This is a genomic window from Sphingomonas sp. CFBP 13603 (genome assembly GCF_014892665.1).
In the GTDB taxonomy this organism is placed as follows: domain Bacteria; phylum Pseudomonadota; class Alphaproteobacteria; order Sphingomonadales; family Sphingomonadaceae; genus Sphingomonas.
On the sequence record NZ_JADBIA010000016.1, the window covers coordinates 1 to 94296 of the forward strand.

The following is a 94296-nucleotide window of genomic DNA, read 5'->3' on the forward strand; positions in this document are numbered from 1 at the left end:
TACCGTTTGAGGTGATCTGTCTTGATCCTCCCCCGCAAGGGGGAGGTGGCACCGAAGGTGACGGAGGGGGGGGGCACGCGCCACCCCTGCTTCGTATCCTCCCCCTCCGACTGGCAAGAGCCAGCCACCTCCCCCTTGCGGGTGAGGATTGAGAGTTACCGCGCCGGTGGCAACCAGCGGAGGTCGAGTCCTTCGAACCGGTCTATGTAATTTGCCGCCTGCGCGAGCTGCACTTCGTTGAGCAGCGTAACCCGGCCAGTCTCGCGGCGGATCAACCCGTCTTCCTCCAACTGCCGCAGCATCCGGTTGACGTGGACCGCGGTGAGGCCGGTGGCGTCGCCGATCTCCTCCTGCGTCAGGCCCAACGTGAAGCTGTTGCCCATCGCGCGGTCGCGCATCCGCATCCGGTTGCGCATCTCGAGCAGCAACGCCGCGATCCGCGCCTTCGCCGAGGTGCGACCGAGCGCGGCGAGCCGGTCGGTCAGCGCGACCTTCTCCATCTGGTTCATCACCATGATCAGCGCAGACAGCCGCGGATGATCGGTGACGAGCCCGGTCATCGCCGAGCGATCGAACGAACACACCGTGCAATCGGTCAGCGCGACCACCGTCTCTGGCGAATCGCGATAGACCAGCGCCGAGACTGCCAGCATGTCGCCAGCGTATAGAAAGCGCAAAATCTGGCGGCTGCCGTCGTCGAGCAGCACATAGCTCATCGCCATGCCACGTTGCAGGATGAAGAGTTCGGCCTGCGGATCATTCTCGCGCACGAGGACGGCACCGCGACGCAAGTCCCGCGGGCGCTCCTCCAACCGCGCTAACGCAGCCTTTTCGTTCATCGACAGGTCGATGAGATCGCCGACGCGGTCGGCGAAGCAGCTGTCCGGCACTCTGTAATGGTCCCCAATGTTCAAGAACCACAGAGCAAAGCTAGGATTTCCGCGCATTAAAGTCGATCAAGCGGGGGGTGTTAGCGCTACGGGGGACGCGAACCGATCCCGGCGCGGGACTTGTCCCCGGGCAACGTCCGCCTGTCGCCCGATCGATGCGCGGCCCTTGCGCAGAACGCCAGCCGCGATAGACACCCGGGATGGACCGTATTCTTATTCGCGGCGGCAATCGCCTGTCCGGGCGCTTGCCCATCTCCGGCGCGAAGAACGCCGCGCTCACGCTGATGCCGTGTGCGCTGCTGACCGAAGAGCCGCTGACGCTGCGCAATCTGCCGCGACTGGCGGATGTCGACGGCTTCGGCCATCTGCTCAACCAGCTTGGCGCGTCTACCGCGATCCAGGGTACGCGGCCCGAGGATTTCGGCCGGGTGATGACGATCCGCGCGGGTAACCTGACCTCGACCGAGGCGCCTTACGATATCGTGCGGAAGATGCGCGCCTCGATCCTGGTGCTCGGGCCGCTGCTCGGGCGTGGCGGCGAGGCGACGGTGTCGCTGCCGGGCGGCTGCGCGATCGGCAATCGCCCGATCGATCTCCACCTGCGCGCTTTGGAGGCGATCGGTGCGGAGCTGGAGATGGCGGCGGGCTATGTGAAGGCGATCGCGCCGGGTGGGCGCCTGCCGGGCGGCCGCTTCCGCTTCCCGATCGTGTCCGTGGGCGCGACCGAGAACGTCGTGATGGCGGCGGTGCTCGCCAAGGGGACGAGCGTGATCGAGAACGCGGCGCGCGAGCCGGAGATCGTCGACCTCTGCAACTGCCTCGTCGCGATGGGCGCGTCGATCGACGGGATCGGCACAGAGACGCTGACGATCGAAGGCCGTGACCGGCTGCACGGCGCGACCTATGCGGTGATGCCCGACCGGATCGAGGCGGGCAGCTATGCGTGCGCGGCGGCGATCACCGGCGGCGACCTGGAACTGGTCGGCGTGTCGATCCCGGACATGGGTGCGACGATCGATGCGCTGGTCGAGGCGGGCGTGTCGGTGACGCCGACCAAGGATGGCGTGCGCGTGGCCTCGGACGGCAAGCTGCAACCCCTGACCCTCTCGACCGCGCCCTACCCCGGGTTCGCGACGGACATGCAGGCCCAATTTATGGCAATGCTTTGTATGGCCGACGGCGCCAGCATGCTGACCGAAACGATCTTCGAGAACCGCTACATGCACGTGCCCGAACTGGCACGCATGGGCGCGGACATTCAGGTCCACGGCCGCACCGCGATGGTTCGCGGCGTCGACAAGCTGGTCGGGGCGCAGGTTATGGCGACCGACCTGCGGGCTTCGATGAGCTTGATCTTGGCCGGGCTTGCGGCGGACGGCGAGACGTCTGTGGGCCGGGTTTATCACCTCGATCGTGGGTATGAGCGGCTTGAGGAGAAGCTGAGCGCGGTGGGTGCGGATATCGAGCGTGCTAGCGACGGGTGAGGGCTTGGTGTCCTAGTTTGAGTCGGGTAGCCCTCTCCCCTCTGGGGAGAGGGTTGGGTGAGGGGCAGCCAAGCAATGCTGCGCCTGGAACTGCCCCTCACCCCGACCCTCTCCCCGGAGGGGAGAGGGAGTAGGATGCTAGGCATTTTGCGGTGGCATTCTTGTACCTCGCAGACGCTGCGGGGTTCGGTCCAAGCAGTGCTACCTGTCCTAGTTCCCCCGCGAAGGCGGGGGCCCAGGATCAAGCAAGACCGTCCTCGGTAATCCGGTAGACATCTACTCAGCGCCGCCGGCAAAGCCGCCGTCGGACGGGTTCGGCCTAGCCGACCCGCCGGCCGTGCCGGGCGCTGCCCGCTCGCTTCGCTTGCTGGCATCGGCGCGGACGTTGCCGCGCTTGCGCCCGTCAGTACATGTGCTGCCCGCCATTGATGCTCAGCGTAGACCCGGTAACGAACCCGCCCTCCTCCGAGCACAGGAACGCCACGCCGCGCGCGATCTCGGTCGCTTGGCCAAGGCGCCCGACCGGGATTTTCGCGACAATCTTTTCCAGCACGTCGGCCGGCACTGCCGCCACCATGTCCGTATCGATATACCCGGGTGCGATCGCGTTGACCGTCACGCCCGCGCGCGCACCCTCTTGCGCCAAGGCTTTCGTGAAGCCGTGGATGCCTGACTTGGCCGCAGCATAGTTCACTTGGCCGTACTGCCCGGCCTGCCCGTTGATCGAGCCGATGTTGACGATCCGCCCCCATTTGCGCGTGCGCATGCCGGGGAAGACGGCCTTGGCCATGTTGAAACAACCGCCAAGATTGGTGTCCATCACCTCTTTCCAATCCTGGTAGGTCATCTTCAGGATGGTGCCGTCGCGGGTGATGCCGGCGTTGTTCACGACGATATCGACATCGCCCAGATCGGCGGCGACCTGCGCGCAACCCGCTTGGCACGCGTCGTAGTCGGCGACGTCCCATTTGTAGGCCGCGATGCCCGTGCGCTCGGTGAACTCCGTCGCGCGCGTGTCGTTGCCGGCATAGGTTGCCGCGACGGTCAGGCCCATGTCCTGCAATGCGAGACTGATCGCTTCGCCGATTCCGCGCGTACCACCGGTTACAATTGCGACGCGTGCCATCAGTCTCTCTCCTCAGTGTTTTGCCGAAGGCTAGCCAGCCCGCACCCATCCTTCAAGCTCGCGTGCCAAAATGCTGCGCAACATTTCCACGCCGACCGGGCTGTCGTTGAGGCATGGCAGATACGCGAAGTGCGTCCCGCCAGCCTCTTCGAAGCTCTCGCGCCCGCGGATCGACAGCTCCTCGAGCGTCTCCAGGCAATCGGCGGAGAAGCCCGGCGCGAAGATCGCCACCTTGGTCTTGCCCGCCTTGGCGAGCGCGACGAGCGTCTCGTCGGTTGCCGGCCCCAGCCACTTCTGCGGCCCGAATCGTGACTGGAACGCGATCGTCAGCTCGCGCCCCATCCGCTCGCCGAGTAACCGCGCGGTCTTCTGGCAGTGGCAGTGATACGGATCGCCCTGCTGCAACGTGCGCTTCGGCATTCCGTGGAAGCTGGCCACGATCGCGTCGGGGGTGAAATCGAGTGCGGACAGCCCCTCTTCGAGCGAGTCCTTCAGCGCGTCGATATAGAGCGTGTCGTCATAATAAGGCGGCAACGTGCGGATCGCCGGCTGCCAACGAAGCCCGGCGAGATGCTCGAACGCCTTGTCGTTCGCGGTCGCGGTCGTTGCTGCGCAATATTGCGGGTAGAGCGGCGCGAGCAGGATGCGTTCGCAGCCCGCCGCCTTCATCGCGGTCAGCCGGTCCGAGATCGACGGATTGCCGTAGCGCATCGCCCAGTCGACCAGCACTTCCGGCCCGAACGAATCCTTCAACGCGGCCGCCTGCAACCGCGTGATCGCAGCCAGCGGCGAGCCGTCCTCGCGCCAGACCTGCGAATAGGCATGCGCGGACTTCTTAGGGCGGGTGTTGAGGATGATGCCGCGCAGGATCGGCTGCCATGCGATCTGCGGGATCTCGACGACGCGCGAATCGGACAGGAACTCGCCGAGATAGCGCTTCACCGATTTCGCATCGGGGCCATCGGGGGTGCCGAGGTTCATCAGCAACACGCCGATCTTGGGTTTCGGAATCGGGGGATGATCGGGGGGCAGGGTCATGGCGCTGGTCTTAAAGGCAAATTGCGGATGCGGAAGCCCGTTGACGCATAGAGCGCGTTGGCGATCGCGGGCGCGACCGCGGGGACGCCGAGTTCGCCGACGCCGCCGGGCGCTTCGTCGCTGCGGATGACCTCGACGGTGATGTCGGGCGTGTCGGCGAGACGAGGCAGGCCGATCGTGTCGAACCCGCGCGCGTCGGCGAGGCCGCGGGTGAGGCCGGTCGAGGCGCCGAGCGCGGCGGCCATGCCGAAGATCAGCCCGCCCTCGATCTGCTGGCGAACGATGTCGGGATTGATCTGCGCACCGCAATCGACCGCGGCGACGAGGCGGTCGACCACCGGGCGCTGGTCCGCGCCTAAATGCGCCTCCGCCATGACGGCGATGTAGCTGCCGCGGAAGGCGTGGGCGGCGATGCCCTGGCCGCTGCCGTCGACGCCGCCGTCCCAGCCGCCGAGCGCTGCGGCGGTCGAGAGGCAGCGCGCGAGTCGCGGTTCGCCGCCGAGCATGGCGATGCGGAACGACATCGGTTCGGACTGCGCGGTGCGTGCTAGTTCGTCGAGAAAGCATTCGGTGAAAAACGCGGTGTAGCCATGCGCGCCGCCGCGGAGGTGGCCGGTCGGGATGCCGATCTCGGCGGGGTGATGCTCGATCGCGTAGGCTGGAATGCGATAGACGGGCGCCGCGCCCGCGATGGCGTAGCGATCGCCTTTGACGCCGATCAGCGCGGCTTCGGTCGCGAGCCCCGGCATCATCCGGCGTGCCATCTCGGCGCCGGTGGAGGGCGCTGCGATGTTAGCCGACCAGCCCATGATCGCGCCGTTGGGGGCGAGCCGCGCGGCCATCTTCGCGACGGCGGGTGGGCGGTAGTGATCGTGGAGCGAATCCTCGCCGCGCGACCAGGCGAGGCTGACCGGGCGTCTTAGCTTTACCGCCAGCACTGCCGCCTGTTCGGCGACGTCGTGTTCGAGCGCGGCGCCGAACGATCCGCCGATCAGCATCGGGTGGACGACGACGGCATCCTCGCTGAGATCCGCCGCGCGTGCCGCTGCCGATCGTGCGAGCCCCGGCGCTTGCGTTGCGAGCCAGAGTTCGAGGCGGCCGTTGGAGAAGGAGGCGGTCGCGCTGCGGGTCTCGATCGCTGCGTGCAGGCCGAGTCCGGCACGGTAAGTTGCGGTGACGAGCTTGGCGCCCTGGAAGGTCGCGGCGACGTCGCCTGCCGAGGCCATCTGCATGCCGGGACGGGCTAGCGCGGCGTCGAGTGCTGCGTCGATCGACCTGGTATCGGGAAGAGGGGCGTCGTTCTCGAATCGCGGGGCGAGCGCGTCGAGCGCCTTTTGCGCGGCCCACCCTGTCGTCGCGACGGCTGCGACCCAGCGCGGGTTCTCGACCACCGACAGCACGCCGCGGATGCGATCGGCGGCGGCGCGGTCGACCCTAGTCAGGCGACCGCCGACGGGGCCTTGGCGGATTGCGGCGTGGACCATGTCGGCGAGGCGGACGTCGCCCGCGAAATTGGCCGAGCCGTCGACTTTCGAGGGGGTGTCGAGGCGGGGGACCGATTTACCCACCAGCTTGCCGGCGCCCTGGATACCGAGCGGGAGGGGATCTGGGAGGGTGAACGTCGCGGCCTCCTCGGCGAGTTCAGCGAAGCGGATGCGCTTGGTTTGGTAGGTGCAGAAGCCTGCGTCGACGTTGACCTGGGTCCAGTCGGCGTCCCAGCGTTTGGCCGCCGCCATGCAGAGCAACGCGCGGGCGCCTGCGCCGGCCTCGCGACAGGCTTGCTCGAACAGCCGGATCGAGCTTGATCCGCCGGTGAGTATCGGTGGCTGCGTCGTGCCGGCTGGGAGGCGGTCGAACGCGCCTTCGAACAGGTCGTGCGTGCCGATTGGGTTGGCGTAGAGCGGATTGAGCGGGGCGGGCTCGACGCCGATCGTGCGCCAGTCCGCGCCGAGCTCGTCCGCGACGATCTGGGGGAGGGTCGTGTAGACGCCCTGGCCGTGCTCGACCTGCGGGACGGCGACGGTGACGTGGCCGTCGGTGCCGATCTTCAGCCACGCGCCGAACGGGGTTTCGCCGGGGTTGGCGACGAGATTGGGGGCGTAGCTGCGTGGCCACAGACCCCAGGCGATGACGAGGCCGATCCCCGCGCCGCCGCCGACGAGTATGCTGCGCCTGTTGATCATGGAGTGGCTCTAATCCTTCTCCCCCACGGGGAGAAGGTGGCGCGAAGCGGCGGATGAGGGGGAGTGGGTCTCCGGGGCCGTGCCGGGAGGCTCACCGCCCCTCTCCCTTCCGTCGCCAAGCGGCTCCTCCCTCCCTCTCCCCGTAGGGGCGAGGGAATTTAGACGAGCGCTCGGTACGTGGCTTTCAGGGACACCTTGTCGATCTTCTCCGTTCCCAGTCTTGGCAGCGGCTCTTCCGAAATCCAGATCCGCTGCGGTATCTTGAACGCGGCGATGTGTTGGTGGAGGAATGCGGTCAGGTCGTCCGGGGTCAGCGTTTCGCCGTCCTGCGGCACTACCACTGCGCCGGGGACCTCGCCGAAGCGCTCGTCCGCCAGCCCGAACACGGCGGCCTCCGCGACGGCTGGATGTTCGTACAACGCCGCTTCCACCTCCTGGCACGAGATGTTCTCGCCGCCGCGGATGATGATGTCCTTCTTGCGGTCGACGATGAACAGATAGCCGTCCTCGTCGAGGTAACCGATGTCGCCGGTGCGGAAATAGCCATCCGCGGTGAACGCCGCGGCGGTCGCATCCGGGCGGTTCCAATATTCCTTGAAGTTGCAGATCGAGCGGATGCAGACCTCGCCGCGCTGGCCCCGGTCGACCGGGTGGCCGGCATCGTCGAGGATCGCGAGGTCGACCAAAGGCGCGCCGGGCCGGCCGGCGGAGTTAGGCTTGGCGAGGTAATTGCCGCGCCAGTTGCCGGTGCCGACCGCGTTGGTCTCGGTCAGGCCGTAGCCGATCAGCGGTGCGCTGCCGCCCATTTCCTCGTCGATCCGGCGGACGTGGTCGACCGGGCGGGGGGCACCGCCGGCGGCGAAGTCGGTGACGGTCGACAGGTCGTAATTGGCACGGTCGGGGTGATTGAGGATCTCGAAGCTCATCAAGGGCACGCCGACGAAGTAGGTCACGCTCTCCGCCTCGATCAGCCGCATCGCCTCGCCCGCATCCCATTTCGGCATCAGCACGAGTTTGCGCCCCATCGCGAAGCTCTGGAGGAAGACGGGGACCTCGCCGGTGATGTGAAACAGCGGGATCGTCAGCAGCGCGACCGGCTGGCCGACCGGCGGCGAGCCTTGCGCTGTGGCGATCCCGACCATCATCATGACCTGGCCGAGATAGTTGAAGATGCCCTGCACGACCGCACGGTGTTCGGAGAGCGCACCCTTCGATTGGCCTGTCGAGCCCGATGTGAACAGGATCGTCGCATGATCCTCCGGCCCGAGCAGCGGGAGGTCGGCGGTGTGATCGTCTTTCGCGAACACGGCTCCAAGCGCGGCGTCGAGTTCGCGCCAATCGTCGATCTCGACCACAGGCGCGCTTAGGCCTGCGATCTGCGCGAGGCGCTTCACGCGGGGCGGATCGGCGAACACGAGCGCGCAGTCGACCTCGCCGATCGCGATCTCCAGTTCCTCCGACTGCCACCAGCCGTTGAGCAGGGTCGCGACGCCGCCGGCCATGACGATGCCCATGTAGAGGACGATCCAAGACGGCGAGTTGCGCATCGCGATGCCGATTCGGTCGCCCTTGGCGAGACCGTAGCCGCCGACAAGGGCGCGAGCGGTGCGCTCGGCGGCGGCGTAGACCTCGCCGAAGGTCAGCCGTTCGGCGCCGGAGACGAGGAAGACGGCGTCGCGGTGCTCGTTGGCGTAGTGTGCGAAATAATAGCTGAGCGCGGGCGGGGCGGCGGCGATCGTCGGCAGCATGACGCCGAACCGCTCGGCCGATCCGAGCGCAAGCATGCCGTCGGGCGCGGTCAGCGCGGCCATCGTCGAATCCATAGCTGCATCGAGCTCGGTCCGCATATCGCTCTCCTACTTGGTCTTATCGTTATCGGTCTTTATGCAGGGGCGAACGCGTGGGGAAAAGCCTTTGATCCTGTCTACCATCACCGCCGCTGCGGGTGCCGTAGCGCCTGCCGTCGGCAGTCACATCCGCTTCGAGGACCTAGGGCTTCACCCCGACGTCTTCTCGATCGGCTTCTTCACGCTGCGCTGGTACAGCCTTGCCTATATCGGCGGGATCCTGCTCGGCTGGTGGTATCTGCTGAAGCTGCTCGCCCAGCCCGGCGCACCGATGGCGCGGCGGCATGCCGACGACCTCGTATTCTACGCGACGCTCGGGATCATCCTCGGCGGGCGGCTCGGGTATGTGATCTTCTACGCGCCCGAGATGTTCCTGCATCCGCTGCGGATCTTCCGGCTCTGGGACGGCGGCATGTCGTTCCACGGCGGCGTCATCGGCACGTCGATCGGGCTGATCCTGTTCGCGCGGAAGCACCAGCTCAACTGGTTGCGCGTGCACGATTATATCGCGTGCTGTGTGCCCTTCGGGCTGTTCTTCGGGCGGCTGGCGAACTTCGTGAATGGCGAGCTTTGGGGCAAGCCGACCGATGTCGCGTGGGGGATCATCTTCGAGCGCACCGTGCCGTTCGGGATGGTTGAGCCGGCGCGGCATCCGAGCCAGCTGTACGAGGCGGGGCTGGAGGGCATCGTCCTGTTCGCGCTGCTGTGGTTCGCGTTCTGGAAGACCAAGGCGCGCTATGATCCGGGCAAGCTCGTCGGGTTGTTCGTGTTGGGGTACGGGATCGCGCGGTTTACCGTTGAGTTCTTCCGCGAGCCCGATTCGCAGCTGCGGGCGTTTGCCGAGCATACCGGGCTGCACATGGGGCAGTGGCTGTGCGTGCCGATGATCGTCGGTGGCGCGTATCTGGTGGCGACGTCCGCCAAGCGCCGCGTGCGCGTGGAGCCGATCGCGGGGACGGCGAGCGTCGCCTGACCCTTCCTTCGAATAGAAGCACCACCCCGGCGGAGGCCGGGGCCCAGTTGGGAAGGTTGAGGTGACGACGCGCAACGCACGTCACTAAGGACGTTCCAACTGGGCCCCGGCCTTCGCCGGGGTGGTAGAGATTTTTGAGATGGTCGACATGCCCGACAACCCCGTGACCGACACCGCCCTCCCCGAACGTCTCGCCCGCGCGATTGCGCTCGCGGGTCCGATTCCCGTTGCGCAGTATATGGCGGCGGCGAACGCGCACTATTATGCGACGCGCGACCCGTTGGGGGCGGGGGGGGACTTCACCACCGCGCCCGAGATCAGCCAGATGTTCGGCGAGCTTGTCGGGCTGTGGTGTGCGGATCTTTGGGATCGCGCTGGCCGCCCGGATGTGACGTGGGTCGAACTCGGGCCGGGTCGCGGGACGCTGGCTGCCGATGCCGCGCGGGCGATGGCGAAGGCGGGGCTGGAGCCGCCGGTACATTTCGTCGAGACCAGCCCCGCGCTTCGGGCCGCGCAGGCCGAGCGGGTGCCCGCTGCCACTTGGCACGACGCGATCGATACGTTGCCGACCGATCGCCCGCTGATCGTCATCGCCAACGAGTTCTTCGATGCGCTGCCGATCCGGCAGTTGGTGAAGCGCGAGCAGTGGCACGAACGCCTCGTCGCGGCACAGGACCTGCTGTTCCTGCCGATCGCCGGGAAGCCGCTCCCGGATGCCGTCATTCCCGAGCCTTTCCGCGACGCGCCCGCGGGCTCGATCCTCGAAACCTCGCCCGCCGCCGTGACGATCATTCGCGGTCTCGCCAAGCGGATCGCCGCGCAGGGCGGTGCGCTGATCGCGGTCGACTATGGCTATGAGGGGCCGGCGCTCGGCGACACGTTGCAGGCGGTGCGCGGGCATGCGTTCGCCAATCCGTTCGAGGCGCCCGGCGAGCATGACCTGACCGCGCATGTCGACTTCACCACGCTCGCTGCAGCCGCCCAAACGGAGGGCGCGGTCGCGTGGGGGCCGGTGACGCAGCGCGATTTGCTCGGCGCGCTCGGGATCGATTCGCGGACGTCGGTGCTCGCCAAGGCGTCGCCTGCGCGGGCGGAAGCATTGGCAGCGGATCGGAGGAGGTTGATGGACGATATGGGTACGCTCTTTAAAGCGCTGGCGATCACCGCGCCGAATTGGCCGACACCGGCGGCGTTCGCATGATTACCTATCGCGATGCCGTGCCGGCCGACGGTGCAGAACTCGCTGCGATGGCGAAGCGGTCGTTTACCGACACGTTCGGTACGCTGTACCGGCCTGAAGACCTTGCCGCCTTCTTGGAACAGACGTTCGGTGAGACGGGGTTGCCTGCGCAACTGTCCGACCCTGCCTTCACGGTGCGGGTCGCGGTGGACGAGGCGGGTGAGATCGTAGGGTTTGCGAAGATCGGCCCGGTGGCGTTTCCAGGCGATTGGCCTGCGACGGCGATCGAGCTTCACCAGCTTTATGTGCGGGGTGACCAGCATGGTGCGGGTGTCGGCCCGGCGTTGATGGACTGGGCGATCGATGTTGCGCGCGCCGATGGGCGGACGGAGATGATTCTGAGCGTGTATGTGGATAATCACCGGGCGCACCGGTTCTACCAGCGTTACGGCTTCGTCGAGATCGGGCGGTATGTGTTCATGGTCGGCGAGCAGCCTGATGATGATCGGATCATGCGGCTGAAGTTGTGAGGGTCGTTACTTTTGAGGAGCGCCACCCCGGCGGAGGCCGGGGCCCAGTTGGCAAGGTCTTGGTAACGGCGCGTTGCCCGTCGTCAGCACCGTCCCCTAACTGGGCCCCGGCCTGCGCCGGGGTGGGGGCAGTGTTTGATGTTGGGTGATCTGATATGACCATCGAAGCGATCCGCGCGAAGGCGCTTGGCGACATTCCGCATGGTTTTCTCGGACGGCGTGGCGGCGTCTCGACCGGGGCGTATGCGAGCCTCAATGTCGGCATCGGGTCCGACGACGACCCCGCCGCCATTGCTGAGAACCGCCTTCGCGCTACCGAGGCCGTCCTCCCCGGTGCGAGGCTTGTCGGTCTCTATCAGGTCCATTCCGCCGACGCGGTGACCGTGATCGAGCCATTCGACGACGCGATCCGGCCGCACGCCGACGCGCTGGTGACCAACCGCCCCGGCCTTGCGCTCGGCATCCTGACCGCCGACTGCGCGCCCGTCTTGTTCGCCGACGCGCACGCCGGCGTCGTTGCGGCAGCCCATGCCGGCTGGAAAGGCGCGCTCGGCGGCGTCACCGATGCGACGATCCTCGCGATGGAGGCGATCGGTGCGCACCGCGACCGGATCGTCGCCGCGGTCGGGCCGTGCATCGCGCGCGCCAGCTATGAGGTCGACGACGGCTTCATCCGCCGGTTCTGCGAGGCGGATCCGGAGAACGAGCGCTTCTTCGCGGACGGTCGCGCCGTCGAGAACAGGGGCGATCATTACCAGTTCGACCTGGAGGCCTATGTCGTCAGCCGTCTCGCGGTCGCCGGGATCGGCCGGATCGAGGCGCTCGGGCTCGACACGTACACCGATGACGATCGCTTCTTCAGCTATCGGCGCGCGACCCATCGCGGCGAGCCCTCCTATGGGCGCCAGATCAGCATAATCGGGCTGTAACGGAAGGCCGTAACGGTTCCCAAAGCCTGCGCCGGTCGTTTAGGCTCCGCACATCGGCTCGCATAAGACGGGCCACGCAGGAGCATATTGATGTCCGATACCCCCGAAAACGCCGGCGCAGTCCCCGCCGAAACCGAAGCGGACCTGACCGGCGTAGCGGCACGCGTCGCACCCAAGCCTGAAGTCGAGAAGATCGGCGGGCGCAAACTGAAGCCGTCGACCTTGATGATGGGCCACGGTTACGACCCCGCGCTGTCGGAAGGCTCGCTGAAGCCGCCGATCTTCCTCACCTCGACCTTCGTGTTTCCCAACGCGGCGGCGGGCAAGCGCCACTTCGAGGGCGTCACCGGCAAGCGTCCGGGCGGTGCCGAGGGGCTCGTCTATTCGCGCTTCAACGGGCCGAACCAGGAGATTCTCGAGGATCGCCTCGGCGTCTGGGAAGAGGCGGAGGACGCGCTTGCCTTCTCGTCGGGCATGTCGGCGATCGCGACGCTGTTTCTCGCGATGGTCAAGCCGGGCGACACGATCGTCCATTCGGGGCCGTTGTACGCGGCGACAGAGACGCTGATCGGCCGCGTGCTCGGCAAGTTCGGCGTGAAGTGGCTCGACTTCCCGGCGGGTGCGACTCGTGAAGAGATCGATGCGGTGATGACCGAGGCGGCGACGGGTAACGTCGCGCTGATCTATCTCGAAAGCCCGGCGAACCCGACCAACGCATTGGTCGACGTCGAGGCGGTCGCGGCCAGCCGTGACGCCATCTTCAAGGGTGAAAAGCCGCCGATTGCGATCGACAACACGTTCCTCGGGCCGCTGTGGTTCCAGCCGCTCAAGCATGGCGCGGATATTGTCGTCTACTCGCTGACCAAATATGTCGGCGGGCATTCGGATCTCGTCGCGGGCGGCGTGCTGGGGTCGAAGGAGCACATCAACACGATTCGGACGATGCGGAACACGATCGGGACGATCACCGATCCGAATACCGCATGGATGCTGTTGCGATCGCTGGAGACTCTCGAACTGCGGATGAGCCGCGCGGGCGAGAATGCGGCCAAGGTCTGTGGCTTCCTGCGGCATCATCCGAAGGTCGAGCGCGTCGCGTATCTCGGCTTCCTCGAGGACGAGCCGGGTATGGAGCGGCAGGCGGATATCTATCGTCGCCATTGCACCGGCGGGGGCTCGACCTTCTCGCTGTACCTCAAGGGCGGCGAGCGTGAGAGCTTCGCGTTCCTCGATGCGCTGAAGATCGCCAAGCTGGCGGTGTCGCTGGGTGGGACCGAGACGTTGGCTAGCCATCCGGCTGGGATGACGCATCTGTCGGTGCCCGATGCGCGCAAGCAGGCGCTGGGGATCACGGACAATCTCGTCCGGATCTCGATCGGGGTGGAGGATCCGGACGATCTGATCGCCGATTTCGAACAGGCGCTGGAGACGATCTGAGTAGTGTTCTCCCGCGAATGTGGGAGTCCGGGAACGCAACGCTGCACGCGCAACCCTGTGCTCCTGCTTTCGCAGGAGAACGTCTAGCTCTCACAACTGCAAGCCGGTACCATGTGAGAATGCCGACCTTCACCCCCATCCCGCAGCACGAGTTCGTCGCTGCCGTGCACATCCTCGCCGCCAAGCTGGTCGAGGATACCGAGTGGAAACCCGATTTCATCATCGGCATCGGTCGTGGTGGGCTGGTGCCGGCGGTATTTCTCAGCCACGCGATCGGCCTGCCGACGCTGTCGGTCGATTATTCGAGCCAGGTGAAGGACTTCGCGGACGAACCGTTGGTGAAGCTCGCCGCGCGGACGCGGGAGGGCGAGCGGCTGCTGTTCGTCGACGACATCAATGATTCGGGGCGGACCATCACGCATCTGCGGGGTGCGCTGGCGGCGGCGGGTGCTGTCGAGGGGGCGGTGCGGTTCGCGATGCTGATCGACAACGTCAGTTCAGCGGAGCGGATCGAGTATTGTGCGCGGACGATTGACCGGACGGTGACGAAGGACTGGTTCGTGTTTCCTTGGGAGGCGGTCGCGCCGGCGGCTGCGATTGCCGAGGATGCGGCCGAAGTGCCTGAGCGGATCGCTTAGTTTCTTGTTCTCCTGCGAACGCAGGAGCCCAGGATCAAAAAGATCGCCCTGCGTAACCCTGGATTCCTGCGTTCGCAGGAAAACAGTGGACGAACAAAGGGCCGGCTCCCGTACGGGAAGCCGGCCCTCGCCCTCGATACGCTACGCGAGGGAACTGGGAAACTGGTTGGGTGGCCTAAACGGGGCGCGACGTCGGCAAAGCCGTCGTCGGTCGGGTCAGGCTTAGCCTGCCCGCCGTCCGTGCCGGCGGTTGCTCGACCGCTCTCGCGGCGAGCACCGGCCCGTTGACGGGCTTACCGCCGGCAATACCCGGGGTTATCCGACTTATCGATCGCGTTGCCGGCCAAGCCACCACCGGCTGCACCGAGGACTGCGCCGAGCGTCCGGTCACCACGACCGGCGATGGTGTGACCGAGCAGGCCGCCGGCGAGGGCGCCGATGATCGTGCCGCCGGTGTTGTCGCAGCCGCGACGGCTGCGTGCGTTGTAGCGGCGGTCGTTGCCGCGATACTCGCGGTAGTCGCCGCGATAGCCACGATCGTAGCCACCGTCGCGGTAGCCGCCACCCTGGTAGCCATCGTAGCCACGCTCGTAGCGCGAGCCCCAGCGCTGCGCATCGGCGGCGGCGGGAACGAGGGCGGTCGCACCCAATGCGAGGGCACTGGCGGCGAGAGTAAAAGTCTTGAACATCGTGCGTCTCCCGTTGGGGATTTCGGCGGCGGCGGGGGCCGTGCTTCCATCCTCGATGAGACGCTTATGGGTGATTCGCATTGAGCCGAGCCTGAATGCCTCCGTTATCCGCTGTTCATGCTTCCGCGGATCGTCGGACACCCTATGAGGGACGCGATGCGGCGCCTGATCACTGTCCTGTTCGTCGCCGTGAGCGTCTGTGCGATCGTGCCGACCTGGTCGGGCGAAGCGCGGCTCGACCTGCTCGGCAAGCGCGCGCAGTTGACCGCGACTCGCGTGATGCTCGATCGCACCAACCCGCGGCATGTGCGCGTCGGCGGGCTCACCTATCTTGGCGGGGTGGCGCTCGACAGTCGCGATCCGGCGTTCGGGGGTTTCTCGTCGCTCGACGTTGCGCCGGCGCCGACCGGCCATCGCTTCACGCTGCTGAGCGATGGCGGCAACATCGTCCAGTTCGACATGGGCGCCGACTGGCTCCCGCACCGGGTCGCGTTCGAGAACCTCCCTGCGGGCCCCGGCATCGGCTGGGAGAAACGCGACCGCGACAGCGAATCGATGGCGATCGATCCGGTATCCGGGAAGATCTGGGTCGGCTTCGAGGATGGCAATTCGATCTGGACCTATGCTGCGGGGTTCGCACGGTACGAGGCGCGGGTGGCGCCCGAGGCGATGCGGAGATGGCCCGCGAACGGCGGGGCCGAATCGATGGCGCGGTTGCCCGGCGGGCGATTCGTCGTGATCAGCGAGGAGGCGCATGTGCGTCGGCCGGACTGGTCCGGGTCGGAAGGGGAGCGGTTGCGCACGCGGCAGGCGCTGATCTTCGCGGGCGATCCGACCGTGGCGGGGGTGCCTGAGCGATTCGCGTATGAGCCGTTCGGGCGGTACGATCCGTCGGACGTCAGCGCGTTGCCGAATGGCGACCTACTCGTGCTCGATCGTGCTTTCCGGCTACCGTTCACGTTCTCAGCGCGGATATCGCGGGTCGCGGCGCGAGACGTGGCGGCGGGGCGAATCGCGCGCGGCCGGCTGATCGCGACGATCGATGCGCCGCTGATCCACGATAATTTCGAGGGTATCGACACGACGGTCGAGAACGGCGCGACGATCGTGTGGATCGTGTCGGACGACAACCAGATGTTTCTCCAGCGCACGCTGCTGCTGAAGTTCCGGCTGGATCGCTAGCCTTACAAACGCCGACGGCCCGCCCTGCTAGATGCAGGGCGGGCCGCGGTGATCGCATTACGGCGTCGCTGTTAGGCGGCGACGGCCGATGCTGCGATCTTCTTGACGACTTCGCGCTTCAGGCGACGAACGCGGAGCGACAGCTTGTCGTCCGAGACCTTCACCAGCCAGTTGTCGAGGCCACCGTTGTGCTCGACGGTACGCAGGCCGTGCGTCGAGACGCGCAGCTTGACGCCCTTCTCGAGCGAATCGGAGAGCAGCGTGACGTTCTGCAGGTTCGGGAGGAACGTGCGCTTGGTCTTGTTGTTGGCGTGGGAGACGTTGTTCCCGACCATCCGGCCCTTGCCGGTCAGTTCGCATATGCGCGACATGTGATTACCTATTCAAGTGTCGGGAGGAACCCCGGAAAGGCGCGCGGATAGCTGGCACGCCGGCTTTCGTCAACCGATTCACGTCGAACGTGCCTGCGGTTGTCCGCAATGGGCATTGTGCAACCCACGGCGATCGACGACGTTGTTACGCTATCGAACTGTTCAATAAAAGGGGATGTCCCATGCGTACGCTCTTGTCTCTCGTCGCGATCATCGTGCTCGTCGTGGTCGGCCTGATGTATTTCGGGATCATCAACATCGACCAGACCCGCCAGGGCGTCGTTCAGGCGCCGAAGTTCCAGGCCGACGTCGCTAAGGTCACGCTCGGCACCGAGAACAAGACCGTGGCGGTGCCGACGATCAACGTCGAGAAGCCGGGCAACAGCCAGGCGCCGAACTGATCTTTACGCGGGTATTTACGTGGGGCGGGCGGCGGGGCAGGGCCTGAGGCCATGTTCCCCGTTCCCGACCCTATGCGCCGCGCGCTCGACGCGGCACGCGATGCGGCGCTGGCTGGGGAAGTCCCGGTCGGCGCCGTTGTCGTTAAGGACGGCGTGATTATCGCTGTGGGGGCGAATGCGCCGCGTGCGTTGTGCGATCCGACTGCGCATGCCGAGATCCAGGCGATTCGCGCTGCTGCTTTGGTTCTGGGCAGCGACAGGCTCGAGGGGTGCGATCTTTGGGTGACGCTGGAGCCGTGTGCGATGTGTGCCGGGGCGATCGCGCATGCCCGGATCGCGCGGCTCTATTATGGGGCGGCGGATGCGAAGGGCGGCGCGGTCGAGCATGGACCGCGGTTCTTCGGCCAGCCGACGTGTCATCATCGGCCCGAGATTTATGCGGGGATTGCGGAAACCGAGGCCGCGGGAATCCTGCGCGAGTTCTTCTTGGATCGGCGCTAGCGAGCATTGGGGAGATGGGCTGCATCCCCCAATGCCGTCATCCCCGCGCAGGCGGGGATCCAGAGACCGAACGGTCAATGGATACGAGGAGTGTCAGCCATTATGGGTTCCCGCCTCCGCGGGAATGACGGGCGTGGGTGGGTTACGCACCTTCTAGTTACCTCAGGCGACCCGTTCACCCTTCGAGGCTCTTGGACGCCTGCTCGAATAAATCCTTCGACAGCCCCGGCGTCCGCACGATCCGCTCCAGTTCCGCGCGCATCAGCCCGGCGCGCCCCGAATCGAACCGGCGCCAGCGGCCGAGCGGCGGCAGGAGTTTCGCCGCGGTCTGTGGGTTCAACCGGTCGAGCGCGATCAGTTGGTCCGCCAGGAACCGGTATCCACTGCCGTCGGCAGTGTTGAACGCCCGCTGGTTCGCGCCGAACGCACCGATCAGCGATCGCGCGCGGTTGGGGTTGGTCAGCGTGAAGTCGGCATGGTCGGCCAGCCCCGCGACGATCGCGCCGGTATCGTCGCGCGACGACTGCGCCTGTGCCTGGAACCACTTGTCGAGCACCAGCGGGTTGTCGCAATATTGGCTGTAGAAGATGTCGAGCGTGGTGGTGCGGATCTCGGACTCGCTGCTGACCAGCGTCGTCAGCGCACCCATCCGGTCGGTCATGTTGTCCGCCGAATCGAACTGCGCGAAGGCGAGGTCCGCCGCATCCGCCGCGCCGCTCGCCGCTATATAGCGGAGTGCGACGGTTCGCAGGCGACGCAGGCCCTTGCCCTCCGGCGTATAGGCGTAGGGCTGGCCCTCACCCCGCGCGTAAGCTTGGCGCCATTGCGCTTCCAGCCGCGTGCCGAGATCGCGGCGCAGCGCTTCGCGCGCGCGGAAGATCGCGTCGGGATCGACGACAGCCATCTGGTCGCCGATGAAGCTCTCCGACGGCAGCAACACCGCCTCCGCGACGAACGCCAGATCGAGATCGGGATTGGCGAGCGTGTTCGCGACCGCGGCGATCACGGCCTCATGATCCGCATGCCCGCCCGCCGACGCGACCAGCGTATCGAGCATCAACTGCTGCATCGCCTCGTAGCGCGCGAACGGATCGTCGTCGTGTGCGCTGAGGAAAGCAAGGTCGGCGGCCGTGCGATCGCTCTCGACCACCACCGGGGCGGAGAAGCCGCGGTTGATCGACAGCACCGGGCGTTCGGCCAGGCCTTCGAATTCGATCGTGTCGAGCGTGTCGTCGAACAGGACGAGGCGCTCGCCGGTCAACGCCGCACCCGAGTCCGCGCCGAACAACTTCACCCGCAACGGTAGCACCATCGGCGACTTCACCGGCTGGCCGGGCGTCGCGGGGACCTGCTGCGCTAGCCGCAATGTCGCGCGGTCTCCCTCATGCGATAGGCTTGCCGAGACGCGCGGGGTGCCCGCCTGCGAATACCAGAGGCGGAACTGGGTGAGGTCGACCTTGCCGCCTTCCTCCATCGACGTCACGAAATCCTCGCAGGTCGCGGCCGTGCCGTCGTACCGGTCGAAATACAGGTCCGTACCGGCGCGGAAGCCCTTCGGTCCGAGGATCGCGGCCATCATCCGGATCAGCTCGGCGCCCTTGTTGTAGATCGTCGCGGTGTAGAAGTTGGAGATCTCCTGGTAGGATTCAGGCCGCACGGGGTGCGCGAGCGGGCCGGAATCCTCGGGGAATTGCGACGCGCGCAGGCCGCGGACGTCCTCGATCCGCTTGACCGCACGCGAACCCTGGTCGGCGGAGAAGCCTTGGTCGCGATAGACCGTAAAGCCTTCCTTCAGCGACAGCTGGAACCAGTCGCGGCAGGTGATCCGGTTGCCCGACCAGTTGTGGAAATATTCGTGCGCGACGACCGCGGCGATCGCGTCGTAGTCGTAATCGGTCGCGGTATCCGGGTCGGCCAGGATGTAGCGCGAGTTGAAGATGTTGAGCCCCTTGTTCTCCATCGCGCCGAAGTTGAAATCGTCGACCGCGACGATGTTGAACACGTCCAGGTCGTATTCGCGGCCATAGGTCGTCTCGTCCCACGCCATCGCGAGTTCGAGCGCCTTCAACGCGTGATCGGTCTTGGGCAGGTCGGCTTCGCGCACCCAGATGCCGAGCGACACCTCGCGCCCCGACATCGTCGTGAAGCTGCTGCGGTTCACCGCGAGGTCGCCGGCGACCAGCGCGAACAGGTAGGAGGGTTTCGGGAAGGGATCGTACCAGGTCGCCCAGTGGCGGCCATCGTCGAGATCGCCCTGCGCGACGGGATCGCCGTTCGCGAGCAGCACGGGGAAGTGCTTCCTGTCCGCGGTCATGCGAACCGAATAGACGCTGAGCACGTCGGGGCGGTCGGGGAAATAGGTGATGCGGCGGAAGCCTTCCGCCTCGCACTGCGTGCAGAGATTCCCGCCCGAGGCATAGAGCCCCATCAGCTGCGTGTTGCGATCGGGAGCGATCTCGACCTGAGTCTCGACGACGTGCGCGGCGCCGGTGAGCGGGATGACGAGCTGTTCGCCGTCGATCCGCCAGTCGTTGATCGCCATGCCGTCGACCGTGACCGAGAGCGGCTTCTGGCCCGCGCCGTCGAGCCGAAGCGGTGCGTCATGATCGCCGTTGCGCGTGACCGACAGCGTTGCCGTTACGCGAGTGGTGGAGGGATCGAGGTCGAAATCCAGTTTCGTCTCGGGGGCCAGCCACTCGGGCGGGGTATAGTCCTCGCGGCGAATGACGAGCGGGTGGGCGAGACTGTTCTGGATATCGAGCATATGTTTGCGAATATAGGGCCGCGCCCGCCTATCGCCAGCCAAAGCTTGCGCGGGTGACGGTGGATGCTACGCCGCTGCAACACGTTCCCTTTGCAAGGATTTCCGGATGTATCGTCCTATCGGCGCGCTCGCGGTGCTCGCGCTTTCTACCTCTGCCCTTGCACAGACTGCGCCCCAAGCTGCCCCCGCGCCGGCTCCGGTGACCGCGCCGAATACGGCCGAGTTGAACGCGAAACTTGCCGCGCCGCTGCCGGCGGATCAGGCGGCGATGAAGGCGCACGTGCTGTTTCTCGCGTCGGATGCGATGAAGGGTCGCGAGGCCGGCAGCCCCGAGTTCGACATCGCCGCGCAATATGTCGCCGCGCAATTCTACGCCGCGGGGCTTCGTCCCGGTGGCGACCAGGGCGGGTATCTCCAGACCGTGCCGCTGGTGTCGTACAAGGCGGCGAGCAAGGGCGATTTCGTCTGGACGGGGCGCGGGCCTGCGCAGCCGCTCGTTTTCGGAGAGGATTATGTGCCCGCCGCGAACGGCGCGAAGGCGGAGACCAGCGTTTCGGCGCCCGTCGTGTTCGTCGGCTACGGCATCGACGCGCCGCAATATGGCGAGGACGACTACAAAGGCGTCGACGTCCGCGGCAAGATCGTCGCCTATTTCGGCGGCTCGCCCGCGCGGTTCGGCGGCGAGGAGCGCGCGTTCTTCGGCTCGGGCGGGACCAAGGCTGCGATCGCGCAGGCCAAGGGCGCAGTCGGCGTGATCACGCTGGAAAGCCCGCGCTCGGCCAAGGTGCGGACCTTCGCCAAGCTGGCGGACTCCTATGCGACGCCGCGGATGACGTGGGCGAACCCCGACGGCACTGGCAAGGTCGATGCGCCCGGCGCGCCGTCGCTCGGGACGGTCAGCATGGTCGGTGCGGCCAAGCTGTTCGCTGGTGCGAAGACGTCTTGGAGCCGGATCGCCAAGCAGGCGGCAGGCGACAACGCCAAGTTCAAGGCGGTGCCGCTGGTAGGTACGCTGACGGTCGCGACGAAGACGAGCTTCGTGCCCGGCGCGAGCAGCAACGTCGTCGGGATGATCCCGGGTAGCGATCCGGTGGTCGGCAAGGAGGTCGTCGTGCTGTCGGCGCATCTCGATCACATCGGCATCACCAAGCCAGTGAAGGGCGACGCGCTCAACAACGGTGCGCTCGACAACGCGATCGGCATCGCCAGCCTGATCGAGGAGGCCAAGCGCTTCACGGCCAGCGGGCAGGCGCCCAAGCGCACGATCATGTTCCTGGCCGTCACCGGCGAGGAGAAGGGGCTGGTCGGCAGCGATTACTTCACCAACCACCCGACCGTGCCGCTGACCTCGATCGTCGCGGACGTGAACCTCGACATGCCGATCCTGACCTACAAGTTCGAGGACATGGTGGTGTTCGGTGCCGAGCGCTCGACCATAGGCCCGATCGTGCAGAAGGCGGTGGCGGCGATCGGCGTCGGCCTGTCGCCCGATCCGATGCCGGAGGAGGGCATCTTCGTCCGGTCGGATCACTTCCGCTTCGTCCAGAAGGGGATTCCGTCGGTGTTCCTGTGGCCGGGCCAGAAGGGGCCGGGCAAGGCGGCGGTCGCGTATTTCATGGCGAATAATTATCACAAGCCGTCGGACGATCTGACGCAGCCGATCCTTTGGGACCAGGGCGTGCGGTTCGTCGATGCGAACTACCGGATCGCGCGCGAGATCGCCGACGGGGCGCAGCGGCCGGTGTGGAACACGGGCGATTACTTTGGGACGCTGTATAAGGGACCGATGGCAACGACCGGGACGACGAAATGAGCCGACTGCTTATCTTCGGGCTGGGCTACACTGCGGGGCGGATGGCCGAGCGGCTGGCCGGCGAGGGCTGGCATGTCGTCGGCACGACGCGGGATGGGCGCGATGGTACGCTCCGGTTCGACGATACGGATGCGGTGACAGCGGAGATCGCGGCGGCGACGCATATCCTGTCGTCGGTGCCGCCCGAGCATGAGGCGGACCCCGTGCTCGGGCGCTACGGTTCGCTGTTGCTGCGGACGCGGGCTTGGATCGGGTATCTGTCGTCGACGGGTGTGTACGGCGATGCGCAGGGTGCGTGGGTCGACGAGACGGCGCCGATCGGTGGCGGTCGTCGGAGCGCGCGGGCGGCGGCGGATGCGGACTGGCTGGCCATTGGCGCGCGGACGTTCCGGTTGCCAGGGATCTATGGCCCCGGTCGCTCGCCGCTCGACCGGGTGCGGCAGGGCAAGGCGCACCGGATCGAGCAACCCGGCCAGGTGTTCAGCCGCGCGCATGTCGACGACATCGTCTCGGGGGTGATCGCCGGGTTCGATGCACCGGCGGGGGCGTACAACCTCGCGGACGACATGCCCGCGTCGCAGAACGACGTGGTGGCGTTCGCGGCGATGTTGCTCGGGATGCCTGCGCCGCCGTTCGTGACGCTCGAGGAGCTCTCGGCGATGGGGCGCGGATTTTATAACGAGAACCGGCGGGTCGCGAACGGCAAGGCCAAGCGGGTGCTCGGCTGGACGCCCGCCTGGCCCGACTACCGCGCCGGTCTGCGTGCGCTGAGTGCGATGACTAGTCCGATGCCCGACAGGATCGCGCCGGCGACGGCCAGCGTCGACCAGTGATAGCGCTCGAAGATCGTCGATAGCAGCATCGCGATCACCGGCACGATGACACCCGAATAGGCAGCCTTGGCCGGGCCGATCGCGCGGATGACGTTGAAATACAGCGGAAAGGCGAGCGCCGACGCGAACACGCCGAGATAGAGGATGCCCGCGACATAGCCGAAGCGCGGCTCGAACACCGGCGGCCCGGTGGTGATCCAGGCGAACGCCGCATCGAGGCACGCGCCGATCAGCATCGCCATCGCGAGCGTCGGCGCCATCGGATAGCGCTTGGCGAACGCGCTGCCCTGGATGACGTTGGCGACCGACGCGGCCATCACGCCGCACAGCGTCAGGACGATGCCGATCGTCGCCGAGCGCGGCCCGTGCGGATCGACCCGCGCTTCGTTGACGAACAGCAGGGCGACCCCCGCCATCGCCACCGCGCAACCGACCATCAGCTGTCGTCCGAGGCGTTGCTTTAGGAAGATGCGGCCGAAGATCGCGTTGGGGACGAGCAGGAGTGCGAACACGACTGCGACGAGCCCGGAGGTGACGTAATGCTCGGCGCGATAGACGAAGTTGAAGTTGAACGTGAACAGCGCGATGCCGATCACCGCCGCGAACGCGTAGCCGCGGGCGTCGAACTTGAAGCTCTCACGCTTGATGCTGGCGTAGATCGCCATCGCGATGCCGGCGACGAGGAAGCGGTAGCTGATCGACCAGCTCGGCGGCACCACCGCGATCTGGTCACGGATGACGAGCCAGGTCGAGCCCCAGATCAGCGTGACGATGCCGAACGGGATCAGCACCGCGGCCCGCGTAGACTGTGGTGGGTCGGTTGGACCGGGGGTCATAATTCCCGGATCGCGTCGGCGAGCAGGCCGACCGCGTCCGCCGGGCTGTCCCACGCGGTAACGAGGCGAATCTCGCCGGCTGCCCAGTCGTAGAAGTCGAAGCCTTTTGCACGGAGGGCTGCGGCTTCTTCGGGGGTGGCGCGGAGGAAGACTTCGTTGGCTTCGACCGGGTGGACCAGACGGCCTGTTGCGGCGTCCGCGAGACGCGCGGCGGCGTCGTTGGCGGCCTTGGCGTTGGCGAGCCAGAGGTCGTCGTCGAGCATCGCGAGGATCTGCGCGGCGAGATACCGCCCCTTCGACAACAATAGCCCAGCGCGCTTGCGGCGGTATTGCGTGACGGCGGCGAGGTCGGGCTTGAAGAAGACCAGCGCCTCCGCGCTCATCGCGCCGTTCTTGACGAAGCCGAAGCTCAGCGCGTCGACGCCGGCGCGCCACGTCATCTCGGCGGGCGAGCAGCCGACGCGTGCCATCGCGTTGGCGAAGCGTGCGCCGTCCATGTGGAAGCCGAGCCCGCGCTCCTTCGCCAGCGCACCAATTCCCGCCAATTCGTGCGGCTGGTAGACGCGGCCATATTCGGTGGCGTTGGTGATCGAGATCGCGTGCGGCTGGACGCGGTGGACGTCGTCGGGGATCGCGTCGAGGACGGTGCGGATGGTGTCGGGGGTGACCTTTGCAGCCTCGCCGTCGGCGAGGAACAGCTTGGCGCCGTGCGTGTAGAATTCGGGCGCGCCGCCCTCGTCGTTCTGGATGTGCGCGTCGCGGTGGCAGACGATGCCGCCGTGTGGCGGGCAGAGTGCTGCGAGCGCGAGGCAGTTGGCGGCGGTGCCGGTGGGGACCCAGAGGACGGCGACGTCGGTCTCGAACAGCGCGGACAGGCGGCCGTCGAGCTGCTGGCTCCACGCGTCGCCGGCATAGGCGGTGTCGAGCGTGTCGGCGGCGGCGATCGCGGCCATGACCTGCGGGTGGATCCTGGCGGCGTTGTCGGAGAAGAAGCGCATGGGGGAGACATGCTGCGATGCGGTGGTGGCGTCAACGGGGGTGTCGCTGCTCGGACGTTGGCGACCGCTTTCTTGTTCTCCCGCGAAGGCGGGAGCCCAGTCTGGGTCCCCGCCTTCGCGGGGAAACAAGCTGTCTTACGGGCGAAGTCCTACTGCCCCTCGTCAGGTCCCGGCTCTTCCTCCGGCGGCCGGCGATCGTCGCGGGGGGGCGGGCCTTCCTGGTGGTCGCGGCGGGAGGGGCCGACCGAGATGGTGCCGTCCTCGCCCATCTTCAGGTTGAAGCCCATTCCTTCGATCTCCCCGCCCAACGGCAGAATGGAATTCTCCTGGTCTTCCGCCGGCAGTGCGTCAGGATCGACTTCCTCCACCGCCGGAGCCGGTGCAGCGATCGGGGCGATGCCCAGCGCGCTCTGCATGAAGTCGCGCCAGATGCGCGCGGGGATGCCGCCGCCCGACAGGCCGGGGTTCGACGAATTGTCGTCGTTGCCGACCCACACGCCGACCACCAGATCGCGCGCGAAGCCGACGAACAGCGCGTCCTTGTTGTCCGACGTCGTGCCGGTCTTGCCGAACGCGTCGACCGTCAGGTTCGCGCCGCGCCCGGTGCCGGTGCGGATCGAGGCCGCCAGCAGATCGAGCATCTCGTCGTGGATCTTGCTCGGCATCTCGGTCGCGCCGCCGGTCAGCGACTGGTACCAGCCCTTCTCGCGGACATCGGCGAGTCCGCGCGGCTGGACCGGATATTGCTCGCGCGCGACCGCGGCATATGCGGCGGTCAGTTCGAGCAGCGACACGGTCGAGGTGCCGAGGCCGATCGTCGCCTCGCTGGGGATCGGCGTCGAGATGCCGAGGTCGCGCGCCGCCTTGATCACCGCTTTGACGCCGATCTGTTGCGTGAGCCGCGCGGCGGCAACGTTGGACGAGCGCGCGAACGCCTGGCGCAGCGTGATCGTCCCCTGATAGCGGCCGTCGCTGTTCTTCGGCGTCCAGTCGCCGATCGTCACCGGGCGGTCCTCGATCGTCGAATCGGGAGTGAGGCCCTGGCGCATCGCGGCGAGGTAGACGAACAGCTTGAAGGTCGAGCCGGGCTGGCGGCGGGCCTGCGTGGCGCGGTTGAACGGGCTTTTCGCGTAGTTCTTGCCGCCGATCATCGCGACGACGCGGCCATCGGGACGCATTGCGACGAGCGCGACCTGCGCCTGCCGCAGACCTGCGCGCGCGACGGTGCGTTCGGCGGCGCGTTGCAGGCGCGGATCGAGCGTGGTCTGGACGGTCGCCTCGGTCTTGATCTCGCCCGCCTGATCGCGCGCTTCGGGGAGGATCCAGTCGGCGAAATAAGTGCCGTTGGGGAGCTGCGACGGGCGGCTGCCGAGCACGCGCTGTGGCTGGACCGCGTCGCCCTCCGCCTTGGTGAGGAAGCCCGCGTCGACCATCGCGCCGACCACGACGGCCTCCCGCTTGCGCGCGCCTTCGAGGTTGGAGGTGGGGGCGAGACGCGACGGTGCCTTGACGAGGCCAGCGAGCATCGCCGCCTGGCCGACGTTGAGCTTGTCGGGCGTGCGGCCGAAATAATGCTTGGCGGCCGCGCTGATCCCGTAGGTGTTGTCGCCGAAATAGACGTTGGAGAGATAGCGCGAGAGGATCTCGTTCTTCGACAGCCATGCCTCGAGCCAGAACGCGATCATCGCCTCGCGGATTTTCCGCGTCGCGGTGCGGTCCGAATCGAGGAACGCGTTCTTCGCGAGCTGCTGCGTGATCGTCGAGCCGCCCTGGCGCACGCCGCCTGAGCCCATGTTCGCCCATGCGGCGCGCGCGATCCCGCGCGGATCGACGCCCCAGTGCGAATAGAAGCGCCGGTCCTCGATCGCGAGGAACGCCTGCGTGACGTGCGGCGGGAGCTTCGAGGCATCGACCGACTTGCCGATGATCGCGCCGCGCCGCGCGATCGGCGTGCCGTCGTCCGCGGTCAGCGTGATCGAGGGCGGGGTTGGCGGCTGGAGCGACTTCGACAGCGGCGCGGTGATCGCAAGCCAGATGATCGCGATCACCAGCAGGACGATGCCGATCCCCGCTCCGCGCAGGATCCAGCGACCGATCGGGCGCTTGCGTCGTGGCGCGCTGGGGGGTGCGTAGGCCGCGCCGAAGTCGCGACCATAGGGTTGCGAATCGTCGCTGTCCCGCTCGGCTTCGTATTTCTGACGCAGGCGCTCGCGCTCGGTGATCAGCCGCTCGCGCTCATAGGCATAGGGCTCGCGATCGCCGCTAGAGCTGGAACGGTCGGGGTCGAAGGGATCGGGGCGCATCGGATCGTTCCAGGTCGGCCAACGGGCGGACTTTTAGTGTGTTATCGTTCTATGACAGCTCGGGCAAGTCTATGCGCATGCCTAACGTGTACCGGGGCTTAGCGACAGCGCTTGCAGTGCCCGCGGGGCGAGAACCGGTCGAAGCCCTGTTGTCATCGCGCGGCGAAACGGGGAAGAGCAGGGCGATGACGTTCGAACAGGGTGATATCGTGACCGCTTCCGAAACTATTCCCGCCGTTCTGCCGCTCGTGGTCGGCATCGGAGGCACGATCGGCGGCGTCTCGTCGACCGAGCGTGCGCTGCGGATCGCGCTCGATGCGGTCGAGAAGCAGGGGTATCGCACGCAGATGTTCGGCGGTGCCGACATGGCGCGCCTGCCGCTGTACGATCCAAAGGCGACGACGCGGACGCCCGACGAACAGGCGTTCGTCGCTGCGGTGCGCGAGGCCTCGGCGGTGATCATCGCAAGCCCGGGCTATCACGGGAGCATTTCAGGCGTGGTGAAAAACGCGCTCGACCTGCTGGAGGAAACCGCGCGCGATCCCGAACGCCCGTATCTGGCGGACATGCCGGTCGGGCTGATCGCGACGGCCTATGGTTGGCAGGCGACGGGGAGCACGATCGCGGCGTTGCGCTCGATCGTCCATGCGTTGCGCGGATGGCCGACGCCGTTTGCCGCCGCGATCAATACGCAGGTGACGAAGTTCGACGACGAGGGCGGGGCGAGCGATCCTGCGGTGCTCGAGCAGTTGCGGCTGGTCGGGCGGCAGGTTGCGCGGTTCGCGCCGTTGTCCGAGCCGGCGAACTAGCGCGCCTTTCGATCCTCCCCCGCCAGGGGGAGGTGTCGCCGCAGGTGACGGAGGGGGAGGGAAGGGGAACCGCTGTTGCGTGTCCTCCCCCTCCGACTGGCAAGCGCCAGCCACCTCCCCCTGGCGGGGGAGGATTAGTTTACTTCAGACCGCCGCCGAGCGAACGGTAGAGTTCGACCGCGTTGCTGTCGCGGACGAGGCGTGTCGCGAGCAGGCTTTGTTGCGCGGTGTAGAGCGCGCGCTGCGAATCGAGCGTGTTGAGGAACGGGTCGATCCCGGCGCGGAAGCGGAGCTGCGACAGATTGTACGCGCCCGCCGCGTTGTCGCGCAGCGACGTCTGCGCCTCCAGCTGGCTGTTGATCGTGCCGCGACGTGCAAGCGCGTCGGCGACTTCGCGGAAGCCGGTCTGGATGCTCTTCTCGTACGTGGCCAGCATCGCGTCGCGCGTTGCCTTGGCGTATTGCAGATTGCCCTTGTTGCGGCCGAAATCGAAGATCGGCTGCGTAATCGTCGGCGCGACCGACCATTGCTGGCTGCCGTTGCCGAACAGGTTCGACAGGCCGAGGCTGAGCGTGCCGAACGCTGCGGTCAGCGAGATGTTCGGGAAGAATGCCGCGCGCGCCGCGCCGATGTTCGCGTTGGCGGCAATCAAATTGTGCTCGGCCGCGGCGACGTCCGGACGGCGCAACAGCACCTCCGACGACAGGTTGGCTGGCAGATTCTCCAGCGTCGGCGTCTTGTCCGGCATCCGCGCGGGGAGCAGCTCCGGCGTCACGGTCGTCCCGGCGAGCAGGTTGAGCGCGTTCTGGTCCTGCGCGATCAGCGTGGTCGCGTCGGCAATGTCCGAGCGCGCCTGATCATAGGTGGTGCGCGCCTGACGCACTTCGAGTTCGGAGGCGATGCCGATCCGGAAACGGTCCTGCGTGAGCTTCAGCGTCTGGCCGAACGCGCGCTCGGTATCCTGCGCGATCTTCAGGCGATCCTGGTCCGCGGCCATCGTCAGCCACGCGGTTGCGGTTTCCGAGATCAGCGACACCTGGGCTGCGTTGCGGTTTTCCTCCGCTGCGAAATACGCTTCCTGCTGTGCCTGCGTCAGGTTGCGGATGCGGCCGAAGAGATCGATCTCCCAAGCCGAGACGCCGACATTGGCCGAATAGATGTCGACCCGGCCGCTGCCGGCCACCGCGCCTGCTCCGGTTCCGCCGCCAACGCCGCCGCCAACGCCACCACCTGTGCCACCGCCGCCCGTGCCGCCGCCGACGCCACCGCCGCCGACCGCGTTGAACGGCGACTTCTGGTAGGTCGCGCTGCCGGTCGCGCCGAGCGTCGGGAACAGGTCCGCGCGCTGGACGCGGTATTGCGCGCGGGCCTGCGCGACATTGGCGACCGCGATGCGGACGTCGCGGTTATTGTCGAGCGCGAGGCGGATCACGCCGCGCAGGCGATCGTCCGTGAAGAACGCCTCCCATGCGGTGTCCGCCGGGACGATCGCGTTCGCGGCGTTGCCGGCCGCATAAGCGGGGCCAGTCGGTCCGCTCGGCGCCACGGGAAGCTCGGGGCGGACGTATTTAGGGGCGAGGTTGCACCCGGCGAGCGTGAGCCCGGCGGCGAAGGTAAGGGCGGTTTTGCGAGAGAACATCTGGATCAGGCCTCCTGCGGCCGCTGGTCGTGGGGCGGATGGCCGCCGTCACGGTTGTCGTCACGGTTGCCGTCGTGGTCGGGCACCTGGTCGCGGTCCTGCCCCGAGCCGGCCTTGTCCTGCTTGAAGACGCGCTTCACGAGCAGGAAGAACAGCGGCACGAAGAAGATCGCGAGGACGGTCGCGGACAGCATGCCGCCGACCACCGCCCAGCCGATCGCGTTCTGGCCACCGGCGCCGGCACCGCTCGACAATGCGAGCGGCAACACGCCGAAGATGAACGCGAACGACGTCATCAGGATCGGGCGAAGGCGAAGCTTGGCCGCCTCGACCGCGGCATCGGCCGCGTTCATCCCGTCGCCCATCTTCTCCTCGGCAAATTCCACGATCAGGATCGCGTTCTTCGCCGCCACGCCGATCGTCGTGATCAGCCCGACCTGGAGGTAGATGTCGTTGTTGAGCCCGAAGATCATCGCCGCGCCGACCGCGCCGAGGACGCCGAGCGGCACCACCAGCAGGACGGCGATCGGGATCGACCAGCTCTCATACAACGCCGCGAGGCAGAGGAACACGATTAGCAGCGACAGCGCATAGACCGTGGTCGACTGGCCACCCGACAGGTTCTCCTCGTAGCTGAGGCCGGTCCATTCATAGCCGATGCCGGGGGGCAGCTTGGCCGCCATCTCCTCCATCGCCTTGATCGCGGTACCGCTGCTGACGCCCGGCGCCGGCGAGCCCATGATCTCGAACGAGGCTACGCCATTGTAGCGTTCGAGGCGTGACGGGCCGTAGTTCCAGCTCGTCGTCGAGAAGGACGAGAACGGCGCCATCGCGTTGCTGGTCGTGCCGCGGACGTAGAAGTTGCCGAGATCGGCGGGCGTCGTCCGGAACGGCGCGTCGGCCTGCACGAACACCTTCTTCACGCGACCGCGGTCGATGAAGTCGTTGATGTACGCGCCACCGAACGCGGTGCTGACGGTGGTGTTGATGTCCGCCTGGCTGAGGCCGAGTGCCCCCGCCTGCGCTTGGTCGACGTTCAGTTTCAGCTGTGGCGCATCCTCCAGGCCGTTGGGACGGACCTGCATCAGGCGCTTGTCCTGGCTGGCCATGCCGAGCAGCATGTTACGGGCTTCGAGCAGTTTCTCGTGACCGACGCCGGCATTGTCCTTCAGCATGAAATCGAAGCCGTTGGCGTTGCCGAGTTCCTGCACGGCGGGCGGCACGAAGCCGATCACCATGCCAGCACGGACGCCGGCGAGGGCCTGGTTGGCACGCTGCGCAACAGCCGCGACGCCGTTCTCCTTGCCGCTACGATCTTCCCAGGGCTTGAGCTGGATGAAGGCGATGCCGACATTCTGGCCCTGGCCGACGAAGCCGAAGCCGCTGATCGTGAAGATACCCGCGGTGTTCGCCTTCTCGTCGATCAGGAAGTGATCGCGGACCTTGTCCATCGTCCGGGCGGTCTCCTCCATCGGCGTGCCCGACGGCATCGAGACCTGCGCGAACATCACGCCCTGATCTTCCTCGGGAAGGAAGCCCGACGGCAGGCGCAGGAAGATGAAGGCCATCCCGGCGACGATCACGGCATAGACCAGCATCGTGCGGACCCAGCCCTTCTCGACGCGGCGCAGGCCGTTGCCGTACTTGCCCACGCCCTTGTCGAAGGTGCGGTTGAACCAGCCGAAGAAGCCCTTCTTCTCGCCGTGACCTTCCTTGGCGGGCTTCAGGATCGTCGCGCAGAGCGCGGGCGTCAGGATCAACGCGACCAGCACCGAGAGCGCCATCGACGAGACGATGGTGATCGAGAACTGACGGAAGATCACGCCGGTCGAGCCGCTGAAGAACGCCATCGGCAGGAACACTGCCGACAGCACCAGGCCGATGCCGACCAGCGCGCCGCTGATCTCGTCCATCGACTTCTTGGCGGCTTCCTTCGGGGAGAGGCCCTCCTCTTGAATCAAGCGCTCGACGTTCTCGACGACGACGATCGCGTCATCGACGAGCAGGCCGATCGCCAGCACCATGCCAAACAGCGTCAGCGTGTTGATCGTGAACCCCGCGACCTGGAGCACGGCGAGCGAGCCGAGCAACACGACCGGGACAGCGATCGTCGGGATCAGCGTGGCGCGGAAGTTCTGGAGGAACAGGAACATCACGAGGAAGACGAGGACGATCGCCTCGATCAGCGTGTGGATGACCTGCTCGACCGACAGCCGCACGAACGTCGAGTTGTCGATCGGGAACGCGACCTTGACGTCGGGCGGGAATTGCTTGGCGATCCGGTTGACCTCGGCCTTGACCAGCTTGACGGTATCGAGCGCGTTCGCACCCGGTGCCAGCTTCACGCCGAAGCCTGCCGCCTGCTTGCCATTATAGCGCGCCTGGAAGCTGTAGTTCTCCGAGCCCATCTCGACGCGGGCGACGTCCGACAGGCGCACGGTCGCGCCGCTGGTCGCCGAGCGGACGATGATCGCGCGGAACTGCTCTGGCGTCTGGAGGCGCGACTGTGCGGTCACGGTCGCGTTGAGCGACTGACCCTTCACCGCCGGGAGACTGCCGACCTGACCCGCCGAGACCTGGGCGTTCTGAGCGGTCAGCGCAGACGTGATGTCGGTGACGGTGACGCCGAGGTTCGACATCTTGAAGGGGTCGACCCAGATCCGCATCGAATATTGCGCGCCGAACACCTGCGTGTCGCCGACGCCCTTGATGCGGCTGAGCGGATCCTGGAGCTTCGAGGCGATCATGTCGCCGAGATCGACCTGGTCGTGGTCGCCGTTTTCCGAATAGGCGGCGATGATGAGCAGGAAGTTGGCGGTCGCCTTGGTCACGCGAAGACCGGCCTGCTGCACTTCCTGCGGCAAGAGCGGCGTCGCCTGTTGCAGCTTGTTCTGCACCTGGACCTGCGCGATGTCGGGATCAGTGCCCTGCTCGAAGGTGAGCGTGATCGCGAGGTTGCCCGAGCCGTCCGAGGTCGAGGCGAAGTAGCGAAGGTTGTCGATCCCCTTCATCTGCTGCTCGATGATCTGCGTCGTCGTGTTCTCGAGCGTCTGTGCGTCGGCGCCCGGATAGGACGTCGCGACCGTCACCTTGGGCGCGGCGATCTCAGGGAACTGCGCGATCGGCAGCGACCGGATCGCGAGGATACCCGCCAGCATCAGGATGATGGCGATGACCCATGCGAAGATGGGTCGATCGATGAAATAGCGTGACATGGGCGGTTACTTCCCCTGCGCGGCGGAATTGGCCTGCGCGGACGTGTTGCCGGCTGCGGGGTCACCGCCTCCGGGCGAACCGCCCGCTGGCTTGGCGACCTGCTGCGGGGCGGCGGGCTTGACGGTCGAGCCGGGGCGCAGATTGAGCAGACCCTCGACGATCAGCTTGTCGCCGGGCTTCAGGCCGCTGGTGATGATCCATTTGTCGCCGATCACGCGATCGGTGGTGACGGTGCGCTGCTCGACCTTGTTCTGTGCGTTGACGACCAGAGCGGTCGCACCGCCGCGCGGATCGCGCGTGATGCCCGCGGTCGGCGCCATGATCGCCTGTGCGCGCGTGCCTTCGACCAGCTTGGCGCGGACGTACATGCCGGGCAGCAACAGGCCGTTGGGGTTCGGGAAGCTCGCGCGCAGCGTCACCGCGCCGGTGGTCTGGTCGACCGTGACTTCGGAGAATTGCAGGCGACCCTCGATCGGATAGGTGCTGCCGTTCGGAAGGATCAACTGGACACGCGCGCTGCCGTCGCCGCGGGTCACGCCGCCGGTCGCCATCGCCTGCTTGAGATCGAGCAGCTGCGCTGCCGACTGGACGACGTCGACATACACGGTGTTGGTGCGCTGGATCGTCGCGAGCGGATCGGTCTGGCCCATCTGGACCAGCGCGCCGACGGTGACGAGCGACCGGCCGATGCGGCCCGAGATCGGTGCCTTGATCCGCGTGAAACCGAGGTTGACGCGGGCCGACTGGACCGCCGCCTGCTGTGCTGCAACATTCGCGCGAGCCTGCTGCGCGGACGCGGTGGCGTTGTCCGCCTCCTGCTTGCTGACCGCGTTCAGCTGCACGAGCTGGCCGTAGCGCTGCGCCTGGAGGCGGGTCGCGTTGATCTGCGACTGGGCTGCGCCGAGCTGGCCCTGCGCGCTGGCGAGCGCCGCGCGATAGGGGGCGTCCTCGATCGCGTAGAGGACCTGGCCCTTGCTGACCATCGCACCCTCGGTGAACAGGCGATCGCGAACCACGCCGCTGACCTGCGGACGGACCTCGGAGGTCTCCACCGCGGCGATACGGCCGGGAAGCTCGGACGTGAGGACGACCGATTCCTCGGCGACGGTGACGACGCCGACGGTCGGCGTGGGCGGCGGCGGCGGAACCTGCTCCTTGCTGCACGCGGTCATCAGCGCCAGCGCGGCCAGAGCCACCGTTCCCCTGAGGTTCAATTGCTGCATGTTAAGCATCCCGACGTCGTGCAGATGAGTTTTACCGGAATGAACGTTCATTCCGCTTGCTTTGCCCGCTATGATCGTGCGAGCGGCGGGTCAACCAAAAAACGCATCGGGAATATGATTTTGAGTGCAGTGCAGCATGAGATGGGGAGCCGGGAACGTATCGTAGCCGCGGCCCGTCATCTGTTTGCGACCCAAGGGTTTCACCAGACTCCGATGTCCGAACTGGCGGTGGCGGCGGGCGTTTCCGTCGGCCAGATCTATCGCCTTTTCACCGGCAAGAATGCGGTGATCCAGGCGATCGTGATGGAAGATGCTGCCGCCAAGATGGCCGAGCTGCAGACGATGAACGACTCGGTCAAATCGGAACGATTCTCGATCGAGGAAGGGTTCGTCGAACTCGCCCGACGTGCCCTGTCGAAGGGTGACGAGGCGCTGTCGTTCGAGATCATGGCGGAGGCGCACCGCAACGCCGACGTCGCCGATACGATCGCCGACCTTTGCCGCGATTTCCGGCGGATGATCCGCGAACTCGCCTGCGTCGCCAATCCGGATTTGCAGGAGAACGAACTGGAGGGCGCGGAGGAGCTGATCCTCGCCTTCATGTTCGGGCTGGGCCACCGTACGCTGTCGCGGCCGCGGTTGTCGGAGGATGAGACGGCGCGATTGACCGGGCGGATGATCCTGGCGGCGGTGCGCGCGATCTGAACGATCCTCCCCCTGGCGGGGGAGGTGGCTGGCACTTGCCAGACGGAGGGGGAGGTAAGGGAAAACCCTTGTTGCGTGTGCCTCCCCCTCCGCCGCCTACGGCGCCACCTCCCCCTGGCGGGGGAGGATTAGAAAGCTACCGTACCGCCGCGCGGAGGGTGGCGCGGACGCCGGTGTGGGTCGGGTCGTATTCGACGATCGTTTGCAGGCTTTGTGCCATCGCGCGGATCAGCTTCGTGCCGAGACCGGTGCCGCGCGGGACGGCGTCTTCGGGGATGCCGCAGCCATCGTCCTCGACCGCGAGCAGGAAGACGTCGTCGTCGATCCGGCGCAGCGCCACGCGGACTTCGCCGCCGCTGTTGGGATAGGCGTATTTGCACGCGTTGGTGACGAGTTCGGTGACGATCACGCCGAGCGACACGGCGCGGTCGGTGGGCAGGCGGATCGGTTCGGCGGCGAGGCTCAAGGCGCGGGGGAGCGCTTCGGTCGACCAGGTCTCGGCGAGTTCGTCGACCAGCGCGCCGAGATATTCCTGCATGTCGACGCTCTCGACGTCGTTGCTGGTATAAAGCCGGCGGTGGACCTGCGCGATCGCCTGGATGCGGCGTTGCGTATCCTCCAGCGCCTCGCGTGCGGACGGATCGGTGAGCGCGGTTGCCTGGAGGCGGACCATCGCCGAAACGAGTTGCAGCGAGTTGGCGACGCGGTGGTTGACCTCGCCGAGCAGCGCCTCGAGCCGTGCATTGCTGGCGCGGAGATCGGCCTCGGCGGACGCCTTTTCCTGTTCGAGCAACGCCCGGGCGCGCACCTGTTCGAACGAGGCTGCGAGCAGGTCGAAGAAATCGTCGCCGACCGTCTTCACGACGTAATCGGCGGCACCCGCCTTCAACGCGGCGACCGCGATGCGGCCCTCCTCGGAGCCGGTGACGTACACCACGGGGGGCGGATCGGGCAGGCGGCGGAGCGCTTCCAATGTTTCGAGGCCGTCCATGCCAGGCATGTAATGGTCGACCGCGATCAGGTCGAAGCGTTCCGCGGCGGCCTTCACGACGCCCTCGGCCCCCGTTTCGGCGACCGTCATCCGGTAGCCGCGGCGTTCGAGCGCACGCGCTGCCAGCCGCCGGATCCCGGCGTCGTCGTCGATGTAGAGGACGCGCGTTTCGCTCACTCGGCTTCGGGAACCTGGATCACCGACAGGAACAGCCCGAGCTGGCGGATCGCCTGTGCGAAACTCTCATAGTTCACCGGCTTGGTGATGTAGACGTTGCAGCCGAGGTCGTAGCAGCGCTCGATCTCGACCTTGTCGTCGGTGGTGGTGAGCACGACGACCGGCGTGCGCTTGAGCGGGCTGCCCTCCGCTTTGATCCGCGCGAGGATGTCGGTGCCGCTCATGTCGGGCAGGTTCAAGTCGAGCAGGATCATCGCCGGGCCGCTCTTCGCGGGGCCATCGGCGGCGTTGAACAGGAAGTCGAGCGCGGTGGTGCCGTCGGTGAAGTGGCGGATATCGTTCAGGATTCCGGCGCGGCGGATGTTCTTCTCGATGAGGCGGGCATGACCCTCGTCATCCTCGATCATCACGATACCGACGGTCTTGTGATCGTTCATGCTGCGTCCTGGATGGTCATGTGGGTCGGCAGGTTGAGCCGGAAGGTCGCGCCGTCGCCAAGCGTCGATTGTACGTCGATCGTGCCGCCCAGACGATAGGCGAGTGCGCGGACATGCGCGAGTCCGATGCCTTCGCCCGGCTGGTCCTGCGCGCCCGAGCGGCGGAACAGGTCGAACACGCGCTGGTGATCACGCGGATCGATGCCGCGGCCATTGTCGACCACCGACAGGATCACGCGCCCGCGTTCGGTATGGCCCTTGACCGTGATCTCGCCGGGGCGGCCGGGCTTCAGATATTTGGTCGCGTTCTCGATCAGGTTCGACAGGATCTGCTCGAGCGCGAGGCGATCGGTGACGATTCCCGGCATCGGCCGCTCGACGCGGACCACGGCGCCGCGATCGTCGACGATGTGTTGCATCGCACCGACGATCGTGTCGACCAGTTGCGCGGGGTCGATATGCTCGGGCGCGATCGTCCGGCGACCTTCGCGCGCAAGCTTGAGGATGGCGTTGATCAGCCGGTCCATCTTCTGCGTCGAGGTGCGGATGAAGCCGATCGCCTCGGGCAGGTCCTCGCGCGCCGCCAGCCGCGCGTCTTCCGTCAGGATGTGCGGCGCCTCGGCCTCGGCGCGGTCGACGAGTTCGGCGAGCGGCCCCGCAGCGGTCGCGAGTTCGGCGGTGAAGCCCATCACGTTGACCAAGGGCGAGCGCAAATCGTGGCTGACGATGTAGGCGAAGCGCTGGATCTCCTCGTTCGCGCGGCTGAGATCGGCGGTGCGTTCCACGACCTGCTCCTCGAGCGTCTCGTTGAGGGTACGCAGGCTGTCGCGCGACGCGGCGAGGTCGGCGGTGTAGCGGCGGATCAGCAGGACCGCGAGGATCGCGACGACCAACAGCAGCGCCGCGGCGAGCCCTGCGACCGAGAGGAACAGCGCGCTGGTGCGTTCCTGCCGCTCGGTGCGGATCGCGAGCAGGCGGACTTCGTCGGCGGCCATCGCCTGGAGACGGTAGCGGATGCCGCGCATCAGCGGCACGCTGGCATCGACCGCGAACCGGCGCTGCGCCTCGGCGATCCGGCCCGAGGCGACCAGGGTCATCGATTGCGTCCGGAGCGCGCGCAACTGGACGAAGCGCGGCTCGATCAGTGCGAGGCGCGCGATCTGGTTGGGGTTGTCATGCGTCAGATGGCGCAGCTTGCGGATTGACGGGACGAGATTGCCCGCGGTCCGCGCATAGGCGGTGGCGAACAGCGGCTTGCCGGCGAGGATGTAGCCGCGCCGCGCGGTCTCGGATTGCTCCATCTGGATCTGGAGCGTGGCGACCGCCTGGCGAACGTCCTGCGTGTGCAGGATCTCGGCGGTGTAGGTGCGGTTGCGGACGGTGATCCAGCCGATCGCGATCGCGGCAGCGGCCAGCGCGATGAAGCCGAGCGTCATGAACGCGACCAGCCACCGTGCGACCCGCCCTTCCGACGACGGTAATTTCAAGCGTACGCGGACCATAGGGGCTGGGGTGTAGGCGGGCGGAGGTCGTTACGCCAGCGATACTGACGCGTCCGCAGAGACGACCATATTGATCTAGAGCAGCAGGTCCTGCGCGCTCGCCTTGCCAACGCGACCGCCGCCGCTGCGCCGGTCCATCTCATGGTTGGCGGTGAAGCGGATATCGGGATCGCGGTCGGTCATGAACGCCATCAGCGTCTCGTGATCGAGTTCGGACCATTCCTTGCCGCGATCGGGACCGTAGCGGACGCGCGGGATCAGGCCGGGGTCGCGCGACCACTCGACGAGCTGCGCGAAGCTCGCCTCGTTAAGCATGTCGCGCAGGTGGAACGCGGTGACGTAGGCGTCGGGGAATGCGCGATGTGCGGGCAGGCCGCGCTCGTGCTCCATGCCGTGCGGTTTGCGCCAATAGCGCAGTACCTGGTTCGAGAAGCTCGGCGAGTCGGGCCAGAGTCGTAGCGCGCATTTCCAGGTGCAGATCCATTCTGCGTCGCGGGTGAGCGCGGGGGTGCAGAATTTCTGCTCGAAATCGGCGCGGTGCGCGGCGAGTGCGAGCCGGCGCGGCCACGGGTCGAGCACCTGGCGCGCACAATCATGCCAATACGGCGCGTCGGCGACATGCTCGTCGAGGATGTGGTGGATCGCTTGAGTCACTGGCGGGATCAGTCGACCGGGATTGACGAGCAGGCTGCCGCCTTCGCCGTAGATCTCCCAGCGTCCGTCCTCGCCGAGCGCGACGTCCTGCCAGCCGATCTCGCACACGCCGTGCGCGGGCGGGGCCGAGCCGGTGGTCTCGAGGTCGACGACCCGGATCATCTGGGGCTGGGGTTTGGGCTTGGGATAGGGGGGCGCCATGCCCGCCATGTGGGGACAAAAGCGCGCTTAATCCAGCGCGTATGAGTCATCCACGTCGAGTTCGCGGACGCCGCGGCGCTGGCGGGCGCGGTCGACGAGCTTGCGCAGGCCTTCGCGACGGTCGCGGGCCATCGGGATGTCGCGGAGCGTGAACTCGCCGCCGCTGGTCGTGCGGTCGCTCGAGGTGAGGATGATCGTGCCGATGTCGGTCATCTGGTTGAGCAGTGAATAGCCGAGGCGGACGTCCTTGATCCGGTAGAGCTCGATCTCGTCGATCGTCTTGAACAGGATGCCGCGCTTGATGATGAGGCGCTGATCGGTGATTTCGTAGCTGGCGCTGCGGTTCTTGAGCCAGCGGACGCCGATGATGACGAAGCCCACGCCGGCGAGACAGGTGAGCAGCGTGCCCCAACCGGCGAAGCTGCCAAGCAGCCAGCGGCGCGTGCTGGAGCGGAATTCGTCGACTGGGCGCTCCACGGGGGGACTCCTTGGGATGGTGGCGGGACGGTAGGCTGGGGCGGTGGCGTGTCAATCATGTGTGGCTGTCGCCCGTTTAATGCCGCCGCTCGCCAAGTCGTCATCCCCGCGAAGGCGGGGATCCATATCCTCCGAACGGTTGCGATTCTCTTGCGAGGCCAGCCAGTCTGGGTTCCCGCCTCCGCGGGAATGACGGGGGAGGGGGCGGCACTGCGCTGCTCGCCGCGAGGTGCTCGTCTAATTCTGGGAGCGCCCTCTCCATCAGCACCACCCCGGCGGAGGCCGGGGTCCAGTTGGGGGATGTTGCTAACGGAGCGGAGCGCTTCGTTATATCCACCTTTCCAACTGGGCCCCGGCCTTCGCCGGGGTGGTGCAATTCTCGCGGTTAGCGTCGCGTTACGCCGCTGGCCGCGAGTTGCGCGTCGACCTCCGCCAAAAGCGTATCAAGCGCCGCCGGGTCCCTCGCCTCCGCCCGCACCGTCAGCATCGCCTGCGTGTTCGAGGCTCGCAGCAGCCACCACCCGTTGGCGGTCGTTACCCTCGCACCATCCGTGAGGTCCATCTCCGCTCCTTCGGATTTCAACCGAACGATCACCTCGTCCACCACCACGAACTTGCGCACATCCTCGACCGGAAAGCGCAGGTCCGGCGTCGCCACCAGCGCCGGCATCGCATCGCGCAACTCGGTCAGCGAACGCCCTGACAAATGCACCGCGCGGATCAGCCGCACCGCCGCATAGTGCGCGTCGTCGAAGCCGTAATATTCGCCCGCGAAGAACAGGTGCCCGCTCAACTCTCCCCCGATCGGCGCGCCGGTGCGGGTCATCGCGGTCTTCATCAGGCTGTGGCCTGTGGCGGCCATGACCGGCTTGCCGCTCAGTTCGGTGATTCGGTCGAAGAGTGCTTGGGAAGATTTCACGTCGGCGACGATCGGCGCGCCCGGGTGCTCGCGAAGCGCAGGTTCGACCAATATGGAGAGAATCTGATCGCCCCAGATCATGCGGCCCAGCCCGTCGACCGCGCCGATCCGGTCGCCATCGCCATCGAAGGCCAGTCCAAAATCGAGCTTCTTCTCCGCGACCAGGCGTTTGAGATCGGCAAGGTTCGACTCTTCGGTAGGATCGGGATGATGGTTGGGAAAATTGCCGTCGACTTCGGCGAAGATCACATGATGCTCACCCGGCAGCAATTGCACGAGCTTCTCGATCACCGGGCCGGCGGCGCCGTTCCCCGTGTCCCAGCCGATCCGGAACGCGCCGCCGGCATAGCCCGCCATCAGCCGCCCGACATAGGCGTCCAGCACGTCGGCTTCCGTCACTTCGCCCGCGCCTTCGCTCCACGCACCCGACGCGGCGAGCGCGGCCAAGTCCTGGATGTCGTCGCCGAAAAATGGCGCGTGCGCGTGCACCATCTTGAAGCCGTTATATTCGGGGGGATTGTGGCTGCCGGTTACCTGGATGCCGCCATCCACCTCTAGCGTCGCTTCCGCGTAATACAGCATCGGCGAGGTGCTGAGGCCGATGCGGACGACGTCGACGCCGCCCGCGACGAGGCCGGAGACGAGCGCGGCTTCGAGTTCGGGCGAGGAGTTGCGGCCGTCATAGCCGACCGCGACGCGGGTGCCGCCCGCCGCGCGGATGCGGGTGGCGAAGCCTCGGCCGATCGCGATGGCGTCGGCGGGGCCGAGCGCTGTGCCGACGATCCCGCGGATGTCGTATTCGCGGAGCGAGGTCGGGTCGAACTGGTGGGTCATTTCAGATTTCCGTTCGTCCTGAGCGAAGTCGAAGGACAGGTTTGAGCCAATGTCCTTCGACTTCGCTCAGGACGAACGGCGGTTGGGTGTTATCGGGAGGACCGCTTCAGCAGCAGATCGCGCGCTGCGTTCACACGGCGGGTCAGGTCGGTCGAGCCGCCGCGGTCGGGGTGGACCGAGGCGATCAGGCGGCGGTGGGCGCTGCGGATCGTGTCGGCGTTCGCGCTGCTGTCGATGCCGAGGATCGAGCGCGCTTCCGCTTCATCCGTCACCACGCGCTGCTTCGGCTTGGGACGCAGGTAATGCCACGCCGCCCAGATAAACAGCGCGGCGACGATCCACTTCACGCAGCTACGTCCGGTGCACGCTCGGCGACCACGTCCGGCAGCTGCAACGCGGCCATCATCTCGCGCAGTTCCTGGCGCGCGGCGACGTGGCCGAGGCCCATGCTGCCGAACGCCTTCGCATCGATCATCGTCAGCCCGGCGGGGAACATCTCGCGGTAGATGACGCGCTCGCCGAGCCCCGGAATGATCCGGAAGCCGACGCGCTTGGCCAGTTGAGCGAGCGCGTCCGACACACGACGCATGTTGCGCGCCTCGATATGCTGGAGGCGGTTGCGCAGCACGACCCAGTCGATCGTCGTGCCGTCGGCGCGTGCGCGCTGCTTCCGCGCATCCCAGATCAGCTCGGAATAGAAGCTCGGGCGGGTCACCTGATAGGTCTCAGGATCGACCTGGCCGATCAGGTCGAAGTCGACGAAGCTGTCGTTCATCGGCGTGACCAGCGTGTTCGACAGCGCGGCGGCGGTGCGCGCGAAGGGATCGTCGCGGCCCGGCGTGTCGACGACGAGGAAGTCCGAGCCTTCGCACAGCGAGTGCCAGATGTCCTCGAACTGGTCCTCGCTCTGGTCCGATAGCGTCGCGTGGCGCGGCATCGGCAGCACCGAGCCGTTGCGCCTCATCGTCTCGGCGCGGTTGTCTAGATAGCGGCCGACGGTGCGCTGGCGGTGATCCAGATCGAGACACGCGACGCGCGCACCCTTCGCGGCGAGCGCGATCGCGACGTGCACCGCGGTCGTCGACTTGCCCGTGCCGCCCTTCTCGTTGGCGAACACGATCACGTGCGTCGAAGCTTGGGGTGTATCCGGGCCCGTGGCCAACGCGCGTTTCCTTATTGATCGTAACAGTCACCCTTCATAGAAGCCGCGACCGCACTTATCGAGTAGGAGTTTCACGTGGACACCGTCCGGGACCTTAATGCGTTGCGCGACAGCGTCGCCGCCTTCCGTGCGGCGGGGCAGCGCGTCGCGCTCGTCCCGACGATGGGCGCGCTCCACGCCGGCCATGTCGCGCTGATCGAAGCGGCGAAGCGGCCTGGGACGAAGGTTGTGGCGTCGATCTTCGTCAACCCGACGCAGTTCGGCCCGAACGAGGATCTGTCGCGCTATCCGCGGCGCGAGATGGCCGATATCCGGATGCTCACCGAAGCCGGGTGCGACCTGCTCTGGCTGCCGTCGGTCGAGACGATGTATCCCGAGGGTTTCGCGACGTCGGTGCGCGTGTCGGGCGTCAGCGATGGGTTCGACGGCGCCTCGCGGCCCGGTCATTTCGACGGCGTCGCGACGGTCGTTTCGAAGCTGTTCAACCAGGTCGGGCCCGATGCGGCGTATTTCGGCGAGAAGGATTACCAGCAGCTGGCGGTCGTCCGGCGGTTCGTCGCCGATCTCGATTTCGCGATCGATATCGTCGGGGTGCCGACGCAGCGCGACGACGACGGTTTGGCGATGTCGTCGCGCAACATCTATCTCGACGACGAGCAGCGCAAGCAGGCGGTGGCCCTGCCGCGTGCGCTGGGTGTCGCGGCGCGGGCGATCGCGAAGGGCGAGGACGTCGAGTCGGTGCTCGACGATGCGCGGACGACGTTGGTCGGGGCGGGGTTCACGATCGATTACGTCGCGCTGGCGGATGCCGAGACGCTGTCCGAGAACCCTGCGGCGGAGCGTCCGCGGCGGTTGCTGGCGGCGGCGCGGATGGGCGCGACGCGGTTGATCGATAACATCGCGATCGAGGCGCCAGACGCGTTGTAAAAAATGGGCGTTAACCCATTAACCATTTCGTAGCCCGAATCACGGCAATCTGTCCTCACGAACATTGGGGGCAAGACCATGGGCAGCAGTTTCAAGACCGCGAATATTACGATCGAACGCCGTCTGGCGGATGCCGCGCGCGGCGACGACCGGGCGTGCTACGAACTGGGGATGGTGTATTCGACCGGCACGGCCGGTGTCGTGCTCGACCTGATCGAGGCGCACAAGTGGTTCAACCTGGCGGCGGTGTCGGGGAACATCGCCGCGCAGGAATGCCGGGCTGAGATCGCCGAGGACATGACCGCGCGGGAGATCTCGGTGGCGCAGCGCGCCGCGCGGGATTGGATGCAGTTGACGCAACGCCGGGCTGCTTAATCCTCCCCGGAACGGGGAGGGGGACCGTTCGCCGCTTGGCGAAGGGTGGAGGGGGATCACCGCGGGCGTAGCGTTCGTGGGGCTTACCTTACGCAGCGGTGCTTTTGGGGAAGCCCCCCTCCACCGTCCTTTGGATGGTCCCCCTCCCCTTGCAGGGGAGGATTAGGCTTCGGCTTTCTTCTTTGGCGCGGCTTTCTTGGCGGGGGCCTTTTTAGCCGGCGCCTTCTTTGCCGGAGCCTTCGCTTCAGCCTCATCCTTGGCCACTGCTGTCTTGGCCGGTGCCTTCTTCGCCGCCGGCTTCTTGGCTGGCGCTTTCTTCTTCTTCGTTGCCGGCGCCGCGGCGGCGCGTGCGTCGATCAGCGAGGCCGCTTCCTCGAGCGTCAGCTGGTCCTTCTCGATCGACTTGGGCAGCGTCGCGTTGGTCGTGCCGTCGGTGACGTAGGCGCCGTAGCGGCCCTCCATCAGCTTGATCTCCGCCTCAGTCCGCGGATGGTTGCCGAGGATCTTTAGCGGGGCCTGAGCCCCGCGCGCGGTGCGTCCTCCGCCGGCTGCCGCTTCGGCGAGCTTTACGACCGCGGCGTTCATGCCCGTCTCGAACACGTCCGCCGTGGTCTGGAGCCGCGCATACTTGCCAGCATGCTTCAGATACGGGCCGAACTTGCCGATCGTCGAGATGATCGGCTCGCCCGTCTCGGGGTGGTTGCCGACCGTCCGCGGAAGCGACAGCAGCTTGACCGCCCATTCGAGGTTCAGCTCGCCGATATCCTTCGGGATCGACGCCATCTTGCGGTCTTCGCCTTCGCCGATCTGCAGATACGGGCCGAAGCGTCCCGATTTGCGCTCGATCGGCTGGCCGGTGTCGGGATGCGTGCCGAGCGTCGAGGGACCCGCATCCGCCTCGGCGTCGCCACCGGGCTGCGCGAAGCGGCGCGTGTATTTGCACTCGGGGTAGTTCGAGCAGGCGATGAACGCGCCGAACTTGCCGCCGCGAAGCGCCAGCTGGCCCTCGCCGCAGTTCGGGCAGAGCCGGGGATCGCCGCCGTCAGCCTTGGCCGGGAACAGATACGGCGCGAGGAAGGTGTCGAGTTCGGCGGTGATCGCCGAGGGCTGCTGCTCCATCACCTCGTTGGTGCGCGGCTTGAAATCGCGCCAGAACGCGTCGAGCACCGACTGCCACTGCGCGCGGCCGCCGGAGACGTCGTCGAGTTCTTCCTCGAGTTCGGCAGTGTAGTCGTAGCCGACGTACTTCTCGAAGAAGCGTTCGAGGAACGCCGTCACGAGGCGCCCGCTCTCCTCGGCGAAGAAGCGGTTCTTCTCGATCCGGACATAGGCGCGGTCCTTCAGCGTCTTGATGATCGACGCGTAGGTGGACGGGCGGCCGATGCCGAGCTCCTCCATCCGCTTGACCAGCGAGGCTTCCGAGAACCGCGGCGGCGGCTGGGTGAAGTGCTGCTCAGCGTCGACCTTCTTCTTGGCGGGCGCATCGCCTTCGCGCATGCGCGGCAGGCGGCGGGCGTCCTCGTCGGCCGAGTCATCCGACCCTTCCTCGTACAGCGCGAGGTAGCCGGGGAAGAGCACGACCTGGCCGGTGGCGCGCAGGATGTTGCGGCCGGTGCCGTCGGCCATCTCGACCGTCGTGCGCTCCATCCGCGCCGACGCCATCTGGCTGGCGAGCGCGCGCTTGAAGATCAGGTCGTAGAGGCGCGCGTGATCGCCGCCGCCGGCCTTGTCCTTGCCGAAATCGGTTGGGCGAATCGCTTCATGCGCCTCCTGTGCGTTCTTCGCCTTCGACTGGTACTGGCGCGGCTTGTCGGGGACATAGCTCGCGTCGAAGCGGTTAGCGACCGCTAAGCGCGCGGCGCTGATTGCGCTGCTATCCATCTGCACGCCGTCGGTACGCATGTAGGTGATCGCGCCGTCCTCGTAGAGGCCCTGCGCGATCCGCATCGTGTGATCCGCCGAGAAACCGAGTTTCCGCGACGCTTCCTGCTGCAACGTCGACGTCGTGAACGGCGGCGGCGGGTTGCGACCGGCGGGCTTGGTCTCGACCGACTGGACCGAGAAATTGCCGTCGAGCACCGCCTGCTTGGCGCGTAGGGCATCGCCTTCGTTGCCGATCGAGAGGCGGTCGAGCTTGTTGCCCTCGAACTGCGTCAGCCGCGACGTGAAGGCGGTGCCGTCATGCTCCATCTCGGCGGTGACGGACCAGTATTCCTGCGGCTTGAACACATCGATCTCGCGCTCGCGCTGGACGATCAGGCGGAGCGACACCGACTGGACGCGGCCCGCGGACTTGGCGCCAGGCAGCTTGCGCCACAGCACCGGCGAGAGCGTGAAGCCGACTAGGTAATCCAACGCGCGCCGCGCCCGGTACGCGTCGATCAGGTCGTCGTCGAGCTCGCGCGGGTTCTTCATCGCCTCGGTGACGGTGGCCTTGGTGATCGCGTTGAAGGTGACGCGCTCGACCTCCTTGGGTAGCGCCTTCCGCGCGCGCAGGACCTCGCGGACATGCCACGAGATCGCCTCGCCCTCGCGATCCGGATCGGTCGCGAGGATCAGGCGGTCGGCGACCTTGGCGAGATCGGTGATCGCTTTCAGCTGCTTCGACTTGTCGGCGTAATTCTCCCACGTCATCGCGAAGGCATCGTCGGGATCGACCGAGCCGTCCTTGGGCGGCAGATCGCGGACATGGCCGTAGCTGGCCAGGACGCGGTAATCGCTGCCCAGATACTTCTCGATGGTTTTGGCCTTGGCAGGCGATTCGACGATGACAAGCTGCATGGGGAAACCAGGGTCCTTACGTGTACGCGTACGAGGGTGACGGCGTCGGGGTAGCCGCGTCAACCCGCAGTGGGTTCAGAGTGACGTGCAAGAGGTGCGGTCGCGGGAGCCGGTTTTCCAGAGGAGCAACCGCGGCGAGGCCGCGATACTACGCCTTTAGCGTAGTCTCTGCGATCGTCTCCATCGAGGATCGACGCACGCCCGGACCCGCCGAGGTCCGGTACCGTGTTCGGGCGAACCAGGGCCATCGGCCTCAATGCAGGGTATTTCCCGGATTAATTGATCCAGGTTCGTCAGTTACCGCCATGATATGATAAGAAATCATCAAACCTTACGTCTGTGTTCTACCGATGCGGCCGTACGGTGCGTGGTAGTCGAGACCGTGAACCTGTCAACGTTGCCGAACGGCTCCGAAGGATTTCGCCGGGCATACTGGTTCCCCACGCGGATCGCGTCCTTTCGCGCAGGGATCGACGTGCGGCGGGAACTTCACGGCGCGGTGACGAGCGTTCGACGGTCTCTCATCACCGAGGCGGGAGAGGCATCGTGACCAACGACGCGTTGACCGTTGCTCGGTGGAAATGCGCGTTTCTTGCCAAGCGGATCGTCGCGTTGCGCGAGCAGGTCGCGCAGTCGTCCGTGCTCGACGAGATAAAGCTGCACCAGAACGAGCTGGACGTCTTGATCGCCACGATCGCGCGGGATTGCGGCGAGGATGCAGCGGCCGGCGATCCGCAGATCGACCCAGGCGAGGACGTTTCCGCGGTCCCCGCGCCCGCCGCCGCCCCGGGACCGAGACTGGTCGGTTAGGTCAGCTGAGGCTTGCCCGGCCGCCGGCATGGCGTTCGAGCCGGCCGCCCAGTTCGAGTTCGAGCAATACGGTGTGCACGACCGCGGGGCTCAGGCGCGACTGGCGGATGAGCTCGTCGATCGCGACGGGGACGGGGCCGAGCAGGTCGGTGATCCGGCGGCGGTCGGTGTCGCTTGCATCTTCGGGGGGCGAGGCGGCGTAGGCGTCGATCGGGGAGCGGACCGAGCGCGGGTCGAACGGGCGGATCTGTTCGAGGATGTCGGCGGCCGATTGCACTAGCGTGGCGCCTTCGCGGATCAGCAGGTTGCAGCCTTGCGCGCGGGGATCGAGCGGGCTGCCGGGGACGGCCATGACTTCGCGGCCGGATTCGTTGGCAAGGCGCGCGGTGATGAGCGAGCCGGATTTGGGGACGGCCTCGACCACCACCGTGCCGATCGCGAGGCCGGCGATGATGCGGTTGCGCGAGGGGAAATTGCGCGCCTTGGGCTCTGTGCCGGGGGGCTGTTCGGCAAGGAGGAGGCCCTCGGTGGCGATGCGCTCCTGCAAGGCGGTGTTGTCGGGCGGGTAGGCGATGTCGATGCCGCTGGCGATCACACCGATCGTGGCGCCGCTCGAGCCTGCACCCAGTGCGCCGATGTGCGCGGCTGTGTCTATGCCGCGGGCGAGGCCGGAGACGATGGTGGTGCCTTCTTCTGCGAGTTGCAGCGCGAGCTGGCGGGCGAAGCGGCAGGCAGCGGCCGAGGCATTGCGCGCGCCGACCATGGCGATGCAGGGGCGGCCGGCGTGGGCGATGTCGCCGCGGAGGATGAGCGCCGGGGGTGCGGTCTCGATCTCGGCGAGCAGGCGGGGATAGTCCGGGTCGTCGAGGAAGAGGTAGCGTGCGCCGAGCTTCGCGGTGGCGGCCATTTCGCGTTCGGCGAGCGCGGCGTCTGCCATTTTCGGCGCGCGTCCGCCGCCGCGCTGGGCGAGCATGGGGAGCGCGTCGAGGGCGGCGTCGGCGCTGCCGAAGCGGGCGATAAGCTGGCGATAGGTGACCGGTCCGATCCCGGTCGTGCGGATGAGCCGAAGTCTTGAGACCGTCGGGTCAGCCACTCTTTTGCCGGTTGGACCCGATGCGCGGCTCGGTGCCGGAGAACAGGCGTTCGATGTTCTCGCGGTGCTTCCACAGGACGATCAATGCGAGTGCGAGGAGCAGCAGGACGAGGTCGAAGCGACCGAACAGCGCGGCTGCAAACGGCGCGCTGAGCGCGGCGGCCATGCCGGCGACCGAGGAGATCCGGAGACCCGCGAGGAGGCCGAGCCAGACGACCGCGTAGACCAGTCCGAGCGGCCAGTGCAGCGCGACGACGATGCCCATGAGCGTCGCGACGCCTTTGCCGCCCTTGAACTTCAGCCAGACCGGGTAGCAATGGCCGATGAAGGCTCCGGCCGCTGCTAGCAGTGCGTTGCCGGGAAACAGGTGCGCAACCAGCAACACGGCGATCGCGCCCTTGGCCATGTCGAGCAGCAGCGTGGCGGCGGCGAGGCCCTTGCGTCCGGTGCGCAGCACGTTGGTCGCGCCGATGTTGCCCGAGCCGATCGTGCGCAGATCACCTGCGCCGCCCGCCCTCGTGAGGATGACGCCGAACGGGATCGAGCCGAGCAGATAGCTCAGCACGAGCGATAGCGTGGGCGCGACCCAGAGAATTTCCGTCTGCAACTATGTCCCCCGTTCTGGAGGGGCTTATAAACGACCCGGGGCTGACGGCAAATGGCGTCGAGTGGGCGTTGATCTCACGCCTTTCGTCAGGATGACGAAGTGGGGCGGGGACGACGGGGACTGGTTTGCACGGGCCGAACCGGCCTAAGAGCGCGCATGGACACGCGCCCCATCCTGTTCTTCGATTCCGGTGTCGGCGGGTTGTCGATCGTTGGGCCGGCGCGCGCGGCGCTGCCCGATGCGCCGTTCGTCTATGCCGCCGACTCGGCCGGGTTTCCGTACGGGACCAAGAGCGAGGCGGAGATTGCGGCGCGGGTGCCGGTGTTGCTGGGGCGGCTGGCGGAGCGGTATCGGCCGCGGTTGATCGTGATCGCGTGCAACACGGCCTCGACGATCGCGCTACCGGTGGTGCGCGCGGCGCTCGACCTGCCGGTGGTGGGGACGGTACCGGCGATCAAGCCCGCCACGCTGCTTTCGAAGACGCGGACGATCGGCGTACTGGGTACCGAGGCGACCGTGCGGCAGGCGTATGTCGATGATCTGGCGGCGAAGTTTGCGGGCGATTGCACGGTACTGCGGTATGGATCGGCGGCTCTGGTCGAGATGGCGGAGGCGAAATTGCATGGCCGAGTCGTCGCGCCGGAAAGCTATGCTGCGGTGCTCGATGGCTTGTTTTCGCAACCCGGCGGCGACGCGATCGACGTGATCGTCAACGCCTGCACGCATTTTCCATTGGTGGAAGCGGAGCTTGCAGTCGCTGCTCCCGGGGTGCGCTTCGTCGATGGCGGACCGGGGATCGCGCGACGGATCGTGCATCTCATGCAGGGCGAATCATGGTCGGGAGCGGGGGAGGGCGTTGCCGTCTTCACCCGGTTGGGCGACGAGGAGCGCGCGCTCGGACCGGCTCTGGCTGCGCACGGGTTTGGCAGGATCGAGCAGCTTTAAGCGTTAACCTGGGACAATGTGCCACCTTGCGTCGCGGCCGCATCGTGGCAATGTGCTGCCAGGATGAGGAAAGCGATCACCGTAAGAGCGGTATTGCGCTGGAAACGAGTGAAAGCGAGGCGTAGTGCCCAAGCCTATGATTACCAACGGCATCTCGGCAACGGATTCTACCTTGGGTCCGCGAGTCGATTATTCGCGCGTTTTTACGCAGGCGATCGACCGGTTGCATGCCGAAGGGCGCTACCGCGTGTTCATCGACATTCTCCGCAACAAGGGTGCCTTTCCGAACGCGCGCTGCTTCGCCGGGCATAACGGGCCGAAGCCGATCACGGTGTGGTGCTCGAACGATTACCTTGCGATGGGCCAGCACCCCAAGGTGATCGCGGCGATGGAAGAGGCGTTGCACGACGTCGGCGCGGGCTCTGGCGGCACGCGCAACATCGGCGGCAACACGCATTACCATGTCGATCTGGAAGGCGAACTCGCCGACCTGCACGGCAAGGAAGCGGCGCTGCTGTTCACCAGCGGGTACGTCTCGAACGAGGCGACGCTGGCGACGCTGGCCAAGGTGCTGCCGGGCTGCATCATCTTTTCGGATGAGCTGAACCACGCATCGATGATCGCGGGCATCCGCAACTCGGGCTGCGAGAAGCGGGTATTCCGCCACAATGATCTCGCGCATCTCGAGGAATTGCTGGCCGCGGAAGATCCCGCCGTGCCGAAGCTGATCGCGTTCGAGAGCGTGTATTCGATGGAGGGCGACATCGCGCCGATCTCGGCGGTGTGCGATCTCGCCGACCGGTACAACGCGCTGACCTATTGCGACGAAGTCCATGCGGTCGGGATGTACGGCGCGCGCGGCGGCGGCATTTCGGAGCGGGACGAGGTCGCGCACCGGATCACGATCCTCGAGGGGACGCTTGGTAAGGCGTTCGGCGTGATGGGGGGCTATATCGCCGCCGATCGTACGATCGTCGATGTAATCCGGTCTTACGCACCGGGGTTCATCTTCACGACCTCGTTGTCGCCGGTGCTGGTCGCTGGCGTGCTGGCGAGCGTGCGGCATTTGAAAAGCTCGAGCGTCGAGCGCGAGGGGCAGCAGGCGTCCGCTGCGATGTTGAAGGCGATGTTGAAGGACGCTGGGCTGCCGGTGATGATCGGCGATACGCATATCGTGCCGTTGATGGTCGGCGATCCGGTCAAGGCGAAGAAGATCAGCGACGTGCTGCTCGCCGAATACGGCGTGTACGTGCAGCCGATCAATTATCCGACCGTGCCGCGTGGTACGGAGCGGCTGCGGTTCACGCCAGGCCCGGCGCATACCGAGGCGATGATGCGCGAACTGACCGATGCGCTGGTGGAAATCTGGAGCCGGTTGGATTTGCGCAAGGCGGCTTGAGGCTTAGTCGACGACGATGTCGATGTTCAGCTCTGGGATTGCGATAGGCTGGCCGAACGGGATCAGCCGTTTATCCTCGTAATCGCCAGCGCGGGGCTTGGCCATCACATGCGTCCGACGCGCGTTGATATCGACGACCCAATAATGTGGTACGAACGCCTCGGCATAGTCGCTCCGTTTGGTGCCGAGATCGAGCGCGAGGCTCGTATCGGCGATCTCCACAGCGAGAAACAGCGCAACGCGGTCGAACAATGTGGCGCGTAGATCGGGGTCGCGAAGCACCGCCACATCCGGTTCCCGCAGCGTGTCGGCGGTCAGGCGGACGGTCGGCTCCTGCCCGACGATCCATTCGGTGCCGAGCGCGGCGAAGGCGGACTGCAAGCGCAGGAAAGCGATGCGCTGCGCGTTCCAGTGCGGTACGTTTGCCGGTGACATCCGCATAATCTCCCCGTTGACCAGTTCGACCTTGCCCAGCCAGTCGGCTATCGGCGGATGACGGACGAGTTCCATGAACTCGGCGGTGGTGAAACGCGCGGGCCCGGAAGCCAATTGAGTGATGTGTTCGGCAACGCTCATAGACTCAGTATAGCATTTCCCGCACCCGAGTCACAGTATAGCCGCCAGTAATGTCAGGACGCCAAGGCCGAGCGACAGGGGTACGCGCAGTGCCATCCACCCGGATGGTGCGATGCCGGCGCGGACCAGCGCGCGGTCGACGAGCAGCGCGGCGATAAGGCTGATGCCGAGCACGACCAGCGACGGGCCGGGCCAGCGCAGGCCGACCATCCAGGGCCAGGCGGTGGCCAGCGCGATCAGCGAGGGCGCGACGCTCGCGAACCAGAGCCAGCGCGGCGGCGAGTCGGTGCGTGCGGCGAGGCCCCACCACAGACCGCCGAGGAAGCTCAGGATGATCGCGGCATAGGCGTAGGCGATCGCCAGCGCGGAGAACCGGCTTTGCGGATCGCCGCTCAGCAGCAGCGCGACCGCCGCGAGTTGCGGGAGGAGGCCGCTCAGCCCGAGCAGGCGCGCGATCGGCGGGATGCCGCCGGCCGCGGCGGGTCGCTTGGCCATCAGACGCGCGCGACTACGCCGGTGGCGACGACCGGACCGGTCGGCAGGCCGGTCGGCGAGCCGCCGAGCGGTTCGACCGATATCGCGAGTGTCGCGCCGGGGGCGATGCGACCGCGATCGACGCCCTTGGGCGCGAGCGAGGTCGGACGGCCCGAGAGCAGGCCGAGCGAATGCGGCACACCGTTGCCGCCGATTACCCAGAGTTGCGCGACGCGCGCATCTGGAACGCCGGGGCCGGCCGCGACGCGGAGCGCGCCATTTGCGGGATCGTACACTGCTGCAACCGGCGACTTCGCATCGCCGAGCATCGCGACGAGCACGCTGGTTGGGCGCGCGGCCGGTATTGAGGGGGCGATCGGTTGCGAGACGGGCACGGTCGGTTCTGGGCGGACCATGACGAACAGCAACAGCGATGCGGCGAGCGCGCTGGTGACGGCGGCGAGCGCCGGCCAAGCGAAGCGGCTCGTTTGCGCGGGGGCCGGGGTTCCGTCGAGACTGGCTTCGATCCGGGCGGCGAGATGCGGCGGCGCGGCGTGTTCGGGCCAGAGGTCGAACAGGACCGCGAGACGCGACCGCCACCATTCGACTTGGGCTGCGAAACCAGGCTCGGCGAGCACGCGACGCAGCGCTGCACCGCGTTCCTCGCCCTCGAGCAGCCCGAGTGCGAGTTCGGCGGCGGCGACGTCCTCAGGCACGCCGGTATCGGGGGTCGGATCAACCATCGAGGCAATCCTTCAGGCGCGCGAGGCCGCGGCGGACCCAGCTTTTCATCGTGCCCAGCGGCACGGCGCGCTTGATCGCGAGTTCGGCGTAGGTGACGCCGTCGAAGAACGCGGTGCGGATCGCGTCGCGCTGTTGCGGTTCGAGACCGTCGAGGCATTCGACCAGTTCGCGCGACGATTCGCTCGCCAGCATCCCCGCTTCGGCACCCTCGCCAGGATCCGCGATGTCGGGCGCGTCGTCGAGCGGGCTCGTGCGGCGGACGCCCTGCGCGCGCTGCCAGTCGATGGCGCGGTTGCGCGCGATCGTTGCCAACCAGGTTATCGGGCTCGCGCGGCCGGGTTCCCAGGCACCGGCGCGTTTCCAGATCGTGAGATAGACCTCGTGCAGCACATCCTCCGCGGCTTGGGCGTTGCCGCAGATACGGTGGGTGATGCCGAAAAGCTTCGCGCTGGTCAGCGAATAGAGCTCGCGAAACGCGTCGCGGTCCTCTTGGCCCGTGCGCAAGAGCACCTCGGAGAGATGCGCGCGCGCCGCGTCCGCGTTTGAAAAGGCCATGGTCACGATCCGGAACCTAGCGGCTAAGTCGCTCGCGGCAATAGCCTTCGCCGGGCTTGACGGTGAGGCAGTCGGTTTTGCCGAGGAGATATTTCAGCCCGGTCGCGTCGCCGTTGGTCGGGCGCAGCGTTTCGCGGATGCCTTTGCGATCGAACGATATCGTGTCGCCGGTCGCGGTGCCGTCGAACTTGCCCTTGTTGTCGAGGTCCCACTGCATCGTCAGCGCATAGTGGCCGGGGGTGTCGGTCGGGGCGACGTCGAGGACCATGCCTTCGACGCCGATCCAACGGCCGGTGTAGTTGGGCGCAGGTTTGGACTTGGGAGCGGAGACCTTGCGTTCGACCGAGCCGGCGGACGTCATGTTGCCGTCGCTGCTGGTATCGGGGGCAGGGCCTGAGCAGGCGGTCAGCGCGGCGGCGGTTAGGAGGGTGAGGGCTTTCATGGACGTCTCCTATGGCGCAGGCGAGCGAGCCAGCATTGTGCTCCGTCATCCTGACGAAAGTCAGGACCCAGAGTAACGTAGAACTGCGCTTTGTAACCCTGGGTCCTGACTTTCGTCAGGATGACGGGGTGAAATGGGATGCCGTCGTCCCTCACGACCCGCGAACAGGTGTGGCAAATCCGCGCTCGGGTCGGTATGGGGCTGGGCACCCGATCCCCCGTCACAGGAATACGCCAGGTGCGCATCGCCATCGCGTCCGATCACGCCGCCGTTTCGTTGAAAGCGGTGCTCGCCGCCTGGCTGCGCGAGGCGGGGCATGACGTGCTCGATCTCGGGCCCGAGGGCACAGCCAGCGTCGATTATCCCGATTACGGGTTCAAGCTGGCGTCGGCGATCGCCGATGGTCGCGCCGAGCGCGGTATCGCGCTGTGCGGCTCCGGGATCGGCATCTCGATCGCTGCCAATCGCAATCCCGCCTGCCGCTGCGCGCTCGTGTCGGAACCACTGTCGGCGAGCCTCGCACGCATCCACAACGACGCCAATGCCATCGCGATGGGCGCGCGCCTGATCGGCGAGGAAATGGCAAAGGCGTGCGTCGAAGCTTTCCTGTCCGCCGAATTTGCCGGCGGCCGTCATCAACTCCGTGTCGACAAGTTAAAGGTCCCCGCATGAGCACTCAGCCCCGCGAACTCCACGACGTCCAGCCCGACGGCTTTTTCACGCGCGGCCTCGCCGATGCGGACGCTGCCGTATTCGCCGGCGTCGCTGCCGAACTGGAACGCGAGCAGACGCAGATCGAACTGATCGCGTCGGAGAACATCGTCTCGAAGGCGGTGCTCGAGGCGCAAGGGTCGGTGTTCACGAACAAGTACGCCGAGGGCTATCCCGGCAAGCGCTACTACCAGGGCTGCGCGCCGTCGGACACGGTCGAGACGCTCGCGATCGAGCGCGCCAAGCAGATTTTCGGCTGCGGGTTCGTCAACGTGCAGCCGCATTCGGGCGCGCAGGCGAACGGCGCGGTGATGCTCGCGCTGGTCAAGCCGGGCGACACGATCCTCGGCATGAGCCTCGATGCTGGCGGCCACCTGACGCATGGCGCCAAGCCGGCGATGTCGGGCAAGTGGTTCAACGCGGTCCAGTACGGCGTCGATGCGACCACGCATTTGATCGATTACGACCAGGTCGAGGCGCTGGCGGTCGAGCATCAGCCGAAACTGATCATCGCGGGCGGCTCGGCCTATCCCCGCGTCATCGACTTCGCGAAGTTCCGCGCGATCGCGGACAAGGTCGGCGCGTATTTCATGGTCGACATGGCGCATTTCGCCGGGATCGTCGCGGCGGGCCTGCACCCGACGCCGTTCGGCCACGCGCACGTCGTGACGACCACCACGCACAAGACTCTGCGGGGCCCGCGCGGTGGCATGATCATGACCAATGACGAGGGCATAGCGAAGAAGATCAACTCGGCGGTGTTCCCGGGGCTTCAGGGCGGGCCGCTGATGCACGTGATCGCGGCGAAGGCGGTCGCGTTCGGCGAGGCGCTCCAGCCCGACTTCAAGAGCTACATCGCCGCGGTCGTCGAGAACGCCAAGGTGCTGGCGGCAACGCTCAAGGAGCGCGGCTCGGACGTCGTGTCGGGCGGCACCGACACGCATCTCGCGCTGATCGACCTTACGCCGCTGGGCATCACCGGGCGCGATGCGGACGAGGCGCTGGAGCGTGCGGGGATCACCTGCAACAAGAACGGCATCCCCAACGATCCGCTGCCGCCGGTCAAGACCAGCGGCATCCGCGTCGGCTCGCCCGCGGGTACGACGCGTGGCTTCGGCCCCGCCGAGTTCCGCGAGATCGGCAACATGGTCGCCGACGTGCTGGACGGCCTCGCGAAAAAGGGCGAGCATGGGGACCCGGAAGTCGAGGCGGACGTTCGGACGCGTGTTCGTGCACTCTGCGCGCGCTTCCCGATCTATCAAGGATAAGTAGCATGTCGAAGTTCGACGACGTCCAGAACGACATCAAGGCGACCCCCGGCCTCGGCAAGAGCATGGCCAAGTGGAGCGCACTCGGCGCGGTCGTGGCGATCCCGGTGCCGATCGTCGGTCCGATCTTCGGTGCGCTCGCAGGCGCAGGCTACGCGTACTACAAGGGCAAGAAGAAGGTCTGAATGCGCTGCCCCTTCTGCGGACATGAAGACAGCCAGGTAAAGGACAGCCGCCCCACCGAAGACGGGGCGGCGATCCGACGCCGGCGCCAGTGCGAAGGGTGCGCGGCGCGTTTCACGACGTTCGAGCGGATCCAGCTGCGCGAGTTGTTCGTGTTGAAGAGCGAGGGGCGGCGGGAGCCGTTCGATCGGGAGAAGTTGCTGCGGTCGCTGTCGATCGCGACGCGGAAGCGGGCGATTGAGGCTGGGCGGATCGAGAAGCTGGTGAGCGGGATTCAGCGTCGGCTGGAGACGCTGGGCGAGAACGACGTCACGTCGAAGCGGATCGGCGAGATGGTGATGGACGGGCTCAAGGGGCTCGATTCGGTCGCGTATATCCGGTTTGCGAGCGTGTACCGGGACTTTAGCGAGGCTAAGGACTTCGAGGCTTTTGCCGGGAGTGTGGAGGAGGTTGGGCGGGCTGAGTGATTTGGGCCTGCCCTGCGACCCAAGTGAGGTACCCTTCGACTTCGCTCAGGGCGAACGGGTAGGGGGCGGGTAGGGATGATGTCCGCCCCCGGTGGTAAGTCCACCTCCCCACCCCCGTTCGTCCTGAGCGAAGTCGAAGGACTTGTCCGGACACCACGCCCCCGCGTAAGCCGCCCCGATGACATTCTGGGCTTATGTGGTGCGCTGCGCCGACGACAGTTATTACACCGGACACACCGATAACCTGGAGCGCAGGATCGGACAGCACAACCTCGGCGAGATATCGGGATACACCCAGACGCGCCGGCCTGTGACGCTCATGTGGTGCCAGGATTTCAGCAGCCGGCAGGAAGCGCTTGCCGCGGAGTTCCAGGTCAAGGGCTGGTCGCGGCGCAAGAAGGAAGCGCTCGCGCGCGAGGATTGGGCGGATCTGCACGATGCGGCGATCCCCCCGCGGGAACGGGCCCTTCGACTTCGCTCAGGGCGAACGGAAGGGGGGGAGGGCATCTCTTCGGAAGAGGGGAAGGGGGCCCCATCTCCCCCTCCCGTTCGTGCTGAGCGAAGTCGAAGCACCTTGGCGGAGGAAACCCCACCCCCCGTCATTGTCCTCGTCCGTCCCCAACTCGGCGAAAACATCGGCAAAGCCGCGCGCGCCATGCTGAACTTCGGCCTCACCGAGATGCGCCTGGTCTCCCCCAGAGACGGCTGGCCCAACCCCTCCGCCGGTCCCGCCGCCAGCGGCGCCGACATCGTCCTCCAGAATGCGAAGGTCTACGACAGCGTCGCAGCAGCCACCGCCGACTGCGCGCAGATCTACGCCACCACAGTGCGGAAACGCGGCGTGACCAAGCCGGTTGTCACCCCCGAGCAAGCCGCGACCGAGATCCACGCCGCCCCCGGCCGTTCCGCGATCCTGTTCGGGCCAGAGCGTTCTGGCCTCGAAACCGACGACGTTGCGGTCGCACGGACGATCATCACGGTGCCGATCAACCCCGAGTTCGGCTCGCTAAACCTCGCCCAGGCGGTGATCCTGGTCGCGTATGAATGGTCGAAGGGCCTGACCGCCGAGCGCGAGCTGTCGCAGCCGTCGATCAACCCGATCATGCCGCCTGCCCCGCAGGAGGAGCTCGACGGGATGATCGGGCAGCTCGATGCGATGCTGATGGGGGCGGGGTTCTTTCACCTGCCCGACAAGATGCAGTCGACGCGGCGGACGCTGCGCACGCTACTGACGAAGCCGGGCTGGTCGAGCCAGGAGATCCGAACTCTCCGCGGCGTGCTGTCGTCGCTGGCGGGGAAGCGACCGCGAGCCTAGCGCCGGTCGAAGGCGGCGAGTTCGTAGGCGATCGAGGCTTCGACCAGGCGTTCCCACAGATCCGCGACCACGGCCTCCGGAACGCCCAGTCTCGCCGCCTCGGCCCGCGCGTTGTCGATCACCTGCGCCTTCCGCGCCTCGTCGCGCACATGCCCACGCTCGGGCTTGATGCGCGCGGCGGCGTCCATGTAGGCGAACCGCTTGGCGAGCAACGCGACCAAGTCGCGGTCGAGCGCGTCGACGCCCGCGCGGACATCGGTCATGGTGGTGCAATCGGGCCCGGGGAGAATGGTCATGCGCCGTCTCTTGCCGAGCCCCATCCGGCCTGTCCAGCTTGACTCTGGCCCGCCCCCCGTCTAGGCGCCCGCCTTCGCAATGGCCCTGCACCCCGGTGAAGCGGTGGCCCTGCCTTGTCTTAACGACGACCAGCAGAGCGATACCGGGACCAACGTTGTTAGCATTTGCCAAGGACTTACTATGTCGAAGCGTCAAAGCGCGAAGTACAAACTCGATCGCCGTATGGGCGAGAACATCTGGGGTCGTCCCAAGTCGCCCGTCAACAAGCGCGAATACGGCCCGGGCCAGCACGGCCAGCGCCGCAAGGGCAAGGTCAGCGATTTCGGTATCCAGCTGCGCGCCAAGCAGAAGCTCAAGGGCTATTATGGCGACGTGACCGAGAAGCAGTTCCGTGCATGCTACCATGAGGCTGCGCGTCTGAAGGGCGATACCTCGCAGAACCTGATCGGCCTGCTCGAGCAGCGGCTCGACATGATCGTCTACCGCGCCAAGTTCGCACCGACGATCTTCGCGGCTCGCCAGATCGTCTCGCACGGCCACATCCGCGTCAACGGCGTGAAGTGCAACATCGCTTCGCGTCGCTGCTTCGTCGGCGACGAGATCACGCTGGGTTCGAAGGCGCAGGAAATGGCGCTGGTCATGGAAGCCCAGAGCCTCGCCGAGCGCGAGATCCCCGATTATGTCGCGCCCGACGGCGCCGCCAAGGTCACCTTCACGCGCGTCCCGACGCTCGACGAAGTGCCTTACCCGGTGAAGATGGAGCCGAATCTGGTCGTCGAGTTCTACTCGCGCTGATCTTTCGGTACGATCGATACGAGGAAAAGGGCGGTCCTGAGGGGCCGCCCTTTTTCGTTGCCCCGTGTCGCCTCGTGGACATGCGCGCCGGGCTTTGCCAGAACGCGCGCAACCAAACGGGGATATGACCATGCGCGCTGCCATCCTGCCTCTCCTGCTGCTCGGGACTGCTGCGTCTGCGCAGACTACGCCTGCGATCTCGGTCGAGACGTTGAAGACTGTCACGCAGGTGCTGTCGTCGGACGCGTATGAAGGCCGCGCGCCGACCACGCCTGCGGAGGCGAAGACGGTCGCGTATATCGTCGAGCGGATGAAGGCGGCGGGGTTGAAGCCCGGCAATAAGGGGGCGTGGACGCAGGACGTGCCGATGGTGGAAATCACCGCGGGCAACGTCGCGCCGTTCAGCTTTACCGGCGGCAAGGCACCCGTCAGCCTCGCCTATCGCACCGACATGGTCGCGGGCACCTATCGCGTCGCGCCGAAGTCCGCGGTGGCGAACAGCGATGTGGTGTTCGTCGGCTACGGCATCACCGCGCCTGAAAAGGGCTGGGACGATTATGCCGGCACCGACGTGAAGGGGAAGACCGTGGTCATCCTCATCAACGACGCCGACTGGCAGACGATGTCGCGCGAGGGGCCGTTCGAGGGCCGCGCGATGACGTGGTACGGGCGCTGGCCGTACAAGTTCGAGAATGCGGCGAAGCACGGCGCGGCGGCGGCGATCATCGTCCACGATACCGAGCCGGCGGCGTATCCGTGGGCGGTGGTGCAGTCGTCCTGGACCGGGCCGCAGCTCGAGCTGGACGAGAAGGGCGATCATCTCGACCAGTCGCAGGTCGTCGGCTGGATGCAGAAGCCGGCGGCGGAGCGCGTGTTCGCGAGCGCGGGCAAGGATTATGCGACGCTGGCGGCGGCGGCGAAGGTGAAGGGGTTCAAGGCGGTACCGCTCGGACTGAAATTCGGCGGTGGGTTCGACAACACGATCAAGCGGCAGGCGTCCAAGAACGTCATCGGCGTGCTGCCGGGGACGGCGGCTCCCAATGATTATGTGATGTATTCGGCGCATTGGGATCATCTCGGGCGCTGCGACGCGGTCGATGGCGACGACATCTGCAATGGTGCGGCGGACAATGCGAGTGGGGTCGCGGGGCTGGTGGCCTTGGCCGAGGCTCAGGTGAAGGCGGGGCCGGCCAAGCGGTCGATCGCGTTCCTGGCGGTGACCGCGGAGGAGTCCGGGCTGCTCGGGTCGCGCTATTATGCCGAGCATCCGATCTATCCGCTCGCGCATACCGTCGGCGGGGTGAACATGGACGTGTTGAACGTCGACGGGCGGGCGAAAGACTTCGTGCTGACCGGTGCGGGCAAGTCGGAGATCGAGGATTTGGTGAAGCCGTTCGTCGCCGCGGAGGGCCGCGTGATCGGCGTAGAGGCGAACCCGGAGCGTGGCGGCTATTACCGGTCGGATCATTTCAGTTTCGCCAAGCTGGGCGTGCCGATGCTCGATGGCGGCAGTGGTGAGGACCTCGTCGTTGGCGGTACGGCGGCGGGCCATGCCGCGCGCGAGGATTATGTCGCGCACCGCTATCACAAGCCTGCGGACGAATATGACGCGAAGTGGGACTGGTCGGGCGCGGTCGAGGACCTGACGATCTATTACGGGCTCGGGCGGAAGCTCGCGGACGATACCAGTCTGTGGCCGAACTGGTATAAGACCGCCGAATTCCGCGGCATCCGTGACCGCGATCGCGCAGGAGCCAAGTAAGTGACCACGACCGTCTCTACCCCCGCCGAATGGGCGCACCACAAGGCCGTCTGGATCGGCTTTCCGAGCCATGCGGACCTGTGGCTGGAGGATCTGGAGCCCGCGCGGGATGAGGTCGTCGCGTTTGCCAAGGCTGTGCATGCTGGCGGCAAGGGCGAGACGGTGATCCTGGTCGCGGCGGACGTCGGGTCGGCGACCACCGCCAAGAAGCTGGCGCCGTTCGCGGATGTGGTGGTCGAGCCGTTCGGCGATATCTGGCTGCGCGATACCGCGCCGATCATCGTCGGCGACGGCAGCGCGCGGGACTTCCGGTTCAACGGCTGGGGCGGGAAGTATGATCTGCCCGGCGACGACACGATCGGCCAGCGGCTGGCGGAAAGCTGGCACACGCGGGTCGAGGCGTGCGACTGGGTGCTCGAGGGCGGCGCTATCGATGGCGATGGTACCGGGACGGTCGTGACGACGCAGCAGTGCCTGCTCAACCGCAACCGCAATCCGTCGCTGACCAGGGCGGAGATCGAGGCGCGGCTGGCGTCCGATCTCGGCTATACCCGCGTGGTGTGGCTGGGAGACGGGCTGGTCAATGATCACACCGACGGCCATGTCGACAACCTCGCGCGGTTCGTCGGCAAGGGGCGCGTGGCGATCCCCAAGGCGACCGACAACGATCCGAACTGGCAGGTGTACCAGAACGCGGCGCGGGACGCCGAGGCAGCCGGGCTGGAGGTCGTGACGATCCCGTCGCCGGGGCGTGTGCTGCGCGACGAGGAGGTCGTGCCGGCGAGCTACATGAACTTCTATATCGGGAATGCCGCGGTGGTGGTGCCGTTGTACGGGGCCGAGAACGACCAGGCGGCGGTGGTGGCGATCCAGGCGCTGTTCCCGGACCGTGAGGTGGTTGGCCAGCGTGCGGATCATATTTTGACGGGCGGCGGGAGCTTCCACTGCATTTCGCAGCAGATCCCGGGGTAATCCCGCAACTGCCGTTCGTCCTGAGTAGCTGTCGAGTAGCTCCGCAAGGAGCGTATCGAGACGGCGTATCGAAGGACAGGTTGGCGCGCGGAACCTGTACCTCGATACGAGCCCTCGATACGCCCAAGAGGGCTACTCGGCCTCTACTCGGCACGAACGGTATGGGAGTTGCCGGGTTTGCCTGGTCCCCTGAACTAACCACCACCCCGGCGAAGGCCGGGGGCCAATTGAGGGACGTAGCCAACGGAGGACCGTCCTTCGTTACTCCAACCTTTCCAATTGGGCCCCGGCCTTCGCCGGGGTGGTACTATGAGGGCGAGTTCAGCGGCTCCAGCGGGCCCAGATTGCCGTCGGTAATACTAGGCCACGCGCTTCTTCGCGGACGCCGAGTTCGCCGACTTCGACCTTGCCAGGCAGATCGGCAAAAACCTGGTTCAGCAACTCACCGATCGCCAGCGCCGACATCCGCACCGCGTAGACCGTCAGGAACAGGAACCGCGAGTTCTCGTCGAGCAGTTTGCGGCAGTCGGCGATCAGCTTGGGGAGGTCTTCCTCGAGCCGCCAGACCTCGCCTTCCGGACCACGCCCGTATTTCGGCGGATCGAGCAAAATCCCGTCATATCGCCGCCCCCGCCGAACCTCCCGCGCGACGAACTTCGCCGCATCATCCGTCATCCAGCGGATCGGCGCATCGGCCATGCCCGACAGTTTCGCGTTGGCCTTGGCCGCCTCGACCGACTTCTTCGACGCATCGACGTGGACCATGCGGACGCCCTTGGTCGCCATCGCCAGCGTGCCGACGCCGGTATAGCCGAACAGGTTCATGCATTCGGGCGAGTCGAGCCCCGCGACGCGCTCGCGCATCCAGCTCCACACCGGCGCCATGTCGGGGAAGAAACCGAGGTGGCGGAACGGTGTGGTCTGCGCGGTGTACGACACCTCGTTCCACTTGAGCGTCCAGCCTTCGCGCGGCACGGGCTCCGAAAATTCCCAGCGACCGCCGCCGTCCTCGTCGGAGCCGGGGACGAATTCGCCCTGTGCCTGCCAGTCGGCCGAGGCGGGCGCCCACATCGCCTGCGGCTCGGGGCGGATGAAGCGGAAGCGGCCATAGCGTTCGAGCTTCTTGCCTTGGCCCGAGTCGATCAGGCCGTAATCCGCCCAGGGTTCGCCGATGAGGGTTTCCAGCTTCATGCCGACGGCTTCGCGCGCTCGGTGATGTAGGCGGTGATCGCCTCGAAGGTCGCAGGCAGCGTGGCGTAGCGCTCCTCGCGGTCGAACAGGTCGCCCACGCGGGTTGGTAGCGAGGGACGGACGCCCGTTGCACGCTCGACCGCGTCGCCGAACTTGGCCGGATGTGCTGTCGCGAGCGTGACGATCGGTACGCCGGCGGGGACTTCGGTGCGCAGCGCGGCGGCGAGGCCGATCGCGGTATGCGGGTCGATCACTTGCCCGGCATGCTCGTGCGCCCAGCGCATCGCCAGCGTCATGTCGTCGAGATCGATGCGCTCGCTCTGGAAGAGGGCCGAGGCGCCTTGCGATTGCGCGTTGGTCAGGCGCATCGCTCCCGATGATTCGAAGCCACCCATTTGCGCCGCCAGCGCTGCACCGTCGCGGTCGCCGAGGTCGAACAACAGGCGTTCGAAGTTCGAGCTGACCTGGATGTCCATCGACGGGGTCGGGGTCTGCTGGACGCCGCCCTTCGAATAATCGCCGGTGCTGAGCGCGCGGTGGAGGATGTCGTTGATGTTGGTGGCAACCACCAGCTTGGCAACCGGCAGCCCCATCTTCGCCGCGACATAGCCCGCGAACACGTCCCCGAAATTGCCGGTCGGGACCGCGAACGCGACCTCGCGATCGGGCGCGCCGAGGCGGACCGCGGCGTAGAAGAAATACACCACCTGCGCCATCAGCCGGGCCCAGTTGATCGAGTTCACCGCCGACAGCGCGAACTTGGTCGAGAAGGCGCGATCGTTAAACATCGCCTTCACCAGTGCCTGCGCGTCGTCGAAGCTGCCCTCGATGGCGATGTTGTAGACGTTGGGGCTGAGCACCGTGGTCATCTGGCGGCGCTGCACGTCGGAGATGCGGCCGACCGGGTGGAGCATGAAGATGTCGATGCCCTCGCGCCCTGCGACCGCGTCGATCGCGGCCGAGCCGGTGTCGCCGCTGGTCGCGCCGACGATCGTCAGGCGCTTGTCCGTGCCGGCGAGGAAGCGTTCGAAGAACAACCCGAGCAACTGGAGCGCGACGTCCTTGAACGCGAGCGTCGGGCCGTGGAAGAGTTCGAGCAGCCACTGGTCGTGGTCGAGCTGAACGAGTGGCGTCACGGCGGCGTGCGAGAAGCGGCCATAGGCCTGATCGCAGAGCGCCTTCAGTTCCTCGCGCGTCATCGCGTCGCCGACGAACGGGGCCATCACGGCGACCGCGGTGTCGACGTACGACAGGCCCGCGAGCGTGGCGATCTCGTCGCGGGTCATCGTCGGCCACGCGTCGGGAAGGTAGAGGCCGCCATCGGAGGCGAGGCCGGCGAGCGTCGCCGCTTCGAAATCGAGGATGGGCGCCGAGCCGCGGGTGCTGATGTAACGCATGGCCAAGCGGTTAGCGGCCTGAGCGGAAGGGAACAAGCTGCACGCTTTCCGTTTTCCTGCGAACGCAGGCATCCAGGGTTACGCAGGAATGCGCGTGCTACCCTGAGCTCCTGCGTTCGCAGGAGAACGGCTAGCGAGGCCGGCGCCGTAGCGCGAGGGTGTAGATGATCGCGGCGATGGCGGCGAAGAAGAACCATTGGCCGGCATAGGCGAGGTGGTTGTTCGGGACCGAGGCGATGTCGGGCTTGCCGTTGGGGTTGAGGCCGGCTTGCGGGGTGTCGGCGACCAGCATCAGGCGCTGCGGGGTGTGATCGAACAGCGATCCGATCAGCGAACGGCCGTCGGGCGCGTGGCTGATGTAGCCGGAGACTTCGCCGCCGGTCCACGCGATCTTGGCCATCGGATCGCGCGTGGTGCCGAGTTGGACGACCATGCCGGGGCCTTCCGCGCCGGTGCGGCACTCGGCGATCGCGCGGAAGCCGGATTTGCCGGCGCCGGCGAGCTTGATGGCGGTTGGTTGGAGGCAGAGGCCCGAGGCGCGGCGGAACAGCAGCGTTTCGTCGGGGAAGCGCGGGAACGCCATTGGCGGCTTGGCGGGATTGGCGGCGAGCTGCGCGAGGAACGCTTCCTTTTTGGGGAGGCGGTCGAGCAGTTGCCACAGGCCGAGCGCGATCATCGCCGCGATCGCGAGCGTGACGAGGATGGTCGGGATTGTCGGAATGCGTCGTGTCACGGGTCGATTCGGCCTTCGCGGGCTGCGTTGCGGTATTCGGCGGACATCAGCGCGCCCTTTGCCGCGCGGAGCGAGAGAACGACCCCGCCGGCGGTGAAGGGAATCCAGATAAGCATGTGCAGCCAGAGTGGCGGGTGGACTTTGAGTTCGAGCGTGATCGCGAGGGCTACGACGAGTGCGCCGAGGATAAGGGTCAGGAATGCGGCAGGGCCGTCGCCGACGTTGAACTTGCTGAAGTCGAGACCGCAGTTCGGGCAACGGTCGGCGAAGTTGGACCATTTGGCGAAAAGGGTGGGCTTGCCGCAGCGGGGGCACAGGCCTTTGAGCGCGACCTGGGCGATCGTGGGGGCGTTGGCGAGCGGGTATGGGTCTTCGGTCATGCGGTCAGCGCTATCCCTTGTTTCCCCGCGAAGGCGGGGATCCAGACTGGGCTACCGCCTTCGCGGGAGAACAAGGTAAGGGGGCGACCTTTGGTTCGCGTCCAGGCCGCATCCAAAACCGCTACCACCCCGGCGAAGGCCGGGGCCCAGTTGGGGGACGTTGCTGACGGAGGACGGCGCTTCGCTACTGCGACCTTGCCAACTGGGCCCCGGCCTTCGCCGGGGTGGTGGCTACCGGGGTGGTGGCTCACCCCAAAACTAGCAAAGCTCAACCGCCGTGGACGGGGGCGCCCCAGCCGCCCCAGACATAGACGGTGACGAAGAGGAACAGCCACACGACGTCGACGAAGTGCCAGTACCACGCCGCCGCCTCGAAGCCGAAATGCTGGCGCGGGGTGAAGTCGCCGCGATAGGCGCGGACCAAGCAGACGATCAGGAAGATCGTGCCGATGAGCACGTGAAAACCGTGGAAGCCGGTCGCCATGAAGAACGCCGCGCCATAGTTGATGCCCTTGAACGGGAAGGGTGCGTGGACGTACTCGTACGCCTGGATCGAGCTGAACAGCGCGCCGAGGATTACCGTCAGCCACAGGCCCTTGAGCACGCCGTCGCGGTTGCCGACGCCGATCAAGCCCCAGGCCCCCGTCTTCTCGCCGCCGCGCTGGTTGTGGATCAGCGCGTGGTGCGCCCACGTCACCGTCGTACCCGAGGTGAGCAAGATCAGCGTGTTGAGCAGCGGCAGTTCGAACGGGTTAATAACCGTCAGGCCCTTGGGCGGCCACTGCGCGACGATCGCCGCGCCGCCTTCGACCGCACGCGTGACGCTGCCGTCGGCATAGGTCATCGCGGTCGGGAACAGCGAGAAGTCGAAGAACGCCCAGAACCAGCCGACGAAGAACATGACTTCGGAGGCGATGAACAGGATCATGCCGTAGCGGAAATGGAGCTGGACGACGGGGGTGTGGTCGCCCGCGTGCGCTTCCTTGATGACCTGCGCCCACCAGCTGTAGAAGGTGAAGAGCAGCCCGGTGAGGCCGATGAAGAAGATCCAGCCGCCGCCATTGGGCTTGTCGATATGGCCGCCGTGCATCCACATGATGCCGCCGACCGCCATGATCAGCGCCGAGAACGATCCGACCAGCGGCCAGATGCTCGGCGGCAGGATGTGGTAATCATGGTTCTTGGCGCCGGCCATCGGTACTCCCCTATTTTCTTTGGCGTCGTTCTAGCTGGCTGTTTTCGCAGAATCCACCGAGTAAAACGTATAGCTGAGCGTGATCGTCTGGATATCGGCCGCGTCGGGGTCGGTCAGGATCTTCGGATCGACGAAGAAGATCACCGGCATCCGCGCGGTCTCGCCGGGCTTGAGCGTCTGCTGGGTGAAGCAGAAGCACTGGATCTTGGTGAAATACTTGCCGGCCTGCGCGGGTTGGACGTTGAACGTCGCGGTGCCGGTGAGCGGCTTGTTCGACGTGTTCGTCGCGGTGAAGAACGCCATGTCGCGCGCGCCGACGTCGATCGTGTCGGAGCGATTCTCGGGCACGAACTTCCACGGCAGCTTGGGGCTGACGTTGGTGTCAAAGTCGACGGTGATCTTGTGGTCGACCGCGCCGGGGGCGGCTAGCCCGCGGTTGGTGGTGCCGTTGAGCCCGGTCGCGGCGCAGAACAGCCGGTAGAGCGGCACGCTAGCCCACGCGAGCCCGGTCATGAAGCAGATGAAGAGCACCGCGAGCGCCGCGGTGCGGTTGGTGCGCGACATGGCCTTCCAGCCAGCCATCAGTGCGGCATGCCTGCGCGGATCTTGGCGATCGAGATCGCGAAGACGAGAATGACGAACGCACCGAGGAGCAACGCCATGACGCGGGCGCGACCGCGTTGGCGGCTGCGGATCAGGTCTGGATCGGGCAGGCTCATGCGAACCACCGATCGACGACCAGCGCGCCGAACATCACGAACAGATACAGGATCGAGTATTTGAACAAGGCCTTCTCCGGTTTCATCGCATCGTCGGCATGCGTGGTGCGCTTCGCGACGCGGACGGCGAGCAACGCGAACCAGCCGGTCAGCAGGACGGCCGCGACGCCGTAGATCGCATCCGTCAACCCGAGCGGCCAGGGCAGGATCGCGACCGCCGCCATCGGGATCGTATAGAGCCCGATCTGCGTCCGCGTGGTGCGCTCGCCCGAGACGACCGGGAGCATCGGCACCCCCGCGGCGGCGTAATCGCTCTTCATGAACAGCGCGAGCGCCCAGAAATGCGGCGGGGTCCAGAGGAACACGAACAGGAACAGCAGCACCGGCAGCAGCGCGACGTCGCCGGTCGCCGCGGCCCAGCCGATCAGCGGCGGGAACGCGCCCGCGGCGCCACCGATGACGATGTTCTGTGGCGTACGACGCTTCAGCCAGACGGTGTAGATGAGGACGTAGAACAGGATCGAGACGGTCAGGATCGCAGCGGCGACGATGTTCACCGCGACGCCCATGAACAGGACGGAGAATGCGCCGAGCCCGACGCCGAAATGCAGTGCCGCCTGACGGTCCATGCGGCCATCGGGCAGCGGGCGCTTCTGCGTGCGGCGCATGACCGCGTCGATGTCCGACTCGTACCATTGGTTGAGTGCTCCCGCTGCCCCGGCGCCGAGCGCGATGCAGAGGATTGCGGTGAAGCCGATCACCGGGTGCACGCCGACCGGGGCTGCGAGCATGCCGCAGAGTCCGGTGAAGACGACCAGCGTCATCACGCGTGGCTTGGTCAGCGCAAGGAAATCGCGCCAATGCGCCGGTGGCAGGAGGGGGGTGGCAGGAGTCATGGTTCGGGTATGCTATACGCCTTGCGGCGAGCGTCGGAAACCCTTCGCGTCGTGGCGGTTCAAGGGGTTGGCCGGGCGACGTGGATCGCCGCGGTATCGTCTGCGTAGATTCGTCGCCATGCCGGATCGTGATCGAGCCGCTTCGCCAGCGGCGAGTGCGGCGGCAGGATCGTCCAGCCGAAATGCCACTTTGCATTCGCCGCCCGCCAGCGCGTCGCATCGCCAGCTGCTATGGCGAAATAGTCGAGTGCGAAGGTATCGCCGTACATGTCGGATCGGCCGTCGATATAGGGGCGGATACCGGCAAGAATGAGCGGTCCGCCAAAGCTGTATTCGTTGAAGACGCGTGCGTCGCGCAACGACGGCGGCAGGTGCTGCAAAGCCGTTGCGGGGATGCCTTCGCTGTCGGTCCGCACGACCGGGACCGCGACCCGGTATGCCGTGAGCGCGATTGCGAGCAGCAGGACCAGGCCGCCGATCAGACGCGTATCGCGGCGAGCCGTCGCCGACTTGGGCGCGGCGGCAGTTGCGGGTGTCCAGGCTGTCCCGAGCGGCTGTGCCAGTATCAGGACGCCGACGATGATCAGCACGCTCTCCTGCCGGGTATGCTGCAAGGCCAGATGCAGGACGCCCAGCAGAAGCAGCAGGCGAACGGGCGGTATGCGGACCGGCTTGGCGAGCAGGAAGAACAGCGTCGCGAGAAGGATCGCCTCGGGGGCGGCGAAGGTGGAAAAATTGGCGGGCTGCCATTCGCCGAGATGTGCCAGCAGTTTCAGGCCGTTGACGTAGAACGGAAAGACGAAGCCGCCGAAACCCGCCGGTGTCGCCAGTGCGGCAATACCGGAACACGCGCCGAACACGCCCCAGCCGACGATGACCGCGCGGCGATCTGTGGGGGCTGCGGCGATCAGGGCTTCGAGCGCGAACACCGCGGCGAGCGCCAGCCCGAAGATGAAGCTGCCATGCGCGTTCGCCCAGACTAGCATCAGCGGCACGAGGACGAGCGGCGGTGCCCGGCCGCGTTCGCGCGCGTGAAGAAGCGCGATCAGCCACCTAGCCAGCAGCGGGAGGGCGAGGATGTGCGGACGCGCGAGCAGCGACGGCGCAATACCCGGCGCTGTCAGCAGCAGCGCGACGATGCTCGCCCGGATACTTATCCAGCGACAGAGCTGGGAGGTGACCAGCGCGTAGAGCGCCGCCATCGCTGCGCCGGTCAGCAGGTTCAGCCCGGTCCACCCCGCCGCGCGGTAGCTCGCGTACATCGCCAGTTCGGAGAGCCATTCATGCGCTACCCAGGGGCGCCCTGCGGCGGTAAACGAAAAGGGATCGTGCGTCGGGACGCTGCCGTTCGCGACGATCCACGCGCCGGTCGCGAGATGCCAGCCGGTGTCGCCGTCGAGCAGAAGCGTCGGGAGGACGATCGTGAATGCGAACGCCGCAAATCCGACGAGCAGTGCAAAGATCGCGCGCGGGGTGGCGATGGTCGTGGTTGCGACCTCAGATGCGGGTGCGGGCGGGGCCGGAGGGAGGATGCTTGGCGACGTCGTCATGAGGGAGGGATAGCGCGATTCTCCTCCGGAAAGATGAATCTGGTTTTGCTGGCGCCGGGCGTGTCGGTGGGGGACGCTCGACGAAAAAACGCCCCGGGTTTCCCCGAGGCGTCTTGTTCTCCTGGCTGGCCCGACACGGGAGCAAGTCCCGTGTCGTCGGACGCGGCGTTGCCGCGCCGGCCGGGCGGGGGCCTGATGGCCCTTTCTCCGCCTCAGTCGATCTTCGGCAGCGTCTCGAACTGGTGGTACGGCGGCGGCGAGGAGATCGTCCACTCCAGCGTTGTCGCGCCGTCGCCCCAGGGGTTGTCGCCCGCCTTCTTGCCGGCCGCCAGCGACCAGATCAGGTTGACGAAGAACACCACCATGCCCGCGGCCATGATCATGTAGCCGACCGAGGCGACCGTGTTCCAATGCTCGTACTCGGGCGTGTAGTCCGGGATGCGACGCGGCATGCCCTGCAAGCCCAGGAAGTGCATCGGGAAGAACATCACGTTCACGCCGACGAAGAACACCCAGAAGTGCAGCTGGCCGAGGAACTCGTTGTACATCTTGCCGGTCATCTTCGGGAACCAGTAATAGAACCCGGCGAACAGCGAGAAGACCGCGCCCAGCGACAGCACGTAGTGGAAATGCGCCACCACGTAGTACGTGTCCTGCATGTAATCGTCGATGCCGCCGTTCGCGAGCACCACGCCGGTCACGCCGCCGACGGTGAACATGAAGATGAAGCCGATCGACCACACCATCGGCGTCTTGAAGGTCAGCGAACCGCCCCACATCGTCGCGATCCACGAGAAGATCTTGATGCCGGTCGGCACTGCGATGACCATCGTCGCCGCGGTGAAGTACATCTTGGTGTTCACCGACAGACCCGTCGTGAACATGTGGTGCGCCCACACGACGAACCCGACGACGCCGATCGCGACCATCGCATACGCCATGCCGAGATAGCCGAAGACGGGCTTGCGGCTGAACGTCGAGATGATCTGGCTGACGATGCCGAAGCCCGGCAGGATCATGATGTAGACTTCGGGATGACCGAAGAACCAGAACAGATGCTGGTAGAGGACGGGATCGCCGCCGCCGGCCGGATCGAAGAAGGTCGTGCCAAAGTTGCGATCGGTCAGCAGCATCGTGATCGCGGCGGCGAGCACCGGCAGTGCCAGCAGCAGCAGGAACGCGGTGACCAGCATCGACCACACGAACAGCGGCATCTTGTGCAGCGTCATGCCGGGCGCGCGCATGTTGAAGATCGTCGTGATGAAGTTGATCGCGCCGAGGATCGACGACGCACCCGCGAGATGGAGCGCGAGGATCGCCATGTCGGTCGACGGCCCGGGCTCGCCGTACGTCGAGAGCGGCGCGTAGAGCGTCCAGCCGTTACCCGCGCCACCGAAGAACGGCGAGGCCAGCAGCAGCGTGAAGGCGGGGATCAGCAGCCAGAACGACACGTTGTTCATGCGCGGGAACGCCATATCCGGCGCACCGATCATGATCGGCACGAACCAGTTGCCGAAGCCACCGACCATCGCCGGCATGACCATGAAGAACACCATGATCAGGCCGTGCGCAGTGATCAGCACGTTCCAGAGATGGAGCGATTCGTCGAGGCTGGCGGGGCCGCCGTGAAGCATACTCGCCCAGCCCTGGAGATACTGGATGCCGGGATGCGCGAGCTCGGCACGCATGAGCCCCGAGACCGAGCCGCCGATGATCCCCGCGACGATCGCGAAGATCAGGTACAGCGTGCCGATGTCCTTGTGGTTGGTCGACATGAACCAACGCGCGAAGAAACCCGGCTTGTGATCGGTATCGTGATGGTCGTGCGCTTCGTGAGACACGAAGGCCGACGGGGTGAGAGCGGTGTCGGTCATCTTACTGTCCCGCGTTGCCGGCGCCGGCCGGGTTTGAGGTGGCGCCCTGCGTCGTCGCAGGGGCTGCGGTGGTCACATTTTCCACGGGGCCGGTGGCGTTGGCGGTTTCCGCGGCCTCCTCGACCTTCGCCGCGGAGCCGTCGGCGCCGGGCTGCGGGATGACCTTGTCGGACGCCTTGCCGGGGGTCGGCATCGTGCCGCCCTTGGCCTTGACCCATGCCGCGTATTCGGCGGGCGGAACCGCCTCGACCGCGATCGGCATATAGCCGTGGCGCGCGCCGCAAAGCTCCGAGCACTGGCCGAAGTACAGGCCGGGCTTTTCGATCGTGAAGCTGGTCTCGTTCAGGCGACCGGGGATCGCGTCGAGCTTGATCCAGAACGCCGGGACTGCCCAGCTGTGGATCACGTCGTTCGAGGTCGTGATCAGGCGGATCGGCACGCCGACCGGGAGGACGATGCGGTTGTCGGTGGCGAGCAGCTTGGGGCCGTCGGCATCGGTGCGCGGACGCTCGCCGGCGGCGACGTCAGCCTTTTCCTTCAGCATGTTGGCGGTAATCTCGAACCCGCCATTGTCCGGATACTGGTAGGTCCAATACCATTGGTTGCCGATCGCCTTCAGCGTCACCGCACCCGACGGGGCCGGCTTGAACTGGGCTTGCAGCAGACCGATCGACGGGACCGCGATCAGGACGAGGATCACGACCGGCGCGAGCGTCCAGATGATCTCGATGAAGGTGTTGTGGCTGGTCTTCGACGCGACCGGGTTGCGCGCCTTGCGATAGCGGAACGACACCCAGAAGAGCAGCGCGAGGACGAACAGCGAGATGATCGTGATCGTCGGCACCAGGATCGAATTGTGCATCCAGTGCGCGAACTGGCCGTTCTTGGTGACCTGCGGCTGGAGGCCGAACAGGCCGTCGGTCGGCTGGCCGATCATCGGCTTGACCGTCATCGCGGGCGCACCGTCCATCGCGAGCTCGGGGCTGGACGGGTTGGCGGTGGGCGTTGCCGCGGCGGTCGTCGGCGCAGTGTTCGACACGCCCCCCGGAGCGGCAGCGGCTTGCGGTGCGGGTGCTGCTGACGTCGGCGTGGCAGCAGGCTGGGCTGCATGCCCGGCGACGCCACCGAGACTCGCCAGTGCGAGCCCCGCTGCCATCGCAAATCCTCTCATCCCCATCTTGCGCATCGTTTTTATTGACCCCGGTTTACTGCGAACCCGATTCCGGACGCGCGGATGTCTGCTTATGATTTGGGAAGAGCTATACCCAGCGGGGGGGCTCGCCTCAAGCCTTGTCTGGCGTTGGCCTCCTAAGCGCCCGCCCTAACCGCCCGTCATCCTGACGAAAGTCAGGATCCAGGGTAACGAACAGTATCGCTCTTGGCTCTGGATCCTGACTTTCGTCACGATGACGGCGGGTATTAAGCCGCCGGTTCTCGTTGCGCGTGGTTTCGTGCGCTCGTATCAGCGCGGGCAGACCATTTGGAGCGATGACCCGCGATGACCGAAGACGACGTGCTCGCCGAATTCCGCGCTGCCGAAGCGTTGCTCGAAGGGCATTTCATCCTGTCCTCGGGCCTGCGCAGTTCGCGCTACCTGCAATGCGCGCGGGTGTTGATGGACCCGGCGCGTGGTGCCCGGTTGTCGGAGGCGCTGGTGGCGTCGATCCCGGCGGAGTTGCGGGCGCAGATCGATATCGTCGTCTCGCCAGCAATGGGCGGCGTGATCGCCGGCCACGAAATGGGCCGCGCGCTGGGTGTCGAGGCGGTATTTCTCGAGCGGCCCGACGGCGTGTTCGAACTGCGCCGCGGGTTCCGCTTGGCGCCCGGCCAGCGCGTGCTGATGATGGAGGACGTCGTCACCACCGGGCTGTCGTCGCGCGAGGCGATCGCGGCGATCGGGCGCGCGGGCGGTGTGACGGTCGCGGCGGCGGCCTTGGTCGATCGCTCGAACGGGACGGCGGACCTAGGCGTGCCGTTCTTCCCGCTGATCCGGCTCGACGTGCCGACCTATCCGGCGGATGCGTTGCCGCGCGAACTCGCCGCGATCCCGGCGATCAAGCCTGGAAGCCGGGCGGCGGCATGAGCCCCTCCGGCAACGACCACCTGCGCCTTGGGGTGAACATCGACCACGTCGCGACGGTGCGCAATGCGAGGGGGGCGGGGTATCCCGATCCGGTGCGCGCGGCTTTGGTCGCGGCGGCAGCGGGGGCGGACGGCATCACCGCGCATCTGCGTGAGGACCGCCGGCACATCACCGACGACGATATCGCGCGGCTATCGGCCGAGCTGACGATCCCGCTCAACCTGGAGATGGCGGCGACGGACGAGATGCTCGGCATCGCGCTGCGTCACAAGCCGCACGCGGCGTGCATCGTGCCGGAAAAGCGCGAGGAACTGACCACCGAGGGCGGGCTCGACGTCGCCGGGCATTACGACCGGATGGCGCGGCTGGTCGATGCGCTGGCGGGAGCGGGCATCCGCGTGTCGCTGTTCATCGAGCCCGACGCGAGGCAGATCGAGGCGGCGGTCCGGCTCAAGGTGCCGGTGGTGGAGCTGCACACCGGGCTGTATGCGGAATTGTCGGGCGAGGCGCGGGTGGTGGAGCTGCGGCGGCTGAGCGACGCGGCGGCGTTGGCGGCGAAGAACGGCATCGAGGTGCATGCGGGCCACGGGCTGACCTACGACAACGTCGCACCGATCGCGGCTATCCGGCAGGTTCGGGAGTTGAACATTGGGCACTTCCTTGTTGGGGAAGCTTTGTTCGTCGGACTCGGCGAGGCGGTTCGGCTGATGCGTGAGGCGATGGATGCGGCGCGGTAATCCTCCCCGGCACGGGGAGGGGGACCATGCGCAGCATGGGGGAGGGGGCCCACCGCAAACGTATCGCTCGTGGAGCCCCCCCTCCACCCCGCCGCTTCGCGTCGCGGTCCCCCTCCCCGTGCCGGGGAGGATTTCGTGATCATCGGGCTCGGGTCCGACTTGTGCAATATCGAGCGGATCGCGGCGTCGGTCGAGCGGTTCGGCGAGCGGTTCGAGCAGCGGGTGTTTACCGATGTCGAACGCGCGAAGGCGGCGCGGCGGCCGTTTACCAAGGCCGGCACGCTGGCGAAGCGGTTCGCGGCCAAGGAGGCGTTTTCGAAGGCGGTCGGGACCGGGTTTCGGGCAGGCGTGTTCATGCGCGACATCGGCGTGGTCAACGCCCCCAGCGGCGCGCCGACGTTGGCGCTGACCGGGGGCGCCAAAGCGAGGCTTGACGCGTTGACCCCCGAAGGCCACGCCGCGCGCGTGCATCTGACGATGACCGATGATCATCCGTGGGCGCAGGCCTTCGTGATCATCGAAGCTATACCTCTGATATCCCCGGACATGCGCCAGGATACGAACCGATGAAGGACGCGGCGTTGGACGGCAACGAGTTCCCCGAAAAGCCCCTCGCGCAGACCCCCCTAGCGCAGACCGCGGCCGATACCGCGCCACCGGCCGGCACCACACCGGAAACGACACGCCGCCGCGGCACCGACTGGTGGGGCGAAGTGAAGGGCATCTTCTGGCTGATCCTGGTCGTGCTCGGCTTCCACAGCTTCATCGCCAAGCCCTTCTATATCCCCAGCGAATCGATGCTGCCGGGCCTCCGGATCGGCGACCGGCTGGTGGTGACCAAGTTCGCCTATGGCTGGTCGTTCGTGTCGCCGACGATCCCGAACCCGGTCGCGATCTTCAAGGGCGTGGTGCTGCGCCAGCAGGAAGACAGCTGGAGCGTGTCGCTGCCGTTCATTCACGGTCGCCTGTTCGGCTCGCTGCCGACGCGCGGCGACGTGGTGATCGTGACGCCGCCGGGGACGCATAACGACTATATCAAGCGCGTCATCGGCCTGCCCGGCGACAGACTGGCGGTGCGCGGCGGCATCGTGTTCCTCAACGGCGTCGCGGTGAAGCGTGGCCCCTTGCACGACACGCTGATCCCGGTCGACACCAACAGCCCGTGCAGCGAGATCGACTATCCCGGCGCGCGCGAGACGCTGCCCGACGGTCGCGAGATGTGCCGCCTGCCGACCTATACCGAGACGCTGCCCAACGGCCGCCGCTACGAGACGATCGATCTGGAATCGGACAGCCAGGGCGACAATTTCGCCGAGATCACGATCCCCGCGAACCATGTCTTCCTGATGGGCGACAACCGCGATCGCTCGGCCGATAGCCGGTTCGCGCTGAGCCAACTCGGTCTTGGCGGTCCGGTGCCGTACGAGAATCTCGGCGGCCGTGCGGAGTTCATCACCTTCAGCCTCGACGGCGATGCGACGTTCAATCCGCTGAGCTGGTGGAGTTCGCTGCGCCCGGATCGCGCGGGCACCTCGCTGCATCCCGCCAAGGTGAACTGAGATGGCCGAGACGAAGACCGTCGACGAGCTCAGCCCGGTCGAGATGCGCGATCCGTTCCTGCGCAAGGAACTGAAGCGCGCGATGATCTGGCTGGGCTTGGCCTGCGTGATCGCGTTGCTGATCGTGCTGGTGCAGCCGTTGCTGATCATCTTTGCCGGCGTCGTGTTCGCGGCGTTGCTCGATGGCGGTGTGCGGCTGCTCGGGCGGGTGCTGCCGATCGGGCGCGGCTGGCGGTTGCTGATCGTCGTGCTGCTGACGTTCGCGTTCCTCGTCGGCACGTTCGTGCTGACCGGCGTGCAGGTGACCGAACAGGTGACGCAGCTGCGCTCGACCCTGGAATCGCAGGCCAATCGCTTCACCGGCTATCTGACCTCGCAGGGGCTGATGCCGGGCGCGTCGGACGTCAACGGGATCGTCAAGCAGGCACTTGGCTCGGTCGGGCGCGTGACGTCGTGGGTGGGCAGCGCGATCGGCGCGATCACCAGCATGTTCATGATCCTGATCCTCGGGCTGTTCATCGCGATGGACCCGGGGACGTACTCGCGCGGGCTCCAGTGGATGGTGCCGCTCGATCTCCGCCCCGAGTTTGCCAGGACTTTGGTCAAGATGGGCGCGACGTTGCGGCGGCTGCTCGCCGGACGCCTGCTCGGGATGGCGGTCGAGGGTGTCGCGAGCGGCATCGCCTTGGCGGTTGGCGGCGTACCGATGGCGATGCTGCTAGGCATCATTGCCGGGATTTTGGCGTTCATTCCGAACGTCGGCGCGATCGTGACGGGCGTGCTGATGGTCGCGGTCGGGTTCAGCGCGGGTGTCGATACGGGCTATTGGGCGATCGGCACGTACCTCGTCGTGCAGACGATCGACGGGTATGTGATCGTGCCGATGGTCGCCAAGCGCACCGTCGATCTGCCGCCGGCGTTGACCTTGGGTGCGCAGATCCTCGCGAGCGCGCTGTTCGGGATTTTGGGGCTGGCGCTGGCCGATCCGATGACCGCGATGTTGAAGACGGCGCTGGAGCGACGGTCTGAGCGGGAAGAGGAGAAGGCGGCGGACCATCAAGCTACGGCCTGACGTTCTCCTTGCCACTTGTTCCGGGTTCAAGCTCCCTTCCCGTCATCCTCGCGGACGCGGGGACCCATACTGGCAAACCTCGGAGGATATGGGTCCCCGCGTCCGCGAGGATGACGGGAGGTGGGGGCAGGGGACGTCAATGGGGCGGGTAGTCGGGCAGGACGTTACCGCCTTACCAATTGGTCAAAGAGGATAAGGTAGCGGTCGGCGGAGTCCGCCCCGGGTTGGGGCACCGGCACCGGTCGTTGCGCAGTCGGCGCGAGCCACGCTTCCAGCGCTGCGACCAATGCAGAAGCGTCATCCTTCGCGATGACCGTCCCACGGTCCGTCCGATCAATAATCTCCGCTACCGCTGCGCTCGAGTCGGTCGAGATCACCGGCGTCCCGACCGACAGTGCCTCGCGCAGCACCCCCGGTACGCCTTCGTAATCCGACGTCAGCACCAGTACCGCGGCGCGGGCCATGACCGGGAGCGGATCGCTGCTGTGGCCGAGCAGGAGGACGCGGCCCCCCAAGCCGAGCGCGTGGATTTGCGCTTCGATCGCCCCCCGCTCGCTACCTTCGCCGAGGATGACGAGCGGTATCGTCTGGTCCGCCAGCATCGGGAGCGCGGCGATCAGGCGGTCCCAGCGCTTCTGCGGTTCAAGCCGGCCTACGCCGAGAATGAAACGTTCAGGCAGGTCTGGCAGCGCGCCCGGGATCGGCACCGCTGGCGGGTTCGGAATCACGCTGGTTCGCCCGATCATCCGGGTCGCCAATGCCGCCCCGTCCGCGGTCGCCGGCGTCATCGCAACGAGGTGATCGAGGAAGCTCCCGTGGCGCGCCAGCCAGACCTGGTGCGCAGCGTGCATCAGGCGGCCGTGATCGGCGCGCGCAGGGGCGTTGGACATCTTCGCGACGATCGGCGGGCACGTCCTGCCGAGTCGCAGCCGGGTCCATGCCGCGATGCCGGTATAGAAATTACCGGGGCAAAAGATCACGTCCGGCGCCAAGCGACGCACGACCCCCGGCAACGCGAGCAGCCGCGAGGGCGCGACGATCTCCAGACCTTCCGGCAGTTCCGCCGCCAGCGGCCCCGAGATATTCTCGATCGCCAGCGTCACGCGCCGCCCCGCCGCGAGCCACCCGCGTGCGAGGCGCAGTTGCGCGCGCTCGACCCCGCCACCGCGCAGATCCTCGGCATAGGTCAGGATGTGCCGGGCGGTCGGCGGCTCGCTCACGGGTGACATATGGGGGTCATCATACTGCGCGATGGATAAAGCGGAGATCGCGACCGAATGAAACCGACTTTGCGTGCACGCACATCGACGGGCGGCTATTGGGCCGGCCGACAGACGGTGGAGCGGCTTGAGAGCGATTGGTTGAGGACAGGCAATTGAACACGCGTGCGAAGTCGACCGAATCCGAAGGCTATGCGGATATCGCGCGCGCCGGGCTCGAGCCGCTGAAGGCGCTCGGCAGTCGCTGGCCCGCGATCATCGGTGCGGTGCTGACGCTGGCGATGATCGTCGGACTGGGGCGCGAACTGCTCGGGCATGGCCTTGCCGGGCTGTCGCGCTCGGTGCCGCAGGATCCGCGCTTCTATCTGTGCTTCGGCCTGCTCTACATGTCGCCGCCGACCGGGGATTACGTCATCTTCCGCCGGCTCTGGGGTATTCCGCTCGGTGGCCTCGTCGCGCTGATCAAGAAGCGGATCGCGAACGAAGTCGTGTTCGGCTATTCGGGCGACGCGTATTTCTACGCCTGGGCGCGGGCGAAGGCGCGGATGGTGGCGTCGCCGTTCGGTGCGGTGAAGGACGTGTCGATCCTGTCGGCGATCGCGGGCAATGCGGTCACGCTGCTGCTGGTGGCGATCGCGTTGCCGCTGGGCCGGCACCTGCTGACGCACGACCAGTTCCGCACGGTGCTCGCGTCGGCGGGCGTGACGCTGGCGATCTCGCTGCCGTTCCTGATCTTCTCGCGCCGCGTGTTCTCCCTGCCGCGCGCGAAACTGTGGTGGGTGTTCGGGATCCACTGCATCCGGTTGCTGTGCGGATCGGTGCTGATCGCGTTCGCGTGGCATTTCGCGCTGCCGGGCGTGCCCGTGGGGATGTGGCTGTTCCTTGCAGCCGGGCGCCTGCTGGTGTCGCGCCTGCCGCTGGTACCGAACAAGGACCTGCTGTTCGCCAACGCCGCGATCCTGTTGATTGGGCAGGACCAGGCCTTGTCGGAGCTGATCGCGTTTACCGCCGCGCTGACGCTGCTGGTGCATGTCGCGCTGATCATCCTGTTCGGCATCCACGCCGGGCTTACCCGGTTACGCGCGTGATCCGCGCCTGTGTCGCGCTGGTCGCAATCGTTGCGCTTGCAGGTCCGGCCGGGGCGCAGGTGCTCGGTAGCGATGCGGCGGCGTGTCGACCGGGCGAGGGGCCGGCGATCACGGTGGAGGTCACGGGGCTGAAGGATCGTACGGGCGAGTTGAAGCTCGAACTCTATCCTGATGACGAAGCGGGCTTTCTCAAGGACGACCACGTGCTGATCGCGGCGGGCAAGACGTTTCGGCGCGTGGTGGTGCCGACGCCGCCGAACGGGGCGCCGATGTTGTGCATCCGAGTGCCGCGGCCGGGCCGCTATGCGCTGTTGCTGACGCATAATCGCGACGGGAAGAACAAGTTCAGTTTCTGGACCGATGGTGCCGGGTTCGCGAGCAACGTGAAGCTAGGGCGGTCGCGGCCGAAGGTCGAGCAGGCGCTGGTCGAGGTCGGCGCGGGCGTAACGACGGTGCGGATCACCGTGCAGTATCTGCGCGGGCTCGGTGGCTTTGGGCCTGTCACGCCGTGAGGATCGTCGACGTCAACGAGTTCTACTCGCCGACCGGCGGCGGCGTGCGGACCTATGTCGATCGGAAAATGGGGATCATGGCGGACATGGGCCATGAATTGATCGTCGTCGCGCCGGGCAAGGAAGACCGCGTCGAGGAGCGGCCCGGTGGCGGGCGGATCATCTACCTCAAGTCGCCGGGCATGCCGTTCGATCGCAACTACGGGTTGTTCTGGGACGAGGGCGCGATCCACCGCGTGCTCGACGATCTCGATCCGGACGTGGTCGAATGCTGCTCGCCGTGGCGGCCGGCGTGGTTCGTCGGCGACTGGCAGGGGCGGGCGGTGAAGGCGTTCTTCATGCACAACGACAATATCGCGGCCTATGCGCAGCGCTGGTTCGCCGGCGTCGCGAGCCACGACCAGATCGAGCGCGGGTTCGCCTGGTACAGCCGATACATGCGGCGCTTCCTGGAGAAATACGACGTCGTCGTCACCAACGGCCCAGCGCTGGAGAAGCGGTTGCGCGCGCGCGGGCTGCGGATCGATGCGGCGATGCCGCTGGGGATCGAGCGCGGGCATTTCTCGCCGGACCTGCGCGATGCCCGGTTGCGCGCGGCGTTGCTGCGACAGTGCGGCTTGCCCGAGGACGGGATGCTGCTGCTCGGGCTCGGGCGGCATCACGGCGAGAAGCGCTGGCCGCTGGTGGTCGATGCGGTGGCGCGTGCGGGAGCGACCCTGCCGGTCGGGCTGGTCCTGATCGGTGCGGGTGCGCAGACCAAGGCGATCCAGCGGCGGATCGGTGGCTCGCCGCATATCCGGATGTTCGCACCGGTGTATGATCGCGAGCGGTTGGCGCGGATCATGGCGAGCTGCGATGCGCTGATCCACGGGTCGGAGGCGGAGCCGTTCGGGCTGGTCGCGTCGGAGGCGATGGCGTCGGGCCTGCCGCTGATCGTGCCGGATACAGGCGGATGCGCGGAAGTCGCCGACCCTTACGCCAGCGAGCTCTACGCGGCGCGCGATGCGGAGAGTGCGGCGGCGGCGATCGGACGGTTGTTCGCGCGGGATCCGGCGTTGCTGCGGCGGGCGGCGGCGGTGGCGGCGCGGCATGTCCGCAGCGACCGCGAGCATGCGGTGGAACTCATGGACTATTATGCGGGGCTGGTCGCGGCGAAGCACGGCGTGCGACGTACAGGGTGAATCGCGTGCCGGGTACGGCAACCGGGCGATAGCCGTGGTTTCGGGCGTAGGCGGCTAGGACTGCATCAATCCGATCGTCACCGCTGCTCCAGGCGCCTTCACCGCCGGTGAGGATGGCGGACGGATAGCCGAGGAGATGCGTCCGGGCCTGCGATACGAGGTGGAGGGCGTACTCCTGACGGGCGTCGAGCAACGCGGTGCTACGGAAGTAGAAGGGGCCAGTGGCGAGGCGCCGGTCGATCGCGCGGCCGGGGAGGAATTGCGGGGAGAGCGTCGCAACCGGGCCGGTGACGTGTTCGCGGTCCAGAGTCTCGCGTACCACGGCGGCGTCTCGCATCGCATCGAGCATCGGGATGCGGCCGCTCGCGACGGCCTCGACGGTTGGGGCGAGTCCGGCGCAGGCGAAGACGACCGCAGCGATCCGCATGGCCTTGCCGGGCGGGTGCGCGTGCCAGACTAGCGCGAGACGCACGAATAGCGCCGGCAGCACTGGCAGCAGATATTGCCGCCATGTCGGCACCGGCGCGAGCGCGGCGATCAGGCCGGCGAGGATCAGCAGGTCGAGGATCAGGTGCCAGCGTTGCCGCCTGCCGGTGGTGGCGACGATCGCGAGCAGGGCTGGGCCGAGTGCGAGGAACTTGAGCGTGTCGATGATCTTGGCGGTGTTCGACAGCTTCCAGGGGCGGGCCTGGTACCATTCGGTTGGTGCCTGGCCGGGAAAGGCGAGGACGCCGAACAGGAAGCCTTCGGGCGATGCGGCGAACAGCGCCAGCGTGAAGAGCGCGAACGGCATTGCGCCGAGCAATGTCCACCACGGGCGGCGGTCGGCGCGGAACAGCGTCCAGATACCGTAGGTCAGCGCGGGGAGCGCGTAGGAGATTTTCGCGGTGGCGGCGGCGGCGAGCAGCGCGCCGATCAGGATCGCGTCGCGGCGGCTTGCCTGGTCGCGGGCGGTGCGGACGATCGCGGGGAGGGCCAGCGCGAGGCAAGCGGCGGGGAGCGCGTCGTTGCGGGCCGTGCCGATGCTGAAGAGGAGGATGTCGCAGGTGGCGAACAGGGCGGTTGCGATGGTTGCGGTGCGCGTGCTGGCGCCGCCGATGCGGGCGGCGCGGTGGACCGCGGCGATGGTGGCTGCGCCGAGGAGGGCGTTGGTTATGCGGAGGGCTGGCCAGGTCCAGATGCCGGCTAGCGCTGCGATCGGGGCGAAGAGATAGGGTTGGAGCGGGGTCTGGAGGTAGGCGAAGTCTCGGTAGGGGAGCAGGCCGTGCGCGGTGAGAAGGGCGGCGGCAACGTACTGGCTTTCGTCGTGATCCACGGGGCGGAGGAGCGCGAGGGCGATGAGGACAACCGCTAGCGTTGCGACCACCAAAAGCATGTTCACCCGCGAAGGCGGGTGTCCAGTCTGGGCACCCGCCTTCGCGGGTGAACAATTTTGGGGAGCGGTGTTCTCCATCACTCAGCCCCACCCCGCTTGCTACCACCCCGGCGGAGGCCGGGGCCCAATTGGGGGACGGTTATGACTGAGGGTGGCGGTTCGTTACCACGGCCCTCCCAATTGGGCCCCGGCCTTCGCCGGGGTGGTGTGAGAGGGGGCACGAGTCAGGCTTTTACAGCGGTCAGGAAGTAATCGAGGCTCGTTGAGTCGCTGAGCGCGAAGCCAGTGGCCGGCGAGAAGCTCAGCCCGCGCGTATCCGTGACGCGAAGCCCCGCATCCTTCAGCAACGCCGTCAGTTCCTCGGGCGTCAGGAACTTGTTCCAGTCGTGCGTGCCTTTGGGAATGACGCCGGCACCCTCCGCCACAGTGATCATCGCCAGCCGAGACAGCGGCGTACGATTAGGCGTCGACAGGATCAGCAACCCGCCCTCCGCCAACGTCCGCGCGAGACCCCGCACGAAGCCGGCGGGATCGCTCACATGCTCGATCACCTCCAGGCTGGTGACGAGATCGAACTGCCCGACCAGCCCCTCGACTCCCCCCGCGCGGTAGTCGATCTCCAGCCCGCTCTGCGCGGCATGGATCTCGGCGACCGCGATATTCTCCGGCGCCGCGTCGATCCCCGTCACCGTCGCGCCAAGCCGGGCGAGTGGCTCGCACAGCAACCCCGCGCCGCACCCCACGTCGAGCGCGGTCTTCCCCTCTAGCGGCGTAAAGGTCGAACCGTTGCCACCCCAATGCGCATCGACCTGCTCGCGGATGTAGCGCAGCCGCGGCGGGTTGAGCTTGTGGAGCGGGGCGGACGAGCCCTTCGGATCCCACCAGTCCTTCGCCATCGTGCCGAAATGCGCGGCCTCGCGCGGATCGATTGTTGCGTTCGTTGCGGTGTCGCTTGCCAGTATCATGCGCGCTACCTATCAGGGCCGCCGCTTCGACCCAAAGGGATTTGCGCTGCCAATGGCCCGTATCGTGATGAAATTCGGCGGGACGTCGATGGCTGGGATCGAGCGTATCCGCAACGTCGCCGCGCGCGTGAAGCGCGAAGTCGACGCCGGCAACCAGGTCGCCGTCGTCGTTTCCGCGATGGCCGGCGAGACTGATCGGCTGGTCGGCTTCTGCCGCGAGGCGTCGTCGCTGTACGACGCGAAGGAATATGATGTCGTCGTCTCGGCCGGCGAGCAGATCACGAGTGGCTTGCTCGCGATCGCTCTGCAGGCGGCGGGCTGCAAGGCACGGAGCTGGCTCGGCTGGCAGTTGCCGATCAACACGTCCGACGCGCACGGATCGGCCCGCATCGGCGAGATCGACACGGCCGCGCTCGACGCGAGCCTTGCGGACGGTGTCGTCGCTGTAATCCCCGGTTTTCAGGGCGTCGCGGACGGCCAGCGCGTCACGACATTAGGTCGCGGCGGCTCGGACACGTCGGCGGTGGCGATGGCGGCGGCGATGAAGGCCGACCGCTGCGACATCTATACCGACGTCGACGGCGTCTACACGACCGATCCCAGGATCGTGCCACGCGCGCGCAAACTGAGCAAGGTCACGTACGAAGAAATGCTGGAACTCGCCAGCGTCGGTGCCAAGGTGTTGCAGACGCGGTCTGTCGGCCTGGCGATGAAAGAGAATGTGCGGGTACGCGTATTGTCCTCGTTCGAGGATGGCGACACCAATGACGGACACCGCGGCACGTTGATCGTGGGCGAAGAGGAAATCGACGATATGGAACGCCAGCTCATCACCGGCATCGCGCACGACAAGAACGAGGCGAAGATCACCCTGACGCAGGTCAGCGATCGGCCGGGCTCGGTCGCGGCGATCTTCGCGCCGCTCGCGGATGCGGGGATCAACGTCGACATGATCGTGCAGAACGTCGCGCATTCGACGGGATCTACGGACGTGACGTTCACGGTGCCGGCGGCCGATCTCGCGCGCTCGCTCGACGTGCTCGACAAGGCGAAGGACGCGATCGGCTATGCGACGATCGTCCACGACACGCGCGTCGCCAAGGTTTCGGTCGTCGGCGTCGGCATGCGCAGCCATGCGGGCGTCGCCTCGACGATGTTCACGACTCTCGGCGAGCGCGGGATCAACATCCAGGCGATCGCGACGTCGGAGATCAAGGTCAGCGTGCTGATCGAAGAGGATTATACCGAGCTGGCGGTGCGCGTGCTGCATACGGCATACGGGCTCGATGCCGAGGATGCGGCTTGAGCTTGATAGATAACGACATGATCCCGGCAGGCGCCGGGACGACGGGGATGGATGCATGACGATCGGTACTGAGCGGCTGCAACGCCGGATGGCGCGCGGCGCCGCGTTCCTTGGGTCGGAGGTCGCCATTCTCGGCGGCGCGATGTCGTGGGTGAGCGAGCGTCACCTCGTGTCGGCGATCTCCAACGCTGGCGGGTTCGGCGTGATCGCGTGCGGCGCGATGACGCCCGCGCTGCTCGATACCGAGATCGCCGCGACCAAGGCGATGACGGACAAGCCGTTCGGCGTGAACCTGATCACGATGCACCCCGACCTGTTCGAGCTGATCGCGGTCTGCGCCAAGCACAAGGTCGGCCACGTCGTGCTCGCCGGTGGCCTGCCGCCCAAGGGCAGCATCGAGGCGATCAAGGAGACGGGCGCGAAGCTGATCGCGTTCTCGCCCGCGTTGGCGCTGGCGAAGAAGCTGATCCGCAGCGGCATCGATGCGCTGGTGATCGAGGGCATGGAGGCCGGCGGGCATATCGGCCCGGTTTCGACCAGCGTGCTGGCGCAGGAGATGCTGCCGGAGATCGCCGAGCAGGTGCCGGTGTTCGTCGCCGGCGGGATCGGCCGCGGCGAGGCGATCGCGGGGTATCTCGACATGGGTGCGGCGGGCGTCCAGCTCGGCACGCTCTTCGTGTGCGCGACCGAATCGATCGCGCACGCCAATTTCAAGAAGGCGTTCATCCGCGCGTCGGCGCGTGATGCGATCGCCAGCGTGCAGATCGATGCGCGGCTGCCGGTGATCCCGGTCCGCGCGCTGAAGAACGCGTCGAGCGAGTTGTTCACCGCCAAGCAACGCGAAGTCGCCGGGCATCTCGATGGTGGCCGCGTGGAAATGGCCGAGGCGCAGTTGCAGATCGAGCATTACTGGGCGGGCGCGCTGCGCCGCGCGGTGATCGACGGCGATGTCGAGCATGGCTCGGTGATGGCGGGCCAGTCGGTCGGCATGGTCAAGCGCGAGGAGCCGGTCGCGGACATCATCGGCGGGCTGATGGCGCAGGCCGCGGCGGCGCTGGAAGCGCGCGCGGTTTGAGGCGGTACTGATCCTCCCCCGCCAAGGGGAGGTGGTAGCCCGTTTGGGCTGACGGAGGGGGAGGTAAGGAAAAACCTCTGTTCCGTGTCCTCCCCCTCCGTCGCCTCCGGCGCCACCTCCCCCTGGCGGGGGAGGATCGAGAGGACGACGTCTTTTGAGTATTCATCCAGCACCACCCCGGCGGCGGCCGGGGCCCAGTTGGGGGACGTCGCTGACTGATGTCGCGCTCCGTTACTGTGACCTTTCCAACTGGGCCCCGGCCTCCGCCGGGGTGGTGGAGTAGCGGGTGAGGTTCACGCGGCATCACATCCCTCGCGCCAGCGCGAACCCCCATCCCCGTCCCCTCTCCACTCGCCGCAAAGCGCGTACGGCTTACGTCTCGTTAACCTAATCCCCGCCATAGAGTGTCCCGTCGGGGGACGTCATGAGGTGGTTGCGATGAGTCGTCGGTTTGCTTTGCTGTCCGTTACCGCGCTGGGCCTGCTGGCCGGTTGCGCACAGAAACCACGGACCGTCGCGCAGGTCGCGCCGCCCGTGATCATGGTGCCGGTGCCTGCGCCCGCGATGCCGAAGGGCGCGTCGCCGACCATCGTCATTCCGGTCGCGCTCGCCGACGGCACCTATCCGACGCCGAATCGCAACCTGACGACGTCCGCCAAAGTCTGGCACCTCCGCGCCGCGCTCAACGTCGCCGCGCTGGCGTGTCGCGGACCGCAGGAAGTGGTGATCGTCGCGGGTTACAACGCGCTGCTGTCGGCGCAGAAGCCGGTGCTCGCCAAGGCCGAGGCGACCTATGCCAGCGAATACAAGTCGGGCGGCGGCGACTGGCAGGATCGCTACGACGATTCGATGACGCGCCTGTACAACTTCTTCTCGCAGTCGCCGGCACGCGATGACTTCTGCTCCGCGGCTGGCACTGTTCTCGCCCAGAGTGCAGGCCTGACCGCCGAGGCGTTGCCTGCTTTTGCCGCGCAGAACCTGCCGGTGCTCGAGCGGCCGTTCACCGATTTCTACCGCGCGGTCGATGCGTGGCGCGGCCGCACCGTGCGTCCGGTCCAGCCGCAGCTGATGGTCTCGCGCCAATATGCCTCGAACATGCCGGTGCAGACGATCACGCAGGCGCGGCTCCAGCCGATCTCGCAGCCGGTACCGCCCGCACAGCCACGCCTGAAACTCGACGCCAGCGTCTTCCAGTAAACGAACTGTAATCCTCCCCTTGGCGGGCGAGGATCGGTAGGTCCGTCACGTCCGCCCAACGCGTTCTCACAGCAAAGCTTGGCTTCCCTGCAAAGACTGGGTTAACAGCCGCGGGAATGGCTGAGGTTTCAGATCGTCCGGCGGAAGGCCGCTTCGAAGGGCGCGAGCACCGGTTTCCGGTGCGCGTCTATTTCGAGGACACCGATCTGTCGGGCGCGGTCTATCACGCGAATTACCTGCGCTATATGGAGCGTGCGCGGTCGGACATGTTGCGGGTCGGCGGGATCGACCAGCGCGCGACGTTCGAGGCGGGCGAGGGCTCCTACGCGATCGCCAGCGTCGCCATCCGCTACGCCGCGCCGGCGAAGCTCGACGACGCCTTGCTGGTCGTCTCGCGGATACGCCGGGTCCGCTCGGCCGGGGTCACCATTCATCAAAGGGTCATGCGCGACGGGCTTGTCTTGGCCGAGGCGGACGTGGTGGCGGCATTGGTCGCTCCCAATGGCCGCCCACGCCGCCAGCCGCGCGCCTGGATCGATATCTACGAACGCCTTGTCTGGCAGGGGGAAGCATGAATCCGGTGTTGACTATGGATAGCGCGACGCTGTCGCCGATCCACTTGTTCCTCCAGGCCGACTGGGTGGTGAAGGGCGTGATGATCGGGCTGCTGCTCGCCAGCATCTGGACCTGGGCGCTGATCGTCGCGTTCTGGCGGCGGATCGGCAAGACGCGGAAAGGGATGACCCGGTTCGAACGCGATTTCTGGAAGGCGGAGGATATCGACGTCTTCTACAAGGCGGAGGGCGAGAACGACCTGCCGTCGGCGCGCGTGTTCGCCGCCGGCGTCACCGAGTGGCGGCGCTCGACCGCGGGCGGCACGATCGACAAGAGCGGCACGCGCGAGCGGCTGGCGACCACGATGGGCGCGGCCGTTGCAGGCGAGATCGACAAGCTGTCGGATCGGCTGAACGTGCTGGCAACGGTCGGCTCGGTCGCGCCGTTCGTCGGGCTGTTCGGGACGGTGTGGGGAATCATGCGGAGCTTCACCAGCATCGCGGCGGCGCAGAACACGTCGCTCGCGGTGGTCGCGCCGGGGATCGCGGAGGCGTTGTTCGCCACCGCGATCGGCCTGTTCGCGGCTATTCCTGCGGTGATCGCGTACAACCGGTTCTCGCACGGCATCAATCGGATCGAGGCGAGCCTGAACCGGTTTGCCGACGGCTTCCACACGACCTTGAGCCGCCAGCTGGACGGGTCGCGATGAGCGCGACGCAAATCCTCCCCGGCACGGGGAGGGGGACCGCGACGCGCAGCGGCGTGGTGGAGGGGGTTCTCCACGTCGCACGGCGTCCGTTGAACGAGGCCCTCTACGCACCACAGCATATGACGCACGCCCCCACCACCAGCTTCGCTGGTCCCCCTCCCCGCGTGCGGGGAGGATTTTAGGTGGCGATGAACCTTCCTTCGTCGCGGGGTCGCGGTCGTCGCGCGCCGATGGCGGATATCAACGTCACGCCGCTGGTCGACGTGATGCTCGTGCTGCTGATCATCTTCATGGTGACTGCGCCCTTGATGACCGCGGGCGTGCCGGTGAACCTCCCCGACGCGCGTGCGAAGGCGCTCGACCAGGAGCAGAAGCCCGTCGAGATCTCGATGGACGGCACCGGCGCGCTGTTCATCGATAAGGATCAGGTTACGGATGATGCGCTGCCGGTGCGACTTGCGGCGATCGCCGCCAGCCGTGCGGTCGGTGACGAGCCGCAGGTGCTGCTGCGCGCAGACCGGAAGCTCGATTACGGCCGCGTGATGCGCGTGATGGGCGAACTCAACCGCGCTGGGCTGAACCGCGTCGCGCTGGTGACCGTCGAGGGCAACCAGAACTGATGGCTGGCTGATGGACCGTTCGGAGAAGATCGGCCTTGGCGTCGCGGTCGTCGGGCACGTCCTGCTGTTCGGCGCGCTGTCGCTCGGCTTTCTCGGTGCGCCCGAACTGCCGAAGAAGATCGAGCAGCAGCCGATCGACGTAAGCCTCGTGCCCGACGTCGCGCTGGAAGCAACTGCGCCGCAATCGGTCGAGACGCCGGCGGAGTCGGTCGCGCCGGACGAGGGTGCGCCCGAGGATGCCGCGCCGCCTGCTCCGGAAGAAGCCGAGCCCGAGCCGAAGCCCGATCCCGTGCCGCCTGCGCCGCAGCCCAAGCCCGCCCCACCGAAACCTGCGCCCAAGCCGCAACCGGCACCCGAGCCGAAGCCTCAACCCAAACCCAAGCCCGCGCCGCCGAAACCCGTCGCAAAGCCCGCGCCGGTCCCTAAGCCCGTCGTGAAGTCACAACCCAAGGCCGAGAAGGCGCCACCCGCCAAGGCTGCGCCCGCGAAGTCCGCGCCGACCAAGGCTGCGGCGAAACCGAGTGCCGCGCCCGCGAAAACGTCGTCGTCCGCGTCGTCGGCCAAGCCCGCCAAGGCATCCTCGACCAAGGGCAGCGGCTCGACCGCCGAGGCCAAGACCTCGCGGCCACGCGGGTCGCGGCTCGGCGACAATTTCCTGAAAGGTCTGTCGGCCGATCCGTCACCGAGCAAGTCGGAAGCGCCCAAGGCGGCCAAGCTCGGCGCGCAGGCGGCGGCGAACATCGGCTCGGCGATCCTGCGGCAGGTGCAGCCCTGCGCCAACCGCCAGGTCACGCCGGGGCCCGGCGCCGAGCGGATCCGCGTGACGATCAACCTGAAGCTCAACCGCGACGGCACGCTGAAGTCGCGGCCGACGATCAGTGGTCATGCCGGCGTCGACGACGACAACCGGCGCTATGTCGACCGCGTCGACGATCTGGCGATCGCGACCTTCGTCGGGTGTTCGCCGCTACGCGGTTTGCCCGACGACCTGTATGACGTGCAGAACGGCTGGAGCAATTTCAGCCTGCGCTACAAACTTCCCGGCTGAGGATGTCCGTTATGACTCGATCGATCCTGGGGTTTTTCCCTTTACCGCTATCGCTGACCCAGCTTGCCCGCCACCCCGGCGAAGGCCGGGGCCCAGTTGGAAAGGTCGATGTAACGATGCGCGGAACTCACTCAGCGGCGTCTCCCAACTGGGCCCCGGCCTCCGCCGGGGTGGGGCGTCTGGCTAGTGGGCGTGTGGCTCGATCGATTCTTGCGTCGGTTGGGCTGCTGGCTTTTGTATCCGGTGTAGCCAGCGCGCAAGACGCACCAGCGTCGGCACCCCAGCAAGCCCCCGCCGATCCGGCCGCGCAAGCCCCAGCAGGCGATCAGTCCGGTGGCCTCGTGGTCGACGTCACCGGCGGTATCTCCGCACCGATGCCGATCGCGATCCCCGTCATGCCGACGTCCGCCGTCGTCTCCACCCCGGCAGGCTCCACCGACGTGCTCGGTCGCCAGCTCGCTGACATCGTCACCAACGACCTTCGCAACTCAGGGCTCTTCACGCCGCTGTCCCCCGGCCAGCTCCGCCCGATCACCTTCCCCGAAGTCACGGCCCCCGGGTTCGATTACTGGGGCAGCACCGGTGCGCAGGCACTCGTGCAGGGCTTCATCCGCGCCAACGGCGACGGCAATCTGACAGTAGGCTGCTACCTCTACGACGTGTCGTCGAAGGCCGAGCTGACGCGCACCGGGTTCGTCGTGCCGCCATCGGACTGGCGTCGCGCAGGGCACAAGTGCGCCGACATGGTCTACACCCGGCTTACCGGCGAGGGCGCGTATTTCGACAGCCGCGTCGTCTATGTGTCCGAGACCGGCCCCAAGGGCCGCCGTATCAAGCGGCTCGCGATCATGGACCAGGACGGCGCCAACCACCGCTTCCTGACCAACGGCCAGTCGATCGTGCTGACGCCGCGGTTCGCGCCGAATCAGCAGTCGATCGTCTATATGAGCTATCTCAACAATCGCCCGGCGATCTATGTCTACGATATCGGCTCGGGCAAGCAGCGGCTGGTGGTGGCGAACGCGAACCTGACGTTTGCGCCGCGCTTCTCGCCGGACGGTCGCAACATCCTGTTCTCGATGGCGCAGGGCGGCAATACCGACGTCTACCGCGTGTCGTCGCAGGGCGGCACGCCGCAGCGGCTGACCAACTCGCCGGGGATCGACACCGGCGGCAGCTATTCGCCCGACGGCTCCAAGATCGTGTTCGAAAGCGATCGCTCGGGTGGTCAGCAGATTTACGTGATGAACGCGGACGGCTCGAACCAGCAGCGGATCAGCTTTGGCGGCGGGCGTTATGCGACGCCGGTGTGGAGCCCGCGCGGCGACCTGATCGCGTTCACCAAGCTCGGCGGCGGCTTCCGGATCGGCATCATGAGCCCCAGCGGCGGCGGCGAGAAATTGCTCACCAACGACTGGCAGGACGAGGGGCCGAGCTGGTCGCCGAACGGTCGCGTGATCAACTTCTATCGCTCGGGGCGTGGCAGCGGCGGCAAGGCTGACCTCTGGTCGGTCGACCTGACCGGCGTCAACGAGCGCAAGATTCCGACGCCGCTCGACGGCTCGGATCCGGCATGGGGCCCCTTGCGGCCCTGAACCTGCTATGGGGGCATAACGGGGAAACGTGATTTTCTACGGGAGACTATCTATGTCGAAGCTTTCCAACGTCTTGCTTGCGTGTACCGCGCTGATCGCCGTCGCCGGCTGTGCGAAGAAGCGTCCCGAAGTGCTGCCGCCCGCACCGGTCGACAACAACGCGCCGGTCGATCCGAACGCGGGCCAGAACAACGGCAACGTCGGCGGCGCGATCGTGCCGGGGTCGGACGCCGACTTCCAGCGCTCGGTCACCTCGAACACGGTGAATTTCGGGCTCGACATGTACGACATCGATCCGACCGCACGCGCGATCCTCGACAGCCAGGCACAGTGGTTGGCGAAGTTCCCGAACCAGCGCATCACGATCGAAGGCCATGCCGACGAGCGCGGCACGCGCGAATACAACCTCGCGCTCGGCGATCGTCGGGCGAACGCGACCAAGAACTATCTGGCTGCGAAGGGCGTGTCGTCGTCGCGGATGACGACGATCAGCTACGGCAAGGAGCGCCCGGTGGCGATGGGCTCGGACGACCAGAGCTGGGCGGCGAACCGTCGTGCGGTCACGGTAGTGCTGAACTAGGGCGTTTCCTCGCAAAGCGCGATAACATTGGAATCGAGGTGATGCTGGGTGCGTAAGACATCGCCCACATCACCTCGGCCGGTTTGCAGGCGTTTCGCGGCGATCCAGTACGGAGGGTGCGTTGGCCATGAGGACGCGATGCCTCGGCGTACCCGGTCAGGCGTACGAGCAGGGACATGGAATGGACCGCTCCGATATCCTCGACGCCAAGGAAATCGTCCGAAGGACGGGGCGATCTCGATCATCGGCGATCAAAACTCGCTATGGCCAGCGCAATGCGCGCAACCCTTGATAGGTTTTGGGCAGCCGTGGCTTGGCAGCTTCGGGAGGGGCCAGTGATCTCGCCCGGCCAGCGATCCGCGCCGAACCCCGCTACCGAATGATCATGGCGCTCTATCGCTCGTGCTTTCCTGGTCTCTCACCGGTTGTCTGCGCACCACGCCATCAGATCGCGTATCGCCGGCCGTGAGAATACGTACAGCCAGGCGGCATAAATCGAGGCGCCTGCCATGACGAGTATCGTCAGTCGCAACGGAACACCCAATGGTCGTATGCCGCGGTCGATCAGTCCGACGATCAGTGCCATCGCGATCGCTGCCAACGCAGGGGGGGCCACGGCGCGCGCAAAGTCGCGCAGGGACACGTCGATGACGGGCAGAGTCCGCCACGCGCTGATGCCGAGATAAACGGGATACGCCGCGATCCACGCGGCGCCCAGGCCGATCGGTCCCCACTGCGCGCCGGCCAGGAACGCGATCGTCAGAATCATCGCTCCAACCGCGCCGTTCTGTACACCGATCCCCGGTCGTCCGCACGCATCGGACGCTGGCACCAGCAATATCTGCAGCGTCATGAACGGCATCGCGAGTGCCAGCAGTCGAACCACGGGCGCCATCTCGTGCCATTTTTCACCGAGGATGGTCAGCACGAGCGGTTCGGCGGTCGCGGCCAGCCCCATATAGACCGGCATCGCGACGATCATCACCATCCGCAGGCCTTTCACGAACGCGCGGCCGATCGCACCCGGCTCGTGATGCATCCGTGCATAGGCGGAGAACGCGACTTCGTTCAGCGGCGGCACGAACTTCGCGACGAAGATCTGCGCCAGGAACAGACTGGTCGTATAGATGCCGAGCATATGGGCGGAGAAACTACGCCCGGCGATGGCCACGTCGGCTTGGCTCTGGAGAAACAGGCATAGCTGCCCCGCGGCCATCATGCCGCCGTACCGCGCGACCGGTCCCGCACCCCGAAAGTCGAAACTCGGCCAGACGAGCGACCGTGCGCCCCACGTCATGATCGCCCCGCGGATGACGAACAGGACGATCGGCGCCAGCACCAGCGTCCATATCCCGAGCCCATAGAGCGCTCCACCCAGCGCGGTGATCGCAGACGCGACCGACGCAGCGACGTTCGCCTTGGCCTGGTGGCGGAAATCCATTGCCCGTGCGAGCAACGCATAGGGCAGCACGATGAACGGCGTCGTCAGATGCAGCACGGCCTGAACGCGCAGCATGTCGCCGACGATCGGCTGCCGGTAATATGCGGCAGCCCAAGGAGCGAGCGCCAGTTGACCGATGGCCAAGGCAAGGTTGAGCACGATCAGCATGCCGAACAGCTGGCGCACGTCGCGGTGTTCGACGGTCTTTTGTCGGATCAGCCCATTGGCGAGCCCATAGCCGTCGAGCATTGCCAGGAACGCGATCACCACCTGACCCATCGCGAACAGCCCGTAATCGGCGGGTACGAGAATGCGGATTACCGCAAAGGTGGCGGCCCACTGGATGAGTTGCGCGACGATCTGGCTACCCGAGCGCCACAGGAGCGCCGTCCGAATTTGTCCGGGCAGCAGGCTTTCCGCGGATCCGGCGCCGCGAACTGGGGGGAGGTCGACGGTGTCCATCGTATCGTCGGTATAGGGCGTCGGTCTTCACAAGCGCTTAAGCGCGACGCGTATGCTCCATATCTCCGGCTTACGAGGTCGGCCTTGAGCGATAGGGCAACCAGCGTTCCCGTATCCGTTGGCAGCGGATTGCCATCAGCACCGATTCCAAGGGCATGGGCGTCACAAACGCGTCAGCCGGCAAAAATTGCCACAAATGTGAAAGATTGTGTTTGACGCGAATCGGAAGCGCCCCTAGAGGGGTGTCACCGCAGCGAACGGCCACACGGTCTGGACGCAGCGGTCGCAAAAAACCGGATGCTGCAAGCTTCTTCTACGGGAGGGTTATGCGAGTGTCGGTATTTTTGTCGGCTCTTTGACATTGTAGGTTAAGATGAAGGGACATGTGGGCGGCGGCTTGCGGTTTCTGGGGTCCTCAAGGCTCCGGAGTATCGTTTAAAGCTAAGTCGTTCTCATATGTCCTTCACATATTCCATATGTAATCGACGGTTGTTACGGTTTTCGGACTGTGGCGATCGTCTGAATGATATTGTGCAGAGCGGCTCCTTGAGATGAGCTGGTTGATCGTGGAATTCCACTGCGATTGGCTGG

At 66.6% G+C, this 94296-nt stretch carries 90 protein-coding genes; 44 read left to right on the forward strand and 46 right to left on the reverse strand.

The genetic code is table 11. The features are described from left to right. Nucleotides 1–155 precede the first annotated feature (155 nt). Nucleotides 156–839 (reverse strand): Crp/Fnr family transcriptional regulator, encoded by a 684-nt coding sequence (locus tag IFR23_RS18385; protein ID WP_243643303.1) that lies wholly within the window; start codon nt 837–839, stop codon nt 156–158. Nucleotides 840–1090: 251 nt separating this feature from the next. Here IFR23_RS18385 and murA point away from each other — a divergent pair, with 251 nt between their 5' ends. Then, nucleotides 1091–2374, forward strand: a complete 1284-nt coding sequence (gene murA / locus IFR23_RS18390) for a UDP-N-acetylglucosamine 1-carboxyvinyltransferase (protein ID WP_056053418.1) — start codon at nt 1091–1093, stop codon at nt 2372–2374. Between the two features lie 403 nt (nt 2375–2777). Here the strand turns inward: murA and phbB are convergent, their stop codons facing one another. The 4 genes from phbB to IFR23_RS18410 all read right to left on the reverse strand — a co-directional run bounded on the left by phbB (nt 2778) and on the right by IFR23_RS18410 (nt 8568). Continuing rightward, complete coding sequence (gene phbB / locus IFR23_RS18395) at nt 2778–3500, reverse strand: acetoacetyl-CoA reductase (protein ID WP_192977107.1); 723 nt, start codon at nt 3498–3500, stop codon at nt 2778–2780. Between the two features lie 30 nt (nt 3501–3530). Continuing rightward, the gene (hemH, locus tag IFR23_RS18400) at nt 3531–4538 is read right to left on the reverse strand and encodes a ferrochelatase (RefSeq protein WP_192977108.1); all 1008 of its coding nucleotides are present in this window, start codon (nt 4536–4538) and stop codon (nt 3531–3533) included. Next, the gene (locus tag IFR23_RS18405; protein ID WP_192977109.1) at nt 4535–6721 is read right to left on the reverse strand and encodes a xanthine dehydrogenase family protein molybdopterin-binding subunit; all 2187 of its coding nucleotides are present in this window, start codon (nt 6719–6721) and stop codon (nt 4535–4537) included. The genes hemH and IFR23_RS18405 overlap by 4 nt, the downstream gene beginning before the upstream one ends. Before the next feature lie 158 nt (nt 6722–6879). Further along, entirely contained in the window at nt 6880–8568 is a 1689-nt protein-coding gene (locus tag IFR23_RS18410) for a class I adenylate-forming enzyme family protein (protein WP_192977110.1), read from the reverse strand. 37 nt (nt 8569–8605) lie between these two features. On the opposite strand from IFR23_RS18410, the gene lgt reads away from it, so the two are divergent. From lgt to IFR23_RS18440, 6 genes are all read left to right on the forward strand, one after another. Beyond that, entirely contained in the window at nt 8606–9541 is a 936-nt protein-coding gene (lgt, locus tag IFR23_RS18415; protein WP_121904801.1) for a prolipoprotein diacylglyceryl transferase, read from the forward strand. 148 nt (nt 9542–9689) lie between these two features. After that, the gene (locus IFR23_RS18420; RefSeq protein ID WP_244655790.1) at nt 9690–10742 is read left to right on the forward strand and encodes a class I SAM-dependent methyltransferase; all 1053 of its coding nucleotides are present in this window, start codon (nt 9690–9692) and stop codon (nt 10740–10742) included. Further along, on the forward strand, nt 10739–11251 hold the full coding sequence (locus IFR23_RS18425) for a GNAT family N-acetyltransferase (protein WP_192977111.1): 513 nt from the start codon (nt 10739–10741) through the stop codon (nt 11249–11251). Before IFR23_RS18420 ends, IFR23_RS18425 begins: the two co-directional genes overlap by 4 nt. Nucleotides 11252–11406: 155 nt before the next feature. After that, on the forward strand, nt 11407–12180 hold the full coding sequence (gene pgeF / locus IFR23_RS18430; protein ID WP_192977112.1) for a peptidoglycan editing factor PgeF: 774 nt from the start codon (nt 11407–11409) through the stop codon (nt 12178–12180). Between the two features lie 90 nt (nt 12181–12270). Further along, nucleotides 12271–13617: a cystathionine gamma-synthase family protein gene (locus IFR23_RS18435; protein ID WP_120301506.1), complete on the forward strand. Its 1347-nt coding sequence runs from the start codon at nt 12271–12273 to the stop codon at nt 13615–13617. 119 nt (nt 13618–13736) lie between these two features. Beyond that, entirely contained in the window at nt 13737–14255 is a 519-nt protein-coding gene (locus IFR23_RS18440; RefSeq protein ID WP_192977113.1) for a phosphoribosyltransferase, read from the forward strand. 293 nt (nt 14256–14548) lie between these two features. On the opposite strand, the gene IFR23_RS18445 is transcribed toward IFR23_RS18440, so the two are convergent. After that, nucleotides 14549–14944, reverse strand: a complete 396-nt coding sequence (locus IFR23_RS18445; protein WP_093399026.1) for a glycine zipper 2TM domain-containing protein — start codon at nt 14942–14944, stop codon at nt 14549–14551. A gap of 156 nt (nt 14945–15100) precedes the next feature. Between IFR23_RS18445 and IFR23_RS18450 the strand changes: the two genes are divergently transcribed. Continuing rightward, nucleotides 15101–16126 (forward strand): esterase-like activity of phytase family protein, encoded by a 1026-nt coding sequence (locus tag IFR23_RS18450; protein WP_192977114.1) that lies wholly within the window; start codon nt 15101–15103, stop codon nt 16124–16126. A 71-nt stretch (nt 16127–16197) separates the two neighbouring features. Here IFR23_RS18450 and rpmB read toward each other — a convergent pair whose 3' ends face one another. Then, on the reverse strand, nt 16198–16497 hold the full coding sequence (gene rpmB, locus IFR23_RS18455) for a 50S ribosomal protein L28 (protein WP_056053386.1): 300 nt from the start codon (nt 16495–16497) through the stop codon (nt 16198–16200). Between the two features lie 182 nt (nt 16498–16679). Between rpmB and IFR23_RS18460 the strand changes: the two genes are divergently transcribed. Both IFR23_RS18460 and IFR23_RS18465 read left to right on the forward strand, forming a co-directional pair. Further along, nucleotides 16680–16898, forward strand: coding sequence for a hypothetical protein (locus tag IFR23_RS18460; RefSeq protein ID WP_107964197.1), 219 nt, complete (start codon nt 16680–16682; stop codon nt 16896–16898). Nucleotides 16899–16970: 72 nt separating this feature from the next. After that, nucleotides 16971–17399 (forward strand): nucleoside deaminase, encoded by a 429-nt coding sequence (locus tag IFR23_RS18465; protein WP_192977167.1) that lies wholly within the window; start codon nt 16971–16973, stop codon nt 17397–17399. 175 nt (nt 17400–17574) lie between these two features. Here the strand turns inward: IFR23_RS18465 and pepN are convergent, their stop codons facing one another. Further along, on the reverse strand, nt 17575–20163 hold the full coding sequence (pepN, locus tag IFR23_RS18470) for an aminopeptidase N (RefSeq protein ID WP_192977115.1): 2589 nt from the start codon (nt 20161–20163) through the stop codon (nt 17575–17577). A gap of 106 nt (nt 20164–20269) precedes the next feature. Here pepN and IFR23_RS18475 point away from each other — a divergent pair, with 106 nt between their 5' ends. Beyond that, complete coding sequence (locus tag IFR23_RS18475; protein ID WP_192977116.1) at nt 20270–21976, forward strand: M28 family metallopeptidase; 1707 nt, start codon at nt 20270–20272, stop codon at nt 21974–21976. Next, on the forward strand, nt 21973–22809 hold the full coding sequence (locus IFR23_RS18480) for an NAD(P)-dependent oxidoreductase (protein ID WP_192977117.1): 837 nt from the start codon (nt 21973–21975) through the stop codon (nt 22807–22809). Before IFR23_RS18475 ends, IFR23_RS18480 begins: the two co-directional genes overlap by 4 nt. Here IFR23_RS18480 and IFR23_RS18485 read toward each other — a convergent pair. The 3 genes from IFR23_RS18485 to IFR23_RS18495 all read right to left on the reverse strand — a co-directional run bounded on the left by IFR23_RS18485 (nt 22722) and on the right by IFR23_RS18495 (nt 26946). Further along, nucleotides 22722–23645: a DMT family transporter gene (locus IFR23_RS18485; RefSeq protein WP_192977118.1), complete on the reverse strand. Its 924-nt coding sequence runs from the start codon at nt 23643–23645 to the stop codon at nt 22722–22724. The two genes, IFR23_RS18480 and IFR23_RS18485, sit on opposite strands and share 88 nt — an antisense overlap. Next, on the reverse strand, nt 23642–24643 hold the full coding sequence (locus IFR23_RS18490) for a threonine aldolase family protein (RefSeq protein ID WP_192977119.1): 1002 nt from the start codon (nt 24641–24643) through the stop codon (nt 23642–23644). The genes IFR23_RS18485 and IFR23_RS18490 overlap by 4 nt, the downstream gene beginning before the upstream one ends. Before the next feature lie 149 nt (nt 24644–24792). Further along, nucleotides 24793–26946 carry a transglycosylase domain-containing protein gene (locus IFR23_RS18495; protein ID WP_192977120.1) on the reverse strand — a complete coding sequence of 718 codons (2154 nt, stop codon included), beginning with the start codon at nt 26944–26946 and terminating at the stop codon, nt 24793–24795. 185 nt (nt 26947–27131) lie between these two features. Between IFR23_RS18495 and IFR23_RS18500 the strand changes: the two genes are divergently transcribed. Further along, nucleotides 27132–27755: an NADPH-dependent FMN reductase gene (locus IFR23_RS18500; RefSeq protein ID WP_192977121.1), complete on the forward strand. Its 624-nt coding sequence runs from the start codon at nt 27132–27134 to the stop codon at nt 27753–27755. Between the two features lie 139 nt (nt 27756–27894). Here IFR23_RS18500 and IFR23_RS18505 read toward each other — a convergent pair whose 3' ends face one another. From IFR23_RS18505 to IFR23_RS18515, 3 genes are read right to left on the reverse strand one after another with little or no spacing between them, the layout of a single operon-like run. Further along, on the reverse strand, nt 27895–29394 hold the full coding sequence (locus IFR23_RS18505; protein ID WP_192977122.1) for an efflux transporter outer membrane subunit: 1500 nt from the start codon (nt 29392–29394) through the stop codon (nt 27895–27897). 5 nt (nt 29395–29399) lie between these two features. Further along, nucleotides 29400–32609: an efflux RND transporter permease subunit gene (locus tag IFR23_RS18510; RefSeq protein ID WP_192977123.1), complete on the reverse strand. Its 3210-nt coding sequence runs from the start codon at nt 32607–32609 to the stop codon at nt 29400–29402. Nucleotides 32610–32615: 6 nt separating this feature from the next. Then, the gene (locus tag IFR23_RS18515; RefSeq protein ID WP_192977124.1) at nt 32616–33833 is read right to left on the reverse strand and encodes an efflux RND transporter periplasmic adaptor subunit; all 1218 of its coding nucleotides are present in this window, start codon (nt 33831–33833) and stop codon (nt 32616–32618) included. A gap of 213 nt (nt 33834–34046) precedes the next feature. On the opposite strand from IFR23_RS18515, the gene IFR23_RS18520 reads away from it, so the two are divergent. Further along, nucleotides 34047–34538 (forward strand): TetR family transcriptional regulator, encoded by a 492-nt coding sequence (locus IFR23_RS18520; RefSeq protein ID WP_244647347.1) that lies wholly within the window; start codon nt 34047–34049, stop codon nt 34536–34538. A 136-nt stretch (nt 34539–34674) separates the two neighbouring features. On the opposite strand, the gene IFR23_RS18525 is transcribed toward IFR23_RS18520, so the two are convergent. From IFR23_RS18525 to IFR23_RS18560, 8 genes are all read right to left on the reverse strand, one after another. Next, a complete protein-coding gene (locus tag IFR23_RS18525) occupies nt 34675–35706 on the reverse strand; it encodes a histidine kinase dimerization/phosphoacceptor domain -containing protein (protein ID WP_192977125.1) in 1032 nt (343 codons plus the stop codon). Then, nucleotides 35703–36143, reverse strand: coding sequence for a response regulator (locus IFR23_RS18530; protein ID WP_056053360.1), 441 nt, complete (start codon nt 36141–36143; stop codon nt 35703–35705). Before IFR23_RS18530 ends, IFR23_RS18525 begins: the two co-directional genes overlap by 4 nt. Then, a complete protein-coding gene (locus IFR23_RS18535) occupies nt 36140–37630 on the reverse strand; it encodes a sensor histidine kinase (protein ID WP_342345008.1) in 1491 nt (496 codons plus the stop codon). The genes IFR23_RS18530 and IFR23_RS18535 overlap by 4 nt, the downstream gene beginning before the upstream one ends. A 90-nt stretch (nt 37631–37720) precedes the next feature. Then, the gene (locus tag IFR23_RS18540; RefSeq protein WP_107964229.1) at nt 37721–38500 is read right to left on the reverse strand and encodes an exonuclease domain-containing protein; all 780 of its coding nucleotides are present in this window, start codon (nt 38498–38500) and stop codon (nt 37721–37723) included. A gap of 27 nt (nt 38501–38527) precedes the next feature. After that, the gene (locus IFR23_RS18545; protein WP_060525972.1) at nt 38528–38977 is read right to left on the reverse strand and encodes a PH domain-containing protein; all 450 of its coding nucleotides are present in this window, start codon (nt 38975–38977) and stop codon (nt 38528–38530) included. A 385-nt stretch (nt 38978–39362) separates the two neighbouring features. Further along, a complete protein-coding gene (gene pgmG, locus IFR23_RS18550; RefSeq protein ID WP_192977127.1) occupies nt 39363–40730 on the reverse strand; it encodes a phosphoglucomutase/phosphomannomutase PgmG in 1368 nt (455 codons plus the stop codon). A gap of 89 nt (nt 40731–40819) precedes the next feature. Further along, nucleotides 40820–41077: a DnaJ domain-containing protein gene (locus IFR23_RS18555; protein WP_192977128.1), complete on the reverse strand. Its 258-nt coding sequence runs from the start codon at nt 41075–41077 to the stop codon at nt 40820–40822. Further along, nucleotides 41074–41892 (reverse strand): division plane positioning ATPase MipZ, encoded by an 819-nt coding sequence (locus IFR23_RS18560; protein WP_192977129.1) that lies wholly within the window; start codon nt 41890–41892, stop codon nt 41074–41076. Before IFR23_RS18560 ends, IFR23_RS18555 begins: the two co-directional genes overlap by 4 nt. Before the next feature lie 75 nt (nt 41893–41967). Here IFR23_RS18560 and panC point away from each other — a divergent pair, with 75 nt between their 5' ends. After that, on the forward strand, nt 41968–42819 hold the full coding sequence (panC, locus tag IFR23_RS18565; protein ID WP_192977130.1) for a pantoate--beta-alanine ligase: 852 nt from the start codon (nt 41968–41970) through the stop codon (nt 42817–42819). A 78-nt stretch (nt 42820–42897) separates the two neighbouring features. Then, nucleotides 42898–43194 carry a sel1 repeat family protein gene (locus IFR23_RS18570; RefSeq protein ID WP_192977131.1) on the forward strand — a complete coding sequence of 99 codons (297 nt, stop codon included), beginning with the start codon at nt 42898–42900 and terminating at the stop codon, nt 43192–43194. A gap of 162 nt (nt 43195–43356) precedes the next feature. Here the strand turns inward: IFR23_RS18570 and topA are convergent, their stop codons facing one another. Continuing rightward, nucleotides 43357–45975: a type I DNA topoisomerase gene (gene topA / locus IFR23_RS18575; RefSeq protein WP_192238537.1), complete on the reverse strand. Its 2619-nt coding sequence runs from the start codon at nt 45973–45975 to the stop codon at nt 43357–43359. A gap of 546 nt (nt 45976–46521) precedes the next feature. On the opposite strand from topA, the gene IFR23_RS18580 reads away from it, so the two are divergent. Further along, on the forward strand, nt 46522–46785 hold the full coding sequence (locus tag IFR23_RS18580; protein ID WP_192977132.1) for a hypothetical protein: 264 nt from the start codon (nt 46522–46524) through the stop codon (nt 46783–46785). Nucleotide 46786: 1 nt separating this feature from the next. Here IFR23_RS18580 and dprA read toward each other — a convergent pair whose 3' ends face one another. Together dprA and plsY are read right to left on the reverse strand one after the other, a co-directional pair. Further along, nucleotides 46787–47878 (reverse strand): DNA-processing protein DprA, encoded by a 1092-nt coding sequence (dprA, locus tag IFR23_RS18585; protein ID WP_192977133.1) that lies wholly within the window; start codon nt 47876–47878, stop codon nt 46787–46789. Further along, on the reverse strand, nt 47871–48485 hold the full coding sequence (gene plsY / locus IFR23_RS18590) for a glycerol-3-phosphate 1-O-acyltransferase PlsY (protein WP_192977134.1): 615 nt from the start codon (nt 48483–48485) through the stop codon (nt 47871–47873). The genes dprA and plsY overlap by 8 nt, the downstream gene beginning before the upstream one ends. Before the next feature lie 156 nt (nt 48486–48641). Here plsY and murI point away from each other — a divergent pair, with 156 nt between their 5' ends. Then, a complete protein-coding gene (gene murI / locus IFR23_RS18595; protein ID WP_192977135.1) occupies nt 48642–49430 on the forward strand; it encodes a glutamate racemase in 789 nt (262 codons plus the stop codon). A 136-nt stretch (nt 49431–49566) separates the two neighbouring features. After that, nucleotides 49567–50829 carry a 5-aminolevulinate synthase gene (gene hemA, locus IFR23_RS18600; protein WP_192977168.1) on the forward strand — a complete coding sequence of 421 codons (1263 nt, stop codon included), beginning with the start codon at nt 49567–49569 and terminating at the stop codon, nt 50827–50829. A gap of 3 nt (nt 50830–50832) precedes the next feature. Here the strand turns inward: hemA and IFR23_RS18605 are convergent, their stop codons facing one another. From IFR23_RS18605 to IFR23_RS18625, 5 genes are read right to left on the reverse strand one after another with little or no spacing between them, the layout of a single operon-like run. Further along, a complete protein-coding gene (locus IFR23_RS18605) occupies nt 50833–51405 on the reverse strand; it encodes a Uma2 family endonuclease (protein ID WP_192977136.1) in 573 nt (190 codons plus the stop codon). Nucleotides 51406–51435: 30 nt separating this feature from the next. Further along, entirely contained in the window at nt 51436–51900 is a 465-nt protein-coding gene (locus IFR23_RS18610) for a DUF3429 domain-containing protein (protein WP_192977137.1), read from the reverse strand. Continuing rightward, nucleotides 51900–52622 (reverse strand): anti-sigma factor, encoded by a 723-nt coding sequence (locus IFR23_RS18615; RefSeq protein ID WP_192977138.1) that lies wholly within the window; start codon nt 52620–52622, stop codon nt 51900–51902. The genes IFR23_RS18610 and IFR23_RS18615 overlap by 1 nt, the downstream gene beginning before the upstream one ends. Next, entirely contained in the window at nt 52615–53178 is a 564-nt protein-coding gene (locus IFR23_RS18620; protein ID WP_192977139.1) for a sigma-70 family RNA polymerase sigma factor, read from the reverse strand. Before IFR23_RS18620 ends, IFR23_RS18615 begins: the two co-directional genes overlap by 8 nt. Before the next feature lie 16 nt (nt 53179–53194). Further along, nucleotides 53195–53620, reverse strand: coding sequence for a hypothetical protein (locus IFR23_RS18625; RefSeq protein ID WP_192977140.1), 426 nt, complete (start codon nt 53618–53620; stop codon nt 53195–53197). A 237-nt stretch (nt 53621–53857) separates the two neighbouring features. Here IFR23_RS18625 and rpiB point away from each other — a divergent pair, with 237 nt between their 5' ends. From rpiB to IFR23_RS18650, 5 genes are all read left to right on the forward strand, one after another. Beyond that, on the forward strand, nt 53858–54292 hold the full coding sequence (rpiB, locus tag IFR23_RS18630; RefSeq protein WP_192977141.1) for a ribose 5-phosphate isomerase B: 435 nt from the start codon (nt 53858–53860) through the stop codon (nt 54290–54292). Next, nucleotides 54289–55599, forward strand: coding sequence for a serine hydroxymethyltransferase (locus IFR23_RS18635; protein WP_192977142.1), 1311 nt, complete (start codon nt 54289–54291; stop codon nt 55597–55599). The genes rpiB and IFR23_RS18635 overlap by 4 nt, the downstream gene beginning before the upstream one ends. Nucleotides 55600–55604: 5 nt before the next feature. Next, nucleotides 55605–55784 (forward strand): hypothetical protein, encoded by a 180-nt coding sequence (locus tag IFR23_RS18640; RefSeq protein WP_056066278.1) that lies wholly within the window; start codon nt 55605–55607, stop codon nt 55782–55784. After that, nucleotides 55785–56249, forward strand: a complete 465-nt coding sequence (nrdR, locus tag IFR23_RS18645; protein ID WP_056487307.1) for a transcriptional regulator NrdR — start codon at nt 55785–55787, stop codon at nt 56247–56249. Between the two features lie 178 nt (nt 56250–56427). Then, entirely contained in the window at nt 56428–57564 is a 1137-nt protein-coding gene (locus IFR23_RS18650) for a TrmH family RNA methyltransferase (RefSeq protein ID WP_192977143.1), read from the forward strand. Here the strand turns inward: IFR23_RS18650 and IFR23_RS18655 are convergent. Then, the gene (locus IFR23_RS18655) at nt 57561–57860 is read right to left on the reverse strand and encodes a chorismate mutase (protein WP_192977144.1); all 300 of its coding nucleotides are present in this window, start codon (nt 57858–57860) and stop codon (nt 57561–57563) included. The two genes, IFR23_RS18650 and IFR23_RS18655, sit on opposite strands and share 4 nt — an antisense overlap. A gap of 181 nt (nt 57861–58041) precedes the next feature. Between IFR23_RS18655 and rpsD the strand changes: the two genes are divergently transcribed. From rpsD to IFR23_RS18670, 3 genes are all read left to right on the forward strand, one after another. Then, nucleotides 58042–58656: a 30S ribosomal protein S4 gene (gene rpsD, locus IFR23_RS18660; protein ID WP_056017869.1), complete on the forward strand. Its 615-nt coding sequence runs from the start codon at nt 58042–58044 to the stop codon at nt 58654–58656. 130 nt (nt 58657–58786) lie between these two features. Next, a complete protein-coding gene (locus IFR23_RS18665) occupies nt 58787–60418 on the forward strand; it encodes a M28 family peptidase (RefSeq protein WP_192977145.1) in 1632 nt (543 codons plus the stop codon). Then, entirely contained in the window at nt 60419–61390 is a 972-nt protein-coding gene (locus IFR23_RS18670) for an agmatine deiminase family protein (RefSeq protein WP_192977146.1), read from the forward strand. It abuts the gene before it with no gap. A gap of 321 nt (nt 61391–61711) precedes the next feature. On the opposite strand, the gene IFR23_RS18675 is transcribed toward IFR23_RS18670, so the two are convergent. The 11 genes from IFR23_RS18675 to coxB all read right to left on the reverse strand — a co-directional run bounded on the left by IFR23_RS18675 (nt 61712) and on the right by coxB (nt 72481). Beyond that, nucleotides 61712–62581 (reverse strand): class I SAM-dependent methyltransferase, encoded by an 870-nt coding sequence (locus IFR23_RS18675; protein ID WP_192977147.1) that lies wholly within the window; start codon nt 62579–62581, stop codon nt 61712–61714. Beyond that, nucleotides 62578–63978 carry a threonine synthase gene (gene thrC / locus IFR23_RS18680; RefSeq protein ID WP_192977148.1) on the reverse strand — a complete coding sequence of 467 codons (1401 nt, stop codon included), beginning with the start codon at nt 63976–63978 and terminating at the stop codon, nt 62578–62580. Before thrC ends, IFR23_RS18675 begins: the two co-directional genes overlap by 4 nt. Nucleotides 63979–64108: 130 nt before the next feature. After that, nucleotides 64109–64711, reverse strand: coding sequence for an SURF1 family cytochrome oxidase biogenesis protein (locus tag IFR23_RS18685; protein WP_342345009.1), 603 nt, complete (start codon nt 64709–64711; stop codon nt 64109–64111). Beyond that, complete coding sequence (locus tag IFR23_RS18690) at nt 64708–65091, reverse strand: DUF983 domain-containing protein (RefSeq protein WP_107964468.1); 384 nt, start codon at nt 65089–65091, stop codon at nt 64708–64710. Before IFR23_RS18690 ends, IFR23_RS18685 begins: the two co-directional genes overlap by 4 nt. Nucleotides 65092–65359: 268 nt before the next feature. After that, a complete protein-coding gene (locus IFR23_RS18695; RefSeq protein WP_107964469.1) occupies nt 65360–66286 on the reverse strand; it encodes a cytochrome c oxidase subunit 3 in 927 nt (308 codons plus the stop codon). 30 nt (nt 66287–66316) lie between these two features. After that, nucleotides 66317–66868, reverse strand: coding sequence for a cytochrome c oxidase assembly protein (locus IFR23_RS18700; RefSeq protein ID WP_192977149.1), 552 nt, complete (start codon nt 66866–66868; stop codon nt 66317–66319). Continuing rightward, entirely contained in the window at nt 66868–67005 is a 138-nt protein-coding gene (locus IFR23_RS18705) for a hypothetical protein (protein ID WP_165886435.1), read from the reverse strand. The genes IFR23_RS18700 and IFR23_RS18705 overlap by 1 nt, the downstream gene beginning before the upstream one ends. Beyond that, nucleotides 67002–67901: a heme o synthase gene (locus IFR23_RS18710; protein ID WP_192977150.1), complete on the reverse strand. Its 900-nt coding sequence runs from the start codon at nt 67899–67901 to the stop codon at nt 67002–67004. Before IFR23_RS18710 ends, IFR23_RS18705 begins: the two co-directional genes overlap by 4 nt. 59 nt (nt 67902–67960) lie before the next feature. Continuing rightward, on the reverse strand, nt 67961–69451 hold the full coding sequence (locus IFR23_RS18715) for a hypothetical protein (RefSeq protein WP_192977151.1): 1491 nt from the start codon (nt 69449–69451) through the stop codon (nt 67961–67963). 212 nt (nt 69452–69663) lie between these two features. After that, complete coding sequence (gene ctaD, locus IFR23_RS18720; RefSeq protein WP_192977152.1) at nt 69664–71325, reverse strand: cytochrome c oxidase subunit I; 1662 nt, start codon at nt 71323–71325, stop codon at nt 69664–69666. A 1-nt stretch (nt 71326) separates the two neighbouring features. Further along, nucleotides 71327–72481 (reverse strand): cytochrome c oxidase subunit II, encoded by a 1155-nt coding sequence (gene coxB, locus IFR23_RS18725; RefSeq protein WP_244655792.1) that lies wholly within the window; start codon nt 72479–72481, stop codon nt 71327–71329. Between the two features lie 342 nt (nt 72482–72823). Between coxB and pyrE the strand changes: the two genes are divergently transcribed. The 5 genes from pyrE to IFR23_RS18750 all read left to right on the forward strand — a co-directional run bounded on the left by pyrE (nt 72824) and on the right by IFR23_RS18750 (nt 76776). Next, on the forward strand, nt 72824–73408 hold the full coding sequence (gene pyrE, locus IFR23_RS18730; protein WP_056066243.1) for an orotate phosphoribosyltransferase: 585 nt from the start codon (nt 72824–72826) through the stop codon (nt 73406–73408). Continuing rightward, complete coding sequence (locus IFR23_RS18735; RefSeq protein ID WP_192977154.1) at nt 73405–74145, forward strand: pyridoxine 5'-phosphate synthase; 741 nt, start codon at nt 73405–73407, stop codon at nt 74143–74145. Before pyrE ends, IFR23_RS18735 begins: the two co-directional genes overlap by 4 nt. A 135-nt stretch (nt 74146–74280) precedes the next feature. Next, on the forward strand, nt 74281–74715 hold the full coding sequence (gene acpS / locus IFR23_RS18740) for a holo-ACP synthase (protein WP_056066237.1): 435 nt from the start codon (nt 74281–74283) through the stop codon (nt 74713–74715). Then, a complete protein-coding gene (gene lepB, locus IFR23_RS18745; protein ID WP_192977155.1) occupies nt 74712–75704 on the forward strand; it encodes a signal peptidase I in 993 nt (330 codons plus the stop codon). Before acpS ends, lepB begins: the two co-directional genes overlap by 4 nt. A gap of 1 nt (nt 75705) precedes the next feature. After that, nucleotides 75706–76776: an AI-2E family transporter gene (locus tag IFR23_RS18750; protein ID WP_192977156.1), complete on the forward strand. Its 1071-nt coding sequence runs from the start codon at nt 75706–75708 to the stop codon at nt 76774–76776. Between the two features lie 164 nt (nt 76777–76940). Here the strand turns inward: IFR23_RS18750 and IFR23_RS18755 are convergent, their stop codons facing one another. Further along, complete coding sequence (locus tag IFR23_RS18755; RefSeq protein ID WP_192977157.1) at nt 76941–78005, reverse strand: glycosyltransferase; 1065 nt, start codon at nt 78003–78005, stop codon at nt 76941–76943. Nucleotides 78006–78151: 146 nt separating this feature from the next. Here IFR23_RS18755 and IFR23_RS18760 point away from each other — a divergent pair, with 146 nt between their 5' ends. Genes IFR23_RS18760 through IFR23_RS18770 form a run of 3 tightly spaced genes read left to right on the forward strand, consistent with a single transcriptional unit; the run spans nt 78152 to nt 80777 of the window. Then, nucleotides 78152–79084, forward strand: a complete 933-nt coding sequence (locus IFR23_RS18760; protein ID WP_192977158.1) for a hypothetical protein — start codon at nt 78152–78154, stop codon at nt 79082–79084. Next, a complete protein-coding gene (locus IFR23_RS18765) occupies nt 79081–79596 on the forward strand; it encodes a DUF2141 domain-containing protein (protein WP_192977159.1) in 516 nt (171 codons plus the stop codon). Before IFR23_RS18760 ends, IFR23_RS18765 begins: the two co-directional genes overlap by 4 nt. Then, nucleotides 79593–80777: a glycosyltransferase gene (locus IFR23_RS18770; RefSeq protein WP_192977160.1), complete on the forward strand. Its 1185-nt coding sequence runs from the start codon at nt 79593–79595 to the stop codon at nt 80775–80777. Before IFR23_RS18765 ends, IFR23_RS18770 begins: the two co-directional genes overlap by 4 nt. Here IFR23_RS18770 and IFR23_RS18775 read toward each other — a convergent pair. Both IFR23_RS18775 and ubiG read right to left on the reverse strand, forming a co-directional pair. Beyond that, nucleotides 80719–82152, reverse strand: a complete 1434-nt coding sequence (locus IFR23_RS18775) for a DUF2029 domain-containing protein (protein ID WP_192977170.1) — start codon at nt 82150–82152, stop codon at nt 80719–80721. The genes IFR23_RS18770 and IFR23_RS18775 overlap by 59 nt on opposite strands. 224 nt (nt 82153–82376) lie before the next feature. Beyond that, entirely contained in the window at nt 82377–83117 is a 741-nt protein-coding gene (gene ubiG, locus IFR23_RS18780; RefSeq protein ID WP_192977161.1) for a bifunctional 2-polyprenyl-6-hydroxyphenol methylase/3-demethylubiquinol 3-O-methyltransferase UbiG, read from the reverse strand. 52 nt (nt 83118–83169) lie between these two features. On the opposite strand from ubiG, the gene IFR23_RS18785 reads away from it, so the two are divergent. The 9 genes from IFR23_RS18785 to pal all read left to right on the forward strand — a co-directional run bounded on the left by IFR23_RS18785 (nt 83170) and on the right by pal (nt 91802). Further along, nucleotides 83170–84423: an aspartate kinase gene (locus tag IFR23_RS18785; RefSeq protein WP_056054666.1), complete on the forward strand. Its 1254-nt coding sequence runs from the start codon at nt 83170–83172 to the stop codon at nt 84421–84423. A gap of 55 nt (nt 84424–84478) precedes the next feature. Then, nucleotides 84479–85498, forward strand: a complete 1020-nt coding sequence (locus IFR23_RS18790) for an NAD(P)H-dependent flavin oxidoreductase (RefSeq protein ID WP_244655793.1) — start codon at nt 84479–84481, stop codon at nt 85496–85498. 438 nt (nt 85499–85936) lie between these two features. Further along, the gene (locus tag IFR23_RS18795) at nt 85937–86695 is read left to right on the forward strand and encodes a hypothetical protein (RefSeq protein WP_192977162.1); all 759 of its coding nucleotides are present in this window, start codon (nt 85937–85939) and stop codon (nt 86693–86695) included. A gap of 116 nt (nt 86696–86811) precedes the next feature. Beyond that, the gene (locus IFR23_RS18800) at nt 86812–87270 is read left to right on the forward strand and encodes a YbgC/FadM family acyl-CoA thioesterase (protein WP_056487236.1); all 459 of its coding nucleotides are present in this window, start codon (nt 86812–86814) and stop codon (nt 87268–87270) included. Next, nucleotides 87267–87959, forward strand: coding sequence for a protein TolQ (gene tolQ, locus IFR23_RS18805; protein ID WP_056053223.1), 693 nt, complete (start codon nt 87267–87269; stop codon nt 87957–87959). Before IFR23_RS18800 ends, tolQ begins: the two co-directional genes overlap by 4 nt. Before the next feature lie 182 nt (nt 87960–88141). After that, nucleotides 88142–88579: a protein TolR gene (gene tolR / locus IFR23_RS18810; RefSeq protein ID WP_056053220.1), complete on the forward strand. Its 438-nt coding sequence runs from the start codon at nt 88142–88144 to the stop codon at nt 88577–88579. Between the two features lie 10 nt (nt 88580–88589). Continuing rightward, nucleotides 88590–89627 (forward strand): cell envelope integrity protein TolA, encoded by a 1038-nt coding sequence (locus IFR23_RS18815; protein WP_192977163.1) that lies wholly within the window; start codon nt 88590–88592, stop codon nt 89625–89627. Nucleotides 89628–89833: 206 nt separating this feature from the next. Beyond that, nucleotides 89834–91222, forward strand: a complete 1389-nt coding sequence (gene tolB, locus IFR23_RS18820) for a Tol-Pal system beta propeller repeat protein TolB (protein WP_446740927.1) — start codon at nt 89834–89836, stop codon at nt 91220–91222. Between the two features lie 52 nt (nt 91223–91274). Then, nucleotides 91275–91802 (forward strand): peptidoglycan-associated lipoprotein Pal, encoded by a 528-nt coding sequence (gene pal, locus IFR23_RS18825; protein ID WP_192977164.1) that lies wholly within the window; start codon nt 91275–91277, stop codon nt 91800–91802. Nucleotides 91803–92220: 418 nt separating this feature from the next. Here the strand turns inward: pal and IFR23_RS18830 are convergent, their stop codons facing one another. Next, nucleotides 92221–93705 carry a lipopolysaccharide biosynthesis protein gene (locus tag IFR23_RS18830; RefSeq protein WP_192977165.1) on the reverse strand — a complete coding sequence of 495 codons (1485 nt, stop codon included), beginning with the start codon at nt 93703–93705 and terminating at the stop codon, nt 92221–92223. Nucleotides 93706–94296: the final 591 nt, after the last annotated feature.

What these genes read in the sequence shown, in the direction of transcription:
- IFR23_RS18385 (WP_243643303.1), bottom strand. Translation starts at nt 839, where the DNA reads ATGAACGAAAAGGCTGCGTTAGCGCGGTTGGAGGAGCGCCCGCGGGAC.
- murA (WP_056053418.1), top strand. Translation starts at nt 1,091, where the DNA reads ATGGACCGTATTCTTATTCGCGGCGGCAATCGCCTGTCCGGGCGCTTG.
- phbB (WP_192977107.1), bottom strand. Translation starts at nt 3,500, where the DNA reads ATGGCACGCGTCGCAATTGTAACCGGTGGTACGCGCGGAATCGGCGAA.
- hemH (WP_192977108.1), bottom strand. Translation starts at nt 4,538, where the DNA reads ATGACCCTGCCCCCCGATCATCCCCCGATTCCGAAACCCAAGATCGGC.
- IFR23_RS18405 (WP_192977109.1), bottom strand. Translation starts at nt 6,721, where the DNA reads ATGATCAACAGGCGCAGCATACTCGTCGGCGGCGGCGCGGGGATCGGC.
- IFR23_RS18410 (WP_192977110.1), bottom strand. Translation starts at nt 8,568, where the DNA reads ATGCGGACCGAGCTCGATGCAGCTATGGATTCGACGATGGCCGCGCTG.
- lgt (WP_121904801.1), top strand. Translation starts at nt 8,606, where the DNA reads ATGCAGGGGCGAACGCGTGGGGAAAAGCCTTTGATCCTGTCTACCATC.
- IFR23_RS18420 (WP_244655790.1), top strand. Translation starts at nt 9,690, where the DNA reads ATGCCCGACAACCCCGTGACCGACACCGCCCTCCCCGAACGTCTCGCC.
- IFR23_RS18425 (WP_192977111.1), top strand. Translation starts at nt 10,739, where the DNA reads ATGATTACCTATCGCGATGCCGTGCCGGCCGACGGTGCAGAACTCGCT.
- pgeF (WP_192977112.1), top strand. Translation starts at nt 11,407, where the DNA reads ATGACCATCGAAGCGATCCGCGCGAAGGCGCTTGGCGACATTCCGCAT.
- IFR23_RS18435 (WP_120301506.1), top strand. Translation starts at nt 12,271, where the DNA reads ATGTCCGATACCCCCGAAAACGCCGGCGCAGTCCCCGCCGAAACCGAA.
- IFR23_RS18440 (WP_192977113.1), top strand. Translation starts at nt 13,737, where the DNA reads ATGCCGACCTTCACCCCCATCCCGCAGCACGAGTTCGTCGCTGCCGTG.
- IFR23_RS18445 (WP_093399026.1), bottom strand. Translation starts at nt 14,944, where the DNA reads ATGTTCAAGACTTTTACTCTCGCCGCCAGTGCCCTCGCATTGGGTGCG.
- IFR23_RS18450 (WP_192977114.1), top strand. Translation starts at nt 15,101, where the DNA reads ATGCGGCGCCTGATCACTGTCCTGTTCGTCGCCGTGAGCGTCTGTGCG.
- rpmB (WP_056053386.1), bottom strand. Translation starts at nt 16,497, where the DNA reads ATGTCGCGCATATGCGAACTGACCGGCAAGGGCCGGATGGTCGGGAAC.
- IFR23_RS18460 (WP_107964197.1), top strand. Translation starts at nt 16,680, where the DNA reads ATGCGTACGCTCTTGTCTCTCGTCGCGATCATCGTGCTCGTCGTGGTC.
- IFR23_RS18465 (WP_192977167.1), top strand. Translation starts at nt 16,971, where the DNA reads ATGCGCCGCGCGCTCGACGCGGCACGCGATGCGGCGCTGGCTGGGGAA.
- pepN (WP_192977115.1), bottom strand. Translation starts at nt 20,163, where the DNA reads ATGCTCGATATCCAGAACAGTCTCGCCCACCCGCTCGTCATTCGCCGC.
- IFR23_RS18475 (WP_192977116.1), top strand. Translation starts at nt 20,270, where the DNA reads ATGTATCGTCCTATCGGCGCGCTCGCGGTGCTCGCGCTTTCTACCTCT.
- IFR23_RS18480 (WP_192977117.1), top strand. Translation starts at nt 21,973, where the DNA reads ATGAGCCGACTGCTTATCTTCGGGCTGGGCTACACTGCGGGGCGGATG.
- IFR23_RS18485 (WP_192977118.1), bottom strand. Translation starts at nt 23,645, where the DNA reads ATGACCCCCGGTCCAACCGACCCACCACAGTCTACGCGGGCCGCGGTG.
- IFR23_RS18490 (WP_192977119.1), bottom strand. Translation starts at nt 24,643, where the DNA reads ATGCGCTTCTTCTCCGACAACGCCGCCAGGATCCACCCGCAGGTCATG.
- IFR23_RS18495 (WP_192977120.1), bottom strand. Translation starts at nt 26,946, where the DNA reads ATGCGCCCCGATCCCTTCGACCCCGACCGTTCCAGCTCTAGCGGCGAT.
- IFR23_RS18500 (WP_192977121.1), top strand. Translation starts at nt 27,132, where the DNA reads ATGACGTTCGAACAGGGTGATATCGTGACCGCTTCCGAAACTATTCCC.
- IFR23_RS18505 (WP_192977122.1), bottom strand. Translation starts at nt 29,394, where the DNA reads ATGTTCTCTCGCAAAACCGCCCTTACCTTCGCCGCCGGGCTCACGCTC.
- IFR23_RS18510 (WP_192977123.1), bottom strand. Translation starts at nt 32,609, where the DNA reads ATGTCACGCTATTTCATCGATCGACCCATCTTCGCATGGGTCATCGCC.
- IFR23_RS18515 (WP_192977124.1), bottom strand. Translation starts at nt 33,833, where the DNA reads ATGCAGCAATTGAACCTCAGGGGAACGGTGGCTCTGGCCGCGCTGGCG.
- IFR23_RS18520 (WP_244647347.1), top strand. Translation starts at nt 34,047, where the DNA reads ATGTCCGAACTGGCGGTGGCGGCGGGCGTTTCCGTCGGCCAGATCTAT.
- IFR23_RS18530 (WP_056053360.1), bottom strand. Translation starts at nt 36,143, where the DNA reads ATGAACGATCACAAGACCGTCGGTATCGTGATGATCGAGGATGACGAG.
- IFR23_RS18540 (WP_107964229.1), bottom strand. Translation starts at nt 38,500, where the DNA reads ATGGCGCCCCCCTATCCCAAGCCCAAACCCCAGCCCCAGATGATCCGG.
- pgmG (WP_192977127.1), bottom strand. Translation starts at nt 40,730, where the DNA reads ATGACCCACCAGTTCGACCCGACCTCGCTCCGCGAATACGACATCCGC.
- IFR23_RS18570 (WP_192977131.1), top strand. Translation starts at nt 42,898, where the DNA reads ATGGGCAGCAGTTTCAAGACCGCGAATATTACGATCGAACGCCGTCTG.
- topA (WP_192238537.1), bottom strand. Translation starts at nt 45,975, where the DNA reads ATGCAGCTTGTCATCGTCGAATCGCCTGCCAAGGCCAAAACCATCGAG.
- murI (WP_192977135.1), top strand. Translation starts at nt 48,642, where the DNA reads ATGGACACGCGCCCCATCCTGTTCTTCGATTCCGGTGTCGGCGGGTTG.
- hemA (WP_192977168.1), top strand. Translation starts at nt 49,567, where the DNA reads ATGATTACCAACGGCATCTCGGCAACGGATTCTACCTTGGGTCCGCGA.
- IFR23_RS18605 (WP_192977136.1), bottom strand. Translation starts at nt 51,405, where the DNA reads ATGAGCGTTGCCGAACACATCACTCAATTGGCTTCCGGGCCCGCGCGT.
- IFR23_RS18610 (WP_192977137.1), bottom strand. Translation starts at nt 51,900, where the DNA reads ATGGCCAAGCGACCCGCCGCGGCCGGCGGCATCCCGCCGATCGCGCGC.
- IFR23_RS18615 (WP_192977138.1), bottom strand. Translation starts at nt 52,622, where the DNA reads ATGGTTGATCCGACCCCCGATACCGGCGTGCCTGAGGACGTCGCCGCC.
- IFR23_RS18620 (WP_192977139.1), bottom strand. Translation starts at nt 53,178, where the DNA reads ATGGCCTTTTCAAACGCGGACGCGGCGCGCGCGCATCTCTCCGAGGTG.
- IFR23_RS18625 (WP_192977140.1), bottom strand. Translation starts at nt 53,620, where the DNA reads ATGAAAGCCCTCACCCTCCTAACCGCCGCCGCGCTGACCGCCTGCTCA.
- IFR23_RS18635 (WP_192977142.1), top strand. Translation starts at nt 54,289, where the DNA reads ATGAGCACTCAGCCCCGCGAACTCCACGACGTCCAGCCCGACGGCTTT.
- IFR23_RS18640 (WP_056066278.1), top strand. Translation starts at nt 55,605, where the DNA reads ATGTCGAAGTTCGACGACGTCCAGAACGACATCAAGGCGACCCCCGGC.
- nrdR (WP_056487307.1), top strand. Translation starts at nt 55,785, where the DNA reads ATGCGCTGCCCCTTCTGCGGACATGAAGACAGCCAGGTAAAGGACAGC.
- IFR23_RS18650 (WP_192977143.1), top strand. Translation starts at nt 56,428, where the DNA reads ATGACATTCTGGGCTTATGTGGTGCGCTGCGCCGACGACAGTTATTAC.
- IFR23_RS18655 (WP_192977144.1), bottom strand. Translation starts at nt 57,860, where the DNA reads ATGACCATTCTCCCCGGGCCCGATTGCACCACCATGACCGATGTCCGC.
- rpsD (WP_056017869.1), top strand. Translation starts at nt 58,042, where the DNA reads ATGTCGAAGCGTCAAAGCGCGAAGTACAAACTCGATCGCCGTATGGGC.
- IFR23_RS18665 (WP_192977145.1), top strand. Translation starts at nt 58,787, where the DNA reads ATGCGCGCTGCCATCCTGCCTCTCCTGCTGCTCGGGACTGCTGCGTCT.
- IFR23_RS18675 (WP_192977147.1), bottom strand. Translation starts at nt 62,581, where the DNA reads ATGAAGCTGGAAACCCTCATCGGCGAACCCTGGGCGGATTACGGCCTG.
- thrC (WP_192977148.1), bottom strand. Translation starts at nt 63,978, where the DNA reads ATGCGTTACATCAGCACCCGCGGCTCGGCGCCCATCCTCGATTTCGAA.
- IFR23_RS18690 (WP_107964468.1), bottom strand. Translation starts at nt 65,091, where the DNA reads ATGACCGAAGACCCATACCCGCTCGCCAACGCCCCCACGATCGCCCAG.
- IFR23_RS18695 (WP_107964469.1), bottom strand. Translation starts at nt 66,286, where the DNA reads ATGGCCGGCGCCAAGAACCATGATTACCACATCCTGCCGCCGAGCATC.
- IFR23_RS18700 (WP_192977149.1), bottom strand. Translation starts at nt 66,868, where the DNA reads ATGGCTGGCTGGAAGGCCATGTCGCGCACCAACCGCACCGCGGCGCTC.
- IFR23_RS18705 (WP_165886435.1), bottom strand. Translation starts at nt 67,005, where the DNA reads ATGAGCCTGCCCGATCCAGACCTGATCCGCAGCCGCCAACGCGGTCGC.
- IFR23_RS18710 (WP_192977150.1), bottom strand. Translation starts at nt 67,901, where the DNA reads ATGACTCCTGCCACCCCCCTCCTGCCACCGGCGCATTGGCGCGATTTC.
- IFR23_RS18715 (WP_192977151.1), bottom strand. Translation starts at nt 69,451, where the DNA reads ATGACGACGTCGCCAAGCATCCTCCCTCCGGCCCCGCCCGCACCCGCA.
- ctaD (WP_192977152.1), bottom strand. Translation starts at nt 71,325, where the DNA reads ATGACCGACACCGCTCTCACCCCGTCGGCCTTCGTGTCTCACGAAGCG.
- coxB (WP_244655792.1), bottom strand. Translation starts at nt 72,481, where the DNA reads ATGGCAGCGGGGCTCGCACTGGCGAGTCTCGGTGGCGTCGCCGGGCAT.
- pyrE (WP_056066243.1), top strand. Translation starts at nt 72,824, where the DNA reads ATGACCGAAGACGACGTGCTCGCCGAATTCCGCGCTGCCGAAGCGTTG.
- IFR23_RS18735 (WP_192977154.1), top strand. Translation starts at nt 73,405, where the DNA reads ATGAGCCCCTCCGGCAACGACCACCTGCGCCTTGGGGTGAACATCGAC.
- lepB (WP_192977155.1), top strand. Translation starts at nt 74,712, where the DNA reads ATGAAGGACGCGGCGTTGGACGGCAACGAGTTCCCCGAAAAGCCCCTC.
- IFR23_RS18750 (WP_192977156.1), top strand. Translation starts at nt 75,706, where the DNA reads ATGGCCGAGACGAAGACCGTCGACGAGCTCAGCCCGGTCGAGATGCGC.
- IFR23_RS18755 (WP_192977157.1), bottom strand. Translation starts at nt 78,005, where the DNA reads ATGTCACCCGTGAGCGAGCCGCCGACCGCCCGGCACATCCTGACCTAT.
- IFR23_RS18775 (WP_192977170.1), bottom strand. Translation starts at nt 82,152, where the DNA reads ATGCTTTTGGTGGTCGCAACGCTAGCGGTTGTCCTCATCGCCCTCGCG.
- ubiG (WP_192977161.1), bottom strand. Translation starts at nt 83,117, where the DNA reads ATGATACTGGCAAGCGACACCGCAACGAACGCAACAATCGATCCGCGC.
- IFR23_RS18785 (WP_056054666.1), top strand. Translation starts at nt 83,170, where the DNA reads ATGGCCCGTATCGTGATGAAATTCGGCGGGACGTCGATGGCTGGGATC.
- IFR23_RS18790 (WP_244655793.1), top strand. Translation starts at nt 84,479, where the DNA reads ATGACGATCGGTACTGAGCGGCTGCAACGCCGGATGGCGCGCGGCGCC.
- IFR23_RS18795 (WP_192977162.1), top strand. Translation starts at nt 85,937, where the DNA reads ATGAGTCGTCGGTTTGCTTTGCTGTCCGTTACCGCGCTGGGCCTGCTG.
- IFR23_RS18800 (WP_056487236.1), top strand. Translation starts at nt 86,812, where the DNA reads ATGGCTGAGGTTTCAGATCGTCCGGCGGAAGGCCGCTTCGAAGGGCGC.
- tolQ (WP_056053223.1), top strand. Translation starts at nt 87,267, where the DNA reads ATGAATCCGGTGTTGACTATGGATAGCGCGACGCTGTCGCCGATCCAC.
- IFR23_RS18815 (WP_192977163.1), top strand. Translation starts at nt 88,590, where the DNA reads ATGGACCGTTCGGAGAAGATCGGCCTTGGCGTCGCGGTCGTCGGGCAC.
- pal (WP_192977164.1), top strand. Translation starts at nt 91,275, where the DNA reads ATGTCGAAGCTTTCCAACGTCTTGCTTGCGTGTACCGCGCTGATCGCC.
- IFR23_RS18830 (WP_192977165.1), bottom strand. Translation starts at nt 93,705, where the DNA reads ATGGACACCGTCGACCTCCCCCCAGTTCGCGGCGCCGGATCCGCGGAA.